The 115,343-nt window shown below is 55.8% G+C and carries 96 protein-coding genes and 1 pseudogene (1 of these 97 running past the window's edge); 64 read left to right on the top strand and 33 right to left on the bottom strand.

Going from position 1 to position 115,343, the window contains the following annotated elements:
- The 7 genes from bcsA to HII27_RS08010 form a co-directional block, all read left to right on the top strand.
- Positions 1 to 793, top strand: the 3' end of a protein-coding gene (gene bcsA, locus HII27_RS08040; protein WP_185667415.1) for a UDP-forming cellulose synthase catalytic subunit. It extends 1,826 nt beyond the left edge of the window; only the last 793 of its 2,619 coding nucleotides appear in the window; its start codon lies beyond the left edge, outside the window; its stop codon occupies positions 791 to 793.
- A gap of 13 nt (positions 794 to 806) precedes the next feature.
- Positions 807 to 3,122, top strand: coding sequence for a cellulose biosynthesis cyclic di-GMP-binding regulatory protein BcsB (gene bcsB, locus HII27_RS08035; RefSeq protein WP_185667414.1), 2,316 nt, complete (start codon positions 807 to 809; stop codon positions 3,120 to 3,122).
- A gap of 6 nt (positions 3,123 to 3,128) precedes the next feature.
- Positions 3,129 to 4,226 carry a cellulose synthase complex periplasmic endoglucanase BcsZ gene (gene bcsZ / locus HII27_RS08030; protein ID WP_185667413.1) on the top strand — a complete coding sequence of 366 codons (1,098 nt, stop codon included), beginning with the start codon at positions 3,129 to 3,131 and terminating at the stop codon, positions 4,224 to 4,226.
- Positions 4,208 to 7,516 carry a cellulose synthase complex outer membrane protein BcsC gene (bcsC, locus tag HII27_RS08025; RefSeq protein WP_185667412.1) on the top strand — a complete coding sequence of 1,103 codons (3,309 nt, stop codon included), beginning with the start codon at positions 4,208 to 4,210 and terminating at the stop codon, positions 7,514 to 7,516. The genes bcsZ and bcsC overlap by 19 nt, the downstream gene beginning before the upstream one ends.
- A gap of 148 nt (positions 7,517 to 7,664) precedes the next feature.
- Positions 7,665 to 9,680 carry a biofilm formation regulator HmsP gene (hmsP, locus tag HII27_RS08020; RefSeq protein WP_185667411.1) on the top strand — a complete coding sequence of 672 codons (2,016 nt, stop codon included), beginning with the start codon at positions 7,665 to 7,667 and terminating at the stop codon, positions 9,678 to 9,680.
- 145 nt (positions 9,681 to 9,825) lie between these two features.
- On the top strand, positions 9,826 to 11,112 hold the full coding sequence (locus HII27_RS08015; RefSeq protein ID WP_185667410.1) for a dicarboxylate/amino acid:cation symporter: 1,287 nt from the start codon (positions 9,826 to 9,828) through the stop codon (positions 11,110 to 11,112).
- 271 nt (positions 11,113 to 11,383) lie between these two features.
- Positions 11,384 to 12,874: a M16 family metallopeptidase gene (locus HII27_RS08010; RefSeq protein ID WP_185667409.1), complete on the top strand. Its 1,491-nt coding sequence runs from the start codon at positions 11,384 to 11,386 to the stop codon at positions 12,872 to 12,874.
- Between the two features lie 174 nt (positions 12,875 to 13,048).
- Here HII27_RS08010 and kdgK read toward each other — a convergent pair whose 3' ends face one another.
- Complete coding sequence (gene kdgK, locus HII27_RS08005) at positions 13,049 to 13,978, bottom strand: 2-dehydro-3-deoxygluconokinase (protein WP_185667408.1); 930 nt, start codon at positions 13,976 to 13,978, stop codon at positions 13,049 to 13,051.
- Between the two features lie 227 nt (positions 13,979 to 14,205).
- Between kdgK and pdeH the strand changes: the two genes are divergently transcribed.
- On the top strand, positions 14,206 to 14,979 hold the full coding sequence (gene pdeH, locus HII27_RS08000) for a cyclic-guanylate-specific phosphodiesterase (RefSeq protein ID WP_185667407.1): 774 nt from the start codon (positions 14,206 to 14,208) through the stop codon (positions 14,977 to 14,979).
- 35 nt (positions 14,980 to 15,014) lie between these two features.
- On the opposite strand, the gene HII27_RS07995 is transcribed toward pdeH, so the two are convergent.
- The 3 genes from HII27_RS07995 to HII27_RS07985 all read right to left on the bottom strand — a co-directional run bounded on the left by HII27_RS07995 (position 15,015) and on the right by HII27_RS07985 (position 18,556).
- On the bottom strand, positions 15,015 to 16,331 hold the full coding sequence (locus HII27_RS07995; RefSeq protein ID WP_185667406.1) for an MFS transporter: 1,317 nt from the start codon (positions 16,329 to 16,331) through the stop codon (positions 15,015 to 15,017).
- Positions 16,332 to 16,594: 263 nt separating this feature from the next.
- Positions 16,595 to 17,557, bottom strand: a complete 963-nt coding sequence (gene yhjD / locus HII27_RS07990; RefSeq protein ID WP_370631778.1) for an inner membrane protein YhjD — start codon at positions 17,555 to 17,557, stop codon at positions 16,595 to 16,597.
- A gap of 99 nt (positions 17,558 to 17,656) precedes the next feature.
- Positions 17,657 to 18,556, bottom strand: coding sequence for a LysR family transcriptional regulator (locus tag HII27_RS07985; protein ID WP_185667405.1), 900 nt, complete (start codon positions 18,554 to 18,556; stop codon positions 17,657 to 17,659).
- A gap of 119 nt (positions 18,557 to 18,675) precedes the next feature.
- Between HII27_RS07985 and HII27_RS07980 the strand changes: the two genes are divergently transcribed.
- Complete coding sequence (locus HII27_RS07980; RefSeq protein ID WP_185667404.1) at positions 18,676 to 19,434, top strand: SDR family NAD(P)-dependent oxidoreductase; 759 nt, start codon at positions 18,676 to 18,678, stop codon at positions 19,432 to 19,434.
- A gap of 358 nt (positions 19,435 to 19,792) precedes the next feature.
- Positions 19,793 to 20,419 (top strand): response regulator transcription factor, encoded by a 627-nt coding sequence (locus tag HII27_RS07975; protein ID WP_185667403.1) that lies wholly within the window; start codon positions 19,793 to 19,795, stop codon positions 20,417 to 20,419.
- Here the strand turns inward: HII27_RS07975 and HII27_RS07970 are convergent.
- Positions 20,396 to 20,836 (bottom strand): lysozyme, encoded by a 441-nt coding sequence (locus tag HII27_RS07970; RefSeq protein WP_185667402.1) that lies wholly within the window; start codon positions 20,834 to 20,836, stop codon positions 20,396 to 20,398. The genes HII27_RS07975 and HII27_RS07970 overlap by 24 nt on opposite strands.
- Positions 20,837 to 20,889: 53 nt before the next feature.
- The gene (locus tag HII27_RS07965; protein WP_185667401.1) at positions 20,890 to 21,435 is read right to left on the bottom strand and encodes a GNAT family N-acetyltransferase; all 546 of its coding nucleotides are present in this window, start codon (positions 21,433 to 21,435) and stop codon (positions 20,890 to 20,892) included.
- A 136-nt stretch (positions 21,436 to 21,571) separates the two neighbouring features.
- On the opposite strand from HII27_RS07965, the gene HII27_RS07960 reads away from it, so the two are divergent.
- On the top strand, positions 21,572 to 23,164 hold the full coding sequence (locus tag HII27_RS07960) for an STY4199 family HEPN domain-containing protein (protein WP_185667400.1): 1,593 nt from the start codon (positions 21,572 to 21,574) through the stop codon (positions 23,162 to 23,164).
- 60 nt (positions 23,165 to 23,224) lie between these two features.
- Here the strand turns inward: HII27_RS07960 and HII27_RS07955 are convergent, their stop codons facing one another.
- The 5 genes from HII27_RS07955 to HII27_RS07935 form a co-directional block, all read right to left on the bottom strand.
- Entirely contained in the window at positions 23,225 to 24,112 is an 888-nt protein-coding gene (locus HII27_RS07955) for a bestrophin family protein (RefSeq protein ID WP_185667399.1), read from the bottom strand.
- Between the two features lie 3 nt (positions 24,113 to 24,115).
- Positions 24,116 to 24,535 (bottom strand): hypothetical protein, encoded by a 420-nt coding sequence (locus HII27_RS07950; protein ID WP_185667398.1) that lies wholly within the window; start codon positions 24,533 to 24,535, stop codon positions 24,116 to 24,118.
- A 56-nt stretch (positions 24,536 to 24,591) separates the two neighbouring features.
- Positions 24,592 to 25,479, bottom strand: a complete 888-nt coding sequence (locus tag HII27_RS07945; RefSeq protein ID WP_185667397.1) for a LysR family transcriptional regulator — start codon at positions 25,477 to 25,479, stop codon at positions 24,592 to 24,594.
- Positions 25,480 to 25,854: 375 nt separating this feature from the next.
- A complete protein-coding gene (locus tag HII27_RS07940) occupies positions 25,855 to 26,943 on the bottom strand; it encodes a YncE family protein (RefSeq protein WP_185667396.1) in 1,089 nt (362 codons plus the stop codon).
- 170 nt (positions 26,944 to 27,113) lie between these two features.
- Positions 27,114 to 28,058: a LysR family transcriptional regulator gene (locus tag HII27_RS07935; RefSeq protein ID WP_185667395.1), complete on the bottom strand. Its 945-nt coding sequence runs from the start codon at positions 28,056 to 28,058 to the stop codon at positions 27,114 to 27,116.
- Between the two features lie 118 nt (positions 28,059 to 28,176).
- On the opposite strand from HII27_RS07935, the gene HII27_RS07930 reads away from it, so the two are divergent.
- A complete protein-coding gene (locus HII27_RS07930; RefSeq protein WP_185667394.1) occupies positions 28,177 to 28,917 on the top strand; it encodes a MipA/OmpV family protein in 741 nt (246 codons plus the stop codon).
- Between the two features lie 146 nt (positions 28,918 to 29,063).
- Here the strand turns inward: HII27_RS07930 and gorA are convergent, their stop codons facing one another.
- A complete protein-coding gene (gorA, locus tag HII27_RS07925) occupies positions 29,064 to 30,416 on the bottom strand; it encodes a glutathione-disulfide reductase (RefSeq protein ID WP_185667393.1) in 1,353 nt (450 codons plus the stop codon).
- Positions 30,417 to 30,520: 104 nt separating this feature from the next.
- Positions 30,521 to 31,363 (bottom strand): 23S rRNA (adenine(2030)-N(6))-methyltransferase RlmJ, encoded by an 843-nt coding sequence (locus HII27_RS07920; RefSeq protein WP_185667392.1) that lies wholly within the window; start codon positions 31,361 to 31,363, stop codon positions 30,521 to 30,523.
- 193 nt (positions 31,364 to 31,556) lie between these two features.
- Between HII27_RS07920 and HII27_RS07915 the strand changes: the two genes are divergently transcribed.
- Positions 31,557 to 32,828, top strand: coding sequence for an acid phosphatase (locus HII27_RS07915; RefSeq protein ID WP_185667391.1), 1,272 nt, complete (start codon positions 31,557 to 31,559; stop codon positions 32,826 to 32,828).
- Here HII27_RS07915 and HII27_RS07910 read toward each other — a convergent pair whose 3' ends face one another.
- Positions 32,829 to 33,722: a LysR family transcriptional regulator gene (locus tag HII27_RS07910; RefSeq protein ID WP_185667390.1), complete on the bottom strand. Its 894-nt coding sequence runs from the start codon at positions 33,720 to 33,722 to the stop codon at positions 32,829 to 32,831.
- A gap of 116 nt (positions 33,723 to 33,838) precedes the next feature.
- Here HII27_RS07910 and HII27_RS07905 point away from each other — a divergent pair, with 116 nt between their 5' ends.
- The 3 genes from HII27_RS07905 to rsmJ all read left to right on the top strand — a co-directional run bounded on the left by HII27_RS07905 (position 33,839) and on the right by rsmJ (position 37,342).
- Positions 33,839 to 34,453, top strand: a complete 615-nt coding sequence (locus HII27_RS07905) for a LysE family translocator (RefSeq protein WP_185667537.1) — start codon at positions 33,839 to 33,841, stop codon at positions 34,451 to 34,453.
- An 85-nt stretch (positions 34,454 to 34,538) separates the two neighbouring features.
- Complete coding sequence (prlC, locus tag HII27_RS07900) at positions 34,539 to 36,581, top strand: oligopeptidase A (protein WP_185667389.1); 2,043 nt, start codon at positions 34,539 to 34,541, stop codon at positions 36,579 to 36,581.
- 8 nt (positions 36,582 to 36,589) lie between these two features.
- Positions 36,590 to 37,342 (top strand): 16S rRNA (guanine(1516)-N(2))-methyltransferase RsmJ, encoded by a 753-nt coding sequence (gene rsmJ / locus HII27_RS07895; RefSeq protein WP_185667388.1) that lies wholly within the window; start codon positions 36,590 to 36,592, stop codon positions 37,340 to 37,342.
- A gap of 122 nt (positions 37,343 to 37,464) precedes the next feature.
- Here the strand turns inward: rsmJ and HII27_RS07890 are convergent, their stop codons facing one another.
- Entirely contained in the window at positions 37,465 to 38,664 is a 1,200-nt protein-coding gene (locus tag HII27_RS07890; RefSeq protein WP_185667387.1) for an NAD(P)/FAD-dependent oxidoreductase, read from the bottom strand.
- A gap of 233 nt (positions 38,665 to 38,897) precedes the next feature.
- On the opposite strand from HII27_RS07890, the gene HII27_RS07885 reads away from it, so the two are divergent.
- Complete coding sequence (locus HII27_RS07885; protein WP_185667386.1) at positions 38,898 to 39,404, top strand: RrF2 family transcriptional regulator; 507 nt, start codon at positions 38,898 to 38,900, stop codon at positions 39,402 to 39,404.
- An 87-nt stretch (positions 39,405 to 39,491) separates the two neighbouring features.
- Here the strand turns inward: HII27_RS07885 and uspA are convergent, their stop codons facing one another.
- Positions 39,492 to 39,929 (bottom strand): universal stress protein UspA, encoded by a 438-nt coding sequence (gene uspA / locus HII27_RS07880; RefSeq protein ID WP_035894835.1) that lies wholly within the window; start codon positions 39,927 to 39,929, stop codon positions 39,492 to 39,494.
- Between the two features lie 382 nt (positions 39,930 to 40,311).
- Here uspA and uspB point away from each other — a divergent pair, with 382 nt between their 5' ends.
- A complete protein-coding gene (gene uspB, locus HII27_RS07875) occupies positions 40,312 to 40,647 on the top strand; it encodes a universal stress protein UspB (RefSeq protein WP_185667385.1) in 336 nt (111 codons plus the stop codon).
- 56 nt (positions 40,648 to 40,703) lie between these two features.
- Here uspB and pitA read toward each other — a convergent pair whose 3' ends face one another.
- Positions 40,704 to 42,191, bottom strand: coding sequence for an inorganic phosphate transporter PitA (pitA, locus tag HII27_RS07870; RefSeq protein ID WP_185667384.1), 1,488 nt, complete (start codon positions 42,189 to 42,191; stop codon positions 40,704 to 40,706).
- Positions 42,192 to 42,421: 230 nt separating this feature from the next.
- Here pitA and HII27_RS07865 point away from each other — a divergent pair, with 230 nt between their 5' ends.
- Entirely contained in the window at positions 42,422 to 43,612 is a 1,191-nt protein-coding gene (locus HII27_RS07865) for a BaiN/RdsA family NAD(P)/FAD-dependent oxidoreductase (protein WP_185667383.1), read from the top strand.
- 69 nt (positions 43,613 to 43,681) lie between these two features.
- Here the strand turns inward: HII27_RS07865 and HII27_RS07860 are convergent, their stop codons facing one another.
- Positions 43,682 to 45,646 (bottom strand): hypothetical protein, encoded by a 1,965-nt coding sequence (locus tag HII27_RS07860; RefSeq protein WP_185667382.1) that lies wholly within the window; start codon positions 45,644 to 45,646, stop codon positions 43,682 to 43,684.
- A 223-nt stretch (positions 45,647 to 45,869) separates the two neighbouring features.
- On the bottom strand, positions 45,870 to 46,739 hold the full coding sequence (locus HII27_RS07855) for a LysR family transcriptional regulator (RefSeq protein ID WP_185667381.1): 870 nt from the start codon (positions 46,737 to 46,739) through the stop codon (positions 45,870 to 45,872).
- A 96-nt stretch (positions 46,740 to 46,835) separates the two neighbouring features.
- Here HII27_RS07855 and HII27_RS07850 point away from each other — a divergent pair, with 96 nt between their 5' ends.
- The 9 genes from HII27_RS07850 (at position 46,836) to HII27_RS07810 (ending at position 56,424) form a co-directional block, all read left to right on the top strand.
- Positions 46,836 to 47,345, top strand: a complete 510-nt coding sequence (locus HII27_RS07850; RefSeq protein ID WP_185667536.1) for a phenolic acid decarboxylase — start codon at positions 46,836 to 46,838, stop codon at positions 47,343 to 47,345.
- Positions 47,346 to 47,728: 383 nt separating this feature from the next.
- Complete coding sequence (arnB, locus tag HII27_RS07845; RefSeq protein ID WP_185667380.1) at positions 47,729 to 48,868, top strand: UDP-4-amino-4-deoxy-L-arabinose aminotransferase; 1,140 nt, start codon at positions 47,729 to 47,731, stop codon at positions 48,866 to 48,868.
- A gap of 1 nt (position 48,869) precedes the next feature.
- Positions 48,870 to 49,850, top strand: coding sequence for an undecaprenyl-phosphate 4-deoxy-4-formamido-L-arabinose transferase (arnC, locus tag HII27_RS07840; RefSeq protein ID WP_185667379.1), 981 nt, complete (start codon positions 48,870 to 48,872; stop codon positions 49,848 to 49,850).
- Positions 49,850 to 51,835, top strand: a complete 1,986-nt coding sequence (arnA, locus tag HII27_RS07835) for a bifunctional UDP-4-amino-4-deoxy-L-arabinose formyltransferase/UDP-glucuronic acid oxidase ArnA (RefSeq protein WP_185667378.1) — start codon at positions 49,850 to 49,852, stop codon at positions 51,833 to 51,835. The genes arnC and arnA overlap by 1 nt, the downstream gene beginning before the upstream one ends.
- Complete coding sequence (gene arnD / locus HII27_RS07830; protein WP_185667377.1) at positions 51,832 to 52,734, top strand: 4-deoxy-4-formamido-L-arabinose-phosphoundecaprenol deformylase; 903 nt, start codon at positions 51,832 to 51,834, stop codon at positions 52,732 to 52,734. Before arnA ends, arnD begins: the two co-directional genes overlap by 4 nt.
- The gene (gene arnT, locus HII27_RS07825) at positions 52,731 to 54,386 is read left to right on the top strand and encodes a lipid IV(A) 4-amino-4-deoxy-L-arabinosyltransferase (protein ID WP_185667376.1); all 1,656 of its coding nucleotides are present in this window, start codon (positions 52,731 to 52,733) and stop codon (positions 54,384 to 54,386) included. The genes arnD and arnT overlap by 4 nt, the downstream gene beginning before the upstream one ends.
- Positions 54,383 to 54,721, top strand: a complete 339-nt coding sequence (gene arnE, locus HII27_RS07820; RefSeq protein WP_185667375.1) for a 4-amino-4-deoxy-L-arabinose-phosphoundecaprenol flippase subunit ArnE — start codon at positions 54,383 to 54,385, stop codon at positions 54,719 to 54,721. Before arnT ends, arnE begins: the two co-directional genes overlap by 4 nt.
- Positions 54,721 to 55,110: a 4-amino-4-deoxy-L-arabinose-phosphoundecaprenol flippase subunit ArnF gene (gene arnF / locus HII27_RS07815; protein WP_185667374.1), complete on the top strand. Its 390-nt coding sequence runs from the start codon at positions 54,721 to 54,723 to the stop codon at positions 55,108 to 55,110. Before arnE ends, arnF begins: the two co-directional genes overlap by 1 nt.
- Positions 55,111 to 55,233: 123 nt before the next feature.
- Positions 55,234 to 56,424 carry an MFS transporter gene (locus tag HII27_RS07810; RefSeq protein WP_185667373.1) on the top strand — a complete coding sequence of 397 codons (1,191 nt, stop codon included), beginning with the start codon at positions 55,234 to 55,236 and terminating at the stop codon, positions 56,422 to 56,424.
- A 33-nt stretch (positions 56,425 to 56,457) separates the two neighbouring features.
- Here the strand turns inward: HII27_RS07810 and HII27_RS07805 are convergent, their stop codons facing one another.
- Positions 56,458 to 57,015, bottom strand: coding sequence for a DcrB family lipoprotein (locus HII27_RS07805; RefSeq protein WP_185667372.1), 558 nt, complete (start codon positions 57,013 to 57,015; stop codon positions 56,458 to 56,460).
- Between the two features lie 72 nt (positions 57,016 to 57,087).
- Positions 57,088 to 57,753 carry a 7-cyano-7-deazaguanine/7-aminomethyl-7-deazaguanine transporter gene (locus HII27_RS07800; RefSeq protein WP_185667371.1) on the bottom strand — a complete coding sequence of 222 codons (666 nt, stop codon included), beginning with the start codon at positions 57,751 to 57,753 and terminating at the stop codon, positions 57,088 to 57,090.
- A 182-nt stretch (positions 57,754 to 57,935) separates the two neighbouring features.
- Here HII27_RS07800 and tusA point away from each other — a divergent pair, with 182 nt between their 5' ends.
- Positions 57,936 to 58,181, top strand: a complete 246-nt coding sequence (tusA, locus tag HII27_RS07795) for a sulfurtransferase TusA (protein ID WP_185667370.1) — start codon at positions 57,936 to 57,938, stop codon at positions 58,179 to 58,181.
- Positions 58,182 to 58,280: 99 nt separating this feature from the next.
- On the opposite strand, the gene zntA is transcribed toward tusA, so the two are convergent.
- Both zntA and HII27_RS07785 read right to left on the bottom strand, forming a co-directional pair.
- Complete coding sequence (zntA, locus tag HII27_RS07790; protein WP_185667369.1) at positions 58,281 to 60,491, bottom strand: Zn(II)/Cd(II)/Pb(II) translocating P-type ATPase ZntA; 2,211 nt, start codon at positions 60,489 to 60,491, stop codon at positions 58,281 to 58,283.
- 78 nt (positions 60,492 to 60,569) lie between these two features.
- A complete protein-coding gene (locus HII27_RS07785) occupies positions 60,570 to 61,196 on the bottom strand; it encodes a lysoplasmalogenase (protein ID WP_185667368.1) in 627 nt (208 codons plus the stop codon).
- A 140-nt stretch (positions 61,197 to 61,336) separates the two neighbouring features.
- Here HII27_RS07785 and HII27_RS07780 point away from each other — a divergent pair, with 140 nt between their 5' ends.
- Positions 61,337 to 61,693, top strand: coding sequence for a DUF2500 domain-containing protein (locus HII27_RS07780; protein WP_185667367.1), 357 nt, complete (start codon positions 61,337 to 61,339; stop codon positions 61,691 to 61,693).
- 39 nt (positions 61,694 to 61,732) lie between these two features.
- Here the strand turns inward: HII27_RS07780 and HII27_RS07775 are convergent, their stop codons facing one another.
- On the bottom strand, positions 61,733 to 62,011 hold the full coding sequence (locus tag HII27_RS07775; protein ID WP_185667366.1) for a DUF1145 family protein: 279 nt from the start codon (positions 62,009 to 62,011) through the stop codon (positions 61,733 to 61,735).
- Complete coding sequence (rsmD, locus tag HII27_RS07770; protein ID WP_185667365.1) at positions 62,001 to 62,597, bottom strand: 16S rRNA (guanine(966)-N(2))-methyltransferase; 597 nt, start codon at positions 62,595 to 62,597, stop codon at positions 62,001 to 62,003. Before rsmD ends, HII27_RS07775 begins: the two co-directional genes overlap by 11 nt.
- Before the next feature lie 178 nt (positions 62,598 to 62,775).
- On the opposite strand from rsmD, the gene ftsY reads away from it, so the two are divergent.
- The 6 genes from ftsY to livJ all read left to right on the top strand — a co-directional run bounded on the left by ftsY (position 62,776) and on the right by livJ (position 69,996).
- Positions 62,776 to 64,332 (top strand): signal recognition particle-docking protein FtsY, encoded by a 1,557-nt coding sequence (ftsY, locus tag HII27_RS07765; RefSeq protein WP_185667364.1) that lies wholly within the window; start codon positions 62,776 to 62,778, stop codon positions 64,330 to 64,332.
- 2 nt (positions 64,333 to 64,334) lie between these two features.
- Positions 64,335 to 65,003: a cell division ATP-binding protein FtsE gene (gene ftsE / locus HII27_RS07760; protein WP_185667363.1), complete on the top strand. Its 669-nt coding sequence runs from the start codon at positions 64,335 to 64,337 to the stop codon at positions 65,001 to 65,003.
- On the top strand, positions 64,996 to 66,054 hold the full coding sequence (gene ftsX / locus HII27_RS07755; protein ID WP_185667362.1) for a permease-like cell division protein FtsX: 1,059 nt from the start codon (positions 64,996 to 64,998) through the stop codon (positions 66,052 to 66,054). Before ftsE ends, ftsX begins: the two co-directional genes overlap by 8 nt.
- A 257-nt stretch (positions 66,055 to 66,311) precedes the next feature.
- Positions 66,312 to 67,166, top strand: coding sequence for an RNA polymerase sigma factor RpoH (gene rpoH, locus HII27_RS07750; protein ID WP_064541362.1), 855 nt, complete (start codon positions 66,312 to 66,314; stop codon positions 67,164 to 67,166).
- A 176-nt stretch (positions 67,167 to 67,342) separates the two neighbouring features.
- Positions 67,343 to 68,608 (top strand): 4-aminobutyrate--2-oxoglutarate transaminase, encoded by a 1,266-nt coding sequence (locus tag HII27_RS07745; protein WP_185667361.1) that lies wholly within the window; start codon positions 67,343 to 67,345, stop codon positions 68,606 to 68,608.
- 284 nt (positions 68,609 to 68,892) lie between these two features.
- Entirely contained in the window at positions 68,893 to 69,996 is a 1,104-nt protein-coding gene (gene livJ / locus HII27_RS07740; protein WP_185667360.1) for a branched chain amino acid ABC transporter substrate-binding protein LivJ, read from the top strand.
- A gap of 89 nt (positions 69,997 to 70,085) precedes the next feature.
- On the opposite strand, the gene panM is transcribed toward livJ, so the two are convergent.
- Positions 70,086 to 70,469, bottom strand: a complete 384-nt coding sequence (gene panM / locus HII27_RS07735; RefSeq protein ID WP_185667359.1) for an aspartate 1-decarboxylase autocleavage activator PanM — start codon at positions 70,467 to 70,469, stop codon at positions 70,086 to 70,088.
- A gap of 444 nt (positions 70,470 to 70,913) precedes the next feature.
- On the opposite strand from panM, the gene livK reads away from it, so the two are divergent.
- From livK to ugpQ, 10 genes are all read left to right on the top strand, one after another.
- Positions 70,914 to 72,023 (top strand): high-affinity branched-chain amino acid ABC transporter substrate-binding protein LivK, encoded by a 1,110-nt coding sequence (livK, locus tag HII27_RS07730; protein WP_185667358.1) that lies wholly within the window; start codon positions 70,914 to 70,916, stop codon positions 72,021 to 72,023.
- Positions 72,024 to 72,077: 54 nt separating this feature from the next.
- Complete coding sequence (livH, locus tag HII27_RS07725; RefSeq protein ID WP_035892178.1) at positions 72,078 to 73,004, top strand: high-affinity branched-chain amino acid ABC transporter permease LivH; 927 nt, start codon at positions 72,078 to 72,080, stop codon at positions 73,002 to 73,004.
- The gene (livM, locus tag HII27_RS07720; RefSeq protein ID WP_185667357.1) at positions 73,001 to 74,281 is read left to right on the top strand and encodes a branched chain amino acid ABC transporter permease LivM; all 1,281 of its coding nucleotides are present in this window, start codon (positions 73,001 to 73,003) and stop codon (positions 74,279 to 74,281) included. The genes livH and livM overlap by 4 nt, the downstream gene beginning before the upstream one ends.
- Entirely contained in the window at positions 74,278 to 75,045 is a 768-nt protein-coding gene (gene livG, locus HII27_RS07715; protein ID WP_185667356.1) for a high-affinity branched-chain amino acid ABC transporter ATP-binding protein LivG, read from the top strand. Before livM ends, livG begins: the two co-directional genes overlap by 4 nt.
- A gap of 17 nt (positions 75,046 to 75,062) precedes the next feature.
- On the top strand, positions 75,063 to 75,776 hold the full coding sequence (livF, locus tag HII27_RS07710; RefSeq protein ID WP_081918523.1) for a high-affinity branched-chain amino acid ABC transporter ATP-binding protein LivF: 714 nt from the start codon (positions 75,063 to 75,065) through the stop codon (positions 75,774 to 75,776).
- Between the two features lie 285 nt (positions 75,777 to 76,061).
- Entirely contained in the window at positions 76,062 to 77,378 is a 1,317-nt protein-coding gene (ugpB, locus tag HII27_RS07705) for a sn-glycerol-3-phosphate ABC transporter substrate-binding protein UgpB (protein ID WP_185667355.1), read from the top strand.
- 118 nt (positions 77,379 to 77,496) lie between these two features.
- On the top strand, positions 77,497 to 78,384 hold the full coding sequence (gene ugpA, locus HII27_RS07700) for a sn-glycerol-3-phosphate ABC transporter permease UgpA (protein ID WP_185667354.1): 888 nt from the start codon (positions 77,497 to 77,499) through the stop codon (positions 78,382 to 78,384).
- Positions 78,381 to 79,226, top strand: a complete 846-nt coding sequence (gene ugpE / locus HII27_RS07695; protein ID WP_035892165.1) for a sn-glycerol-3-phosphate ABC transporter permease UgpE — start codon at positions 78,381 to 78,383, stop codon at positions 79,224 to 79,226. Before ugpA ends, ugpE begins: the two co-directional genes overlap by 4 nt.
- Before the next feature lie 2 nt (positions 79,227 to 79,228).
- A complete protein-coding gene (locus HII27_RS07690) occupies positions 79,229 to 80,299 on the top strand; it encodes a sn-glycerol-3-phosphate import ATP-binding protein UgpC (protein ID WP_185667353.1) in 1,071 nt (356 codons plus the stop codon).
- Positions 80,296 to 81,036, top strand: coding sequence for a glycerophosphodiester phosphodiesterase (gene ugpQ, locus HII27_RS07685; protein WP_185667352.1), 741 nt, complete (start codon positions 80,296 to 80,298; stop codon positions 81,034 to 81,036). The genes HII27_RS07690 and ugpQ overlap by 4 nt, the downstream gene beginning before the upstream one ends.
- A gap of 8 nt (positions 81,037 to 81,044) precedes the next feature.
- Here ugpQ and HII27_RS07680 read toward each other — a convergent pair.
- Positions 81,045 to 81,350: pseudogene (locus HII27_RS07680) on the bottom strand (DUF2756 family protein); the annotation flags it as partial.
- A 122-nt stretch (positions 81,351 to 81,472) separates the two neighbouring features.
- Between HII27_RS07680 and ggt the strand changes: the two are divergent.
- Positions 81,473 to 83,215, top strand: a complete 1,743-nt coding sequence (ggt, locus tag HII27_RS07675; RefSeq protein ID WP_185667535.1) for a gamma-glutamyltransferase — start codon at positions 81,473 to 81,475, stop codon at positions 83,213 to 83,215.
- 119 nt (positions 83,216 to 83,334) lie between these two features.
- Here ggt and yhhY read toward each other — a convergent pair whose 3' ends face one another.
- Both yhhY and HII27_RS07665 read right to left on the bottom strand, forming a co-directional pair.
- Complete coding sequence (gene yhhY / locus HII27_RS07670) at positions 83,335 to 83,826, bottom strand: N-acetyltransferase (RefSeq protein ID WP_185667350.1); 492 nt, start codon at positions 83,824 to 83,826, stop codon at positions 83,335 to 83,337.
- Between the two features lie 198 nt (positions 83,827 to 84,024).
- Positions 84,025 to 84,702 carry a bactofilin family protein gene (locus HII27_RS07665; RefSeq protein ID WP_185667534.1) on the bottom strand — a complete coding sequence of 226 codons (678 nt, stop codon included), beginning with the start codon at positions 84,700 to 84,702 and terminating at the stop codon, positions 84,025 to 84,027.
- A 262-nt stretch (positions 84,703 to 84,964) separates the two neighbouring features.
- Here HII27_RS07665 and HII27_RS07660 point away from each other — a divergent pair, with 262 nt between their 5' ends.
- The 5 genes from HII27_RS07660 to gntU all read left to right on the top strand — a co-directional run bounded on the left by HII27_RS07660 (position 84,965) and on the right by gntU (position 89,948).
- Positions 84,965 to 86,002 (top strand): oxidoreductase, encoded by a 1,038-nt coding sequence (locus HII27_RS07660; RefSeq protein WP_185667349.1) that lies wholly within the window; start codon positions 84,965 to 84,967, stop codon positions 86,000 to 86,002.
- 121 nt (positions 86,003 to 86,123) lie between these two features.
- Positions 86,124 to 86,819: a pirin family protein gene (locus tag HII27_RS07655; RefSeq protein ID WP_035892157.1), complete on the top strand. Its 696-nt coding sequence runs from the start codon at positions 86,124 to 86,126 to the stop codon at positions 86,817 to 86,819.
- Between the two features lie 102 nt (positions 86,820 to 86,921).
- Positions 86,922 to 87,917, top strand: coding sequence for a gluconate operon transcriptional repressor GntR (gntR, locus tag HII27_RS07650; protein WP_185667348.1), 996 nt, complete (start codon positions 86,922 to 86,924; stop codon positions 87,915 to 87,917).
- Positions 87,918 to 88,077: 160 nt separating this feature from the next.
- Positions 88,078 to 88,611: a gluconokinase gene (gntK, locus tag HII27_RS07645; RefSeq protein ID WP_185667347.1), complete on the top strand. Its 534-nt coding sequence runs from the start codon at positions 88,078 to 88,080 to the stop codon at positions 88,609 to 88,611.
- The gene (gntU, locus tag HII27_RS07640) at positions 88,608 to 89,948 is read left to right on the top strand and encodes a gluconate transporter (protein WP_185667346.1); all 1,341 of its coding nucleotides are present in this window, start codon (positions 88,608 to 88,610) and stop codon (positions 89,946 to 89,948) included. Before gntK ends, gntU begins: the two co-directional genes overlap by 4 nt.
- A gap of 96 nt (positions 89,949 to 90,044) precedes the next feature.
- On the opposite strand, the gene HII27_RS07635 is transcribed toward gntU, so the two are convergent.
- On the bottom strand, positions 90,045 to 90,638 hold the full coding sequence (locus HII27_RS07635) for a YhgN family NAAT transporter (RefSeq protein ID WP_035892151.1): 594 nt from the start codon (positions 90,636 to 90,638) through the stop codon (positions 90,045 to 90,047).
- Positions 90,639 to 90,871: 233 nt separating this feature from the next.
- Between HII27_RS07635 and asd the strand changes: the two genes are divergently transcribed.
- The 6 genes from asd (at position 90,872) to glgP (ending at position 101,671) form a co-directional block, all read left to right on the top strand.
- Positions 90,872 to 91,978: an aspartate-semialdehyde dehydrogenase gene (gene asd / locus HII27_RS07630; RefSeq protein WP_185667345.1), complete on the top strand. Its 1,107-nt coding sequence runs from the start codon at positions 90,872 to 90,874 to the stop codon at positions 91,976 to 91,978.
- Positions 91,979 to 92,230: 252 nt separating this feature from the next.
- A complete protein-coding gene (gene glgB, locus HII27_RS07625; RefSeq protein WP_185667344.1) occupies positions 92,231 to 94,417 on the top strand; it encodes a 1,4-alpha-glucan branching enzyme in 2,187 nt (728 codons plus the stop codon).
- 2 nt (positions 94,418 to 94,419) lie between these two features.
- Positions 94,420 to 96,396 carry a glycogen debranching protein GlgX gene (glgX, locus tag HII27_RS07620; RefSeq protein ID WP_185667343.1) on the top strand — a complete coding sequence of 659 codons (1,977 nt, stop codon included), beginning with the start codon at positions 94,420 to 94,422 and terminating at the stop codon, positions 96,394 to 96,396.
- Positions 96,397 to 96,477: 81 nt separating this feature from the next.
- Positions 96,478 to 97,773, top strand: a complete 1,296-nt coding sequence (glgC, locus tag HII27_RS07615; RefSeq protein WP_185667342.1) for a glucose-1-phosphate adenylyltransferase — start codon at positions 96,478 to 96,480, stop codon at positions 97,771 to 97,773.
- Entirely contained in the window at positions 97,773 to 99,206 is a 1,434-nt protein-coding gene (glgA, locus tag HII27_RS07610) for a glycogen synthase GlgA (RefSeq protein WP_185667341.1), read from the top strand. The genes glgC and glgA overlap by 1 nt, the downstream gene beginning before the upstream one ends.
- Positions 99,207 to 99,223: 17 nt before the next feature.
- A complete protein-coding gene (glgP, locus tag HII27_RS07605) occupies positions 99,224 to 101,671 on the top strand; it encodes a glycogen phosphorylase (protein ID WP_185667340.1) in 2,448 nt (815 codons plus the stop codon).
- A 111-nt stretch (positions 101,672 to 101,782) separates the two neighbouring features.
- Here the strand turns inward: glgP and glpD are convergent, their stop codons facing one another.
- Positions 101,783 to 103,291 (bottom strand): glycerol-3-phosphate dehydrogenase, encoded by a 1,509-nt coding sequence (gene glpD / locus HII27_RS07600; protein ID WP_185667339.1) that lies wholly within the window; start codon positions 103,289 to 103,291, stop codon positions 101,783 to 101,785.
- A gap of 201 nt (positions 103,292 to 103,492) precedes the next feature.
- Here glpD and glpE point away from each other — a divergent pair, with 201 nt between their 5' ends.
- The 3 genes from glpE to HII27_RS07585 all read left to right on the top strand — a co-directional run bounded on the left by glpE (position 103,493) and on the right by HII27_RS07585 (position 105,556).
- Positions 103,493 to 103,822, top strand: coding sequence for a thiosulfate sulfurtransferase GlpE (gene glpE / locus HII27_RS07595; RefSeq protein WP_185667338.1), 330 nt, complete (start codon positions 103,493 to 103,495; stop codon positions 103,820 to 103,822).
- Between the two features lie 127 nt (positions 103,823 to 103,949).
- Positions 103,950 to 104,780 carry a rhomboid family intramembrane serine protease GlpG gene (gene glpG / locus HII27_RS07590; RefSeq protein ID WP_185667337.1) on the top strand — a complete coding sequence of 277 codons (831 nt, stop codon included), beginning with the start codon at positions 103,950 to 103,952 and terminating at the stop codon, positions 104,778 to 104,780.
- Between the two features lie 17 nt (positions 104,781 to 104,797).
- Positions 104,798 to 105,556, top strand: coding sequence for a DeoR/GlpR family transcriptional regulator (locus tag HII27_RS07585; protein ID WP_185667336.1), 759 nt, complete (start codon positions 104,798 to 104,800; stop codon positions 105,554 to 105,556).
- A gap of 80 nt (positions 105,557 to 105,636) precedes the next feature.
- Here HII27_RS07585 and HII27_RS07580 read toward each other — a convergent pair whose 3' ends face one another.
- Entirely contained in the window at positions 105,637 to 107,004 is a 1,368-nt protein-coding gene (locus HII27_RS07580; RefSeq protein WP_185667335.1) for a glycoside-pentoside-hexuronide (GPH):cation symporter, read from the bottom strand.
- 187 nt (positions 107,005 to 107,191) lie between these two features.
- The gene (gene malT / locus HII27_RS07575; RefSeq protein WP_185667334.1) at positions 107,192 to 109,897 is read right to left on the bottom strand and encodes an HTH-type transcriptional regulator MalT; all 2,706 of its coding nucleotides are present in this window, start codon (positions 109,895 to 109,897) and stop codon (positions 107,192 to 107,194) included.
- A gap of 622 nt (positions 109,898 to 110,519) precedes the next feature.
- On the opposite strand from malT, the gene malP reads away from it, so the two are divergent.
- The 3 genes from malP to HII27_RS07560 form a co-directional block, all read left to right on the top strand.
- Positions 110,520 to 112,910, top strand: a complete 2,391-nt coding sequence (gene malP / locus HII27_RS07570) for a maltodextrin phosphorylase (protein ID WP_185667333.1) — start codon at positions 110,520 to 110,522, stop codon at positions 112,908 to 112,910.
- Between the two features lie 9 nt (positions 112,911 to 112,919).
- Positions 112,920 to 115,004, top strand: a complete 2,085-nt coding sequence (gene malQ, locus HII27_RS07565) for a 4-alpha-glucanotransferase (RefSeq protein WP_185667332.1) — start codon at positions 112,920 to 112,922, stop codon at positions 115,002 to 115,004.
- A gap of 187 nt (positions 115,005 to 115,191) precedes the next feature.
- On the top strand, positions 115,192 to 115,343 hold a 152-nt coding region (locus HII27_RS07560), incomplete at its 3' end, for a helix-turn-helix domain-containing protein (RefSeq protein WP_185667331.1).

The following is a 115,343-nucleotide window of genomic DNA, read 5'->3' as shown; positions in this document are numbered from 1 at the left end:
GTTTAACCCGCACAAAGGCAAATTCAACGTCACCGCTAAGGGTGGCCTGGTGGAAGAGGAGTACGTCGACTGGGTTATCTCCCGCCCGTATATCTTCCTCGTCCTGCTGAATCTGGTGGGCGTGGCGTTTGGGATCTGGCGCTATATGTACGGCCCGGCGGATGAAACCCTCACCGTGTGGATAAGCCTGGTGTGGGTGTTCTATAACCTGATTATCCTCGGCGGCGCGGTGGCGGTGTCGGTGGAAAGTAAACAGGTGCGTCGTTCGCATCGTGTTGAAATCAAAATGCCGGGGGCTATCTCCCGTGAAGACGGGCATCTCTTCTCCTGTACGGTACATGACTTCTCTGACGGCGGCGTGGGTATTCATATCAACGGTGACGCTCAGGTGCTGGAAGAGCAGAAGGTTAATCTGCTGCTCAAACGCGGCCAGCAGGAGTACGTCTTCCCAACCCAGGTCGTGCGCGTACTGGGCAGTGAAGTGGGGCTCAAGCTGTTGCCGATGAGCACCCGTCAACATATCGATTTTGTACAGTGTACGTTTGCGCGTGCGGATACGTGGGCGCTCTGGCAGGACAGCTTCCCGGAAGATAAACCGCTGGAAAGCCTGATGGATATCCTGAAGCTGGGGTTCCGTGGCTATCGCCACCTGGCCGAGTTCGCGCCACCGGTGGCAAAAGAGATTTTCCGGTCGCTCACCATGCTGGTGGCGTGGGTGGCTTCGTTCATTCCGCGCCGTCCAGAACGTGAGGCGGTAATCGAGCATCCGCTATCGGCTATGGCTCAACAATAATGATGATGAACCGATGAAAAGAAAACTTTCCTGGATTTGTGCAGTGGCGGTGGGCATGGGCAGTTTACTGCCGCTCACGACGTATTCAGAACCGACGACAGAGGTGGCGGTAGCGCCGACTGTTCAGGACAACGCAGCGGCGCCTGCTTCTGCCGACGCGGCAACCACGACGCCGGTGGTGGTGGAAGATGCGCCGTCGCGTGACGTAAAGCTTTCTTTTGCCCAGATTGCGCCGCCGCCGGGCAGCATGGTGCTGCGCGGATCTAACCCGGACGGCGGCATTGAGTTTGGCATGCGCAGCGACGAAGTGGTGTCGAAGGCGATGCTGAACCTGACCTATACGCCGTCGCCGTCGTTGCTACCGACGACGTCTCAGCTGAAGGTCTATCTGAACGATGAGCTGATGGGCGTACTGCCGGTCACCAAAGAGCAACTGGGTAAAAAGGTCTCGACGCAGATCCCTATCGACCCGCTCTATATCACCGACTTTAACCGCGTGCGCCTTGAGTTTATTGGCCACTACCGCGACGTCTGTGAAAACCCGGCGAACACCACCGTCTGGCTGGACGTGGCGCGCAACAGCTCGCTGGATTTGACCTATCAGGCGCTGAAGGTGCGTAACGATCTGTCGCACTTCCCGGTGCCGTTCTTTGACGCCCGTGATAACCGTGCGCTGAACCTGCCTATCGTCTTTGCCAACTCACCGGATCTGCCGCAGCAGCAGGCGGCCGCCATTGTGGCTTCGTGGTTTGGCGCTAAGGCGGGCTGGCGTGGCCAGACCTTCCCGGTGCTGTTTAATACGTTGCCGGATCGTAATGCCATCGTCTTTGCCACCAACGATCGTCGCCCGGACTTCCTGCGCGATCATCCGGCGGTGAAGGCACCAACGATCGAAATGATCGACCATCCGAACAACCCGTATATGAAGCTGCTGGTGGTGTTTGGTCGTGACGATAACGACCTGCTGAAAGCGGCTCAGGGCATCGCGGCGGGCAATATTCTGTTCCGCGGTGATAGCGTGACGGTGGATGAGGTGAAACCGCTGCTGGCCCGCGCGCCGTACGACGCGCCAAACTGGGTGCGTACCGACCGTCCGGTCACCTTCGGCGAGCTGAAAACCTATGAACAGCAGCTGCAGTCCACCGGGCTGGAACCGGCGTCTATCAACCTGTCGCTGAATCTGCCGCCGGATCTCTACCTGATGCGCAGTACCGGCATCGACATGGATCTGAAGTACCGCTACACCATGCCGCCGGTCAAAGACAGTTCGCGGATGGACATCAGCCTGAATGACCAGTTCCTGCAGTCGTTTAACCTCAACAGCACCCAGGATGTGAATAAGCTGATGCTGCGCCTGCCGGTGCTACAAGGCCTGCTGGACGGTAAAAACGATGTCAGCATTCCGGCGCTGCGTTTGGGTGCAATGAACCAGCTGCGCTTTGATTTCCAGTATATGAACCCAATGCCGGGCGGCTCGGTGGATAACTGCGTGACCTTCCAGCCGGTGCAGAACCACGTGGTGATTGGCGACGACTCGACTATCGACTTCTCGAACTACTATCACTTCCTGCCGATGCCGGATCTGCGCACCTTTGCGAATGCAGGCTTCCCGTTCACCCGTATGGCGGATCTCTCCGACACGGTGATCGTGATGCCAAAACAGCCGTCTGAAGCGCAGGTGAGCACGCTGCTGAACGCCGTTGGCGTGATTGGTGGCCAGACCGGCCTGGCGGGCTCGAAGATGACCATCGCCGATGATGGCAGCAAGATTCAGGACCAGGATGCTGACCTGCTGTTGATTGGCTCTATCCCGCAAAAACTGAAGGACGATAAGCACATCGACCTGCTGGTGGACGCCACCCAGAGCTGGGTGAAAACGCCAATGCGCCATACTGACCTGCCGAGCATCTATCTTGATGAAGATGACCGTCAGGCTGGCGTGCAGACTGGGATCACCTCTTCCGGCCCGATGGCTGCCGTCGTCGGTTTCGAATCACCGTACCACAAGCAGCGCAGCGTCGTGGCGCTGCTCGCTGACAGCGCCAGCGGTTATGACCTGCTGAACAATGCATTGAACGACAGCGGCAAGCGCGCGGCGATGTTTGGCTCAGTATCGGTGATTCGTGAGTCCGGCGTGAGCAGCCTGCGCGTGGGCGACATCTACTATGTCGGTCATCTGCCGTGGTTCGAACGCGTGTGGTTCGCGCTCTCTAACCATCCGGTTCTGCTGGCTATCTTTGCCGCCATCAGCATCGTGCTGCTGGCTTGGGTGCTGTGGCGTCTGCTGCGTATCATCAGCCGCCGTCGTCTGAACCCGGAAGACGAGTAAGCCGCGATGAAGATGCTTCGCTGGATAGTACTGCTGTGTGTCCTGGGCGGTCAGGCGCAGGCCGCCTGTAACTGGCCTGCCTGGGAGCAGTTCAAGCAGGATTACGTCAGCGCGGAAGGGCGCGTTATCGATCCTAGCGATGCGCGCAAAATTACCACCTCAGAGGGGCAAAGCTACGCGCTGTTCTTTGCCCTCGCCGCGAACGATCGTCAGGCCTTTGCAAGCCTGCTGAGCTGGACGCAGAACAACCTCGCGCAGGGTTCGCTGCGCGAGCATCTACCCGCCTGGCTGTGGGGCAAAAAGAGCGATGACGAGTGGACGGTGCTGGACAGCAACTCCGCCTCCGATTCAGATGTCTGGATCGCCTGGACGCTGCTGGAAGCCGGTCGTTTGTGGAAAAATGATGATTACACGGCAACAGGCAAAGCGCTGCTGGCAAAAATTGCCGATGGCGAAGTGGTGAAAGTTCCCGGTCTGGGACTGATGCTGTTGCCAGGCCGCGTTGGCTTTGCGGAAGAGACGCGCTGGCGCTTCAATCCAAGCTATCTCCCACCGCAGGTGGCGCAGTATTTCAGCCAATTTGGCGCCCCGTGGACTACCCTTCGCGATACCAACCTGAAGCTGCTGCTTGATACCGCGCCGAAAGGTTTCTCACCGGACTGGGTGAGCTACGACAAGAAACAGGGCTGGTTGCTGAAAGAGGCCAGCGTGGTGGGCAGCTACGATGCTATTCGCGTCTATTTATGGGTGGGCATGCTGCACGACGCCGACCCACAGAAAGCACGACTGCTTAAACGCTTTAACGCGATGGCGGCACAGACCGTGAAGCAGGGCGTTCCCCCGGAAAAAGTGGCGATTGCCACCGGGGCGGTGACCGGCGACGGCCCGGTCGGTTTTTCAGCTTCGCTGATTCCATTCCTACAAAATCGCGATGCGCAGGCCGTTCAGCGCCAGCGTGTGGCCGATCATTTTCCCAGCGCGGATGCTTATTACAATTATGTTCTGACCCTCTTTGGTCAGGGCTGGGATCAACACCGTTTTCGCTTCAGCGCCCGCGGCGAATTACTACCTGACTGGGGCCAGGAATGCGCAAGTTCACACTAAGTTTAATCACCCTCTCTCTGGGCCTGACGCTGGTACAGCCGGGCTATGCGGACACCTCGGCAGAAGAACAGCTGCTCAACCAGGTGCGTCTTGGAGAAGCCAGCAAACGGGATGATTTGGTGCAGCAATCGCTGTACCGGCTGGAGCTGATTAATCCCAACAATCCACAGGTGCTGGCGGCGCGTCTGCGCTATCTGCTGCGCCAGGGCGACACCGCCGGGGCGCAAAAGCAGCTGCAAAAGCTGGCGCAGGTGGCACCAAATTCAACGGAATATAACGCCTCTCGCATTGAGATTGGCCTGAACACCGATGCCGGACGTCAGGCGCTGCAACAGGCGCGACTGCTGGCCACTACCGGGCACGTTCCGGAAGCGCTGGCCGACTACGAAAAAGCCTTCAACGGCCCGCCGCCGGACGGCGACTACGCGGTAGAGTACTGGACTGCGGTAGCGAAAATCCCGGCCCGACGCGATGAAGCGGTCAAACACCTGCAAACGCTGAATAAGCAGAACCCTGGCAACGTTGGCCTGCAGATGACGCTTGCTAATATGCTGCTCGCGGCGAATCAGCGAGATGAAGCCTTTAACGTGCTGGAGCAAATGGCGAAATCGGCGGGCGGGCGTGGCCCGGCGAGTGACCTGTGGTTTAAAGCCATCAAAGACCAGCCAGCCAGCCCATCCAGCGTACAGGCGTTACAGCGTTATCTGATGATTTTCAACAGCGGTGAATCGGCGGACAGCGCTCGTGCCATGCTGGCCGACCAGCAAAAACAGATGGCGGACCCGGTTCTGCGCGCCAAAGCGGTAGAACAGGAAAAAGTAGCGCAGGCGGCCGACAACACGCCGCAGACCTGGCAACTCTACTGGCCGCTGATCCGCAAAGGCGATGCGGCGCTGAAGGCTAATAATCTGGCGCAGGCCGAGAGCTTCTACCAGCAGGCGCGCAAACTGGATGCCACCGACAGCTATGCGGTGCTGGGACTTGGCGATGTAGCCATGGCGCGTAAAGATAGTGCCTCAGCGGAGCGTTTCTATCAGCAGGCGCTGCGCCTCGATCGCGGCAACAGTAGCGCGGTGCGCGGGCTGGCAAATATCTACCGCGCCGAGTCGCCGGAGAAAGCCACCGCCTTTATCAACAGTCTTTCTGCTAGCCAGCGTCGCAGCATTGACGATATCGAACGTAGTCTGACCAACGACCGACTCTCCCAGCAGGCTGAAGCGCTGGAGAATAAGGGAAATTGGTCACAGGCTGCGGAAGTTCAGCGCCGTCGACTGGCGCTCTCGCCGGACGATGTGTGGATAACCTATCGCCTCTCCCGTGACCTGGTGAGCGCCGGACAGCGCGGTGAAGCCGACAACCTGATGCTCAATCTGGCGCGTAAAAAGCCGACCGATGCCGACCAGGTTTACGCTAACGGACTCTATCTTTCCGGTAACGGTCAAGATCAGGCTGCGTTGACGCATTTGGCGGCACTGCCGACAGCGCAATGGACCGATAATATTCGCGAACTGGACCAGCGTCTGCGCAGCGATCAGCTGATTGCTCAGGCCAACCGCCTGCGTGATAGCGGGCAGGAAGTGCAGGCAATTGCGCTGCTGAAACAGCAGCCTGAATCCTCTCGCATTCATTCAACGCTTGCCGACTGGGCGCAGCAGCGGGGCGATAATGCTACGGCGCTGGCTGAATACAATGCCGTGCTGGCAAAAGACCCGCATGACGAAGATGCCCATCTGGGCATGGCGGAAGTGTATGCCGCTGACGGTAATGCGCTAGCAGCACGCCAGCAGCTGGCACAACTCCCTGCCGAAGGCCAACGTTCGCTCAATACTCAGCGACGCATTGCGCTGGTCAGCGCCAAACTGGGTGATACCGCGGCGGCGCAGCAAATGATGACCGCCCTGATTCCTCAGGCCAAAGCCCAGCCGCCGTCTATGGATACGGCGATGGTGCTGCGCGATGCCGCGCGCTATCAGGCGCAGGACGGCAACCCGAAACAGGCGCTGGAGACCTACAAAGATGCGATGGTCGCCACGCAGATTACCCCAACGCGTCCAGTGGATAACGACACCTTTACCCGCCTGACGCGTAACGACGAGAAAGACGACTGGCTTAAGCGCGGCGTGCGCAGTGACGCGGCGGATCTCTATCGTCAGCAGGACCTGAACGTCACCTTGCAGCATGATTTCTGGGGTTCCAGCGGTACGGGCGGTTATTCCGACCTGAAAGCGCATACCACTATGTTACAGGTCGATGCGCCGCTGGCCGATGGCCGGATGTTCTTCCGTTCGGATCTGGTGAATATGGACGCGGGGAGTTTCTCCACCGATAAAAATGACCAGTATAAGAAACAGTGGGGCACCTGTGATTTATCCGCCTGTAAGGGGTCAACGCACCAAAGCGACAGCGGCGCCAGCGTAGCCATTGGCTGGAAAAATGACACCTGGAACGCGGATATTGGCACCACCCCGATGGGCTTTAACGTGGTGGATGTGGTTGGTGGACTGAGCTACAGCAGCGATGTCGGTCCGCTGGGCTATACGGTTAACGCACACCGTCGTCCGATCTCCAGCTCGTTACTGGCATTTGGTGGGCAGAAAGATAATGACAAGGATGGGCACACAGGCACGACCTGGGGTGGCGTCCGCGCTAACGGCGGCGGTATTAGCCTGAGCTACGACAAAGGTGAAGCCAATGGCGTATGGGCTTCACTCGGTGGCGACCAACTGTCAGGTAAAAACGTAGACGACAACTGGCGCGTTCGCTGGATGACGGGGTATTACTACAAGGTTATTAACGAGAATAACCGCCGGGTAACCGTTGGGCTTAACAACATGATCTGGCACTACCAGAAGGATCTGAGCGGCTATACCCTCGGTCAGGGCGGCTATTACAGCCCGCAGGAATATGTGTCGTTTGCCGTGCCGGTTAACTGGCGTGAACGTACGGAAAACTGGTCATGGGAACTGGGTGGTTCGGTCTCCTGGTCGCATTCGCGCACCAGTACGGAGCCGCGCTATCCGCTGATGAACCTGATCCCGCAAACCTGGAAGAAAAAGGCCCACGAGGATGTAAACCACGGTGGCAGCAGCCAGGGCTTTGGTTATACCGCGCGGGCGATTATCGAACGACGCGTCAGTTCCAACTGGTTCGTGGGCGCAGGCGTCGATATCCAGCAGGCGAAGGATTACACCCCAAGCCACGCGCTGCTCTACGTTCGTTATTCCGCCGCTGGCTGGCAGGGCGACCTCGATATGCCGCCGCAGCCGCTCACGCCATACGCAGACTGGTAATTTCACCGCTCCGAATATAGGTATTCGTCTTATATAACCCGGCACCCTGCCGGGTTATAATTATTGCGGCGGAGTCCCTTTTGACTTTGCCGCCAGCCTCGTTATTCTCAATGCCTGAGCAATACGTTCGTATTAGTGGAGAGCTCTTTTGCGCGTTAGCCGTTCCCTTACAATAAAACAAATGGCCATGGTTGCAGTTGTTACCATGTTGTTTTTATTTGTCTTTTGCTTCATTTTACTGTTCCACTTCGTACAGCAGGATCGCTATAACACTGGGGTGCAATTAGAGAGCATCGCCCGCTCGGTACGTCAGCCGCTGTCGGCTGCCATCCTTAAAGCCGATATTCCCGAGGCAGAGGCCATTCTTGGGCGCATTCAACCTGCCGGCATCGTCAGCCGGGCGGATGTCGTGCTGCCTAACCAGTTTCAGGCGCTACGCATGAGTTTTATTCCGGAACGTCCGGTTCCGGTCAATATCACGCGCATTTTTGAACTCCCGGTGCAGATTTCACTACCGCTCTATTCGCTGGAACGGCCCGCTAACCCACAGCCGCTGGCCTACCTGGTGCTGCAGGCAGACCCTTATCGTATGTATAAGTTCGTGATGAGCGCGCTGGCAACGATAGTGACCGCTTACTTTTTGCTCGTTTTAATGCTGACCGTCGCGCTGACCTGGTGCATCAACCGACTGATTGTCAGGCCGCTGCGCAGCATTGCCTATGAAATTCACGATCTGCCGGGGGCGGATCGCATCGGTCATCAGCTCTCCCTGCCGCGTCTGCACCACGATGATGAAATCGGTACGCTGGTGCGCAGTTACAACCGCAATCAGCAGGCGCTACTACGTCAATATGACGAACTGAGCAATCAGTCGACCCGTTTCCCGGTCTCTGACCTGCCTAACAAAGCTTTCCTGTTAGGGCTGCTCGAACAGAGCCTGGTGCGCAAAACGCCGGTGGCACTGCTGACTATCGCCTGTGAAACCTTGCAGGATACCGCGGGCGTGCTGAAAGAAGAGCAGCGTGAAATGCTGCTGCTGACGCTGGCAGAGAAGATTAAGCAGGTGATCTCGCCGCGCATGGTGCTGGCGCAGGTCAGCGGCTACGACTTCGCGATTCTGGCCTATGACGTCAAAGAGCCGTGGCATGCCATCACATTAGGTCAGCAAGTACTCACTATTATTAATGAGCGCCTGCCGCTGCAGGGCATTCAGCTGCGCCCGAGCGCCAGCGTGGGTATTGCGATGTATAACGACGGGTTAACGGCGGAGCAGTTCTATCGCCGCTCGCTTTCGGCGGCCTTTACCGCACGACGCAAAGGGAAAAACCAGATTGAGTTTTTCGACCCGGAGCAGATGGTAAAAGCGCAAAAGCGCCTGACCGAAGAGAGCGATATCCTGACCGCGCTGGACAATGAGCAGTTCTCCGTCTGGCTCCAGCCGCAGGTGGAAACCAGCACCGGCAAGGTGTGCAGCGCGGAAGTGCTGCTGCGCCAGCGCCAGCCGGACGGTAGCTGGGCGCTGCCGAACGATCTGATCGACAGCATTGAATCCTGCGGCCTGATGGTGACCGTGGGGCACTGGGTGCTGGAAGAGTCGTGCCGACAGCTGGCGGCCTGGCAGTCGCGCGGCATTATGCTGCCGCTGTCGGTGAACATCTCGGCGCTGCAGCTTCTGCATCACGACATGGTGTCGGATATGCTGGCCCTGCTCAACCGCTATCGCATTGCGCCGGGTACGCTGGTTCTGGAAGTGACAGAGAGCCGACGCATTGACGACCCGAAAGCCGCTGTCGCCATTTTACGACCGCTGCGCAACGCCGGTGTGCGCATTGCACTGGATGATTTTGGTATGGGTTACGCGGGGCTGCGTCAGCTTCAGCATATGAAATCTGTGCCGGTGGATATTCTGAAGATCGACAAAATCTTTATCGACAGCCTGCCGGAAGACACCAGCATGGTGGCGGCCATCATCCAGCTTGGGCGCAGCCTGAACCTGAAAATGGTTGCTGAAGGTGTTGAAAATAAAGAGCAATATGCATGGCTGCGGGCGGCGAATGTCGATATTTTGCAGGGCTTCCTGTTTGCTCGCGCCGTCCCGATGGAGACCTTTGAGCAGGATTATCTCGGTAAGGACAATTCACTACTGCCGGGAGATCGGAGTTAGCGATTGTGCGTGTCAGCTCAAAGTTTTAACAATTAAGTATCAAATTAACGTACATATATTTCGATAATGTTTCCTGGATGTTATTTTGTGCCAACAGGTAAAAATAATCCCTACATTTCCTGTGGCTATAGCTTAAGGACATCCTATGAAAACCTCTTTCTTCAAAAGCCTCTATTTCCAGGTGTTGACGGCGATAGTGATCGGTGTGCTACTCGGTCACTATTACCCGGAATTAGGTGCGCAAATGAAACCGCTCGGCGATGCCTTCGTCAAACTGATTAAAATGGTTATCGCGCCGGTTATTTTTTGTACGGTAGTGACCGGCATCGCCGGTATGGAAAGCATGAAAGCGGTGGGGCGCACCGGTGCCGTGGCGCTGCTCTACTTTGAAGTGGTCAGCACCCTCGCGCTGATTATCGGTCTGGTGATTGTGAACGTGGTGCAACCCGGTGCGGGGATGAACGTTGACCCGGCAACGCTGGATGCGAAAGCGGTAGCGATGTACGCCGAGCAGGCAAAAGATCAGGGTATTATCGCCTTCCTGATGGATATCATTCCTTCCAGCGTGATCGGTGCCTTTGCCAGCGGCAACATCCTGCAGGTGCTGCTGTTTGCGGTGATGTTTGGCTTTGCGCTGCACCGCCTGGGCAGCAAGGGTCAGTTGATTTTCAACGTTATTGAAAGCTTCTCGCAGGTTATCTTCGGCATCATCAACATGATTATGCGCCTGGCACCGATTGGTGCGTTCGGGGCGATGGCCTTTACTATCGGCAAATACGGCGTGGGTACGCTGGTGCAGTTGGGCCAGCTTATCATCTGCTTCTATATCACCTGTATCCTGTTTGTGGTGGTGGTGCTGGGTACGATTGCGCGTGCGACCGGGTTCAGCATTTTCAAATTTATCCGCTATATCCGCGAAGAACTGCTGATTGTGCTGGGAACCTCCTCTTCCGAATCCGCGCTGCCGCGTATGCTCGACAAGATGGAAAAGCTAGGCTGCCGGAAGTCGGTGGTGGGGCTGGTTATCCCGACCGGTTACTCGTTTAACCTCGACGGCACCTCGATTTATCTGACGATGGCGGCGGTGTTTATCGCCCAGGCGACCAACAGTCATATGGATATCTTCCATCAGGTGACGCTGCTGGTGGTACTGCTGCTCTCCTCGAAAGGGGCCGCAGGCGTGACCGGTAGTGGCTTTATCGTGCTGGCGGCAACTATCTCGGCGGTGGGACATCTGCCGGTTGCTGGTCTGGCGCTGATTCTGGGTATCGACCGCTTTATGTCAGAAGCGCGTGCGCTGACTAACCTTATCGGTAACGGCGTGGCGACCATTGTCGTGGCGAAACGCGTGAAACAGCTGGACGCTAAACAGCTGGACGATGTGCTCAATAACCGTCCGACGGCGAAAGAACCGCACGAATTATCCTCTTAATCTCCTCACTTAAGCCCGTACTCCCTTGCTGGAGTGCGGGCTCCTGCGCATAATTAGGCGGCGTCATTATTTAGCTATGTTAGCTTATGGTTGCCGTAGATTTTATTTTCCTTAGCCATGTGACGTTTTTGCGATTGTGTGGTCTAACTGACGTATTTACTTCATTATTTTAGGCAATCGCCGCGGCGGTTGTCTTTTATACCCTAAAGCCTCCGCGCACACGCCGCCGGATGCTGGAGGGGATAACCAGGAACGTTCATCAGGGGTTCACATGCAGGGCACAACAATTCGACTTTTAGCCGGTGGTTTGCTGATGATGGCAGCAGCCAGCTATGTGCAGGCAGAAGCGCTCCAGCCGGACCCGGCCTGGCAACAAGGCACGTTGTCTAATGGCTTTCAGTGGCAGGTACTTGCCACTCCGCAGCGCCCGAGCGACCGTGTAGAAATCCGGCTCTCGATTGATATTGGTTCACTGAACGAAAGCGCCCAACAGACGGGCTATAGCCACCTTATTCCGCGGATCGCCCTGACCCAGAATGGCGGTCTACAAACCATGCAGGCTCGCTCCATGTGGCAGCAGAGCATCGACCCGAAGCGGCCGCTGCCGCCGGCGATTGTCTCTTATGACTACACCCGCTTTAACCTGAGCCTGCCGAACAACCGCAGCGACCTACAGAAAGAGGCGCTGAACTGGCTCGCGACCTCAATTGGTAAACTGAGCATTACACCGGACACCGTCAGCTACGCATTGGGCGTACAGGATATGGTGGCTACCTGGCCGCAGGATACCAAAGAGGGCTGGTGGCGCTATCGCCTTAAGGGTTCCACCATGCTGGGACACGACCCGGCTGAGCCGTTGAAACTGCCGGTAGATGCTAAACACGTCGCCGAGTTTTACCAGAAATGGTACACCCCGGATGCGATGACGCTGATTATCGTCGGTAACGTCGATAGCCGTGCCACCATTGAGCAAATCAGCAAAACCTTCGGTGGGTTGAAGGGGAAACGTGAAACGCCAGCGGCGGTGCCAACGCTGTCGCCGCTTCCACCGGAAACGGTAAGCATCATGACCAACGCGGTGCGCCAGGATCGTCTCTCTATTATGTGGGACACGCCGTGGCAACCGATTCGTGAGTCTGCGGCGCTGCAGCGTTACTGGCGTGCCGACCTGGCGCGTGAAGCGCTGTTCTGGCATATCCAGCAGAAACTGAGCCGCACCAACATGAAGGATATCGGCCTGGGCTTTGACTGCCGGGTGCTGTATCTGCGCGCCCAGTGCGGCATCAACCTGGAATCGCCGGGCGAGAAGCTGGAAAGCAACCTGGGGCTGGTTGCCCGCGAGCTGGCGGCCATTCGCGAAAAAGGTCTGCCTGAAGATGAATTTGATTCGCTGATTGCGCAGAAGAAGCTGGAGCTGCAAAAACTGTTCGCCACCTACGCGCGGATGGACACCGACATGCTGATTAGCCAGCGCATGCGTTCGTTGCAGAATCAGGTGGTGGATATCGCCCCGGAACAGTATCAGAAGCTGCGTCAGAGCTTCCTCGAGTCGCTGACGCCGGACATGCTCAACCAGGATCTGCGCCAGCAGCTTTCGCAGGATATGGCGCTCGTCCTTCAGCAGCCAACCGGTGAGCCGGAGTTCAATATGAAGGATCTGCAGGAGGTGTGGGGCAAGATTATGCTGGCACCGACGGCAGAAGCTGCCACGGCGACGGAAGAGAGTCATCAGGATGTGACGGATATTCCGCCGGCGCAGTAGCGGGTTTTTCCCCCTCACCCTAACCCTCTCCCAGAGGGAGAGGGAACCGTTTGGTTTTCCCCCTCGCCCCTATGGGGAGAGGGCCGGGGTGAGGGGGGAAACCCCCGCACTTAACGTACAGACGAAAAAAAACCTCTCCTAAGCCGGAAGAGGTTTTTTTATACCCGCGAAACCTTACGCAGGCATCGCGTCGCGTGGAATAATCGCCCCACGGTGCTGAATTACGGTGCTCGCCGTCTGGTGACCGCGCTTCGCCGCTGCTGCCGCGTCGCCGCCGGTTAGGCGGACGGACAGGTAGCCTGCGCTGAAGGAGTCACCCGCTGCGGTGGTATCCACCACTTTCTCTTTTGGCAGCTTAACTGCCGGTACGTCAACCAGCGCTTCACCGGTAATCGCCACCAGGCAAGAGTCTGCACCGCGCTTCACCACCACTTCACTCACGCCTGCGGCCTGAGTGCGAGCGATAACCTCTTCAACCGGCTTCTCGCCCCACAGCGCGTCTTCGTCGTCCAGCGTCAGGAAGGCAATGTCGGTGCACTGCAGCATCTGATGATAAACCTGCTGAGTTTCTTCTTTGCTGGCCCACAGGCGCGGACGGTAGTTGTTGTCAAAGATGACTTTACCGCCGTTAGCGCGGCACTGTTTCAGCAGCGCAATCAGCTTCTCACGGCTGGCTGGGCTGAGGATAGCAAGGCTAATGCCGCTCAGGTAGAGGTAGTCAAAGCCTGCCAGCTGTTCGCAGATGGCGGCAGACTGCTCGCTCTCCAGCCAGAACTTGGCGGCGGCTTCGTTACGCCAGTAGTAGAACGTACGCTCGCCGGTCTCATCGGTTTCGATGTAGTACAGGCCAGGCATACGGTCGCTCATGCGTTGAATCAGGTCGGTTTTGACGTTCTCTGCCTGCCAGGCGTCCATCATCTGCTGGCTGAAGGTGTCAGTGCCGAGTGCGGTGACGTAGTTGACGCTCAGTTCAGCAGGAGAGACCTGGCGAGCAATATAGACGGACGTGTTTAAGGTGTCGCCGCCAAAGCCGCGGTTAACTTGTGCGCCCTTCTCGGACAGCTCAATCATGCATTCGCCAATCACGGCAATTTTTTTGGACATAGTCATCAACCTGATTCGGTAAATTTTTCGTAGTGTGCGCTGTGGCTATTCGTTGGTCAACTATATTAAAACAACGTTCCATTATTTTTTTTGAGCTAGCGCGTGTTACGGCCGATTTATCCTCTTTAGTGAAAATAAAATGGCTCAAACTGAACATAAAGTTCTCACTTGCCCCGCCGATAACTTTATCACTAGACCCTCTGACCCTCTCTTCACAGGAAGCTTAAATGACGTTAAAGCAGGTGAACCAGCGGGCGAGAGTACCTGATGCGGAGCTGGAAAGCCTACAGCAACTGCGTTACTGGCAAGAGTGTGAGCGTGTCTATACCTACCAGCCTATCTACACCATTCAGGGCCGCTTGATGGCGATTGAAGTGTTAACGATAGTGACCCATCCCTCTCAACCACAAAAACGTATTGCCCCGGATCGTTACTTCGCTGCAGTTTCTATCGGCCAGCGCATCCATGTCATCAAAGAACAGGTGACGATGCTGGCAAAAAGGAAGCATTTCTTTGAGCAAAATAAGGTGCTGGCATCGGTCAACGTCGATGCGCCCACGCTGCTGGAAATGCGTCAGGACCGGATCCTGAAAACGATGATTGAAACGCTGCCCTGGCTACGCTTTGAATTGGTGGAGCACATGGCGCTGCCGCAAGATTCCACGGTGGCCTCGCTGTGCGAATTTGGCCCGCTGTGGCTGGATGACTTCGGCACCGGTATGGCGAACTTCTCGGCGCTGAATGAAGTGCGCTACGACTACATTAAAGTGGCCCGCGATCTGTTCATTATGCTGCGCAAAACCCCTGAAGGCCGCAAACTGTTTATTCTGCTGATTGAGCTGATGAATCGCTATTGCGAAGGGGTGATTGTGGAGGGGGTTGAAACGCTGGAAGAGTGGCGCGAAATTCAAAACTCACCTGCTGCCGCCGCGCAGGGCTATTTCCTTTCTCGACCGGTGCCGATGTCGACGCTGGAATCCTTGATGATCAATCTGGTGTGAAACTGGCCTACATGATGTAGGCCAGCTCCATTATTTTAGAGTGATTCGTGACGCGTTTCGTGCGTCAGCAGCAGCGCAATCAGCGTCAGTGCCGCCATGGCTGCCAGATAGACACCCACGTAGAATAACCCATAGCTACTCTGCAACCAGGCCGCGATGTACGGCGCAACGGACGCACCCAGAATCGACGACACGTTGTAGGAGAATGATGCCCCGGTATAGCGCACTTCCGTTGGGAAGAGCTCCGGCAGCAGCGCGCCCATTGGGCCAAAGGTCAGACCCATCAGGCTCAGGCCAACCAGCAGATACAGCATAATCAGCGCCGGATTACCGGAGCCCAGCAGCGGCTGGAAGAAGAACAGCGCGAAGATGATAATCAGGCTGGTGATCACAATCATGCTTGGGCGACGACCGAAACGGTCCGCCAGCAGGCCTGCAATCGGCACCATCACGCCAAACCCAATCACCGCCAGCATCAGCATCCACAGGACTTCGTTACGCGGCAGCCCCAGGCCATTCGGCGCGGCGGCGGTGCTGTAGGTCATCGAGTAGACGGTCATGATATAGAACAGCGTATAGGTCGCCAGCATGATGAAGGTGCCAAGCACCGTCACGCGCACGTGCTTGCTGAGCAGGGTGCCCATCGGCACTTTAACCTGTTTCTTAGCGGCAGCGACTTTGGCGAACACCGGCGTTTCATGCAGCGAGACGCGCACGTACAGGCCGATAATCACTAACACCGCAGAGAAGATAAACGGAACGCGCCAGCCCCAGGTCATGAACTGCTCGTCGGTCAGCAGCCAGGAGAGCAGCAGGAAGGTGCCGTTAGCGAAGAAGAAGCCAATCGGTGCGCCCAGCTGCGGGAAGGATCCGTACAGCGCGCGTTTGCGTGGCGGGGCGTTTTCCGTCGCCAGCAGCGCCGCACCGCCCCATTCACCACCCAGACCCAGACCCTGGCCAAAGCGCGCCAGCGCCAGCAGGACTGGAGCCATAATGCCGATGGAGGCATAGCTCGGTAGCAGGCCGATAACCACGGTGGAGATCCCCATGGTCAGCAGCGAAGCGACTAGCGTGACCTTACGCCCGACGCGGTCACCGAAGTGGCCGAAGAGCGCGGAACCAATAGGACGAGCGACGAAGGCGATAGCGAACGTTGCCAGCGATTGCAGCGTTGCCGCCGTCGGATCGCCCTGTGGGAAGAAGATATGCGGGAACACGATGACCGCGGCGGTGGCGTAAATATAGAAGTCGAAAAACTCAATGGCAGTGCCGATGAGTGAGGCCACGACGACCTTATTACGCGAGTTAACCGGAGCGGAAGCCTGTTCGTTATCGAGTGTTGTGCTGGTCATAGTCTTTTCTAATATGTATAGCGAACGAAAGGCCATATTAGACATAGCAAAAGCGACATTTCAATCTGTAACAGGATTGTAAAATGGTGAAAAGAGGGGCAAAAAGTGGATAATTTTTATACCAGTAAATTATCAAACATGAAATGCTTCACATTTTTCGTAGATTAGATGATAAAACTGGTTTTTGGTTAAATAAAAGTTACAGGCTGGATTTATATGCTAATTCGGTGGGTTGGGCTGAAATTTTCAGCCCAACCGGGCGGTTAGCGGTGGGTTTTTCCCGGCATTCTCGGGTCGTCCTTGTACTCTGCCGTGGCAATCCACGCGGCGCAGAACAGCGTCAGGCGGGCGAAGAAGTAGAAGAACGCCATCAGGCCGAGCACGGAACCAAACGCGGCGCCGGACGGGGATTTCACCAGCGTCGGTAGCGTCCAGGTCATGATGATTTTGATCACCTCAAAGCCGATAGCAGCAATAAAAGTGCCACGGATCAGCGCCTTTTTACGCGGGCGGTGGCGGGGCAGTCGCCAGAAAATCCAGAAGAACAGCAGGTAGTTGGCGAAGATCGAAATCGCCAGGCCTATCAACCGCCAGGCGGGCTTCAGCCACTCAATGCTGTCGAGATACAGTGCCGAGATAATCAGCTGCTGCGCCGACCCGGCCACCGACGTAATGGAAAGGGTGACAATCAGCGCAATCAGCAGGCCAATCAGCGACACGAAGTCGCGCAGGTACTTAATCCAGATGGCCTCCTGATCCTGCGGCGTGCGTTCCCAGACGTCGCGCGACTGGGCGCGAATAGCCTCGCGCAGGTTGCCCATCCAGTTGATGCCGGAGTAGAGGGCGATACACAGGCCGACCAGGCCGACGGTGGTACGCTGCTGCACGGCGGTGTTGATGGTGCTTTTGAGGGTGGCAGCGAGCGTCGGGTCGCTGACGTTGGCCAGGATCTTATTGAAGATGTCCTGTAGCAGCGTCGGATGCGAGGCAAGAATAAAGCCGGCGGCGGCGAACGACACCATCAGAATGGGGATCATCGATAAGAATGAAAAGTAGGTAATAGCCGCGCCAAACTGATTTCCCAGCCTATCGTTAAAGCGCTCAGCGGCGCGAATCAGGTGGGCGATGACCGGCTGGCGCTGAATCTTCTGCGCCGTGGTGGTGACGCTGTCCAGCGCCTTGCTAGCCTTTTGCTGTAGACGTTTATCGTTGTTTTCCGACGTCATCAGGGAGATTTTCCTTTTTATTGCTTTTACTTAAGTATAGAGGGTTCCCCGGAGTCGGTGCGTTGCACCTCGTCCAAGCAACCCAAAGCGCCGCCGGGATCAATCCACATATCCCTGCAACACGCCGGTTAACCATTCCATAAACAGGTGTACCCGCCGCGATAGGTTACGACGGTGCGGGTAAATTAACGACACCGGCATCGGCTCGGCCCGATGCTGCGGGAGAATTTCAACCAGCTCGCCGCTGTGCAGCGCTTCGCGCACGCCAACGCGCGGCACCTGAATAATCCCCAGCCCTGCCAGGCAGGCAGCATGATAGGTTTCCGTGCTGTTCACCGTCAGCACGCCGCCGGTTTTGACCCACCTGGTGCCGCCCTCTTTCGCTACTTCAAACCCCTGCGGGCGCACGCCGAGATTGGTGGCGTAGTGCACCAGCGCATGGTTGCTGAGGTCGTCCAGCGACTCGGGATAGCCAAAGCGCGCCAGGTAGCCTGGACTAGCACAGTTAATGATGGTCAGTTTGCCGAGCGGCCGGGCAATCAGCCCTGAATCTTTCAACGACCCCACGCGTACTACGCAGTCAAATCCTTCGCGAATCACATCGACTAAGCGATCGCTGCTGCTGAGCTCAAGCTCAATGCCGGGATAGTGCTGCAAAAAAGCGGGCAGTTTGGGGATCACCACCTTACGGGCGATACCTACCGGCATATCCACGCGCAGCCGCCCGCTCACGCTGCTGGGGTCGCTCTGAAACATGCTGTCCAGTTCGTCGAGGTTGCTCAGCAAATCTTTAGCGCGCTCGTAGTAGACCATCCCATCCTGAGTCAGCAGCACCCGTCGAGTGGTGCGGTGCAGCAGGCGGCAACCCAGATGGTTTTCCAGCGCCTGAATTTGTCGCGATACGCTACCTTTAGGAAGGCCAAGGGTATCCGCCGCGCGGGAAAAACTCTCCAGTTCAGCGACGCGGATGAACAGTTGCATTGCGTGAATTTTATCCATCAGCATGCCCTATTGTTGTTCTGAATGAGACAGTGAAGCGTAATCAGGGATATTTATTGTTCTTTTATCACCTAATAAGCTTGTTCTCAACGAACACACCCACTGAAATGAGGTTTCCCATGACTCAACGTATTGCGTTAGTGACCGGCGGTAGCCGCGGACTCGGTAAAAATGCGGTGCTGAAGCTGGCCGCGCAGGGAACGGATATTATCTTCACCTACAACAGTCAACGTGATGCCGCGCTGGAAGTTGTGGCCGAAATTGAGCAAAAAGGAGCGAAAGCCGTAGCATTACAGCTGAACGTCAGCGATGTTGCCAGCTTTGCGGCCTTCACTCAGCAGGTGAAAGAAGCGCTGAATCAGGTCTGGGGTCGCGAGACGTTTGATTATTTAGTGAACAACGCCGGGATTGGCCTGTATGCCTCCTTTGCTGAGACCTCCGAGACGCTATTTGATGAGCTGATGAATATCCATTTCAAGGGACCGTTCTTCCTGACTCAGTCGCTGCTGTCGCTGATGGAAAATGGCGGACGCATCCTCAACGTCTCGACCGGGCTGGCGCGTTTTGCGCTGCCGGGCTATGCCGCCTACGCCTCAATGAAAGGGGCGATGGAAGTGCTGACCCGCTATCAGGCAAAAGAGCTGGGGGCGCGCGGAATTTCGGTCAACAGCATTGCGCCAGGGGCGATTGAAACCGACTTTGGCGGTGGCCGCGTTCGCGACAACGACGACCTGAACAAGTACGTGGCGTCGCAAACCGCGCTGGGTCGCGTTGGGCTGCCGGATGATATTGGCGATGCGATTGCCGCGCTGCTGAGCGATAACCTGCGCTGGATGACCGCGCAGCGCATCGAAGTTTCGGGCGGCATGTTCCTGTAAGTCTGCGATAACGCCTTTGCTTTGCAAAGGCGTTATTTACCTATCGTGCGGAAAATAGTCTTAATCAGGAATTATTATTCCCTTTACTTCCGCCTATCCTCGCAATAACCTACATTCCCATTTAATTAATATTATCGTAGCGACACGATTATCTAATCCATTTCTTAATTAAAATATGATGATATATGTGAATGCGTAATGGTGGTGTGACGGTTGTAAGCATTCATAATTATGATGTTTAGAACGCCCGATATCTACGTAAAATGACCCAGGCCAAACGGCGAGTTCTTATTTCAGGTTGTGGGGATTACTCTGCACGCCATTAGAATTCGTTTTATTTTGATATGGGGAATCCATTATGCAGGTAGTGATGTTTGACAGGCAGTCAATATTTATTCATGGAATGAAAATCAGCTTACAGGAACATATTCCAGGAATTGATATTTCTGCTGTCAGTCAGGCCGATGACCTGTGGCGGCAACTGTTACAGCATCCAGATGCGCTGTTGATTCTTGACGGCGGCCTGGATCACGGCTTCTGCCAGTGGCTGCTGCAGGAAAAGCACCAGCAGTTTCCGGAGTCAAAGGGCATTATTATTGTGAATGATTATAACCGTGCCTGGCTGAACGATATGATGGCCTATAACCTACAGGCGATTATCCCCAGGGATGCCAGCGTCGAGATATTTGTACAGACGATCAAAAGCGTCCTGCGCGGTCTGATTTGCCTGCCGGGCGATTGGCGGATGGAGTATGAGCAGGAAAAACAGGGGTTGGATAATCTGAGCCAGCGCCAACGTGAGATATTATCACTGCTGGCCAACGGTGAATCGAATAAGGAAATCAGCCGAACGTTGAATATTAGCGCTGGCACCGTAAAAGCGCACCTTGAATCACTGTATCGCCGCCTGGGTGTTAAAAATCGCACGCAGGCCGCTATGCTGATGAATAATCAGGAAGCTTCAGCTCATATTGCCACAGAATAACGCTGCTTCAGCCTGGCGCTGCGTCGCCAGGCTAGTCTGTGACGCCCCTTGTTGCTGCCAGAGCGCCAGCGCATCCGCCATATGGCCCTGGTTCATCTCACGCACGATAGTTGACTGCTGCACGGCTTCCGGACCCAGGCTGAAGGCCAGCGACATCAGGGCATCGGACTGATGCTGGTTTAATGGCACCTTCATGCAACGGCGCAGCACCTGGTGATAATAATCCACGTCCTGCTGAAACAATTGCTCGGCCTGAGTGAGCGTAATCGGCCCATCAAAACGTTCCTGGTCGCGAATCAAATGCCCGTAGCCCACGATCCACAACCCATCTGCATCCTGATACTTTTCCAACGACAGCCCCTGATACTGCTTAATTAGTTCCAGCCCCAGTAGGCTCGGCGTAGCGACATGTAACATCTTTGGCCCTCATTCAATGGAATGAGGAGTGTAAAAGAGTCGTCCAGACGGGACTATTGGCCGGATGTCCGAGACGTATCAAATTCATGACTCAGTAAGCCGAAAAGCCAGTCATTTTGCCATTGCCCGGCCAGAAAGTAGCTTTCGCGTAGCTCACCTTCCAGCATAAAGCCCTGCTTTTCCAGCGTACGTCGGGAGGCGATATTACCTGCGGTGACCGTCGCCGTCAGCCGTCGTATACCGCCATGCCGGAAGGCGTAGTCGCAGACCGCGTGCAGCGACTCGCTGCCATAGCCTTTTCCCTGCGCCTGTGGGGAAAACAAAAAACCAACCTCGGCGCAGTCACTATCACGATGGATATAGCCGGTGATCCCCAGCGGTGTTTGTGCAGCGTCGCGCACCACCAGACACAGCCAGTGTTCGGCTCCCGGCGTCCAGGGGGGAAGGCGTGCGTCGAAGGCTGCCCGAATCTCCTCTTCGCTTCGGCTATCTGCCACATAGCGCATTACCTGCGGGTGCTGCTGTAAGGCCAGGAAAAAGGACCAGTCGCTTTCGGTAATCAGGGTACAGCTTAAACGTTCGGTGGTGAGCGCGATCATAATTTCTCATTCTGATAGGTGGCGCGGGACTGTTAATTTGCCTGAATTGCTCTATGGTGTAACGACAAAAATAACAAAGCAGTAACATATTAATCCTAAGGCTAAAAAACCTTGCTGTTGATTAAGGAATGGGAAAATGTCGACGTTATCGCGACAGGTTGGCCAGCAGTATGAGCATTGCCTGAGCGTGATTCGCCAGGCCTCGATGGAGATCCTCACGCTGCTTAAGCTGCGCGTGACGGAGGGCAAAGATCCCCGTTGGTTTCTGGAACAGCTCGATCAGGCGCGATTGAACCTTGGCGGCTGGGGCGCGGTGGCCCAGCGGCTTAACATTAACGACAGCCAGTTGAGCGAATTTATGCTCCAGCTGCGTCATCTTCAGCAGGGCATTCCCTCATATGAACATGGGCAGACGGCCACCGAAAATCAGCTGATTGCGGCTGAGCGCTTTGTTGTGACGCTGGAACAGATAAAACAGCAGCAGCCGCTGCTGATGTTTACCACCGGCTACGCCAGCGATGCGGAACAGCTGCAAGAGCAGGCGGAGCGACAAATTCGCACGATCCACCTTACGCTACGTGGGCTGGTGATGCAGGTCTGGCCGGATATTCCGCATCTCCATCAGTATCTTAGCGTTCAGTTTGGTTCTCACGAAGTGATGCGCTGGCGTTCTCGAAGCCCGACGGAAAGCGTGCTTGATGGCATGACGTTTAGCGAGCTGGCGCTGTTGATTGTCGATAAAAAGGCCTTCTCCCGTCACTACTCTTCGCTTTTTAATCATGCCGCGTCGCTGACCTTTCTTGCCGAACAGCGCCTGACGCTGCATACCTTTCTCGAAGATGTTCGCCGGATGCGTAATAAGGTGCTGGCGCATCATTTGCTGACGGAGGTTGAGTGTCAGTTGTTAGATCTCTATACCGAACAGGTCACCACGCCGGTACAGCACGCCTACGAGCAAGGGCGTACGCGCGTCAATCCCGCTAGCCTGATGGCGGCAGACGGTAGTGAAATTCAGCGTTACTGGACGCTTGCACGGGATTATGCGCATGCCTGGGGCGTTGATGGAAAGCCCATTGCTGACAGCATTGAACGCCTGTCTCATAAGGCGCGTGAGCGTTCTGATACGCGTGAGCGAATTGCCGCAGCCGTACTGTGGGGAGCGGTTGCCGTGACGGTGCTGGGGATGGCGCTTGGCGGTATCAGCCTGTTGACTTCCGAACCGACGTCGCGGCCGTACGTCGAGCCGCCACCGCCGGTTACCGTGGCACAAGCAGAGAGTACAACGACGGCCTCTCCTCGCGATCTGCTGGCCCGGCGCGGGATCTTATGGGATCGCAATGCGCTACGGGCGGCTATCGATCGTAATGATCTTGAGGTGACGACGCTGTTTTTACGCGGCGGGATGACCTGGCAGCTCGCCTGGACAGACTCGGCGATGGCGGCCCAGCACGAAGAGGTGCTGAATCTGCTGTTGCGCTACCACCTGCAAATGGATGAACTGAAACCCTGTCGCCGGTTTATCAATACGCTCACGCTCGAACTGTCGCGCGGCGCTCAGCTCAGCGCGATTCGAAAATCTTATCTACAGGCGTTTTGCACCACTCCCGCCGTGGTGGCGCGTCAGCGTCTGGCGGTGGATAACGCTCAGCAGCGCAGTAAAGCAACGGGCGATGCCGAAAGCAAAAAGTGGCTGACGATTCAGAAGTCGGTCTACGATGTGATCCGCTGAAAACAGGGACCATACCGTTCCCTCTCCCGGTGGGGAGAGGGCCAGGGTGAGGGGGAAACCTCAAAGCAGCCGGTAGTTGGCGTCCGGCGCCATTTTTGTTGGTATCAGACTGTCTTTCATCATCTCCCGCAGGTCTATCTCAATCGCATTGCAAATCGCGTTAAGCGGCAGATCGTTATCTTCAGTACCGAATGGGTCTTCCAGTTCGGTCGCGATAGCGTCGAGCGCCAGCAGCGCGTAGGTGGTAAAGATAGAAAACAGCAGGGTCAAAAAGCCAAAATCATGGATCAGCAGCAGCGGATATACGGCGCAAAAAATGCCCACCGTCCGGTGCAGCAACAGCGAGTAGGCATAGGGAATCGGCGTGTTGCTGATGCGCTCGCAGCCGCCCTGGATGGTACTCATCTGATTGAGATAATGATTGAAATTGCGATAGATAAACTCATCGGGCCGATGCAGATACAGCCACTGCCCAATATTTTGCAGCAGGGCGTTGCAGGGGGTGGTGAGATGCTGATAGTCCAGCGCGCGCGAAACCGGCACCGGCCCATGACGCAGCTTGGCTTTTAACGTGGCGCAATAGGTAACAATCAGGTCCAGTACCGCCATTTTTTCTTCTGGGCTCGCCTTGGTGGTATTGATGACCTCGCGCATCAGCGACCGGCTCACGATGAGCAGATCGCCCCACAGTTTGCGTGCTTCCCAGTAGCGCAGCCAGGCCGTGTTGTTGCGAAAGCCGATAAACACCGATATCGAAATCGAGATACCGATAAAGTAAAACGAGCTCTCCTTGGCGATGATGCCGTGCAGATTTAAGAGCGGTAGCACATACAGATAGACGATATTCAGCATGATAAAGAAACAGAGCTGAGGAGAAATTTTTCTCATGATGGAACCGCGCCATGAGAATAATTTCCGCAGCCAGGTTTGCTCCGGCCTGACGATCATGGTTTACGCCTTCTCTGGGGACAGCGCTAAAATAGAGTCGTAAACCACTTGCAGGCGCTCCAGGTAATGGGCAAACACGCTGGCTTTATCATTAATAGAAATGTGGCGGTCCAGGTTACCCTGCATGTCGATACAGGCGGATGGAAGTTCAATGCGGCCAAGCTCGGCGGATTCCACTTCGAAATGGATCTCGATTTCGCCAAAAAGGCGTGTGCGAATAATATTGATGTAGACGCCATCGAAAACGCACACGCAGAGACGGCCTTTTTCGCTCGGCTGAATATAGTGATGATACTGCCGCCCGGTCGTGGTGATTTGCGTGATAAGCTCCATGGAATAGAGATTCCAGTATTTGTCCATTTTATTTTTCTGATTAAAAATGAGCAGCGATTTTTCTTCTGGCGAAATAGTACAAATAGTCATTATCTTAACTTATCGAGATGAGTGGTTGGAAAAATAGTTAATATCGCCACGGGAGATTACATGGCATTTTGTATCACGTTATACTGGGTCACAAAGTTAATATAGTCGCGAAGCACCGTAGGGTTATGCGTTTTGCTCTGATAGATCATCCAGAGATCTATTTTTTGAACATCCCACTGTGGCAATAGCGTGACCAGTTGGGCGCTTTGCAAATACGGCTTAACAATATATTCGGGTAAAATTGCTACCCCGGTTCCCTGCAGCGTTTGCTGCAAAATATAGGTCAGGTTGTCGCTGGTATGGCGCAACGGCATTGCTAATTCATAAGACTCATCGTGCTGGAATAGCGCAATACTTTTCCAGGTCTGGTGCGTAATCAGTTCACAGGACTGTAGCGCCTCAGGGTGCTGAATATCGTGCGCGGCCTGGTACTGCGGCGTACAGACGATAAAGCGGTTAAATGTCCCGAGGAAGCGGCCAATACAGGTGTCATCAGACGGCTTACCGATACGGTACGCCACGTCAAACTCACTGCCAACGTTGCCATAGAAAGAGTCTGCGGTAATTAGCTGTAGCTCAATATTGGCATGCGTTTGCAGGAACTGATGGTGCACGGCGGGTAAAATGCTCGCCATAAATCCCGGCGGGGCAATAATCTTCAGTTTCCCACCGGTCTGATTATGCAGCGCCTGCACCGTTTTATCGCCGCGTACGCTGGCATCGACCACTTCATGGCAGTAGGCCAGATAGCGCTCGCCGTCGGCGGTTAGCGATATTTTTCGCGTCGTGCGATTCAGCAACCTGACGTTGAGATACTCCTCAAGAGCACTAATTCGCTGGCTGATACGCGACTTTGTCATACCCAGTTCAGCGGCGGTTTTGGTAAATGAACCGTTTTCTACGAGAAGCGCAAAAAGCGCCATATCCTGAACGTGCTTGAGCATAACTTAACCTTAATGTACGACAGCGCGAAATTATACGGAGGGGGCGTGGCGCTGTATATACCGGATTGTTTAATAAAGAGGACCGAATTGTTTAATTAATCGCACTCACAAAATAACATACTTTAGATATGATCGGCATGGCAATAAGCATCAATAATAAAGTATTAACTGAATGCCTATAATGGGTTATAAAAATAATCAATGATGATTATTTTAGCTGATTATTATCCTGGCGGTGATGGTGGGGTTAAAAAACGGTATAAAAGAAAGCGAATAATAAACGCATGTTTCTAAAGCGTAAATAATGCAGGCCGGGTGAGAGAAGCGCCATCCGGCACGATGTTGTACCGTACCGGATGGGGTTAGTACGGCAGGTTAGTTCAGCACAATGCGCGCTACGCTATCCGGCCCTTTCGTCGAGTAGTCTTTATTAAAGTCCTGCTTCAAGGTCACGTACAGCGTGTTGCCGTCATCGGAAAGCAGCAGGCTGTTCGGATGAGTGGTGAAGTCCCAGCTCTGCTTCACGGCGTAGCTGGTGGCATCGAGGCGCAGTACCTTCTTCGACTCACGCTGGCTGATAAAGAGTTCGTTGCGCTTCGCGTCAAACTTGATGCCCAGTGCATCACCCTCAATGCGTTTAATGACCTTACCGGTGTGCTCATCAAACACCAGCGTGGTTTTAGCTTTCGAATCATCAGTGACGAACAGACGGCCGGTTTTCGGGTCTTCCGCCATATTCAGCAGCAGGTACTCTTTGCCGTCGCCCGGCGTCCAGCGCTGCTCAATTTTGTAGCTTTGTGGGTTGATAACCAGCACTTCGCCAGCGCCGTTGGTCGCGTAAATACGTTTTGTCACCGGTGAGTAGATGATGCCGGTAACCCATTTGCCCGCGTTATCAATTCGCGCCTTCTGGGTCATGGTTTTGGCATCTACCACCGAGATAAAGCCCGGGTCGGCCACGCGACCGATAAACAGCAGGCCGTTATGGAACAGCACTTCACGTGCGCCTGCCGGGTTGCCGTCTTTGCCTTTTCCATCCAGCGTCAGACGCTGCAGTACCTTGCCGCTTTTAGCCTCTACTTTTGACACGCCACCATCCAGCGAGTTGGTGACGTAAAACGTTTTGCCGTCGTCATCGACCGCCGTGCCAAAGTTTTTCAGGTCAGTATGGGTGGTACCCGTGACGGCAAGGGTGGTGGGATCGAGGCGATAAATCACGCCGCCGTTGACGTCTTTAAAGCTCTGCGCGCTGGCAACAAATAGCGATTTCTCGCCGGAGAACAGCGCCATTTCGTACAAGCCATCGCCCAGCTCATGTTGAGTGACGGAAGCGGCTGTTTTCAGCGCGGCGGCGCTTTCGGCAGGCTGTGCATTTTCGGCGAAGGCGGGCAGTGCAGGGAGGGTAAAAGCGGTGACAAGCGCGGCGCAGAGCGCCGTTTTGCGCGGGCTGAATAACGATACCATTCGAAACTCCATCATGAGATAAACGGTTCCCGACCGGGGTAGAGCGACGGCGGGATTTTTTAATAAGAATGAGAATAATTATTATTTATCACAAATAAGGCGTTTCGACGACCGCCATTTTTCGGCGGCGTGGACACAGAGGGTTTTTGAGCCGCGTTAAAACGAGTGGTTTATCCCTGTCGTGGCTGGGCCACCTGGCGACGAAGCTCCTCCAGAACTTCATCCAGAATAAACTGCACTCGCCACGGCTGGTATTCACGTTTGCGGTAGATAGCCACCAGATCGAGCCACCATTCGTACTGTTCGGCGAAGCAGGGGGCGAGCACCCCGGATTGAATATCGGCCTGTACGCTACTTTTCGGAGCAAATACAATCCCAAGCCCGTTGCGCGCTAACTCCAGCGCCGACTGTGTGTTATCGCAGATATAGTTGCCGGTGACGCGAAAATCGCGGATCTCCTGGCTTCCCGCGAGGCTAAAACGCCAGATATTGGCATTATTAATCAGCATCGAATCCATCAGAATGCAGGAATGCTTGTCGAGGTCATCCGGCGAGGTGATAGGGTGCTCCATCAGATACTGGGTGCTGGCATAGGCGCTGACCGCATATTTCGCAATAAAACTCGCCACCAGGGATTCATTTTTGGGTTGAACGCAGGAAATTAAAATATCGCAATCATCGGGGAATTCGGAACCTTCATAAAATGATTTTCGTTCCAGATTGAACGTTTTCAAATATAGGCTGATATTGCCGATATCTTTTATAGTATTGACTACGTTGCGTGCCAGATAGGCGTTAATCATCGTCGGCGAATAAATGGTGACGCGGCCATTTTTTTCATGCTTATAGTCAGCTACGAAATTATTAAGCTGGGTTTCTTTTTCCAGTAGACCGTTAACGTAGGGAAGTAACGACTCGCCAAAGCGGGTTAGGGTGAGCTTACGCGAGGAGCGCTCAAAGATTTTAAGCCCCACTTTTGCTTCAACATCAGAGAGGTAGCGACTGACGTTGGCCTGCGCCATGCCCAGCACGGTAGCGGCGTGGCTGATATTTTCGCTGGCGGCCACCACCGAAATTATTTTTAATTCCTGAGGCTTAATCTGAAGTTTCTTCATTGCCCGGCTCTATATATAAATTGATATAGATCTATATAAATATTGAGATTGCATCAATATTAATACGAATATTATCATATTTGACATCAGGATATTATATTAGGTTGGAACAACGGGAATGTCAATTAAGCGTAATGCTGCGCTACTGTTATCGCTCTCTTTTATTTCAGGTGCATCATCGGCGGCGCTATCGGTTGGGGCGGGTGCGGTATTTAATGAATCTATTTATCGCGGGTATAATGAAAATACTCATGCGGTGCCTATCGTTAATTATGAAGGTGATTCATTTTATATTCGTCAAACCACGTTAGGCTATGCGCTATTTAAAAATCAGCGCGATGAAGTCAGCCTGACGGCTTCCTGGCTGCCGCTGACTTTCGACCCATCGGATAACGACGATAGCGCCATGAAGCAGTTGGATAAGCGCAATAGCACCGCGATGGCCGGTGCGACGTGGTATCACCATGAAAAGTGGGGGAGCCTGAAGGTGTCGGCGGCGGCAGATATTCTGGATAACAGCAACGGCTGGGTCGGTGAGCTCTCTTATTTCCGCGTGCTGCCAATGGGGCGGCTGGCGATTATCCCTACGCTGGGGGTTTATTACTATGACGATAGCTTCAACCGTTATTACTACGGCGTATCGGGCGCGGAATCCCGCCGCAGCGGGTTAGCGCAATGGTCGCCGGGCAGCAGTTGGATGCCGTACGTTGGGCTGACGATGAAGTACCCGCTGACCAACAACCTGATGCTGACGGCTAACGCGAGCTATAGCGTGCTGCCTGATGAGATTAAAAATAGCCCGATGGTCGATCGTGATGGGAGTTTTACCGTGCTGACTGGGGTGAGTTGGCGGTTTTAGTGCTCGGAGCAATCCCGGCGGCGCTTCGCTTGGCCGGGCTACACGCTCATGTAGCCCGGGCGAGGCGTTTACGCCGACCCCGGGGGAAAGCCCGCACAAAAAAAGCCAGACATCCGTCTGGCTTTTGGTCGTTCAGGCAATCTGCCTTAGCGCATGGTGACGAACTCTTCCGCCGCCGTAGGGTGAATCGCCACGGTGTTGTCGAAGTCTTTCTTGGTGGCGCCCATCTTCAGCGCCACGGCGAAGCCCTGCAGGATTTCATCCATGCCGAAGCCAATGCCGTGAATACCGACGATCTTCTCTTCCGGGCCAACGCACACCAGCTTCATACGGCACGGCTGGCGGTGCGAGGTGACGGCGGTGTACATGGCGGTGAAGGAGGATTTATAGACCTTCACGGCGTCGTCGCCATACTGCTCGCGCGCCTGCGGCTCGGTTAAGCCCACGGTGCCGATTGGCGGGTGGCTGAAGACCACGGTCGGGATGTTGCTGTAGTCCAGATGCTCATCCGGCTTGTTGTTAAACAGACGCTCGGAGAGGCGACGGCCTGCGGCCACAGCCACCGGGGTCAGCTCTACCGCACCGGTGTTATCGCCCACGGCATAAATGCCAGGAACGCTGGTGTTCTGGAACTTATCAACGACGATATAGCCTTTATCGTTGGTTTTCACGCCCGTTGCTGCCAGATTGAAGTTATCGTTCGCCGGTTCGCGACCAATCGCCCAAATCAGGCAGTCAACGGTCTGGCTGCGGCCATCTTCCAGCTCCAGGGTCAGGCTGCCATCGGCATTTTTGACCACGGCTTTTGGAATGGCGTTAGTGTGCAGCTGTGGGCCTTCGGCGTTCATCACCTCAACCAGTGTCTCGACGATTAACGGGTCGAAGCTGCGCAGCGGCGCGTGTTTACGTACGAACAGATGGGTTTCAGCACCCAGGCCGTTGATCACGCCCGCCAGTTCCACGGCGATATAGCCCGCGCCCACCACGGCAACGCGCTTCGGCAGTGCCGGCAGCTCGAAGAAACCGTTGGAGTCGATACCGTATTCCACGCCTGGAATATTCGGGTGACTCGGACGGCCGCCGGTGGCGATCAGGATATGATCGGCGGTGATCGTCTCACCGTTCACTTCGATGGTTTTAGCGTCAACAAAGCGTGCAAAGCCTTTGATTACGTCAACCTTGTTCTTACCCAGCACGTTGTCGTAAGAGGTATGAATACGGTCGATGTAGGCGGTGCGACTAGCAACCAGCTTATCCCAATCGAAGTTGTTGATGGTGGTGTCGAAACCGTAGTCCGGGCCATACATGTGAATCGCTTCGCGAATCTGCGCGGCATGCCACATCACTTTTTTCGGTACGCAGCCGACGTTAACGCAGGTACCGCCAAGATCTTTGGCTTCGATTAACGCGCACTTCTGGCCATACATGGCTGCGCGGTTAATGGAGGCGATACCGCCGCTGCCGCCGCCAATGGCGATGTAGTCGTAATGTTTGGTCATGGCCGCTCCTGAATGTTCAATGTTGAGCGGGTGAGCATCATGCTACCCGCCAAAATACTCGCGATTGTATACCTGAAGCTGATAGGTTCCACCGATGCCTGCGATTACTCCGGCACGATCCAGTTTACCAGCGTGTGCCCGGTACCTGCCGGAACCAGCTTGCTGTGCAGCCATGGCAGTACGTTGTTCATCTGTGCTTCCAGCTTCCATGGCGGGTTAATCACAATCATACCGGAGGCGGTCATGCCGCGTTGATCGCTGTCCGGGCGTACCGCCAGCTCAATTTGCAGGATTTTGCGAATGCCGGTCTCTTCAAGGTCGCGGATCATGCGCTTGATTTGCTGACGCAGCACGACCGGGTACCACAGGGCATAGGTGCCGGTGGCAAAACGCTTGTAGCCATCGTTGATACCGCTCACGACCGCCTGGTAGTCAGTTTTAATTTCATACGGTGGGTCGATAAGGATCAGGCCGCGACGAGAAACCGGCGGTAGCTTGGATTTCAGCTGCTGGTAGCCGTCGGCACGATCAACGCGGGCGCGATTATCTTTCTGGAATTCAGAGCGCAGCAGCGGGAAGTCGCTTGGGTGCAGCTCGGTCATCTGCAGGCTGTCCTGCTCACGCAGCAGTTGGCGGGCAATCAGCGGGGAGCCAGGGTAGTAGCGCAGCTGGTCGGTGCGGTTGAAGTGTTTGACCACGGAGATGTACGGCACCAACTCTTCCGGCAGGTCGTCCTGCTGCCAGATGCGGGCGATCCCTTCCAGGTATTCCCCGGTTTTTTCGGCATGCTCGCCGCTCAGCTGATAGCGGCCTGCCCCGGCGTGGGTGTCCAGATAGAGAAACGGTTTTTCTTTCTCTTTCAGCGATTCAATGATCAGACTCTGAACGGTGTGTTTTAAAACGTCGGCGTGGTTGCCTGCGTGAAAGCTGTGGCGATAACTGAGCATGGGTGCGGATATTCCGGGAATTAAACAAGATAGCTGACAGTTTACCGCAGATCCGGGCAGATTACCGCTGTAGCGCGGCGTCGTTTCTATTTGTGGCAATAATGTTGCAAAACATGAACGTGTCATAAAAACGTCAAGTGACGGGTTTAGCGTCAACGGCAGGCAAGGTAATTGTTTGAATAAAAGGAAAATAATGAAACTGCAAATCACACTGCTGGCCGCTGCGATGGCGCTGGCGATGCCGGTACTGGCAAAAGAGGTGTCTGTGAATCAGGCGGCGGCTATCGCTAACACCGTTACCCCAACGGCGGTCAGCCCGGCGTTTGACGCGCTGGAAGGGCAATCACTGACGGCGCTGCGTGCGGCGCTGAAAGGGGACGCGCCGACGCTCACCCGCGACCAGCTGGAAAAAGCGAAACAGAACAAAACGCAGGCCGATAAAGCCTGGCTGAAGGCCAGCGGCTATGACTTCCAGACCAAAGCTAACCAGCAGGCGGGTATCGCGCTGCTCTCAGCATTCAGTAGCCTGCCAGAGACGGTGGTGAAGCAGAACCTGGCAACGGTGACCGATATTAACCGTGATGCGACCCAAACCGCCCGCCACCAGGCGCTGGCGGATGCGGAAGGCATCAACCACCTCTACTTCCTGAGCGACGCGATGGGCCCACGGCTGGGCAAAGCGTTTATCGCCGCTTACGACAAAGGTGAACTCAGCAAAGCGGCGGCGCTGATTAAAGCCTCTGAAGTGAGCACCAGCGCGGCGAAGAAGCACTTCAATAATCCGCGTCCGTTCCTGATTCAGGGCAACACCATTCACCTCGTGCCGGACGACGTGGTGATTAAGGATAACCATCCGTATACCGCCGACGGCGGCTCGTTCCCAAGCGGACACACCAATACCGGCTACACCGACGCGCTGCTGATGGCGGAGATGATCCCGGAGCGTTTTGACGCGCTGGTGACCCGTGGTGCGCGCTATGGCTACTCGCGTATCGTGCTCGGCGTGCACTACCCGCTGGACGTGATGGGCTCCCGTATGGTGGCGCAGCGTAACGTCGCCCACTACCTGAACGACGCGAAGTACCGCGCGCTGTTTAACGAAGCTCGCGACCAACTGCGTGCGGCGCTGGAAAAAGAGTGCGGCACGACGCTTGCCGAGTGCGCGAAAACGGCGGGGAAAGATGACCCGTACCGCGACCCGGCGATGCGTGACTTCTATCGCTTCACCATGACCTACGACCTGCCGCAGCAGAAGGGTGAAAAACAGAGCATTACGGTGCCGCAGGGCGCTGAAGTGCTGCTGGAGGCGGCGCTGCCGAATCTCTCTGCCGCACAGCGTCGCGCGCTGATGGTGAAAAGCGCGCTGCCGGCGGGCTACCCGCTTTCAGGCACCACCGCCGACCAGCAGTTCTGGCAGCGTCTGAACCTGCCTGCCGCCTATGAAATGGCGAAAAAGCCGCACTGATTAGCGCAGCATATTGAGGGAAGGCGGTACCGGTTGCGGTATCGCCTTTTTTATATGTGCATATAGCCTGTCGATATCCAGGGTCTGCGACGACGCCTGTGGCCACACCAGCCAGTAGCTATCCCCCGTGGCCACGGCATCGTTAAAAGGCAGCGTCAGCAGCCCGCTGGCGAGCGCCTCCTGGCTCAGCAGTAAGTCGCCAATCGCCACGCCGTGTCCACCAATCGCGGCCAGATAGCCCTGCTCAAGGGTATCGAAGACCTTGCCACGCGCGGTATTCAGCGTCGGGAATTGCCCGGTTCGTTTTAGCCAGCGTCGCCAGTCGCGGCGATCCGGGGAGGGATGAATCAGCTCGCAGCGCTCGAGATGTTCCCTGGCCTGCGCGGTGAGCCCAGGGGCGCAGATAGGTACCAGCCACTCCTCAAACAGCAGTTGGCTTTGCGTTCCGGGGCCGAACTGACCGTCGCCTAATAAAATCGCGCAGTCGTAGGGTTCGCGACTGAAATCAACCGTATCGGTATCCATCCACACGCTGGAGAGCGCGATTTGCGGTGAGGTGAGCGGTTGCAGCGCTGCCAGCAGCCAGCGCATGGTCAACGTGGACGGCGCTTTTAGGCGAATCTCGCGGCGACGGCGGCCAAAGGCCTCACAGGCCCGCTCCAGACTTTGAAAACCTTCGCTGAGCTGCGTTGCCAGCGTTTGCCCTGCGTCGGTCACGGTGACGCGCGGCCCGTGTCGCTGAAAAAGGGCGCAGTCAAACCACTGCTCCAGCGTGCGGATATGGCGGCTCACCGCCCCAGGCGTGACGTTGAGTAATTCAGCAGCTTTGCTGAATGAACCTAAGCGAGCGGCGGCTTCAAAAGCGCGCAGAGCGTACAGCGGGGGTAGCGACATGGTGATTATCTATTGTGAGTTTTACTCACATTGAAGCGTAGTTTTTTCCGTTTTTCAACGCGCCTACCCCGCCGAATAATGGCGGGTACTGGCTCGTTAATCGTAGGGAGAAAATGATGAATATGGCTCTGCTCGCCGCCTATATGCTGGCGGTACTACTGCTGCTTGCGACGCCCGGCCCGGTGGTGGCGCTGGTTATGGGAACGGCGGCGCGGGAGGGGAGTCGTCGGGCATTTATGACGGTTCTCGGCACCAACTCCGCATCGCTGATGCTGATGGTGTTGGCAGCCTTGATGCTGCTCGGTGTGGTGGCGTTGTCGCCGGTCATGCTGTCTCTGCTGGGCGTTCTTGGCTCACTTTATATTGGCTGGAGTGCCGTCAGTAGCCTGATGCACAAAGCGCAGGGTGTCGAGGCAGTACCCGCGCGCGGCGGCCTGCTGAGGGGCTTTCTGGTCGGCATTTCAAACCCAAAGGATATTCTCTTTTTTGTCGCTTTCTTCCCGCAGTTTATTGCCATCACGGACGACTTTACCCTGAGTATGCTGACGCTCTCGCTGGTGTGGGTGGTGTTTGATATTACCGTTCTGTCGCTCTATATCCTGACGGTTCAGCGCCTGTTGTCGGGAAGGTATGCTCTCCGCCTCGAACGCCTCTCAGCGCTGTTTTTACTGGCGGTTGCACTGTTCGGCATTGTTTACAACGTCGGTGAAATGAGTACCCACTATCATTGAAATTCCCCCAACTATCCCCCATTCTAGATCTATCGCTAAAGCGCCGCTGAGCGCTTCATTTCTTTCTTAGACCAGGACTGCGCATATGACCAATCCATTACTGACCCCCTTCGACCTACCGCCGTTTTCCCAGATTCAGCCCGAACATGTTGTCCCTGCCGTGACCAAAGCACTGAACGACTGTCGTGAGAATGTGGAACGCGTAGTGGCGCAGGGCGGGCCGTATAGCTGGGAAAACCTCTGCCAGCCGCTGGCGGAAGTGGACGACGTGCTGGGGCGCATCTTCTCGCCGGTGAGCCACCTGAACTCGGTCCAGAACAGCCCGGAACTGCGTGAAGCCTATGAGCAGACGCTGCCGCTGCTGTCGGAATACAGCACCTGGGTCGGTCAAAACGAAGGGCTGTACAACGCCTACCGCGACCTGCGTGACGGCGATAACTACGCCACCTTGAACACCGCGCAGAAAAAAGCGGTCGATAACGCGCTGCGTGATTTTGAATTGTCCGGAATCGGCCTGCCGAAAGAGAAACAGCAGCGCTACGGCGAAATTGCGACCCGCCTGTCCGAGTTGGGCAACCAGTACAGCAACAACGTGCTTGATGCCACCATGGGCTGGAGCAAGCTGGTGACCGATGAAGCTGAACTCTCCGGCATGCCGGAAAGCGCGCTGGCCGCGGCGAAAGCCCAGGCTGAAGCCAAAGAGCAGGAAGGTTACCTGCTGACGCTGGATATCCCGAGCTACCTGCCGGTGATGACCTACTGCGACAATCAGGCACTGCGTGAAGAGCTGTACCGCGCCTACTCCACTCGCGCCTCCGATCAGGGGCCAAACGCCGGTAAGTGGGATAACACCCCGGTGATGGAAGAGATTCTGGCGCTGCGCCACGAGCTGGCTCAGCTGCTGGGCTTTGAAAGCTACGCCTTTAAATCGCTCGCCACCAAAATGGCGGAAAATCCACAGCAGGTGCTCGACTTCCTGACGGATCTGGCCAAACGTGCTCGTCCGCAGGGTGAGAAAGAGCTGGCCCAGCTGCGCGCTTTTGCCAAAGCTGAATTTGGCGTCGACGAACTGCAGCCGTGGGATATCGCCTACTACAGCGAAAAACAGAAACAGCATCTCTACAGCATCAGCGATGAGCAGCTGCGCCCATACTTCCCGGAAAATAAAGCGGTTAACGGCCTGTTCGAAGTGGTTAAGCGCATTTACGGTATCACCGCTAAAGAACGTACCGACGTTGACGTCTGGAACCCGGAAGTGCGCTTCTTCGAGCTGTACGACGAAAGCAACGAACTGCGCGGCAGCTTCTACCTTGACCTGTATGCCCGCGAACACAAACGCGGCGGGGCGTGGATGGATGACTGCGTCGGCCAGATGCGTAAACTCGACGGCACGCTGCAAAAACCGGTCGCCTACCTGACCTGTAACTTTAACCGCCCGGTGAACGGCAAACCGGCGCTGTTTACCCATGACGAAGTGATCACCCTGTTCCATGAGTTCGGCCACGGCCTGCACCACATGCTGACCCGCATCGAAACTGCCGGTGTGTCCGGTATCAGCGGGGTGCCGTGGGATGCAGTCGAGCTGCCAAGCCAGTTTATGGAAAACTGGTGCTGGGAGCCGGAAGCGCTGGCGTTTATCTCCGGCCACTATGAAACTGGTGAACCGCTGCCGAAGGAACTGCTGGATAAAATGCTGGCGGCGAAAAACTACCAGGCCGCGCTGTTTATCCTGCGTCAGCTGGAGTTCGGTCTGTTCGACTTCCGCCTGCACGCCCAGTACAACCCGCAGCAGGGTGCGAAAGTGCTCGAAACGCTGGCCGAAATCAAGAAACAGGTCGCCGTGGTACCAGGCCCAACCTGGGGTCGTTTCCCACATGCCTTCAGCCACATCTTTGCCGGTGGCTATGCGGCGGGCTACTACAGCTACCTGTGGGCCGACGTGCTGGCGGCAGATGCCTTCTCTCGCTTTGAGGAAGAGGGGATCTTCAACCGTCAGACTGGGCAGTCGTTCCTCGACAACATCCTGACCCGCGGTGGTTCTGAAGAACCGATGGCGCTGTTCAAACGCTTCCGTGGCCGTGAGCCTCAGCTGGATGCAATGCTTGAGCATTACGGGATCAAAGGCTGATTGTTGTCGTGAAAATCTGCTTAATTGATGAAACGGGCGCCGGAGACGGCGCCTTATCTGTTCTTGCTGCCCGCTGGGGGCTGGAACAGGACGACGACAACCTGATGGCGCTGGTGATGACCCCGGAGCATCTGGAACTGCGTAAACGCGATGAGCCCAAGCTTGGCGGTATCTTCGTCGATTTTGTCGGCGGGGCGATGGCGCACCGACGCAAATTCGGCGGCGGTCGCGGTGAAGCGGTGGCGAAAGCCGTGGGCGTGAAAGGCGGTTATCTGCCGGACGTGGTGGATGCGACGGCGGGGCTGGGGCGCGATGCCTTTGTGCTGGCCTCCGTTGGTTGTCGCGTGCGGATGCTGGAGCGTAACCCGGTGGTGGCGGCGCTGCTCGACGACGGCCTGGCGCGTGGCTACGCGGACCCGGAGATCGGCCCGTGGTTGCAGGAGCGGCTACAGCTAATTCATGCGTCCAGCCTGACGGCGTTAACCGATATCAGCCCGCGTCCGCAGGTGGTGTATCTTGACCCGATGTTCCCGCATAAGCAGAAAAGCGCGCTGGTGAAGAAAGAGATGCGCGTGTTTCAGTCGCTGGTGGGGCCGGATTTGGATGCGGATGGTTTACTGGAACCGGCGCGTCAGTTGGCAACCAAACGCGTGGTGGTGAAACGCCCGGATTACGCCCCGCCGTTGGCGGACGTGGCGACGCCGAATGCGGTGGTTACCAAAGGGCATCGGTTTGATATTTATGCGGGGACGGCGGAGTAATTTTACCCCTCACCCTAACCCTCTCCCCAGGGGGGAGAGGGGACCGATCGTGCGGTTTGCACCCTCTGCTTTCTCCCTCGCCCCTTTGGGGAGAGGGCCGGGGTGAGAGGGCTTGCACAATCTTAAACAAACGGTGCCAGCGGATCCGCAATCTCAAACGCCACCGCACGATCCGCTTTCGGCGGATAAATCAGCTCGCTGACAATCGACACTTTCAGCTTCTTCGCCTCTTCACGCTTGAGCTTCACCTGCTGATCCCAGCCTTCGCTATACACCGCACCCCATGCGCCCAGATCCAGACAGGTCACATACATCTCCTGGCGATACGGCAGCGGTGCTACGTCCAGCACGCTTGCCGCGGCGTTGTTCCCGGCAAATTTGCCCAGCAGAATGGCGTGCTGGCAGGTCATCAGCGCGTGGTTGCCTTTGTCATCGGTCGCGGCGTAAGCCACATCGCCGGTGGCGTAGATATCGTTATGGCCCAGCACCTGCAGGTTGCCGTTGACGTGCAGACGCCCTTGACGGTCGCGCGGCGCATCAATCTGTGCGGTCAGCCCGTTGGCCTGTACGCCGACGGTCCAGATAACGGTCTGGGAGGCGATAACCTGGCCATCTTTCAGCGTAACGCCTGAGGCATCCACGCTCTCCACTTCCGCGTTCACCAGCCACTCCACGCCCAGTTCGGCGGAGGCTTCGATAATCACATCGCGTAATTCCTGGCTCCAGCGGCCGCCCGGCTGCGCACCGCGCTCAACTACGACAACTCTGGTCTTAGCATCTTCACCCAGGATTTCGCGTAGACGGCTAGGAAGTTCCAGCGCCATCTCAATCCCGGTGAAGCCACCGCCGCACACCACCACGGTGTTACGCGCTTCGCTCTCAGGCTGCCCGGCCAGATCTTTCAGATGCTGTTCCAGTACCGTTGCGCTTTCCAGCTGATCGAGGTCGAACGCGTGCTCGGCGGCACCGGCAACGATATCGCGGTTGACGTGGCTACCGCTGGCAAGTACCAGGCGGTCGTAGCGGCGCAGGCGCACTTCGCCGTTCTCATCTTTCCAGCTCACCTCTTTCGAGGCCGGAAGGATCTGCTCAACGGTACCGCGCAGGAACTTAACGCCGGTGACGTCGAACAGCGGCATCAGTGGGGAAACCAGCGTCTGAACGTGGCTTTCATAAAAACGCGGACGCACGCGCAGCTCTGGCTGTGGCGCAATCACCGTAATATCAACGGCCTGCTGGTGTTTGTCTGCCAGACGCGCGGCGCTCAGCGCTGCCCACATACCGGCAAAACCGGCACCGACGATCAGAATTTGTTTACGCATTAGGTTTGTCTCACTGGTGACTACGATTAATTGACTCGGATTTTATTGGTCGTAGTTAAAGATTGCAACGTGATTCGCTTCAGCAAACGTATCAGAAGACACGTTTTTAAATTATCTATTTGATATTTAATTAATTAAATTTTTATGTGTTCAGTATTTATGCTTGCTATCTGGAATGCATTCGATGAAAAAGCTACAATAACTCAGAATAATTTTTGCTGAGATAAGAGCGCATGGCATTCTACAGTTCTGGGGTTGAGTACGGCATACATAGTCTGATGTGCATGGTGGACGGCAAAGGTGACGCCCGCGATATGAGCGTGCGCGAAATTGCCGAGCTGCAAAGCGTGCCCTACGACTATCTGGCCAAAATCTTTACTCGCCTGTCGAAGGCCGGGCTGGTGCGCAGCATCGAAGGGAAGGGCGGCGGTTTTCAGCTGGCGAAACCGGCTGAAGACATTACGGTGCTGGACGTGGTCAACGCGATCGACGGCGATAAGCGTATTTTTGAGTGCCGGGAGATTCGTCAGCGCCTGGCGGTGTTTGATGAGCAGCCGCCGGAGTGGGCCTGCGAAGGTATCTGTGGCGTGCGTTCGGTGATGGACATGGCGCAGCAGCGGATGGAAGAGGCGTTAGGCCAGCATACGATTCTGGACCTGGCGCGTAAGATGTACCGCAAAGCACCGGATACGTTCGTGGTAGAGGTACAAGAGTGGATTGCCGGGCGGAAAAACGCGTGAACTAAGTAGCCCGGCCGAACGCAGTGACGCCGGGGAAAACCCCCGGAGTCGGCGCTGGTGCGCCTCGTCCGGGCTACTGAATCAGATTTACTCTTCTTCGTCGTCACGCAGTGGAACAATCAGCATATCAACGTGAACGGTGTTGATCAGCTGACGAGCAGAAGACATCAGTTTGCTCCAGAAATCCTGGTGATGACCGCAAACAACCAGGTCCATATCGTATTTCTTGATAGCATCAACCAGCACCTGACCCAGGTCGCCGCTACCGCTCAGGGTTTCGGTGATAGGGTAGCCCGCACCGGTAGAGAGTTCGCTCAGCGCGTGATGGGTCTCTTCAGAGATACGTTTCTGCATATCGCCCAGATTGACATCAATCAGCCCGGTATAGAGATCGGAATAGTTCACGTCAACGTGAATCAAAGAGACTTTCGCATTGTAAGGGCGAGCCATTGATACCGCTTTCTCCACCAGAACTTTGCTTTCTGGTGAAAGGTCGACGGCGATAAGAATGTGTTTGTAAGCCATAGTGTTACTCCTTCCATAAAGTTGTCGATGACTGTTGGACCAGACAGCCCATGCGCTGTCCCTTGCCCGCGTCCTGCGTGCTATCTGCGCGGGGTTTGCCCTTAAAGACCTAATTGTAGAAGATATTTCTACCTTATAGTGGCCTTGGGGCGCCGTCAATGCATCCGGTTCGCCAATTAGTTAAACAAATTTTTCAATCTTACGTATTGATAACGATTAACCTTGTGGTAAAAAATTTAACTGATCTTCTACACTATTTAATGAGCCGATCGAATAAATAAACGTGATCGGAATCGCACTCTTTTACTGAGGTGTTGGTGGGAAATTGGGGAGCGGTATGCCCTGGGGGATATCTCTAAGGGCTGGTCGCCGGGGAGGAGTTATGATCAGCACGATTGCGCTGTTTTGGGCCCTGTGTGTCGTTTGTGTGGTGAATATGGCACGTTACTTCTCGTCACTACGTGCGCTATTGGTGGTACTACGAGGTTGCGATCCCTTGCTCTATCAGTATGTCGATGGCGGTGGCTTTTTCACCTCCCACGGCCAGCCGGGCAAGCAGATGCGCCTGGTCTGGTACATTTACGGGCAGCGTTACCTCGACCATCACGACGATGAGTTTATTCGCCGCTGCGAACGCGTTCGCCGTCAGTTTATTTTGACCAGTTCGCTCTGTGGATTGGTGGTCATCAGCTTAATTGCGTTGATGATTTGGCACTAAGTAAAAAAAAACGGGCCAGTTTCCTGACCCGTTTTTATGTTTTTATCGCCGCTGACTTAGATAAGCTTCAGCGAGATCCAGTACAGCACGCCGGAAAGAATGATAGAGGCCGGCAGGGTGAAGACCCAGGCCATCAGAATGTTGGTCACGGTTTTACGCTGTAACCCGCCGCCATCAACCAGCATGGTACCCGCCACGGAAGAGGAGAGTACGTGCGTCGTGGAGACCGGCATCCCGGTATAGCTTGCCAGACCGATGGACACCGCAGAGGTCATCTGTGCGGACATACCCTGAGCGTAGGTCATGCCTTTCTTACCGATTTTTTCACCGATAGTGGTGGCAACGCGACGCCAGCCGATCATGGTACCAATGCCCAGTGCCAGTGCGACCGCCATAATAATCCAGATTGGCGCGTACTCAATGGTGCTCAGCATGTCGGTTTTCAGCTTCTTCAACAGACGCTGATCGTCGGCATTCACTTCCGGCATCTTGGCCACTTTATCGGTGGTATCAGAGATGCAAAGCATGATACGACGAAGTTGACCGCGCTGCTCTACCGAGAGTTTATCGTAGCTCTCGATTCCCGACAGCATCGCCTTGGTACGCTCAAGCGCGTTCATGGTGTTAGCCGGGTGGCAATGGAACTCGGTGGCTTCCAGCGCTGCAGGGGTTAACGGGTCAGCGCTGTTCTGGACTTTCAGCAGCAGTTCAGGGCGCTGCTGGAAGAACGTTTCAACGTTGTTGACCGCATCGCGGGTACGCGTGATTTCGTAGCCGGAAGCGTTCATGTTAACCACGAAGCCTGCCGGAGCAACGCCAATCAGTACCAGCATCACCAGACCAATGCCTTTCTGACCGTCGTTCGCGCCGTGGGAGAATGCCACGCCAATCGCGGAGAGGATCAGAGCAATACGGGTCCAGAACGGCGGTTTTTTCTTACCGTCTTTCTTTTCACGTTCAGCAGGAGTCAGGTGGATACGAGCGCGTTTTTTGGTGCCGCTCCAGAAACGACGCAGCAGGAAAATCAGACCGCCAGCAAAGACCAGACCCACAATTGGTGACACGATCAACGACGCGAAAATGTTAATCACTTTCGGGATGTTGAGGGCATCAACCACGGACGTTCCGGTCATCATCGCATTGGTTAAACCAATACCGATAATGGCACCGATAAGCGTGTGGGAGCTGGACGCAGGCAGACCAAAATACCAGGTGCCGAGGTTCCAGATAATAGCCGCCAGCAGCATGGAAAAGACCATGGCGAGGCCGTGAGCGGAGCCCATATTGAGCAACAGATCCGTCGGCAGCATATGCACGATGGCATAAGCTACACTCAGGCCGCCCAACAGAACGCCGAAGAAGTTAAAGATCGCAGCCATCGCCACAGCAAGCTGTGAGCGCATAGCGCGAGTATAAATTACGGTAGCCACTGCGTTAGCCGTATCGTGGAAGCCGTTAATCGCTTCGTAGAAAAGAACAAACAACAGTGCCAGTACTAACAACAGCCCGGTATGTAAATCCAGACCAGCAAACAAATGTAACATAGGACGTTACGCCATTTTGAGGACATGAACGCGCGGCATTATCAGGGACATTGGCGGCGCGGGCAAAGTGAAATCTCTATTTTTTTTGATATTTGTCCATACTATTTTAAAGGTCAGAAAGAATTATTTATTTTGTATCAATCAGATAAGTCGGGTTTGTCGATATTTCACTGGTACGACTTCGGTGAAAAATTTACAATTCCCGACAATACCTAAGTTGAGGATAGTGCGTGGAAAGGTTTGATGCCATTGTAGTGGGTGCCGGAGCGGCAGGAATGTTTTGTGCCGCCATGGCGGGGCAAGCTGGGCGCCGCGTTTTGCTGCTGGATAACGGTAAAAAACCGGGACGTAAAATCCTCATGTCCGGCGGCGGTCGCTGCAATTTTACTAACCTTTATGTCGAACCCGCGGCATATCTGAGCCAAAACCCGCATTTCTGCAAATCTGCGCTGGCGCGCTATACCCAATGGGACTTTATCGACATGGTCGGCAAGCACGGTATTGCCTGGCATGAAAAGACCCTCGGGCAGCTTTTCTGCGATGACTCCGCCGATCAAATCGTGGCGATGCTGGTCGCCGAGTGTGAAAAGGGCAACGTGATCACGCGCCTGCGCAGCGAAATCCTGAGCGTCACCCGCGACGACGAAGGCTACACCCTGCAGCTCAACGGCGATCAAGTGTCGGCGGATAAGCTGGTGATTGCCAGCGGCGGCCTGTCGATGCCGGGCCTTGGGGCGACGCCGTTCGGCTATAAAGTTGCCGAGCAGTTTGGTCTGAAGGTGCTGCCTACCCGCGCGGGCCTGGTGCCGTTTACGTTGCACAAGCCAATGCTCGAACAGCTGCAGGTGCTTTCCGGCGTGTCGGTGCCGTCAATCATCACCGCGCAGGACGGCACGGTGTTCCGCGAAAGTCTGCTTTTCACCCACCGTGGCCTATCTGGCCCCGCAGTGCTGCAAATCTCAAGCTATTGGCAGGCGGGCGAGTTTGTGAGCATTAATTTACTGCCGGATATCGATCTGGCGGACTTCCTCGACGTCCAGCGCGCCGAGCATCCGAACCAGAGCCTGAAAAACACGCTGGCGATGCAGCTGCCGAAACGGTTGGTTGAATGCCTGCAACAGCTTGGACAAATTCCTGACGTCACCCTTAAGCAACTGAACGTTCGCGAGCAGCAAACGCTGGTGGATACCCTGACCGACTGGCGCGTACAGCCAAACGGCACCGAAGGCTATCGCACGGCAGAAGTGACGCTGGGCGGCGTGGACACCAATGAACTCTCTTCACGCACCATGGAAGCAAAGAAAGCGCCGGGGCTGTACTTTATCGGCGAAGTGATGGACGTGACCGGCTGGCTGGGCGGCTATAACTTCCAGTGGGCGTGGTCCAGCGCCTGGGCGTGTGCGCAGGCGTTGGCGGAATAAAATAATATATATCAAAATCTTTTACCGCCCCTGGAATTATATTCTTAGGGGCGGGATTTTATGATTTTTTTATTTATCTAGTATCAGATTTATTAATTTCCTTTCAATTGAAGTACGAATTCTATTATGGAAAAATGAAAGGTCTTTACCAAATATGCTGGCCATTAATCCAAGGGATATTGTCAGGATTACCCCGATAGTAATTACTGGGTTATCTATTTTGAAAATTTCCGGCTGATTTTCTAGTGGTATAGATTTGAGTGCAGTAAAAACTAGAGCCATTAAACAAATAGCAGTAAAGGACCACGCAATAATTTTCGAAAAAATCATGGAGGACTTTTTTATTTTTCGCTCTAATTTTTCAAGTCTATCTTCTGCTTTATATTTTTGGTTCTCCGCAGTTTCTATCAAAAAATTAGCATTTGAACGAATCCTTTCAATTTCTCCCTTTTGATTGATTTGCAATTTTTCTATTTCTGCAAGGTGCTTCTCTTCATGTTTTTCATTTATCTTTGCTACAACATCAAAAATATCTTCTTCTGAAAAATCTTCTCCGACATCTACAGATACTTTATGTACAAGTTTAAGCAGGTCGCTATCCCAACGTATACGTAAGAAGTCTTCTTCCGTGATCCCCCCTCTTTTTTGAATTTTTTCGAGTCTCTCGAGAAAGGATTCCCAGAATTTATCATCTGTATAAAGAAGGCTATATGCGGTAGAAAGAAGTTGCTCTTGAGGAAGATGGCCATAAATATCTGGTCTTTTTAACCAAAACATAGCAGTCATCCATTGTTCAGAAACTACAATAGGTATTGTCTCACGCCCAAGTTCTTTTCGGAAAAATTCGTAAGCAATTCTTTGAAGTATTGTATTATGGGTAACAAAAACGCTGAATTTCTGATTTAGGCTATTTATTGATTTGCCTTCCCGCTGATTATGAACTCTGGAAATACATATGGTGTCATGCTCATAGTTTTTGTTTGGGCTGAATCTACGTGCAATAGCGCTTTCTAGGGCATTTTCATCGCACTGAAAATGAGGTTTTGCTTTAAACCCTTGAATAATATTTATACCGGTTTGACTAATTTTTTTTGGTAACAACTTAATTTCTGTATCTAATCTAGCGGCATCAAAACCTGAACTTTTGAGCCATTCGAGAGTTTTTGTATTAAACCTGCCATAATGTTTTCGACTAAGATCACTTTTCCAAGCGTTAAGAAGTCCTTCGATTTCATCAAGTGTGCGATCAAAAATACATATTGTAATATTTAATGAATTTAATAGTTTTATAAAATCACTGTAGGCTTCATTTGCTTGCTTGCCACTATAACCAAGTAGACCTAATACAATTGGTGAGTCAAGATAAACCGTAATTCCGGTATACGATTGTTTATCGGAAACTTTATCAGCATAAAATAAATAGTTTGCCAATAGCATACCTTTAACACACCGGCTAAAATGTTCTAATAATGCCGGTTGGCTACGGTGTATATAACTGATGAAAGAAGCAATTAAATGGTCAGAGTTTTTGATTGTCGCATTAAGTTCACTTTTACGATATGCTCGCTCACTAAGAACACTGCTTACATTTTGTTCTATAAAGCGAAGGATAAATTTTTCAGCATCATCCATCGTAAGATTTTTTTGAAATTGCTCAAGTGTAAAATTCACAAATTCTTGTTTAAGGCTTCTAAGTGAGGTACTGACATCTTCTTGCTTATGCTCGTATCCATTTTTCCATTCAATAATTTTCTCATGACAAGGAATGAAAGCATTATTTTCTTTGATTAACAACCCTCTATTTTTTGCTCGAGTCATTAACACCCTGACTGCGGCAATAGGTGGTTTAAAGCCGAAACTGTTTAAGAGATTCTCCTGAATATCAATCTCATCAATAACTTGCTTGCCTATTTCTGAGGCTGTAACTGCAATAAATGGAAGAAATAGATCAATTTCGTCTTGAATTTCATCTGCTTTTAGCGTTTCGAGTAAGGCAAGATGTAGTAAGGGAGTTCTTATACCAAAGTCTGACATAGATTTTCATACCCTAATTTTATTTATAGATGCATACCGATCATACATCATGTAAATAAAAATAAGAAATATCTAATGTTATTTTTTTAAATTCTTTTATTTTATATTTTTTCAGATTAATAAATTGTTTACATCTAGAAGTAAGAATAAAATTCTACTATATATCAAATATCTTTTATATCACTGAGTTCAATGTATAGCCTTTCTATTGCAGGCACTAGGGTCAAGGGTTGAGTTGTTTACTAAAGAGCCGCAGCAGCATCTCCACCTGTTCGTCGAGCGGGGCTAAATCCCGTTTGACGATCAGATGCAGCGGCGTGGCGCGCCGTATGCCGTGGCTGAGCGGCAGCGTCTTTAACATCCCCTGCGCCAGTTCATGTTGAATTCTCTCCTCCGGCAGCCAACCGTACCCTACCTGATACATCACCGCGTCAATCGCGGCATCAATGGTTGAAAAGGTCCACGCGTCGCGCCCGGCCTGGCTTTCGCTGTCGTTATCGGCAATGCGGATCAGCGGCCAGGGGCGTAGCTGTTCGTCGTTGAGCGGGCCTTCCTGGTTGAAGAGGGGATGATCGCGATGGGCGACGGCGACAAAATCGATATTCATCAGCCATTCACCGCGCCCGGTGATGTCCTGACGGCGGGTCAGCACCATCACGTCCGCTTCAGCCTGAATCACATCGTTACCGCTGGCGTTCTCCAGCACTTCGGTTAAGCGCACCTGCGTTTGCGGATAGCGCTGCTGAAACTGGCGCAAAATGGCGAATAGCCGCTCGCGTGGGAAAATACTGTCGACCACTAAATCCAGCCGGGTGCGCATGCCTTCACGCAGCGTGGCGGCGCGGGTCTCTACCCAGGCGAAGGCCTTGAGTAGCGGTTTGACCTGCGCGAGCAGCAGCTCACCGGCCGGGGTTAACACTGCCCGGCGGCCTTCCGGGATCAGCAGCGCCACGCCAAGCCTTTCCTGCAATAGCGCCAGGTTGTAGCTCACCGACGACTGGCTACGGTGAGTCTCTTCAGCCGCTTTGGCAAAGCTACCCAGCTCCACCACCTTCTCCAGCAGTGCCCATTGTTCCAGCGTCGTTTTATGCATAATTTATTTAAAAAGTAGATGGGTTTCATTGAAACATAGCGTTATTCATTTACTTTTTAAAGCAATAAGATCTCTGCATCGACACAAGGAGATTTCATTATGAGCAACTTTGATAAACACGATCTGAGCGGTTTCGTTGGCAAACATCTGGTCTATACCTACGACAACGGCTGGAATTACGAGATTTACGTGAAAAACGACCACACCCTTGATTACCGTATTCACAGCGGTATCGTGGCGAATCGTTGGGTGAAAGATCAGCAGGCCTACATTGTTCGCGTTGGCGAAAGCATCTACAAAATTTCCTGGACCGAGCCGACCGGTACCGACGTCAGCCTGATTGCGAATCTGGGCGACAAACTGTTCCACGGCACTATCTTCTTCCCACGTTGGGTGATGAACAACCCGGAAAAAACCGTCTGCTTCCAGAATGAGCACATTCCGCTGATGAACGCCTACCGTGATGCGGGCCCGGCATACCCAACGGAAGTGATTGATGAATTCGCGACCATTACCTTCGTACGCGACTGCGGGGCCGATAATGACAGCGTCATTAACTGCGCGGCGAGCGAATTGCCAAAAGATTTCCCTGCTAATTTACGCTAGGGTTTACCAGCGCCCTACGCGTTATTTATTACACTAATATGCAACGGATATTAAAACGGATCATAAATAAAGTCTTTGTTTAGAAAACGTTGAATTATGTGAACCAGAGCCCAGTTGCAATGCAAGCTGGGCTTTTTTTTACAAAAATTCAGCGAGAACAATGACCTTTATAAAGTATTGATTTTGTTTATTAATCATTTATTGTGCGAATGCGCATTTCTTTCTTAATCTTATCCTAAGATAACACTGATACTTTTACCGCAATTCAATGTTGTAGGTTTAATTATCACATCTATCTATTCCTGATTTTAACAACATCGCGATAGCACCGTTTTATTCACGAATCAGGCGTACTCATTTGCGTTATAGGGTAAGGAACATTCATGAGTGATTTTCTGCCGTTTTCACGTCCCTCTATGGGCGAGGCGGAGTTCGCAGCGCTGAAAGAGGTGCTGCAATCTGGTTGGATCACCACCGGGCCAAAAAACCAGGCGCTGGAAGAGGCGTTTTGCGCCCTGACGGGCAACCGTTTCTCGATTGCCGTGAGCTCCGCGACCGGTGGTATGCACGTCACGCTGATGGCCCTCGGTATTGGTCCTGGCGATGAAGTTATCACCCCTTCGCAAACCTGGGTTTCCACCCTCAATATGATCGTGCTGCTGGGCGCTACGCCGGTAATGATCGATGTCGATCGTGACAATCTGATGATTACCCCTGAGGCGGTTGAAGCGGCGATTACCCCGCGCACTAAAGCCATCATTCCCGTGCACTATGCCGGCGCGCCTGCGGATATCGACGGTATTCGCGCGGTCGCTGAACGTCACGGTATTCCGATGATTGAAGATGCGGCGCATGCGGCGGGTACCTACTACAAAGGTCATCATGTTGGCTGGCAGGGAACGGCGATTTTCTCCTTCCACGCCATTAAAAACATGACCAGCGCTGAGGGCGGGCTGATTGTCACCGACGACGAACAGCTGGCAAACCGCATTCGCAGCCTCAAATTCCACGGTCTCGGCGTTGATGCCTATGACCGCCAGACCCATGGTCGCGCTCCGCAGGCGGAAGTGATTAGTCCGGGCTTTAAGTACAACCTGGCCGACATCAACGCCGCGCTGGCGCTGGTTCAGTTGGGCAAATTAGGGCAGGCCAACCAGCGTCGCAACGACATTGCGCAGCGCTACGTGCAGGAACTGGCCGACACGCCATTCCAGCCGCTGGCCGTACCGAGCTGGCCGCACCTGCACGCCTGGCACCTGTTCATTATTCGCGTGGATGAAGCGCGCTGCGGTATCAGCCGTGATGCGCTGATGGAGCAGCTCAAGTCGCAAGGCATTGGCACCGGGCTGCACTTCCGCGCGGCGCATACGCAGAAATATTACCGCGAGCGCTTCCCGGAACTCTCCCTGCCGAATACCGAATGGAACAGCGCGCGTATCTGTTCATTACCTCTTTTCCCGGATATGACCGATGACGACACCACCCGTGTCATTACGGCGCTCCACCAGTTAGCAGGCCGTTGATATGTTTGAGTACCCGTTAGTTAAGAAAGTCTCCGTCGTGATCCCGGTCTACAACGAGCAGGATAGCCTGCCGGAGTTAATCCGCCGTACCGACGCGGCCTGCGCGACCCTGAACCGTGACTATGAAATTTTGCTGGTTGATGACGGCAGCAGCGACGACTCCGCGCGCATGCTGGTTGAAGCGGCAGAAGCGCCTGAAAGCCACATCGTGGCGGTGCTGCTGAACCGTAACTACGGCCAGCACTCGGCGATTATGGCGGGCTTCAGCCACGTCACCGGCGACCTGATCATCACCCTTGATGCTGACCTGCAAAACCCGCCGGAGGAGATTCCGCGGCTGGTCGAAAAAGCGGACGAAGGCTATGACGTGGTCGGCACCGTGCGTCAGAACCGTCAGGACAGCATCTTCCGTAAAACCGCGTCGAAGATGATTAACCGTCTGATCCAACGGACCACTGGTAAAGCGATGGGCGACTACGGCTGCATGCTGCGCGCCTATCGCCGCCACATCATCGACGCGATGCTCAACTGCCACGAACGCAGCACCTTTATCCCGATTCTGGCGAACACCTTTGCTCGCCGCGCCGTGGAGATCCCGGTGATGCACGCCGAGCGTGAGTTCGGCGACTCGAAATACAGCTTTATGCGCCTGATCAACCTGATGTACGACCTGGTGACCTGTTTAACCACCACGCCGCTGCGTCTTCTGAGCGTGGTCGGCAGCGTCATCGCCGTGCTCGGCTTTGCCTTCTCCATTCTGTTAGTGGTGCTGCGCCTGGCGCTGGGCCCGGAATGGGCGGGGGACGGGGTGTTCATGCTGTTCGCCATTCTGTTCATGTTTATCGGGGCCCAGTTTATCGGCATGGGTCTGCTCGGGGAGTATATCGGCCGCATCTACAACGACGTGCGCGCCCGTCCTCGTTACTTTATTCAACGTGTTGTTCGCCAGGAAAATCTGGAATCTGAAGAGGAAAATCGTTAATGAAAGCTGTTGTATTTGCCTATCACGACATGGGTTGCACCGGTATTCAGGCACTGCTGGACGCCGGATACGACATTGAGGCGATCTTCACTCACCCGGATAACGCCGGTGAAAACAACTTCTTTGGCTCCGTTGCCCGTCTGGCGGCCGAGCAGGGCATTACCGTCTATGCGCCGGAAGATGTGAACCACCCGCTGTGGGTTGACCGTATTCGTGCGATGGCACCGGAAGTGATTTTCTCCTTCTACTATCGCAACCTGCTGAGCGACGAGATTCTCAATCTGGCACCAAAAGGCGCCTTCAACCTGCACGGCTCGCTGCTGCCTAAATACCGTGGCCGCGCGCCGCTGAACTGGGTGCTGGTGAACGGTGAGAAAGAGACCGGCGTTACCCTGCATCGCATGACTAACCGCGCTGATGCGGGCGACATTGTGGCGCAGCAGACCGTCGCCATCGCCGATTCTGACGTAGCGCTGTCGCTGCACCGTAAGCTGTGCGCGGCTTCCCAGACGCTGCTGGGCGACGCGCTGCCAAAAATTCGCAGCGGTCAGACGCAGGAACGTGCGCAGGACGATACTCAGGCAACCTACGTGGGTCGTCGTACCCCAGATGACGGTCGTCTGACCTGGGAAAAACCGGCGCAGGAACTGCACAACCTGGTGCGCGCGGTGAGCGATCCGTGGCCGGGCGCGTTTGGCTATGTTGGCACCAACAAATTTATTGTCTGGAAATCCCGCGTGCGTACCGATATGGCCGCCGCGAAGCCAGGTACCGTGCTGTCCGTGGCTCCACTGGTGGTTGCCTGCGGTGAAGGCGCGCTGGAAATCGTTACCGGTCAGAGCGCTAACGGCGTTTACATGCAGGGTACTCAGCTGGCGCCAGCGATGGGCCTGGTGGCCGGTGCGCTGCTCTCCAGCCGTCCGTTTGTGGCGGTGAAACGTCGTACTCGCGTGCTGATTCTGGGCGTGAACGGCTTTATCGGTAACCACCTGACCGAACGCCTGCTTGAGGACGACAACTACGAGATTTACGGCCTGGATATTGGCTCTGACGCCATCAGCCGCTTCCTCGACTGCCCGCGTTTCCACTTTGTGGAAGGTGACATCAGTATCCACTCCGAGTGGATCGAGTACCACATTAAGAAATGTGACGTGGTGCTGCCGCTGGTGGCGATTGCGACCCCTATCGAATACACCCGTAACCCGCTGCGCGTGTTCGAGCTGGACTTCGAAGAGAACCTGAAGATTATTCGCGACTGCGTGAAGTACAACAAGCGCATCATCTTCCCGTCGACTTCCGAAGTGTACGGCATGTGCACCGACGCCAACTTCGATGAAGACACCTCCAACCTGGTGGTGGGGCCAATCAGCAAACAGCGTTGGATCTACTCGGTTTCCAAGCAGCTGCTGGACCGCGTGATTTGGGCCTACGGCGACAAAACCGGCCTCAAATTTACCCTGTTCCGTCCGTTTAACTGGATGGGCCCGCGTCTGGATAACCTGAACGCCGCGCGTATCGGTAGCTCCCGTGCGATCACCCAGCTGATCCTCAACCTGGTTGAAGGTTCACCGATCAAACTGATCGAAGGCGGCAAGCAGAAACGTTGCTTCACCGACATCAGCGACGGTATCGAAGCGCTGTTCCGCATCATCGAGAACAAAGATGGCCGCTGCGATGGGCAGATCATCAACATCGGTAACCCGGACAACGAAGCGAGCATCAAAGAGCTGGCGGAAATGCTGCTCGACTGCTTCGAACGTCACCCGCTGCGCGACCGCTTCCCGCCGTTTGCTGGCTTCCGTGAAGTGGAAAGCAGCGACTACTACGGCAAAGGCTATCAGGACGTTGAGCACCGTAAGCCGAGCATCCGTAACGCCAAACGTTGCCTTGACTGGCAGCCGACGGTAGAAATGCAGCAGACCGTTGAAGAGACGCTGGACTTCTTCCTGCGCACGGTTGAACTGACGGATGAAAAATCATCATGAAAAAAGTAGGTTTGCGCGTTGATGTGGACACCTTTCGCGGCACTCGCGAGGGCGTACCACGGCTGATGGCGGTGCTCAAAAAGCACCGCGTACAGGCCAGTTTTTTCTTCAGCGTCGGGCCGGATAACATGGGGCGCCACTTGTGGCGCCTGGTAAAACCGAAGTTCTTGTGGAAGATGCTGCGCTCGCGCGCAGCATCGCTGTATGGCTGGGATATTCTCCTCGCCGGCACGGCCTGGCCTGGACGACGTATCGGTGCGGCAAACGCGGAGATTATCCGCAGCGTTGCGCAGGTGCATGAAGTCGGGCTCCACGCCTGGGATCATCACCGCTGGCAGCAGTGGAGCGGCGTGTGGAAAGAGCAGCAACTGGTAGAAGAGATTGGGCGCGGCTTGCGTGAGCTGGAGTCTATTCTCGGCCGTCCGGTCTCCTGTTCTGCGGTGGCGGGCTGGCGTGCGGATCAGCGCGTGGTGAAGGCCAAAGAGTCCTTTGATTTTCACTACAACAGCGATTGTCGCGGCACGCAACCGTTTCTTCCACAGTTGGCTAATGGGGAGATGGCTACCGTGCAGATCCCGGTTACTCTGCCAACCTGGGATGAAGCCGTCGGCACCGTGGTCAGCGCGGAAGGCTATAACCGCTGGCTGCTGGAGCAGATCCGCAAAGATACCGGTACGCCGGTTTATACCATTCATGCAGAGGTTGAAGGCGGTGTATGCGCCGAACAGTTCGATTATCTGCTGACCCTGGCGGCGCAACAGGAAATTCTGTTTTGCCCGCTGAGCCAGCTTCTTCCGGATGACTTCCGTCAACTCCCGGTCGGGAAGGTGGTACGGGGAGAGTTGGCTGGCCGTGAAGGCTGGCTTGGTTGCCAACAACTATTGAGCCCCGATGTATGAAATCCCTTCGCTACGGTATTTCGTTAGTTGCATTGTTCGTTCTTTACTACCTTCTGCCCCTCAACTTCCGGTTGCTGTGGCAGCCGGATGAAACCCGCTACGCCGAGATCAGCCGTGAAATGCTGGCCACCGGCGACTGGGTTGTGCCGCACTTCCTCGGCCTGCGTTATTTTGAAAAGCCGATTGCGGGCTACTGGATCAACAGCATTGGTCAGTGGCTGTTTGGGCATAACAACTTTGGCGTGCGCTTTGGCTCGGTGTTCTCTATCACCGTATCTGCGCTGCTGGTGGCCTGGCTTGCCTGGCGTATCTGGCGCGACAAGAAAGTGGCGGTGTTCTCCGGGGTTATCTTCCTGACGGCGTTCCTGGTCTACGGTATCGGCACCTACGCGGTGCTCGACCCAATGATTACCCTGTGGATGACCCTGGCGATGTTCAGCTTCTGGCTGGCGGCGTCGGCGAAAACCACCGGTGAACGCTTCTGGGGCTACGTGCTGCTCGGTATCGCCTGCGGCATGGGGGTGATGACCAAAGGGTTCCTGGCGCTAGCGGTGCCGGTCATCGGCGTGCTGCCGTGGGTTATCGCCCAGAAGCGCTGGCGGGAAGTCCTTATCTGGGGCTGGCTGTCGGTGCTGGTGTGCGTGCTCACCGTGCTGCCGTGGGGGCTGGCGATTGCGCAGCGTGAAGGCGACTTCTGGCGCTACTTCTTCTGGGTCGAGCATATTCAGCGTTTTGCGCAGAGCGACGCTCAGCATAAAGCGCCGTTCTGGTATTATCTGCCGTTCCTGATTGCCGGGAGCCTGCCGTGGCTGGCGCTGCTGCCGGGCGCGTTGAAGCTCGGCTGGCGCGATCGTCAAGGCCAGGGCAGCGCGTTCTATCTGTTGGGCTGGATAGTGATGCCGTTCCTGTTCTTCAGCATCGCAAAAGGCAAGCTGCCGACCTATATTCTGCCGTGCTTTGGGCCGTTGGCGATGCTGATGGCGCGCTATGCGGTGGATGCGGCAAAAGTGGGTGCGAAGGCGCTGCGGATTAATGGCATCATCAACATCGCCTTCGGCGTGGTGGGTTTGGTGGCGGTGGTTGTTGTGTCGCCGTGGGGGCCGATGAAGCACCCGGTGTGGATGCAGATTGAGCTGTATAAGTGCGTGCTGGCGGCGGTGGCGTTCTTTGTCTGGGCGCTGATGGGCTGGTTGTCTATCAAGTCGACTACGCCGCGCTGGACGCTGGCGGCACTCTGCCCGATGGGGTTAGCGCTGCTGGTGGGCTTTGCGATTCCTGACCGCGTGACCGACAGTAAGCAGCCGCAGTTCCTGGTGGATATTGTGAGCGAGTCGCTGACTCCAAGCCGCTACGTACTGAGCAACAACGTCGGTATCGCCGCAGGGCTTGCCTGGGAACTGAACCGCAGCGACGTCATCATGTATTCGCAGACGGGCGAGCTGAAATACGGTCTTTCCTATCCGGATGCTAAAGGGCGCTTTATCTCCAGTGAAGATTTCCCACAGTGGCTGGAAGCGCATCGCCAGGAGGGGCCAATCTCTCTGGTACTGCAGCTGCAGCGCAATACCAGAGTGGTGGATCTGCCGTTGCCAAAACCGGATGAGGTGTATGTGATGGGTCGTACCGCGTTTATTCAGTACCGTCCGCAATGATCACCTGGGCCTGCCTGCTGCTCGCCAGCTTATTGAGCTGTGCCGGGCAGCTATGCCAGAAACAGGCCACGCGCCCGGCACCTGCCGGGCAGCGTGGGCGTCATCTGCTGACCTGGCTTGGGCTCGCGCTGGCGATGCTCGGGCTGGGGATGCTGCTGTGGCTGCTGGTGTTGCAGCAAATCCCGGTCAGCGTGGCTTACCCGATGCTGAGCCTGAACTTTGTCTGGGTGACGCTGGCGGCCCGTACTATCTGGCGTGAGCCGGTCAACCGCCGTCACTGGGCGGGCGTTGGGCTGATTATTGTCGGCATTATGTTGCTAGGGAGCAGCGCCTGATGGGGCTTATCTGGGCATTAATGAGCGTTGGGCTGGTAAGCGCCGCCCAACTGACGCTGCGGGTGGCGATGACCACGCTGCCACCGGCGGAACAGCCGCTGGCGTTCCTGCTCCACCTGCTGCATTTCGGCGACGGCACGCTGGCGCTTTTCCTCGGCCTGTTCGGCTATGTTGCCTCGATGGCCTGCTGGTTCTTCGCCCTGAAGCGCCTGCCGCTGGCAAAAGCTTACGCGCTGCTGAGCCTGAGCTATATGGTGGTGTGGTGTGCCGCTATCTGGCTACCCGGCTGGCATGAACCCTTCTCCTGGCGCGGCCTGCTGGGCGTGGTCGTCATTATCTCGGGTGTTATCACCATCTTCTGGCCAAACAAACCTTCCCATACCCCGTAGCCCGGCCAAGCGCAGCGCCGCCGGGGTTAGCTCCGAGCTTCCACCGGGGTCGGCGTAAACGCCTCGCCCGGGCTACAAAATGTGCAATAATGCTTTTTTCGTTGCATCTATAAGGGATTATCTATGCCAGCAGCTGACGCCGAGGAATCGCTTAGCGGCCTGCGCCTCAACCTGCGTATTGTCTCCATCGTTATCTTCAACTTCGCAAGCTACCTCACCATTGGCCTGCCGCTGGCGGTGCTGCCGGGCTATGTCCACGATGTCATGGGATTCAGCGCCTTCTGGGCGGGGCTGGTTATCAGCCTGCAATATTTCGCCACGCTGTTAAGCCGCCCGCATGCCGGGCGCTATGCTGACCTGCTGGGGCCAAAACGAATTGTGGTGATGGGGCTGTGCGGCTGCTTCCTCAGCGGGTTGAGCTACCTGCTGGCAGCAACGAGCAGCGCCTGGCCGCTGCTCAGTCTGGTGCTGTTGTGCCTGGGACGCGTGATCCTCGGTATCGGCCAAAGCTTTGCCGGTACTGGCTCGACGCTCTGGGGCGTGGGCGTCGTGGGTTCGCCGCATATTGGCCGGGTTATCTCATGGAACGGGATTGTTACCTATGGCGCGATGGCGATGGGCGCGCCGCTCGGCGTGGTGTGCTACCGCTACGTTGGGCTGGAGGGGTTGGCATTGGCGATTATGGCGGTAGCCGCCGTAGCCATTCTGTGCGCGCTGCCGCGTGCAGAAGTGAAAGCGAAAAAGGGCAAACCGATGTCTTTTCGCGCGGTGCTGGGGCGCGTCTGGCCTTATGGTATGGCGCTGGCACTGGCTTCCGCGGGCTTTGGGGTAATCGCCACCTTTATCACCCTGTTTTATGACGCGAAAGGCTGGGACGGCGCGGCGTTTGCGCTCACGCTCTTTAGCTGCGCATTCGTAGGGACACGTCTGCTGTTCCCGAACGGCATTAACCGCCTGGGCGGCTTGAACGTAGCGATGATCTGCTTTTCGGTGGAGATTGTCGGCCTGCTGTTGGTAGGGGTGGCAGATACGCCAATGATGGCAAAAATCGGCACCTTCTTGGCCGGGGCGGGATTCTCGCTGGTGTTCCCGGCGCTGGGCGTGGTGGCGGTGAAAGCCGTGCCGCAGCAGAATCAGGGCTCTGCGCTGGCAACCTATACCGTGTTTATGGATCTATCGCTGGGTATTACCGGGCCGTTAGCCGGGCTGATGATGGCGTGGATGGGCATTTCGACGATTTACATTGCCGCTGCGGGGCTGGTGGCGGTGGCATTGCTGCTGGGATGGCGGCTAAAAAAACGGCCTCTGGCGTAAGCACGCGAGAGGCCGTTTATCGGTCAGCAAAACTTAGTTGATGACCAGCGTATTGATGATTTTCTCAGCGTCAGACTGAGCCTGCTGCTGGTTGTCCGCTGGCAGTGTGATCTGCATAGTCAGCAGTTTGCCATCGATTTTACCCAGTACGACGGAAGAGTACGCGGTCTGCCCTTTAGCAGAGATGATGCTGTCGAGCTGCTGCAGCGTGTGGCCCTTCACGTCGATAGATTTATTGGTCACCACCTGCAGCTGCGGGTCGCGGCTGCGCTGCTGATCTTCAAGACGTTTTGCCAGCACCGCTAAATCTTCGGTGGTGTCGTCGCCAACGATGACGATGACCGCTTTCATGCCGGTGGCGTCAGAGTAGACGTGCATGTTGTTGCTCTGGGTGCCCAGCTTACCGCTCTGGTCGGTCATCCCGGCCGGCAGCGTAAAGTTCAGCTTACCGTCTAACAGATTGATAGCCTGACCTGCGGCATCGCTTGCGGCTGCAGAACCTTGTGCAGGGGTGCTGGTGTCGCTGTTGTCACAGGCCGCAAGGCCCATTACCAGCAGGCCAATACCAGCATATTTCACCAATTTGCGCATTGACATCTTCCTTTCGATAAATAGCCATAACGGCTCATCTGCGTATCTTATCACAACCCGTGTAATGAACCCTTAACCTGGCTGCATTGCTGACAAATCAGATTTATCTGCCAGCCTTTTCAATAGCATATTCAGCAGCACGCCGTACATCGGCAGGAAGAAAACAATGCTGATCAGCACTTTAAAGCAGTAGTCCACGAGGGCGATTTCTACCCAGTGTGTCGCCATAAACGGGTCGGTGCTGCGCCAGAAAGCGATAAAGAAGAACGCCAGGGTATCGCTGATGTTACCGAACAGCGTGGAGGCCGTCGGTGCAAGCCACCAGTGGCGGCTTTGACGCAGGCGGTTAAACACGTGCACGTCAAGGATCTGCCCCAGGGCATAGGCCATAAAGCTGGCGGCGGCGATACGGGCCACGAACAGGTTAAAGTGCGCCAGCGCGCCGAAGCCCTGCCATTCGCCCATATAGAACAGCGATGAAATCACGTAGGAGATCAGCAGCGCCGGTGCCATCACCGCGAAAACAATACGGCGAGCCAGCGGTGCGCCAAAGATTCGCACGGTCAGGTCGGTCGCAAGGAAGATAAACGGAAAGCTAAACGCGCCCCAGGTAGTGTGGAAGCCGAAGATAGAAACCGGCAGCTGCACCAGATAGTTACTGGAAGTGATCACCAGCAGGTGAAATAGCGATAGCCAAACCAGCGCATGTCGGCGCTGTAAGGAAGTAAAGGGAGTCATATTGTACCTTTTTAGTGGTTGGGGTGAGGGAACCCAATAAGTCTGCAAACCCATTGCAGGGGCGGAATGATACTGCTTTCCCGTTTCATTGCAATGGTTGTTTTTCGCGCAATCGTTAACCTGGTTGCGTTGAGGCAGGGTCAGCGTAAACTAAGCGCGTTTTTTCTGACGATGAGATGCTCATGACCGATTTGTTTTCCAGCCCCGACCACACCTTAGACGCGCAAGGGCTGCGCTGCCCGGAACCGGTAATGATGGTGCGTAAGACCGTGCGGACGATGCCGGTGGGGGAAACGCTGCTGATTATTGCCGACGATCCCGCCACCACGCGCGATATCCCCGGTTTTTGCCGCTTTATGGAACATGAGCTGATTGCTCAGCAGACCGAGTCAGTGCCGTACCAGTATTTGCTGCGTAAGCGCCATTAATCGGTACCGATAATCCCGTAGCCCGGCCAAGCGAAGCGCCGCCGGGAATGGCATCGAGCCAACCTGGGGGCGGCGTAACGCCTCGCCCGGGCTACAGGGTTACGCACTAAACTTCCCGCGCAGCAGTCGCAGCGCGTTCAACGTCACCAGCACCGTTGCACCGGTATCCGCCAGTACTGCCAGCCACAACCCGGTCATGCCGAGCAGCGTGGTGATAAGGAAAATCCCCTTCAGCCCCAGCGCAATGGCGATGTTTTGTCGAACGTTAGCGTGGGTGGCACGCGCCAGGCGAATCATCTGCACCAGCCCGGTCAGACGGTTATGCGTCAGCGCCGCATCGGCGGTTTCCAGCGCCACGTCCGTGCCGCTGCCCATCGCGATGCCCATCGCCGCCGCTTTCATCGCCGGAGCGTCGTTAATCCCGTCGCCCACCATCGCCAGCGGCCCCTGAGCGTTCAGCGCCGTCACTTCACTGACCTTATCGGCTGGCAGCAGGTTGGCGCGGTAGGCCATGCCTAACTCATCAGCAATGGCGGCAGCAGCGCGCGGGTTGTCCCCGGTCAGAATGATGCCCTGAATGCCTAATTCCCGCAGGCCATCGACCGCCTGACGCGCCTCCTGACGCACGGTGTCTCGCAGGGCTACAATCCCCAGCAGGGTATCGTCACGGGTAACGAGTACCACGGTGTTGCCCTGGCTTTCCAAGCGTTGAATCTCAGCCTGATGATCCGGCGTCGGGAACTTGCCTGCCGCGCAGATAACGATACGCTGCCCATCGACGCTGGCTTCAATACCGGAACCGACGAGCGTACGCTGATTAGCGGCTTGAGGAATGACAAGCCCACGCAGCTGCGCCTCGCGCACCACGGCCTGCGCCAGCGGGTGGGTAGAGCCTTGTTCCACCGCAGCAGCCAGCGCCAGCAGGGTGTCTTCACTGAGTTCGGCGGTTGGGATAATCGTGGTCACTTGCGGTTTGCCGAGCGTCAGGGTGCCGGTTTTATCAAAGGCCATCTGCGTGATGCGGCCCAACTGCTCCAGCGCCGCGCCGCCTTTAATCAGCGCGCCGTGACGTGCTGCGGTGGCAAGGCCTGAGGTAATCGCTGCCGGAGTCGAAATAACCAGCGCACACGGGCAGCCAATCAGCAGTAGCGTCAGCCCTTTATAGATCCACTCCTCCCACGAGCCGGCAAACAGCAGCGGTGGCACCAGCGTCACCAGCAGCGCGACGGCCATAATCGCCGGGGTATAGATGCGGCTGAAGCGGTCGATAAAGCGCTCGATAGGCGCGCGACGCTCCTCGGCCTCTTCAATCAGACGCAGGATACGGTCGATGGCGCTGTCGCCAGGTTTTGAAATAACGCTCAGCTGTACCAGGCGGTCGGCGCTGGTTGCCCCTGCTGGCACGCTCTCGCCCGCGCTACGTTCCACCGGAATGGACTCGCCGGTTAATGCGCTCTCATCAAAGCTGGCGAACGGGGTGATGAGCTTCCCGTCGGCAGGCAAGCGCCCACCGGCGGCCACTTCAATCACGTCACCCGGCTGGAGATCCTTCTGCGCCACGGTTTCACGCTGGCCGTCACGTACGCGCACGGCGGTGTCAGGCTTCAGCGCCATCAGCGCGCTCACGCCCTGACGCGCGCGGTTTGCGGCCCAGCCTTCCAGCCTTTCACCGATTAAGAACAGCAGCAGCACCATCGCCGCTTCCGCCGTCGCGCCGATAAACAGTGCGCCGATGGCCGCGACGCTCATCAGCGTTTCAATGGCGAACCAGCTGCCGCTTTTCATCAGACGCAGCGCCTGGCGGGCGATAGGGTAAAGGCCGACCAGCGTGGTGGCGATAAACGCCAGGTTGCCGAGCGGATGGTTGAACTGCTCCAGCCCCCAGCTAATCGCCATCATCACCGCGAGCGCGATAAGCGGCAGGTTTTCCCGCCAGCGCGGGCTGTTATCCTCTGCCTTTGGTTCGCTGTCGTTGCGCAGCGAATAACCTGCGGCGCTCACGGCTTTCTCCACCTGAGCGCGGATGTCGTCATCGGCATCAACCAGCAGCTTTTCGGTGGCGAACAGCACTTTAACCTGCTTCACGCCAGCGACCTGGCTTACTGCGGTTTCGACTTTACGGGCGCAGGCTGCGCAGTCCATGCCGTTGACGACCCAGCTATAGCGGGCGTCCAGCGTCGGTTCTACTGCGGGTTCAGCCGTTGCGCATTGGCTATCGCAGCAGCAGTCGTCCTGCGGTTGTGGCGCAGGCGCGAGCTTAAAAGATGAGAATTGGGGGGCTTTATTGTTACGTGTCTCTGGAGTCGACATCGTATCCTCCGATTAATGATCGTTGCTTCATTAAGCGCAGCATACACTCTGGAGTCGACTCCAGAGTCAAGCAGGAAATTACAGGTAAAGCGCGCGAACGATAAAGAAGTGCCCAGCAAAGTAGCAGGCGGCGTAAATCGCCGTATCCGCGCGAAAACGGCAGCGATATTTACTCACCAACCAGATAATGTTACCCAGCAGCAGTAAACCGGCACCGAAGAAACCGGAGAGCGCGGTGTCCGTTGGACGCATAAACCACAGCTCGCCCGCGACCCAGACCATCATCAGCGTCATGGCGATAAAGGCCAGCACCGGCAGACGCATCTCTTCAAGCCGCGTCCAGATAACCGCCAGCCAGACCACGCCAATCACCAGCAGCACCACCGGTAGCGGCCAGAAGAAGGTGAAGGTCAGCTGTCCGGCAAACCAGATGGTATACAGCAGGTGCGACAGGAAAAATGCGCCGATGGCGTACAGCATGCGCTGACGTGGCAACAGCGTGAGGGCATCGCCGACCAATGAGGCGCACAGGCCCGCCAGTACCAGGTAGCTGATGGCGTTAAACATCGGTGCCTGCCAGGCGAGAAACAGGAGTAAAATTAAGGTGATAGGTTTGAATGCCCAGCGCTGCCAGGCGGGCCCACGGTAGGCGGCATCCACGTAGAGCCAGCCTGAGAAGAATACTGCGATAAACGACCAAAGCATAATAAGTCCCTGTATCTGTTATCTTAATGGGTACTGTACTGCCAGTCTTGAATGTCCAGTGTAGTAGCCGCAGCCGCCAGATGACAATGGCAGACTGCGCCGTTTACTATGATTTGCGTAAATTCTTAAGAGAACCTGAAATGAGCAAGATGCCGCTTTTTTTCATCGTCGTTGTCGCCATTATCATCGTGGCCGCGTCGTTCCGCTTCGTCCAGCAGCGTCGGGAAAAAATGGATAACGATGCCGCCCCGCTGATGCAAAAGCGGGTGGTGGTGACGAACAAGCGCGAAAAAGTGCTGAACGATCGCCGTTCACGTCAGCAGACGGTGGCTCCAGCCGGTAGCGATATGCGCTATGACGTGAGCTTTAAGCCGGAACAGGGCGGCCTGGAAGTGAGTTTTCGCGTCGAGTCCGAGCAGTATCATCAACTGACGGTGGGGGATAAGGGAACGCTGAGCTACAAAGGTTCGCGCTTTGTTGACTTTAAGGCTGAATAGTAAAAATAGGGCCTGGCGGGGAGCCAGGCCGGGAAACTCTTACTTCTTCTTCAGGCTCGCGCCAATTTTCTTCTGCCACACCAGCAGTTCAAACACGCCGAAGAGGAAGATACGCACTTTCTCGCCGCGGCTCATCTGCGGGCCATCTTTCGGCATCGTCGACTGTAGCAGCGCCATCTGCATCCCGTGCATCAGCACCATAAAGATCAGCGCGACGTTAACGAAAATATTCAGCGGGCGGGGGAACGGGTGAATCAGGTTCAGCACCAGAAACGCCCATACGCACAGCATCAGCGCGCGTCCAAGATTAATCAGCATCACTTTCTCCCTGCACTTCACGATGATAGAGACGATAGGCAACCTGACCGGCAATTTTTTCCCGATGCAGATCCCAACTGACCGGCACCGGCGGTAGGCCATTTTCGACTTCGCTTTCGACGTAGATCAGCGCGTTATCGGCTAGCCAACCGTTGGTTTCCAGTAAGTTTAACGTCTCTTCCAGTAATCCTTTACGGAATGGCGGATCGACAAAAATAATATCATGCGGCGTGCCGCTTTGAGCGAGGAATGCGAGGGTGTTCGTATTCACCACTTTGCCCTGCGCGGCGTTCAGCGTGGCGAGGTTCTTTTGCAGCTGTTGTGCCACCGAACGCTCCATCTCCAGCAGTGTGGTGCTGGCGGCATAGCGGGAGAGCGCTTCCAGCCCTAACGCGCCGCTTCCGGCGAAACAGTCCAGGCAGCGGGCATCTACCATTGAGGGTGCCAGCCAGTTAAAGAGGGTCTCACGCACGCGATCGGTGGTGGGTCTGAGGCCTGGGCTATCAGGAACGGGGAGTTTACGGCCGCGCCACTGCCCGCCAATAATGCGGATCTGGCCCATGCCGCCGGAAGTTGGTTTTTTCATTTGCTTGCTCTGGTCGCTCTTTCGGCCTGCTATTCTAGCTTTCTGCCCTGCCGGGTGAAAGCGGTGAAGCCAGGGAAGTTAAGTGATAGACTAACCGACTAATTTCATCATTATTTTAGCCTTCGCGTCGATTATGGCGAAGTGGCGCCATCAAAAACAGCGGGGAGTGTGGTTGCAAATGGCAAAAGAAAAAAAACGTGGCTTTTTTTCCTGGCTGGGCTTTGGGCAGAAAGAACAGGATCAGGTCGTTGAATCAGAAGAAAAAATTGAAGAGCAGCCGGTAGCTGAAACATCGACTGCTGAGCCTGAAACGGTTGCAGAAGAGACGCCGCACGCCGAAGAAGCGCAAGCGCCTGTCGAAGACGTTGCTGAACCACACACCATCGCGGAAAGCGAAGCGTTTGCCGAAGAAGTGGTTGAAGTCACTGAACAGGTTGCTGAACGCGAAATCGCACAGGCCGAAGCGGTTGAAGAAATTCAGCCAGAAGTGGTTGAAGCCGTTGAGCCGGTTGCCGAAGTACAGCCAGAAGTGGTTGAAACCGTTGAGCCAGTAGCCGAAGCACAGCCGGAAGTGGTTGAAACCGTTGAACCGGTTGCCGAAGCACAGCCGGAAGTGGTTGAAACCGTTGAGCCGGTTGCTGAAGTACAGCCAGAAGTGGTTGAAGAGATTGAACCTGAGACCGTCGATGAGTTAACCGACGAAGAACTGGAAGCGCAGGCGCTTGCCGTCGAGTCGGAAAACGAAGCGGTGGAAGAAGAAGCGGCCGTTGAAGCACCGGCGGATGACGCACAGCAGGAGCAGGAAAAACCAACCAAAGAAGGTTTCTTCGCGCGCCTGAAACGCAGCCTGTTAAAAACCAAAGAAAACCTCGGTTCCGGATTTATCAGTCTATTCCGCGGCAAGAAAATCGACGACGATCTGTTTGAAGAGCTGGAAGAGCAGTTGCTGATTGCCGACGTCGGCGTGGAAACCACTCGTAAGATCATCAATAGCCTGACCGAAACCGCCAGCCGTAAACAGCTGCGCGATGCCGAAGCGCTGTACGGTCTGTTAAAAGATGAAATGGGTGAAATTCTCGCAAAAGTAGATGAACCGCTTAATATTGAAGGCAAAACGCCATTTGTTATTTTAATGGTCGGCGTTAACGGTGTGGGTAAGACCACCACCATCGGCAAGCTGGCACGTCAGTTCGAGCAGCAGGGCAAAACGGTGATGCTGGCGGCGGGTGATACCTTCCGTGCGGCGGCGGTTGAGCAACTGCAGGTCTGGGGCCAGCGCAACAATATTCCGGTTATCGCGCAGCACACCGGTGCAGATTCCGCCTCGGTCATTTTCGATGCCATCCAGGCGGCGAAAGCGCGTAACGTTGATGTACTGATTGCTGATACCGCAGGGCGCTTGCAGAATAAATCGCACCTGATGGAAGAGCTGAAGAAAATTGTTCGCGTGATGAAAAAGCTCGACGTCGACGCGCCGCATGAAGTCATGCTGACCATCGACGCCAGCACCGGGCAGAACGCCATCAGCCAGGCCAAACTGTTCCACGAGGCCGTTGGCCTGACCGGCATCACGTTGACTAAACTCGACGGTACCGCCAAGGGCGGGGTGATATTCTCCGTGGCGGATCAGTTCGGCATTCCGATTCGCTATATCGGCGTCGGTGAACGTATTGAGGACTTACGTCCGTTTAAAGCGGGCGATTTTATTGAGGCACTTTTTGCCCGAGAGGATTAATCATGATTCGCTTTGAACACGTCAGCAAAGCCTATCTCGGCGGGAGACAAGCGCTGCAGGGAGTCACATTCCATATGCAGCCAGGCGAGATGGCATTTCTGACCGGTCACTCCGGCGCGGGTAAAAGTACCCTGCTGAAGCTTATCTGTGGGATCGAGCGGCCGAGTGCAGGGAAAATTTATTTCGGCGGGCACGATATCAGCCGCCTGAAGAACCGTGAGGTGCCGTTCTTACGTCGCCAGATCGGCATGATTTTCCAGGATCACCATCTGCTGATGGACAGAACCGTGTTTGATAACGTGGCGATCCCGCTGATCATAGCGGGCGCCAGCGCCGACGATATTCGTCGTCGCGTCTCGGCGGCGTTGGACAAAGTCGGGCTGCTTGATAAAGCGAGAAACTTCCCGATCCAGCTCTCCGGCGGTGAACAGCAGCGCGTAGGCATTGCCCGTGCGGTGGTGAACAAGCCTGCGGTACTGCTGGCGGATGAACCGACGGGTAACCTGGATAACGCGCTGTCGGAAGGCATTTTGCGACTGTTCGAAGAGTTTAACCGCGTTGGGGTAACGGTGCTGATGGCGACGCACGACATTGGGCTTATCTCCAGCCGCTCTTACCGCATGCTGACGCTGAGCGACGGTCACTTGCATGGAGGCCACACCGGTGAATAAGCGCGACGCAATCAACCAAATTCGCCAGTTCGGCGGGCGACTCGACCGCTTGCGTAAATCGGTCTCCTCATCGGGTGACGGCGGGCGCAATACGCCGAAGCGGGGTAAACCGGCGCCGAAACCGAACTCGCGTAAAACCAACGTCTTCAATGAGCAGGTGCGTTATGCCTGGCAGGGCGCGCTGCAGGATCTGAAAAGCAAGCCGCTGGCGACCTTCCTGACGGTGATGGTGATCGCCATCTCCCTGACGCTGCCAAGCGTCTGCTATATGGTCTACAAGAACGTCAACACGGCGGCTTCGCAGTACTACCCCTCTCCGCAGATCACCGTCTATCTGGAGAAAACGCTGGATGACGATGCGGCGGCGAAAGTGGTGGGTCAACTGCAGGCTGAGCAGGGCGTGGACAAGGTGAACTACCTCTCCCGCGACGAAGCGCTGGGTGAATTCCGCAACTGGTCGGGCTTTGGCGGCGCGCTGGATATGCTGGAAGAGAACCCGCTGCCTGCGGTGGCGGTCGTTATCCCGAAAATCGACTTCCAGACCACCGATGCGCTGAACACGCTGCGTGACCGCGTAGCGCAGATTCAGGGCGTTAACGAAGTGCGCATGGATGACAGCTGGTTTGCGCGTCTGGCTTCCATTACCGGGCTGGTGGGCCGCGTGTCGGCGATGATCGGCGTGCTGATGGTGGCGGCGGTGTTCCTCGTCATCGGTAACAGCGTGCGTCTGAGCATCTTTGCGCGCCGTGATACCATCAACGTGCAGAAGCTGATTGGGGCAACCGACGGGTTTATCCTGCGTCCGTTCCTTTACGGTGGTGCGCTGCTGGGCTTCTCCGGCGCGTTCCTGTCGCTGATCCTGTCGGAAATTCTGGTGATGCGACTGTCGTCGGCGGTCACCGAAGTGGCGCGTGTTTTCGGTACCCAGTTTGAGCTGAGCGGCCTGTCATTTGACGAGTGCCTGCTGTTGCTGCTGGTTAGCTCGATGATCGGTTGGGTGGCAGCCTGGCTTGCCACGGTACAACATTTACGCCACTTTACTCCCGATTAAAAAAGTTCTGTTATACTCTTCCCCTGCGACGACTTCCGTCCGCAGGGGATGCGTTTTAAACCCCATCTTTCTGCCCTCGCGGCCTATCGCGTGTCACATTTTGTGCGTAATTTATTCACACTGTTGCATTGAACTTGTGGATAAACTCACTGTCTGATAAAAGAGCGGATGATATTCTCGTTGCTCATAGAGCTTGGCATGTTTGTTGCCTTCGGGGACAAGCCGCCGCCAGTATGAAGTGAATTGAGAGGATTTGAATGACCAAAGAAATGCAAAATTTAGCGTTAGCCCCTGTTGGTAACCTGGAATCTTATATCCGGGCTGCGAACGCATGGCCGATGTTGACGGCTGATGAAGAAAAGGCGCTTGCTGAACGGCTGCATTACCAGGGCGATCTGGAAGCAGCTAAAACGCTGATCCTGTCTCACCTGCGCTTTGTTGTTCATATTGCTCGTAATTACTCGGGCTATGGCCTGCCGCAGGCGGACTTGATTCAGGAAGGCAACATCGGCCTGATGAAAGCTGTACGTCGTTTTAACCCAGAAGTGGGCGTACGCCTGGTCTCCTTTGCGGTGCATTGGATCAAAGCGGAAATTCACGAATACGTACTGCGTAACTGGCGTATCGTTAAAGTCGCGACCACCAAAGCGCAGCGTAAGCTGTTCTTCAACCTGCGTAAAACCAAGCAGCGTCTGGGCTGGTTCAATCAGGATGAAGTAGAAATGGTTGCCCGCGAGCTGGGCGTTTCCAGCAAAGACGTTCGCGAGATGGAATCCCGTATGGCGGCGCAGGACATGGCGTTTGATATGTCCTCAGACGATGAGTCTGAAAGCCACTCGGTTGCTCCGGTGCTCTATCTGCAGGATAAATCGTCCAACTTTGCCGACGGCATCGAAGATGATAACTGGGAAGAGCAGGCAGCGAATAAGCTGACCGACGCAATGCAGGGCCTGGACGAACGTAGCCAGGACATCATTCGCGCCCGCTGGCTGGACGAAGACAACAAGTCTACGCTGCAGGAACTGGCCGACCGTTACGGCGTATCCGCCGAGCGTGTACGTCAGCTTGAAAAGAACGCGATGAAAAAACTGCGTGCGGCTATCGAAGCCTGATAACGTCAGTTAACGCGTGACCCCGATAACCCCTGGATGCCCATCCGGGGGTTTTGTTTTTCTGCTCCCCGTCATCACGCTTTCCTCTGCTTATTTCACGTTTGCCGCTGGCGTTAATGCAGGCGATGGCAAAGACTGAATAGACTTTTCGTCATTTCAACGGCAGGGGGTTTACCGTGAGTAACGAGTCACTGAATCATCGGCGTTTACAGGCCACGCCGCGCGGTGTGGGCGTGATGTGCGGCTTCTACGCGGAGCGCGCTGAGAACGCCACGCTGTGGGATATTGAAGGTAACGAATACATCGACTTTGCTGCGGGCATTGCGGTGCTGAATACCGGACATCGCCATCCTCAGGTGATGGCCGCCGTTGAAAACCAACTGCAGGCTTTTACCCACACCGCCTATCAGATAGTCCCCTATGAAAGCTATGTATCATTAGCAGAACGTATTAATGCCGCCGCGCCTATTGCCGGAAACGCCAAAACGGCGTTTTTCAGCACTGGGGCGGAAGCGGTTGAGAACGCGGTGAAAATTGCCCGCGCCTATACCAAACGTCCGGGACTGATTACCTTCGGCGGTGGCTTCCATGGTCGTACGTTTATGACCATGGCGCTGACCGGCAAAGTCGCACCGTACAAAATCGGCTTCGGCCCGTTCCCTGGTTCGGTGTATCACGGTCTCTATCCAAATGCCGCGCACGGTGTGACCACCGAGATGGCGCTCAAAAGCCTGACTCATATTTTCAAAGCCGATATCGCCCCGGATCAGGTGGCGGCGATTATCATTGAACCAGTGCAGGGCGAAGGTGGCTTTAATGTTGCCCCTGCTGATTTTATGCAGGCGTTGCGCCAGCTTTGCGATACCCACGGTATTTTGCTGATTGCCGACGAAGTGCAGACCGGCTTTGCCCGTACCGGCAAGCTGTTTGCCATGGAGCACTACAGCGTGAAGCCTGACCTTATCACCATGGCAAAAAGCCTGGCGGGCGGTTTTCCGCTCTCTGGCGTCGCGGGGCGTGCCGAGGTGATGGATGCCCCGGCACCCGGCGGCCTTGGTGGCACTTATGCGGGGAACCCGCTGGCGATTGCTGCCGCGCATGCGGTGCTGGATGTCATTGAGGAAGAGGCGCTTTGCACTCGCGCCAACCATCTGGGCCAGCATCTGATTGAAGTACTTAATAAATTACGCGAAAGCTGCCCGGCGATTGCTGACGTGCGCGGCGTGGGGTCGATGGTTGCCGTAGAGTTTGTGAACCCGCAAACCGGAGAGCCGTCGCCGGAATTGACCAAACTGGTGCAGGATCGTGCACTGGCGGAAGGGGTGCTGCTGCTGAGTTGCGGCGTGTACGGTAACGTCATTCGCTTCTTGTACCCGCTCACCATCCCTGAGAAACAGTTCCAGCAGGCGCTGGAGGTGATTCGTCGGGCGATATCTGAATAGAGCGTGCCCTTCCCGGCCAGGCAAAGCGCCGCCGGGGATGTACCCAACACCCAAGCCACTCCGATGAGTGGCTTTTTTTTGTCATTTTTGCGTTACAAATCCGTCAAAATTAACGTTTCAATTCCACAAAAATGGGGTATGTTTTAGCAGAGTATGCTGAAAAAGCACGGTCAGCCTCCCTCAATATTAATATCTTATACTTACCATACAGGTGATATAAGAATAATGTGCTAAATAACAACATCACAACAAATGCAACAACCATAACAATGGGGAACCTCAGGATGAAAATGAAGGGTAAAGCGTTACTGGCAGGATGTATTGCGCTGGCATTCAGCAATATGGCATTAGCAGAAAATATTAAAGTTGCTGTTGTTGGCGCGATGTCCGGCCCGGTTGCGCAGTACGGTGACCAGGAGTTCAGCGGTGCAACTCAGGCAGTTGCCGACATTAACGCCAAGGGCGGTATCAAGGGCAATAAGCTGGAAATCGTAAAATACGATGACGCCTGTGACCCGAAACAAGCGGTTGCGGTAGCGAACAAAGTGGTGAATGACGGGATCAAATACGTTATCGGTCACCTCTGCTCCTCCTCTACACAGCCTGCGTCTGACATCTATGAAGACGAAGGTATTTTGATGATCACCCCAGCGGCGACCGCGCCTGAGCTGACCGCGCGTGGCTATAAACTGATTCTGCGTACCACCGGTCTGGACTCCGATCAGGGCCCAACCGCGGCGAAATATATCCTCGAGAAAGTGAAACCACAGCGCATCGCGGTCGTTCACGATAAGCAGCAGTACGGTGAAGGTCTGGCACGTGCAGTGCAGGACGGTCTGAAGAAAGGCGGCGCGAACGTGGTCTTCTTCGACGGTATCACTGCCGGTGAGAAAGACTTCTCCACCCTGGTGGCGCGTCTGAAGAAAGAGAACATCGACTTTGTTTACTTTGGCGGCTATCACCCGGAAATGGGCCAGATCCTGCGTCAGGCGCGTGCTGCTGGCCTGAAAACCCAGTTCATGGGGCCGGAAGGCGTAGCGAACGTTTCACTGTCTAACATTGCGGGTGATTCTGCGGAAGGTCTGCTGGTGACTAAGCCTAAGAACTACGACCAGGTTCCGGCGAACAAACCTATCGTAGACGCGATCAAAGCGAAGAAAGAAGATCCAAGCGGTGCGTTCGTATGGACCACCTATGCTGCGCTGCAGTCTCTGCAGGCGGGCCTGAACCATTCTGACGACCCGGCTGAGATCGCAAAATACCTGAAAGCCAATACCGTGGATACCGTGATGGGTCCGCTGTCGTGGGATGAGAAAGGTGACCTGAAAGGCTTCGAATTCGGCATCTTTAACTGGCACGCGAACGGTACGGCGACCGACGCGAAGTAATTCGTTCGGCGCTGCCCCGGCGTCGCTACGCTCGGCCGGACTACTATGATGTAGCCCGGCCGAGGCGTTAGCCGACGCCGGGATCGGCATTACCCTCGAACCCAGCCCTCAGCATGCACCGTAAAGCCCATCGCTTTGGCAAATGCGGCCGTTTCCAGGCTCTCTTCCACGCCGGCTTTGCTCAGCGTCCAGCGGCTGACCTGCGGGTTATCGTGCATCACCTCTTCGACCAGATACTGCCCCACGCCGCGACGGCGGGTGACTTCGCGTACGCACAGACTGTTAAGCGTCCCCTGGCTACCGTTGATCGTCACCTTTACCGCTGCCAGCAGGCGTTCGTTAAAACGGGCGGCATACAGGCGGTGGTTCTCATCAAGGTGCTGTTCGTTGGGGGGCTGAGCGGGCCAGATCTTACCGAGGCAGATGCGGTCCTGATCGCTAAAGGTGTCTAAACGAATGATGGTCAGCTTCATGGGCAGTTTGCTCAAATCTCGAAAATGGTGGCCAGTGTACTCAATTTATTCTGCCGGACGCTTTCTCTTTTTTGGCTTGTTCAGTAGGGGATTAATTTTTCGATATCCATGCAGACAGTTTGAAACATCATGGATCGAAAAATAGTCAGAACTTTAACCTGAAAACCAGCGTTTTATTCGGCTTATTGTGTCGTTATTTTATGCTGCCGTTCGGGCTTTTTTTTGTTTATCTATGGTGAAAATCAGAATATTATCTTTTCTTAATAGACTGAAAAATAGAGAATTTAGTCTGTTTTTAGCCAAAAAGCTGCGCTAACTCATTAAAGATAATGGCAAAAGTAGCGTTGTATATTAAAAGTACAGAATGCTTTTTAACCACCACACAACAAAATATATGCACGCCACGACGTGTAAATACGACATCACGAATGGGGATCCCGAAGTATGAAAAGGAATACAAAAACAGTAATCGCAGGGATGATCGCGCTGGCTATGTCTCACGCGGCGATGGCAGACGATATTAAGGTAGCGGTTGTCGGTGCGATGTCCGGCCCGGTTGCCCAGTGGGGCGACATGGAGTTCAACGGCGCGCGCCAGGCCATTAAAGACATCAATGCCAAAGGTGGCATTAAGGGTGACAAGCTGGTCGGCGTTGAATACGACGATGCCTGTGATCCGAAACAAGCGGTGGCGGTCGCGAACAAAATCGTTAATGACGGCATCAAATACGTGATTGGCCACCTCTGCTCTTCCTCCACGCAGCCTGCGTCTGACATTTATGAAGACGAAGGCATTCTGATGATCTCCCCGGGTGCGACTAACCCAGAGCTGACCCAGCGTGGCTACCACTACATCATGCGTACCGCTGGTCTGGACTCCTCTCAGGGCCCAACCGCGGCAAACTACATCCTGAATAAAGTGAAGCCACAGCGCATCGCTATCATTCACGACAAGCAGCAGTACGGTGAAGGTCTGGCGCGTTCCGTTCAGGACGGGCTGAAAGCGGGCAAAGCCAATATCGTCTTCTTCGACGGAATTACTGCCGGTGAAAAAGACTTCTCCGCGCTGATTGCCCGTCTGCAAAAAGAGAACATCGACTTCGTTTACTACGGCGGCTACTACCCGGAAATGGGGCAGATGCTGCGCCAGGCGCGCGCGGTTGGCCTGAAAACGCAGTTTATGGGGCCGGAAGGCGTGGGTAACGCTTCACTGTCGAATATCGCCGGTAAAGCAGCGGAAGGCATGCTGGTTACCATGCCAAAACGCTATGACCAGGATCCGGCAAACGGCGCTATCGTCGATGCCCTGAAAGCGCAGAAGAAAGATCCAACCGGTCCGTACGTGTGGATCACCTACGCTGCTGTGCAGTCTCTGGCAACCGCCATGGAACGTACCGGTAGCGATGACCCTCAGGCGCTGATTAAAGACTTAAAAGCAAACGGTGCGAAAACCGTGATTGGGCCGCTGAGCTGGGATGACAAAGGCGATCTGAAAGGATTTGAATTTGGGGTCTTCCAGTGGCATGCCGACGGCTCATCCACCGTGGCGAAGTAACCTTCATTCCCCCCTGGCGGGCGTAGACCCGCAGGGGTAGCAAAAGGCTAATTTATGTCAGAGCAGGTTCTCTACTTTGTGCAGCAGATGTTTAACGGCGTTACGCTGGGAAGCACCTATGCACTGATCGCCATCGGTTACACCATGGTGTACGGGATTATCGGCATGATCAACTTCGCCCACGGCGAGGTGTACATGATCGGTAGTTATGTCTCCTTTATGATTATCGCCGCATTAATGATGATGGGCATCGACACCGGCTGGCTTCTGGTGGCTGCTGGCTTCATCGGGGCGATTGTGATTGCCAGCGCCTACGGCTGGAGCATCGAACGGGTGGCCTACCGCCCGGTGCGCAGCTCCAAGCGTCTGATTGCGCTGATCTCCGCCATCGGGATGTCCATCTTCCTGCAAAACTACGTCAGTCTGACCGAAGGCTCGCGCGATATCGCGCTGCCAAGTCTGTTTAACGGCCAGTGGATTGTCGGCAGCAGCGAAAACTTCTCCGCGTCCATCACTACCATGCAGCTGGTTATCTGGATTGTGACCTTCGTTGCCATGCTGGCGCTGACGCTGTTTATTCGCTACTCCCGCATGGGCCGCGCCTGTCGCGCCTGCGCGGAGGACCTGAAAATGGCGAGCCTGCTCGGCATTAACACCGACCGCGTGATTGCCCTGACGTTTGTCATTGGCGCAGCGATGGCGGCGGTGGCGGGCGTGCTGCTGGGTCAGTTCTACGGCGTTATCAACCCGTATATCGGCTTTATGGCCGGGATGAAAGCCTTCACCGCGGCGGTTCTGGGCGGTATCGGCAGTATTCCAGGGGCGATGATTGGTGGGCTGATTCTCGGCATCGCGGAAGCGCTGTCCTCCGCGTATCTGAGCACCGAATATAAAGACGTTGTGTCGTTCGCGCTGCTGATCGTGGTGCTGCTGGTGATGCCGACCGGTATCCTGGGCCGCCCGGAGGTAGAGAAAGTATGAAACCGATGCAATTTGCGATGGCGCTGCTGTCGGCGGCGATGTTCTTTGTCCTGGCCGGCGTCTTTATGGGCGTTCAGTTACAGCTCGACGGTACCAAACTGGTGGTCGGCAGCGCCGCGGATATCCGCTGGCAGTGGATCTTTATCGGCACCGCGGTGGTCTTTTTCTTCCAGATGCTGCGCCCGTTATTCCAGAAAGGGCTGAAAAGCGTCTCCGGGCCGAAGTTTATTCTGCCTGCCATTGACGGCTCGACGGTCAAACAGAAGCTGTTCCTGGTCGCGCTGCTGGTGATCGCCGTAGCGTGGCCGTTTATGGTTTCACGTGGCACGGTTGATATTGCCACCCTGACCATGATTTACATCATCCTCGGCCTTGGCTTGAACGTGGTGGTGGGGCTTTCCGGCCTGTTGGTGCTGGGTTACGGTGGCTTCTATGCCATCGGTGCTTACACCTTCGCGCTGCTTAACCACTATTACGGTCTCGGCTTCTGGACCTGTCTGCCGATCGCGGGGCTGGTCTCGGCGGCGGCGGGCTTCCTGCTGGGCTTCCCGGTGCTGCGTCTGCGCGGTGACTATCTGGCGATTGTGACCTTAGGCTTCGGCGAAATCGTCCGTATCCTGCTGCTTAACAACACCGAAGTGACCGGCGGGCCGAACGGTATCAGCCAGATCCCGAAACCGACCTTCTTCGGCCTGGAGTTCAGCCGCAGCGCCCGTGAAGGCGGCTGGGATACCTTCAGCAACTTCTTTAACGTTAAGTACGACCCGTCTGACCGCGTTATCTTCCTTTATCTGGTGGCGCTGTTGCTGGTGGTGCTGAGCCTGTTTGTCATCAACCGCCTGCTGCGCATGCCGCTGGGCCGTGCGTGGGAAGCGCTGCGTGAAGATGAAATTGCCTGTCGCTCGCTGGGCCTGAGCCCAACGCGTATCAAGCTGACCGCCTTTACCATCAGCGCCGCGTTTGCCGGTTTTGCCGGTACGCTGTTTGCCGCGCGCCAGGGCTTTGTCAGCCCGGAATCCTTTACCTTTGCCGAGTCGGCCTTCGTGCTGGCGATTGTGGTGCTGGGCGGGATGGGCTCACAGTTTGCGGTTATTCTCGCCGCTGTCCTGCTGGTGGTGTCACGCGAGCTGATGCGTGACTTCAACGAATACAGCATGCTGATGCTGGGTGGTTTGATGGTTCTGATGATGATCTGGCGTCCGCAGGGGCTTCTGCCGATGACCCGTCCGCAGCTCAAGCTGAAAAGCGGGAAAGCGAAAGAAGGAGAGCAGGCATGAGTCAGCCATTATTATCCGTTAACGGCCTGATGATGCGTTTTGGCGGCCTGCTGGCGGTTAACAACGTCGCCCTGGAACTGCATCCTCAGGAAATCGTCTCCCTGATTGGCCCGAACGGCGCGGGGAAAACCACGGTCTTTAACTGCCTGACCGGCTTCTACAAGCCGACCGGCGGCACCATTATGCTACGTGACCAGCACCTGGAAGGGTTGCCGGGCCAGGAGATTGCCCGTATGGGCGTGGTGCGTACCTTCCAGCACGTGCGTCTGTTCCGCGAAATGACGGTGATTGAAAACCTGCTGGTGGCACAGCATCAGCAGCTGAAGACCGGCGTCTTCTCCGGCCTGCTGAAAACCCCGTCGTTCCGTCGCGCGCAAAGCGAAGCGCTGGACCGTGCTGCCACCTGGCTTGAGCGTATCGGCCTGTTAGAGCACGCCAACCGTCAGGCCAGCAACCTGGCCTACGGTGACCAGCGTCGTCTGGAGATTGCCCGCTGCATGGTGACGCAGCCGGAAATCCTGATGCTCGATGAACCGGCGGCGGGTCTTAACCCGAAAGAGACCAAAGAGCTGGACGAACTGATTGCCGAGCTGCGTAACCATCACAACACCACTATCCTGCTGATTGAGCACGATATGAAGCTGGTGATGGGCATTTCCGATCGCATCTACGTGGTGAATCAGGGGACGCCGCTGGCGAACGGTACGCCAGAAGCGATCCGCAACAACCCGGACGTGATCCGCGCCTATTTAGGTGAAGCATGATGGGGGCGAGGCAGAATATGGATAAAGTGATGTTATCGTTTGATAAAGTCAGCGCCCACTACGGCAAAATTCAGGCGCTGCACGACGTCAGCCTGCATATCAATCAGGGGGAAATTGTGACCCTGATTGGCGCCAACGGCGCAGGAAAAACCACGCTGCTCGGCACATTGTGCGGCGACCCACGCGCCACCAGCGGGCGTATTGTCTTTGATGATAAAGACATTACCGACTGGCAGACGGCGAAAATCATGCGTGAAGCGGTGGCGATTGTTCCGGAAGGGCGCCGCGTCTTCTCACGCATGACGGTGGAAGAGAACCTGGCGATGGGCGGCTTCTTCGCCGACCGCGATCAGTTCCAGGAGCGCATCAAGTGGGTGTATGACCTGTTCCCACGCCTGCTTGAGCGTCGCATTCAGCGTGCAGGCACCATGTCCGGCGGTGAGCAGCAGATGCTGGCAATTGGCCGTGCATTGATGAGCCAGCCGCGCCTGCTGCTGCTTGATGAGCCTTCTCTGGGGCTGGCCCCGATTATCATCCAGCAGATTTTCGACACCATCGAGCAACTGCGTAAGCAGGGCATGACCATTTTCCTCGTCGAGCAGAACGCCAACCAGGCGCTGAAGCTCGCCGACCGCGGCTACGTGCTGGAAAACGGCCACGTGGTGCTGGAAGACACCGGTGATGCACTGCTGGCGAACGAAGCGGTGCGCAGCGCGTACCTCGGCGGTTAATTCGTCGCAATAACGCCGGATAAGATGCGCCAGCATCGCCATCCGGTAACCCGTATCCCGGGCGAGGTGCTTGCACCGACCCCGGGAACGGCACTTTCCCTATACGTGTCATAGCTCCCACTTTCCCTTCTTAGAACCGTCACCGCCTTGCCATCCCTTTGTCGCCTTACTATCTTTTTTTTGTAATAAAAAAGTTATTTTTCTGTCATTCGAGCATGTCATGTTACCCCCGCGAACATAAAACGCGTGATATCGCGCATCCCGGCACAAAAAGAGAGATAACCGATGATATCGTTACGACATACAGCTTTAGGATTGGCAATGAGTCTGGCATTCGCAGGTCAGGCTATGGCGGTAACTACTATTCCGTTCTGGCATTCAATGGAAGGTGAGCTGGGTAAAGAGGTTGACTCTCTGGCGCAGCGCTTCAACGCCGCCAACCCGGATTACAAAATTCAGCCGGTGTACAAAGGCAACTATGAGCAGAGCCTGAGCGCAGGTATCGCCGCGTTCCGTACCGGTAACGCCCCGGCAATTTTGCAGGTGTATGAAGTCGGCACCGCCACCATGATGGCGTCAAAAGCGATTAAGCCGGTGTATCAGGTGTTTGACGATGCCGGTATCAAGTTCGATGAATCTCAGTTTGTGCCGACGGTTTCCGGTTACTACACCGACTCCAAAACCGGGCACCTGCTGTCCCAGCCGTTTAACAGCTCCACTCCGGTGCTGTACTACAACAAAGACGCCTTCAAGAAAGCCGGTTTAGACCCGAACCAGCCGCCGAAAACCTGGCAGGATCTGGCAGCCTATACCGCGAAGCTGAAAGCGGCCGGTATGAAGTGCGGCTACGCCAGCGGCTGGCAGGGCTGGATCCAGATTGAAAACTTCAGCGCCTGGCACGGCCTGCCGGTTGCGACCAAAAATAACGGCTTCGACGGTACCGATGCGGTACTGGAGTTCAACAAGCCAGAGCAGGTGAAACACATCGCGCTGCTGGAAGAACTGAACAAGAAGGGTGATTTCAGCTACTTCGGCCGTAAAGATGAGTCTACCGAGAAGTTCTACAACGGTGACTGCGCCATTACCACCGCCTCTTCCGGCTCGCTGGCGGACATTCGTCAGTACGCCAAATTCAACTACGGCGTGGGCATGATGCCTTACGATGCTGACGTGAAGGGCGCGCCGCAGAACGCCATCATCGGCGGGGCGAGCCTGTGGGTGATGCAGGGCAAAGACAAAGAGACCTACACCGGGGTCGCGAAATTCCTCGAGTTCCTGGCGAAGCCTGAAATTGCTGCCGAATGGCACCAGAAAACCGGCTACCTGCCAATCACTACCGCCGCGTACGACCTGACTCGTCAGCAGGGCTTCTATGACAAGAACCCAGGTGCCGACATCGCCACGCGTCAGATGCTGAACAAGCCACCGTTGCCGTTCACCAAAGGGCTGCGTCTGGGCAACATGCCGCAGATTCGTACCATCGTGGATGAAGAACTGGAAAGCGTCTGGACCGGTAAGAAAACGCCTCAGCAGGCGCTGGACTCTGCGGTAGCGCGCGGGAATCAGCTGCTGCGTCGCTTCGAGCAATCGACCAAGTCTTAATCATTGACTAACCCCCTCACCCTAACCCTCTACCCATAGGGGAGAGGAGACCCGCCTTTCTCCCTCGCCCCTTTGGGGAGAGGGCCGGGGTGAGGGGAAATCAACTCAGAGTTTAACTATGTCATCATCTCGTCCGGTGTTTAAATCCCGCTGGCTGCCCTATGCATTGGTCGCGCCGCAGCTGATTATCACCGTTATCTTCTTTATCTGGCCCGCCGGTGAAGCGCTGTGGTACTCACTGCAAAGCGTTGACCCGTTTGGTCTCTCCAGCCAGTTCGTTGGTCTGGATAACTTCGTCACGCTGTTCCACGACAGCTACTACCTCGACTCCTTCTGGACGACTATCAAGTTCAGCGGCCTGGTGACGATAAGCGGCCTGCTGGTCTCGCTGTTCTTCGCCGCCCTGGTGGACTACGTGGTGCGCGGCAGCCGTCTATACCAGACGCTGATGCTGCTGCCTTATGCCGTCGCACCTGCCGTGGCCGCCGTACTGTGGATCTTCCTGTTTAACCCCGGACGCGGGCTGATTACCCACTTCCTCGGTGCGTTCGGTTATGACTGGAACCACGCGCAGAACAGCGGTCAGGCCATGTTCCTGGTGGTCTTCGCCTCGGTCTGGAAGCAGATAAGCTACAACTTCCTGTTCTTCTTCGCCGCGCTGCAATCTATTCCGCGCTCGCTGGTCGAGGCTGCGGCCATCGACGGCGCGGGCCCGATTCGCCGCTTCTTCAAGCTGGCGCTGCCGTTGATCGCGCCGGTGAGCTTCTTCCTGCTGGTGGTGAACCTGGTGTACGCCTTCTTCGACACCTTCCCGGTGATCGACGCCGCGACGGCGGGCGGCCCGGTACAGGCCACCACCACGCTGATTTATAAGATTTACCGTGAAGGATTTGCCGGGCTGGATCTCTCGGCCTCTGCGGCGCAGTCGGTGGTGCTGATGTTCCTCGTCATCATCCTGACCGTGGTGCAGTTCCGTTACGTGGAAAGTAAGGTGCGCTACCAATGATTGAGAACCGTCGCGGGCTGACGATATTCAGCCACACCATGCTGATCCTCGGGATTATCGTGATCCTGTTTCCGCTGTACGTCGCTTTTACGGCGGCGACGCTGGACAACAAAGCAGTGTTTGAAACGCCGATGACGCTGATCCCCGGCGGCCATCTGTTCGAGAATATGAAGGCGATTTGGGTCAACGGCGTGGGCGTGAATAGCGCACCGTTCTGGCTGATGATGCTCAACAGCTTCATCATGGCCTTCGCCATTACCGTCGGCAAAATCGCGGTGTCGATGCTCTCGGCATTCGCCATCGTCTGGTTCCGCTTTCCGCTGCGTAACCTGTTCTTCTGGATGATCTTTATCACCCTGATGCTGCCGGTGGAAGTGCGTATCTTCCCGACGGTTGAGGTCATTGCCAACCTGAAGATGCTCGACAGCTACGCGGGCCTGACGCTGCCGTTAATGGCGTCGGCAACCGCCACCTTCTTGTTTCGACAGTTCTTTATGACCCTGCCGGACGAGCTGATTGAAGCGGCGCGTATCGACGGCGCTTCGCCGATGCGCTTTTTCCGCGATATCGTGCTGCCACTGTCGAAAACCAACCTTGCGGCGCTGTTCGTCATCACCTTTATCTACGGCTGGAACCAGTATCTCTGGCCGCTGCTGATTATTACCGACGTGAACCTCGGCACCGCCGTGGCGGGCATCAAAGGGATGATCGCTACCGGTGAAGGCACCACGCAGTGGAACCAGGTGATGGCGGCGATGCTGCTCACCCTTATTCCCCCCGTTGTTATCGTTTTAGCCATGCAGCGTGCCTTTGTACGCGGCCTGGTCGATAGTGAGAAATAAAAATGGCTGGTTTAAAACTACAGGCAGTAACTAAAAGCTGGGACGGTAAAACCCAGGTCATTCAACCGCTGACGCTGGACGTGGCAGACGGGGAATTTATTGTGATGGTCGGCCCGTCGGGCTGTGGGAAATCGACACTGCTGCGTATGGTGGCGGGGCTTGAGCGCGTAACCAGCGGTGACATCTGGATTGACCGCAAGCGCGTGACCGAAATGGAGCCGAAGGATCGCGGCATCGCCATGGTATTCCAGAACTATGCGCTCTACCCACACATGAGCGTGGAAGAGAACATGGCCTGGGGGCTGAAAATTCGCGGCATGGGCAAAGTGCACATTGCCGAAAAAGTGCAGGAAGCGGCGCGTATTCTTGAGCTGGACGGCCTGCTGAAGCGCCGCCCGCGCGAGCTCTCCGGCGGCCAGCGCCAGCGCGTGGCGATGGGGCGCGCTATCGTGCGTGACCCGGCGGTGTTCTTGTTCGACGAACCGCTCTCCAACCTCGACGCTAAGCTGCGCGTGCAGATGCGTCTTGAATTGCAGCAACTGCACCGTCGTCTGAAAACCACCTCGCTGTACGTGACCCACGATCAGGTGGAAGCGATGACCCTCGCCCAGCGGGTGATGGTGATGAACAAAGGCATTGCCGAGCAGATTGGCACGCCGGTGGAAGTGTATGAGAAACCGGCCAGCCGCTTTGTGGCGAGCTTTATCGGCAGCCCGGCAATGAACCTGCTGGACGGTCAGATTGATGAGTCCGGCTCGCGCTTCGTGCTGGAAAACGGTATGCAGCTGCCGCTGCCAGCCTCTCAGCGCGAATATGCCGGTCGCCGCATGACGCTGGGTATCCGTCCGGAACATATTGCGCTAAGCTCGCAGGCCGAAGGCGGCGTGCCATTGGTGATGGATACGCTGGAAATTCTCGGCGCCGATAACCTGGCCCACGGCCGCTTTGGTGAGCAGAAAATGGTGGTGCGCTTACCGCACCAGCAACGTCCGCACGCGGGCACCACGCTGTGGCTGCATCTGCCGGACGATCATCTGCACCTCTTTGAAGGTGAGACAGGATTACGCGTATGAGCAATTGGCCTTATCCCCACATCGTCGCCCACCGTGGCGGCGGTAAGTTAGCGCCGGAAAACACCCTGGCGGCGATCGACGTTGGCGCTCGCTATGGGCATACCATGATTGAGTTTGACGCCAAGCTGTCGAAAGACGGGCAGATTTTCCTGCTGCATGACGACAACCTCGAACGCACCAGCAACGGCTGGGGCATCGCGGGTGAACTGAGCTGGCAGGACCTGCTGCGCGTGGATGCCGGAAGCTGGTTTAACAGCAGCTTTAAAGACGAGCCGCTGCCACTGCTGTCGCAGGTAGCGGAACGCTGCCGTCAGCACGGCATGATGGCGAATATCGAAATTAAACCGACCACCGGCAGCGGGCCGTTGACCGGGAAAGTGGTGGCGCTGGCCGCGCGTGAACTGTGGGCTGACATGACCCCACCGCTGCTGTCGTCATTTGAAATTGATGCGCTGGAAGCCGCCCAGCTTGCTGCGCCGGAACTGCCGCGGGGTTTACTGCTGGATGAGTGGCGTGACGACTGGCGTGAGCTGACGACGCGTCTGGGCTGCGTCTCCATTCATCTTAACCATCGTCTGCTGGATGAAGCGCGGGTCGATGCGCTGCGTGAAGCGGGGCTGCGGATTCTGGTCTATACCGTGAATAACCCCCAGCGCGCCGCCGAGCTGCTGCGCTGGGGTGTCGACTGCATCTGTACCGACGCGATTGATATCATCGGGCCTGACTTCCAGCCTTAATACTGCTTCAGCATGCCGCCGTTGCTATTGGGCAGCGGCTGCTGCTGATTTAGCATGCCCGGCTGCGCCTGCTGCACGCGTTGTTGGTTAGTGTTCAGCTGGTTTTGCAGATGCTGCTGTTGCTGCTGCGTCTGTACCTTGCGCTGCTGGTTCAGCATGCTGGATTGCTGCTGCTGTTGATTGAGCATGCGGGTCTGCATCCGCTGCTGGCTTGGAATCTCATAGCCCGGCTTATTCGGGTTGTTATCGACGTTCAGCGGCGCGGCCAGCGCAGTGAACGGCAGCAGTGCCGCCAGAATCAGTAATCGTTTCATCGTCTTTCCTCCGTGTAGGGGATCCCTTAAGTTTACTCCTTTCCCATCGTAACGAGGATTATTTCAGCATTATGAACCAGGCTTAGTGAGGACCTCACCGTACGCTCTGGAGAATGATGATGATAATAATACCGACGTTTTTACGCCGGGTAGCCCTTGCTGCTCTGCTGTCAGGAAGCTGTTTTAGCGCGATTTCTGCACCTCCACCGCCGCCGGTTTCTTACGGCGTTGAGGAGGATGTTTTCCATCCCGTACGTGCCCAGCATGGCATGGTGGCTTCCGTTGATGCTACCGCCACGCGCGTGGGCGTTGAGATTCTGCGCCAGGGCGGCAATGCCGTGGATGCGGCGGTGGCCGTGGGCTACGCGCTGGCGGTGACGCACCCGCAGGCAGGGAATATCGGTGGCGGCGGGTTTATGATGCTGCGGACCAAAGATGGGAAAACCACGGCGATTGATTTCCGTGAAATGGCCCCGGAGCAGGCGACTCGCGATATGTTCCTCGACGACCAGGGTAACCCGGACAGTAAAAAGTCGCTGACCTCGCACCTGGCCTCCGGCACGCCGGGCACGGTGGCAGGCTTCTCGCTGGCGCTGGAGAAGTACGGCACGATGCCGCTCAACAAAGTGATTCACCCGGCGATTAAGCTCGCCAAAGAGGGGTTTGTGGTCAACGATGCGCTGGCTGACGATCTTAAAACCTACGGCAGTGAAGTGCTGCCGAATCATGCCAACAGTAAGGCCATTTTCTGGAAAGACGGCGAGCCGCTGAAAAAGGGCGATAAACTGGTGCAGGCGAATCTGGCAAAAAGCCTGGAACTGATTGCTGAAAACGGACCGGATGCCTTCTACAAAGGGGCGATTGCCGACCAGATTGCCGAAGAGATGCATAAAAACGGTGGCCTGATGAGCAAAACGGATCTGGCAAACTACAAAGCCGTTGAGCGTACGCCGATAAGCGGTGAATACCGCGGCTACGAAGTCTTCTCGATGCCGCCGCCGTCCTCCGGCGGGATCCACATCGTGCAGATCCTCAACATCCTCGAAAACTTCGACCTGCATAAATACGGCTTCGGCAGCGCCGACGCAATGCAACTGATGGCAGAGGCGGAAAAGCACGCCTACGCCGACCGTTCTGAATACCTCGGCGACCCGGACTTCGTGAAGGTGCCGTGGCAGGCGCTGACTAACAAAGCCTACGCCAAATCGATTGCTGAGCAGATTGATATCAATAAGGCCAAGCCGTCCAGCCAGATTAAACCGGGTAAACTGGCACCGTACGAAAGCAACCAGACCACCCACTTCTCAGTGGTGGATAAAGACGGTAACGCGGTGGCGGTGACCTACACCCTCAACACCACTTTTGGTACCGGCATCGTGGCGGGCAATACCGGCATTCTGATGAATAACGAGATGGATGACTTCTCCGCCAAACCCGGTGTGCCGAACGTTTACGGGCTGGTGGGCGGTGATGCCAACGCGGTTGGGCCGAAGAAACGCCCGCTGTCGTCAATGTCGCCAACCATTGTGGTAAAAGACGGGAAAACGTGGCTGGTGACCGGTAGCCCTGGCGGTAGCCGGATTATCACCACGGTGCTGCAGATGGTGGTAAATTCCATCGACTTCGGCATGAACGTGGCCGAAGCCACTAACGCGCCGCGCTTCCACCATCAGTGGCTGCCGGACGAACTGCGGGTTGAGAAAGGGTTTAGCCCGGATACGCTGAAGCTGCTGGAAGCGAAGGGGCAGAAGGTGGCGGTGAAAGAGGCGATGGGCAGCACGCAGAGTATTATGGTGGACCCGGACGGAACGCTGTATGGGGCGTCGGATCCGCGTTCGCCTGATGATTTGACGGCGGGGTACTAGTTTACCCTCAGCCCGACCCTCTCCCTGGAAGGGAGAGGGAGAAAGGCAGGGTAGATTACTGATTTATAAGCCGCACCATACGGTCCCCTAACCCTCTGGGAGAGGGTTAGGGTGAGGGATTACCCCTTCACCCGCGCCATAAAATACGCATCCACATACTCCCCGTTACGCAGCCCATATTTCCGCCCCGTACCTTCAATCTCAAACCCGTGCTTCTGGTAAACCGCGACCGCCGGTGCGTTATCGACAAACACCGTCAGCTCAATACGGTCGACGCGCAGCCAGTTGTCGCACATATCAATCATGGTACGCATCAGCGCGCTGGCGACGCCGCGGTTCTGCCAGCGGGCGTCGACGCAGATACCGAAATCGGCGACGTGGCTGCGGCGAGGGCGCTGGGCAACGGCGATGCAGAGGTGCCCAACCACCTGTTCACCGATGCAGGCGACGAGCTGTTTGATACCGGGCTGGTCGGCTAGCCGCTCTTGCCACATATGGCTGGAAGGATGAGGGACCTGTAGCGTGTTGTGATACACCTCCGGCTGGGCGTGGATCTGACGGATTGCGTCGTAATCTTCAGGTTCAGCGTGGCGGATCACTATGTCACTCATTCTTCATATCCTTGGTGGGTTAAAAGTCCCTTTTAACATCATTGATTTTGAAATGTGCGTCAATTGGCTTTTTTTGCAAAAAATGTTGGACAAGTGCGAATGAGAATGATTATTATTGTCCTGCATTCAGGGCGTCCTTGCGGAGAACCTGAAAGCACGACATTGCTCACATTGCTTCCAGTATTACTTTAGCCAGCTTTAAGCTGGCTTTTTTTTGTCATTTTTTTCTGTGGGTTTGGTCGTATTGGCGGACGCAGTGTCGGAGATCGTGGGCTCATGGGCAAAACCGACCACATTGTTTTTCCCTGTTTCTGCGGGCAGAACCTCTGCCTGTCCAGAGAATTTCCCGCCTTTCTTTATGGCCAGTTGATGGTAGGCAAGGGTACCAACCACATGACCGTTTTCGGCGATTTCCAGCGACTGGCTGTGACATTGCCCCACCACGTTACCATCGATAATCAGCTCGCGGCAGGTGATGTTGCCCTCGACCAGGCCGCCGTGAATGATTTTTATCAGCCCCTCTTCAGCCTCGATGTTACCTTTCAGCGAACCGTAAATATAGACGTGCCCGTTTGAGGCAATATTGCCCTCAAAGCACACGTTGCTGGCGATGACTGTTGCATCCTGCTTTTTGGCGCTGACGGACTCTTTTTCCTCGACAGGGAGTGAAGCCGGTGCGGTGGCAGGGGAAACGTCAATGGATTTATTCTTTTTAAACATGTGATTGGCCTGATTAAGTTTGATGTGGATGACGAAAGAGGAGAGGGCACACACGCCGGATAAACACGCCAGAGAGGGGGCGTTGAAATACCAGGCTATCAGGGCGAGTAGCCAAAAGAAAATGGTGCAATTAACGGCGAGAAACTCTCTTCCTATGAGCAATTCGTGGTGACTCCGTTGCGGGATACAGGTGCGAAATACCCCTTATTTCGCAGGCACCCTTATCCAGAATTTGCCCGACACGGTCAACGATTCAGGATGATTTTCGGAATTTAACTCGTTATTTTCGCAGGATTTATTGGTGGTTCTTATTGGCCGGCTATAACGTATTATTTCGGGCTATTTTTAGCCGTGTGGGGATTCATTTCGTTTCGAGGTGCGCTATGGTGTTCAGCAAACATTTCAAAAGGACTGAACCATGACTCTGCACTGCGCCTTTATCGGCTTTGGCAAAAGCGCCACCCGCTACCACCTTCCTTATGTCCTCGAACGTAAAGCCGACTGGCACGTCGCCCATATCTATCGCCGCAGCCCAAAGCCGGATGAGCAGGCGCCGCAGTATGCGCATATCCATTTCACCAGCGAGCTGGACGATATTCTGAACGACCCGCAGGTGAAGTTGGTGGTGGTCTGTACTCATGCCGATAGCCACTTCGAGTACGCCAAAAAGGCGCTGGAAGCGGGCAAGAACGTGCTGGTGGAAAAGCCGTTCACCCCAACGCTTGCCGAAGCTAAAACGCTGTTTGCGCTGGCGAAAAGCAAGGGGCTGACGGTGTCGCCGTATCAGAACCGTCGCTTTGACTCCTGCTTCCTGACCGCCAAAAAAGCGATTGAGAGCGGCAAGCTGGGTGAGATTGTGGAAGTGGAAAGCCACTTTGATTACTACCGCCCGGAATCGCCAACCCAGCCTGGCCGCCCGCAGGACGGCGCATTTTACGGCCTGGGCGTGCATACCATGGACCAGATTATCTCCTTGTTTGGCCGCCCGGATCACGCCTCCTACGACATCCGCAGCCTGCGTAACCCGGCCAACCCGGACGACACATTTGAAGCGCAGCTCTACTACGGCAACCTGAAAGCGATTGTCAAAACCAGCCACCTGGTGAAAATCGACTACCCGAAATTTATCGTTCACGGCACCAAAGGGTCGTTTGTGAAATACGGTATCGACCAGCAGGAAACCAGCCTGAAAGCAGGCATTATGCCGGGCGATGCGAACTTCGCGGCCGACGACTCCGTCTCTTATCTGGAGTACGTTAACGACGCAGGCGACACGGTGAAAGAGCAGTGGCAGGCGGAGCGCGGTGACTACGGTCGCGTATACGATGCGCTGTACCAGACGCTGACAAACGGCACGCCGAATTTTGTCAAGGAAACTGAGGCTCTGACCAATATGGAACTGCTCGAACGGGCCTTTGAGCAGCCAGCTCCTGCCACGATAAGCCTCGCCAAATAAGCAAACATGGCTCCTCCGTTCTTGTTCATATTTTTTGAACAGAGGAGTCAATTTTCACCCACTATCATCCTGACCGGTTTACGTCCAAACTTGTTTCATCGAAAACATGAGGGGGTAAAAAATGATTTTCTTACGCAAAGCAAATGAACGTGGTCATGCGAATCATGGTTGGCTGGATTCCTGGCATACCTTCTCGTTTGCCGATTATTACGATCCGAATTACATGGGCTTCTCGGCACTGCGCGTGATTAACGATGACGTGATTGACGCCGGCCAGGGCTTCGGTACTCACCCGCACAAAGACATGGAAATCCTGACCTACGTTCTGGAAGGCGCCGTTGAGCACCAGGACAGCATGGGCAACAAAGAGCAGGTTCCGGCGGGCGAGTTCCAGATTATGAGTGCGGGTACCGGTATTCGTCACTCTGAGTACAACCCGAGCGCCACCGATAAGCTGCACCTGTACCAGATCTGGATCATTCCAGAAAAAACCGGCATCACGCCGCGTTACGAACAGCGCCGCTTCGACGCCCTGCAGGGCAAACAGCTGGTGCTGTCACCGGATGCCCGTGAAGGCTCGCTGAAGGTGTATCAGGATATGGAACTGTACCGTTGGGCGCTGGCGAAAGGCGAACAGTCGGTGCACCAGATTGCCGCTGACCGCCGCGTGTGGATTCAGGTAGTCAAAGGCGAAGTGAGCATCAATGGCACTAAGGCTACCACCAGCGATGGCCTGGCCATCTGGGACGAGCAGGCAATTTCCGTTCACGCGGATAGCGAAAGTGAAATTTTACTCTTCGATCTGCCGCCAGTTTGATCCGGCTTAAATAAATCGCGCAACCTCCCTAATCTTGCGGGGAGGTTGCGCCATCTCCGTGGTAAACTTCAGCAATATTTCACCTTTGCTTACCTCCGGACGATGAAAAAGAAAAGACCCGTACTTCAGGATGTTGCCGATCGCGTTGGCGTAACCAAAATGACGGTTAGCCGTTTTCTCCGTAACCCGGAACAGGTTTCCGTGGCGTTACGTGGCAAAATTGCGGCGGCTCTTGATGATTTGGGTTATATCCCCAACCGGGCGCCCGATATTCTCTCCAACGCCACTAGCCGCGCTATTGGCGTGCTGCTGCCATCGTTAACCAACCAGGTTTTTGCTGAAGTGCTGCGCGGTGTAGAAAGCGTCACCGATGCTCACGGCTATCAGACCATGCTGGCGCACTACGGCTATAAACCAGAAATGGAGCAGGAACGCCTGGAGTCGATGCTCTCCTGGAACATTGACGGTCTGATTCTCACCGAACGTACCCACACTCCTCGCACCCTGAAGATGATTGAAGTCGCCGGGATCCCGGTGGTGGAGCTGATGGACAGCCAGTCACCGTGCCTCGACATCGCCGTTGGCTTTGATAACTTCGAAGCGGCGCGCCAGATGACGGCGGCGATTATTGCCCGCGGTCATCGTCACATTGCCTATTTAGGCGCACGTCTCGACGAACGTACTATCATCAAACAGAAGGGCTACGAGCAGGCGATGCTTGACGCGGGCCTGATACCGTACAGCGTGATGGTAGAGCAGTCGTCCTCCTATACTTCCGGCATCGAACTGATGCGCCAGGCGCGACGTGAGTTCTCCAACCTGGACGGTATTTTCTGTACCAACGATGACCTGGCGGTTGGCGCGGCGTTTGAGTGCCAGCGCCTTGGGCTGCGCATTCCTGACGACATCGCGATTGCCGGTTTCCACGGCCACGACATCGGTCAGGTGATGGAGCCGCGTCTTGCCAGCGTGCTGACCCCGCGTGAACGCATGGGGCGCATCGGCGCAGAGCGCTTGCTGGCGCGCATTCGCGGTGAAGCGGTTACGCCAAAAATGTTAGATTTAGGTTTCACTTTGTCACCGGGCGGATCTATTTAGCCCTAACAAGTTTGAACTAGATCACACATATTCACTTAGAATTCACTTCCGGCACGAATGGTTATTGCTTATCCACTTGCCCGGCAGGACAATGTTACCGATAACTGTTACCCGTAACAATTTCCCAAATCTAATTGCCAGTGCCCAACAGGAGGACGCCTTGAGCACGACTAACCACGATCACCATGTCTATGTACTGATGGGCGTATCCGGCAGCGGTAAATCCGCCGTCGCCAGCGAAGTCGCACACCGTCTGAACGCCGCGTTCCTTGACGGCGACTTCCTGCACCCACGCAGCAATATCGTCAAAATGTCCTCCGGCGAACCGCTGAACGACGACGATCGCAAACCATGGCTGCAGGCGCTGAACGACGCGGCTTTCGCGATGCAGCGCACCAACAAAGTTTCGCTGATTGTCTGCTCGGCGCTGAAAAAAGCGTACCGCGACATTCTGCGTGAAGGTAACCCGAACCTTTCCTTCGTCTACCTGAAAGGGGACTTCGAGGTGATTGAGAGCCGCCTGAAGGCGCGTAAAGGTCACTTCTTCAAAACTCAAATGCTGGTCACTCAGTTTGAAACCCTGCAAGAGCCGGGCGCTGAAGAACGCGATGTCCTGGTGGTTGATATCGATCAGCCGCTGGAAGGCGTTATCGACAGCACGATTGAGGTGATCAACAAAGGCCGTGCCGCGTGACAACTTTAACGCTTGTTTTAACCGCAGTTGGCTCCGTTCTGCTGCTGCTGTTTTTAGTCATGAAGGCGCGTATGCACGCCTTCCTGGCATTGATGGTGGTGTCTATTGGTGCAGGGCTTTTCTCCGGTATGCCGTTGATTAAAATCGCGGAAACCATGGAGAAAGGGATGGGCGGCACGCTGGGCTTCCTGGCGATTGTCGTGGCGCTTGGCGCAATGTTTGGCAAGATTCTGCATGAAACCGGCGCGGTCGATCAGATTGCCGTCAAAATGCTGAAATCGTTCGGCCATAGCCGCGCACACTACGCGATTGGTATTGCCGGTCTTATCTGCGCGCTGCCGCTGTTCTTTGAAGTGGCGATCGTGCTGCTGATTAGCGTCGCGTTCTCGATGGCGCGCCACACCGGGACGAACCTGGTGAAGCTGGTGATTCCACTGTTTGCGGGCGTGGCTGCCGCAGCGGCGTTCCTGCTGCCGGGGCCAGCGCCGATGCTGCTGGCCTCCCAGATGCACGCTGACTTTGGCTGGATGATTCTGATTGGCCTGTGTGCGGCGATCCCGGGGATGATTATCGCCGGTCCGCTGTGGGGCAACTTTATCAGCCGCTATGTTGAGCTGAACATTCCTGATGACATCACTGAGCCGCACCTTGGCGAAGGCAAAATGCCGTCCTTCGGCTTTAGCCTGGCGCTGATCCTGCTGCCGCTGGTGCTGGTGGGTCTGAAAACTATTGCCGCGCGTTTCGTGCCGGTGGGGTCAGAAACCTATCAGTGGTTTGAATTTATCGGTCACCCGTTCACCGCGATCCTGATTGCCTGCCTGGTGGCTATCTATGGTCTGGCGTTCCGTCAGGGCATGGAAAAAGACAAGGTGATGGCGATTTGCGGCGCGGCGCTGCAGCCTGCGGGGATTATCCTGCTGGTGATTGGTGCCGGTGGCGTGTTCAAACAGGTGCTGGTGGATTCCGGCGTTGGCCCGGCGTTGGGTGAAGCCCTGACCGGGATGGGCCTGCCGATTGCGCTGACCTGCTTCATCCTGGCCGCGGCGGTACGTATCATTCAGGGTTCCGCCACGGTGGCGTGTTTGACCGCGGTTGGCCTGGTGATGCCGGTGATTGAACAGCTGCACTACAGCGGTGCGCAGCTGGCAGCGCTCTCTATCTGTATCGGCGGCGGTTCTATCGTGGTGAGCCACGTCAACGACGCGGGCTTCTGGCTGTTCGGTAAGTTTACCGGCGCTACCGAAGCGCAGACGCTGAAAACCTGGACCATGATGGAAACCATCCTGGGAACGGTCGGCGCCATTATTGGTATGATTGCGTTTACGCTGTTGAGCTGACGGCTTCCCGGCGTCGCATACGCTCGGCCGGGCTACTTGAGCGGTAGCCCGGCCGAGGCGTTTACGCCGACCCCGGGGCCGCACCAAACCAACCTTTTATCCCTTCATCCACATCCGAATACCGTCCAGGAACATCTGGGTCGCCATCATCACCAGAATCAAGCCCATCAGACGCTCCAGCGCGTTCACCCCTTTCTCACCGAGCAGGCGCAGGAACAGCGACGACTGCAGCAAAATCACTACCGTACCGCCCCAGGCGATCAGCAGCGCAATCACCAGATGCGACAAATTATTCGGGTACTGGTGCGAAAGCAGCATTAAGGTCGCCAACAGCGTTGGCCCCGCCACTAATGGAATCGCGAGCGGCACAATAAACGGTTCTTCACCCGCTGGCAGCCCCGAACTATTTCCGGTGGCGCTAGGGAAAATCATCTTGATGGCAATCAGGAATAAAATGATGCCACCGGAGATGGAAACCGTCTCGGCGCGCAGGTTTAAAAACGCCAGAATCTTCTCGCCAGCGAAGAGAAAAATCAGCATGAGTAGAAGTGCGATTAAAAGCTCACGTATCATGATCGCCTTGCGGCGCTTGGGTTCCGTGTGTTTTAGCACCGACATAAAAATGGGTAAATTTCCCAGTGGATCCATAATCAGGATCAATAAAACTGCGGCGGAAAAGATTTCACTCATCACTCAAATTCCCTGATAATTGTTGCGGACTTTCTGCTCTACGCATCACTCTGACCGCGTACTGTGGTAGGAGGAAATGCGTCCCCTATGGATGAGGGGATAAGTTGCACTTCTGATTGCTAAGCAATCATTGATTAATTTTGCTTGCGACTTTAGCTGCATTTTGTAATGTGAGGGGATGCCAGGGGCACTTATTCACATATACAGCACATATATCTGCAGGAAAACACGCTATGAAAAATGTTGGTTTTATCGGTTGGCGCGGAATGGTCGGCTCAGTACTCATGCAACGCATGGTAGAAGAGCGCGATTTTGACGCCATTCGCCCCGTCTTCTTCTCCACTTCCCAGCTAGGGCAAGCTGCGCCAACCTTCGGCGGCAGCACCGGTGGTCTGCTCCAGGATGCTTACGATCTTGAAGCGCTGAAGGCGCTCGACATTATTGTCACCTGTCAGGGCGGCGATTATACCAACGAAATCTATCCTAAGCTGCGTGAAAGCGGTTGGCAGGGTTACTGGATTGACGCGGCCTCTTCGCTGCGCATGGAAAATGATGCCATCATCATTCTCGACCCGGTAAACCAGCAGGTCATTACCGATGGCCTGAACAACGGCGTGAAAACCTTCGTAGGCGGTAACTGTACCGTCAGCCTGATGCTGATGTCCCTCGGCGGCCTGTTTGCCAACGACCTGGTAGAGTGGGCCTCGGTGGCAACCTATCAAGCAGCTTCCGGCGGCGGCGCGCGCCATATGCGTGAACTGCTGACCCAGATGGGCCAACTGCATCATCACGTCGCCAACGAACTGGCTGACCCGGCTTCCGCTATCCTCGAGATCGAACGTAAGGTCACCACCCTGACCCGCAGCGGCGATCTGGCAGTGGATAACTTCGGCGTTCCGCTGGCGGGCAGCCTGATTCCGTGGATCGATAAACAGCTTGATAACGGCCAGAGCCGCGAAGAGTGGAAAGGTCAGGCTGAGACCAACAAAATCCTCGCCACCTCTTCCGTGATCCCGGTTGACGGCCTCTGCGTGCGCGTCGGTGCGCTGCGCTGCCACAGTCAGGCATTCACGCTGAAATTGAAAAAAGATATTTCCATAAGTTCTGTAGAGGAATTACTGGCCGCGCACAACCCGTGGGCGAAAGTCATTCCTAACGACCGTGAAATTACCATGCGTGAACTGACGCCTGCGGCGGTCACCGGTACGCTGACCACGCCTGTTGGACGTTTGCGCAAACTGAACATGGGGCCGGAGTATCTGTCAGCGTTCACCGTTGGCGACCAGCTTCTGTGGGGCGCAGCGGAGCCGCTGCGTCGTATGCTACGCCAACTGGCGTAAACATTTGTTAATCGATGAGGGGTGGCGAACCACCCCTTTTTTTTGCGTAATACAAGGAGTAAACGCAGTAATGTTAATTTTTCTCTCAGGAGTCAGGTAAAGCGTTGACTATGCTTTAATCAAGGTCTGTTGCCTTGACTGAAGGTTGGACGGAGCCGAGAGAGCACACAACTTTGTGCTGCACCGTTCAGGTCACAAAATGTCGCCATTTACAGTGGATTGAGGCGATACAAAAACTAAGGATGATGAAGCATGTCCGATCGTGTTGATAGAGACGTGATTAATGCGTTGATCGCAGGCCATTTTGCAGACCCCTTTTCCGTACTGGGTATGCACCGAACGGAAGCGGGACTGGAAGTCCGTGCACTGTTACCCGACGCGACCGATGTTTGGGTGATTGAACCTAAAACCGGGCGTAAAGTCGGCAAGCTGGATTGCGTGGACTCACGTGGTTTCTTTTGTGGCGTTCTGCCGCGTCGTAAAAATTTCTTCCGTTATCAGTTGGCTGTCGTCTGGCATGGCCAACAGAACCTCATTGACGATCCTTACCGCTTTGGCCCATTGCTCCAGGAATTGGACATATGGCTGCTGTCTGAAGGTACTCACCTACGCCCCTACGAAAAGCTGGGTGCGCATGCGGATACCATGGACGGCGTTACCGGTACGCGCTTTGCCGTCTGGGCGCCAAACGCCCGCCGCGTGTCGGTAGTCGGTCAGTTCAACCACTGGGACGGTCGCCGTCATCCGATGCGTCTGCGTCAGGAAACGGGGATTTGGGAGCTGTTTATTCCGGGAGCGCACAACGGTCAGCTGTATAAATTCGAGATGATCGATGCCCGCGGCGCGCTGCGGATTAAAGCCGACCCCTATGCGTTCGAAGCCCAAATGCGTCCGGAAACGGCCTCGCTGATTTGTGGCTTACCGCCGAAGGTTGAGCAGAGCGAAGCCCGCAAAAAGGCCAACCAGTTTGATGCCCCTATCTCTATCTACGAGGTGCATCTGGGCTCCTGGCGTCGTCATACCGACAACAACTACTGGCTGAGCTACCGCGAGCTGGCAGAGCAGCTGGTCCCATACGCCAAATGGATGGGCTTCACCCACCTGGAACTGCTGCCGGTCAACGAACACCCGTTCGACGGAAGCTGGGGCTATCAGCCGACCGGGATGTACGCGCCGACCCGTCGTTTCGGTACCCGCGAAGATTTCCGCTACTTCATCAACGCTGCGCACGCCGCCGGCCTGAACGTGATCCTCGACTGGGTGCCTGGTCACTTTCCGTCGGATGATTTCGCGCTGGCCGAGTTTGACGGCACCAACCTGTACGAGCACAGCGACCCACGCGAAGGCTACCATCAGGACTGGAATACCCTGATTTACAACTATGGCCGCCGTGAAGTGAGCAACTTCCTGACCGGCAACGCCCTGTACTGGGTGGAACGCTTCGGCATTGATGCGCTGCGCGTCGATGCGGTGGCATCAATGATTTACCGCGACTACAGTCGTAAAGAGGGTGAGTGGATCCCGAATGAGTTCGGCGGCCGCGAAAACCTCGAAGCGATTGAGTTCCTGCGCCAGACCAACCGCGTGTTGGGCGAGCAGGTTCCCGGTGCGGTGAGCATGGCGGAAGAGTCGACCGACTTCGCGGGCGTGTCACGTCCATCTGATATGGGCGGCCTGGGCTTCTGGTTTAAGTGGAACATGGGCTGGATGCACGACACCCTGGACTACATGAAGCTCGACCCGATTCACCGCCAGTACCATCACGACAAAATGACCTTCGGCATGCTCTATAACTACACGGAAAACTTCGTGTTGCCGTTGTCGCATGACGAAGTGGTTCACGGTAAGAAATCTATCCTGGACCGTATGCCGGGCGATGCGTGGCAGAAGTTTGCCAACCTGCGCGCCTACTACGGCTGGATGTTCGCCTTCCCGGGTAAAAAGCTGCTGTTTATGGGCGATGAGTTTGCCCAGGGCCGCGAATGGAACTTTGACGGCAGCCTCGACTGGCATCTGCTGGAAGGCGACGACAACTGGCATAACGGGGTACAGCGCCTGGTGCGCGACCTCAACCATACCTATCGTCACCACAAAGCGATGCACGAGCTGGACTTTGACCCGTACGGTTTTGAATGGCTGGTGGTCGACGACAGCGCCCGCTCGGTGTTCGCTTTTGTCCGTCGCGACAAAGCGGGCAACGAAGTGATTGTGGTCAGCAACTTTACGCCAGTACCGCGTCAGGATTATCGCTTCGGCATCAATCAGCCGGGCCGCTGGCGCGAAGTACTCAACACCGACTCCGCCCATTACCACGGCAGCAACGCCGGGAACGGCGGGCTGGTGCAGAGCGAGGCGATTGAAAGCCATGGCCGTGCGCAGTCGCTGAGTCTGACGCTGCCGCCGCTGTCGACCATCTGGTTAGTTCGGGAAGGGGATTAAATTTGAGTCAGCTCGCAGCAGGGGAACCCGCGCCGCTTGGCGCAAGCTATGACGGTGAAGGTGTCAACTTTACGCTCTTCTCGGCGCATGCGGAGCGGGTTGAACTGTGCGTGTTTGATGCGCAGGGTACGGAGACACGCTATGACTTACCCGCCCGCAGCGGTGACGTCTGGCATGGCTATCTTCCCCACGCGCGTCCTGGCTTACGTTACGGCTACCGGGTGCACGGCCCGTGGGACCCGCAGCAGGGGCACCGGTTTAACCCGGCGAAGCTGCTGCTGGACCCATGCTGTTTCTGCGCCGAGGGCGACCCGGACGACTCCCCGCATTTTCACGGCGGTTACGATGTACCGGACGACCGCGATACCGCAGCGATTGCACCCAAATCGGTGGTCGTCGACCTGACCTATGACTGGCAAGACGATGCTGCCCCACGCACCGCGTGGGGCAAAACCGTGATCTACGAAGCGCACGTCAAAGGGCTGACCTATCGCCACCCAGGGCTGCCGGAGTCTATCCGCGGCACCTACAAAGCGCTGGGTCATCCGGTGATGATTGCTTACCTCAAGCGCCTGGGCATTACCGCGCTGGAGCTGATGCCGGTGGCGCATTTTGCCAGCGAGCAGCGCCTGCAGCGGATGGGGCTGAGAAACTATTGGGGTTACAACCCGCTGGCGATGTTTGCGCTGGCACCGCGTTACGCCAGCGCGCCTGAGCATGCGCTGGATGAGTTTCGCGATGCGGTCAAAGCGCTACACAAAGCCGGTATCGAAGTGATCCTTGATGTGGTGTTGAACCACAGCGCCGAGTTGGATCTGCATTGCCAGACCTTTTCACTGCGGGGGATCGATAACCGTAGCTATTATTGGTTACGGGAAGATGGCGATTATCACAACTGGACGGGCTGCGGTAATACTTTGAATCTCAGCCACCCTGGCGTCGTGGAATACGCGCGCCAGTGCCTGCGTTTCTGGGTGGATGTCTGCCACGTTGACGGTTTTCGTTTTGATTTAGCGTCGGTAATGGGCCGTACGCCGGGCTATCGTCAGGACGCGCCGCTGTTTAACGCGATCCACGATGACCCGGTTCTCTCTACGGTGAAGCTGATTGCCGAACCGTGGGATATCGGTGAAGGCGGTTATCAGGTGGGGAACTTCCCGCCGCTCTTCAGCGAATGGAACGACCATTTCCGGGATGCCATGCGTCGCTTCTGGCTTGAAGAGTCGCTGTCGCTGGGGGATTTTGCCCAGCGCTTTGCCGCTTCTAGCGACGTGTATGCGCATCAGGAACGTCGCCCTCGCGCGACGATAAACCTGGTGACCGCCCACGATGGCTTCACCCTGCGCGATTGTGTCAGCTTCAACGGCAAGCACAACGACGCCAACGGTGAAGAGAATCGTGACGGCACCGGCAATAACCATAGCAATAATCATGGTATCGAAGGATTGGAAGCAAACCTGGAAGTAATGGCACGTCGGCAGAAGAGCGTTCAGGCGCTGCTGACAACGCTGCTGTTATCGCAGGGAACGCCAATGTTGCTGGCCGGTGATGAACACGGTCACAGCCAGCAAGGTAACAACAATGCCTACTGTCAGGACAATACGTTGACCTGGCTCGATTGGGAAAACGCAGATGACGCGCTGACGGACTTTACCGCCGCCCTGATTCACCTGCGCCAGCAGATCCCCGCGTTGACGGACGACCGCTGGTGGCAGGAGGGCGATGGCAACGTGCGGTGGCTCAATCAGGATGCGCAACCGCTGTCTGCCGAGGAGTGGCAGCACGGTGCTCGCCGAATGCAGATTCTGCTTTCCGATCGTTGGCTCATTACGCTCAATGCGACGCAAGACGCGACAAACTTGACGTTACCCGAGGGGGAATGGCGCGCTGTTCCTCCCTTCACCGACGCTGGCACGTCGGTCGTCGTGGCTGTCTGGCATGGGCCCGCGCACGGAGTGTGCGTATTTCAAAGGTCATAGTCTCTGAATTACCCGGAACCCCGCGTTATCGCGCGAGGACACCTCATAACCCGGAAGGACGAGCAACAAAAGGAGTTAATCATGGTTAGGCTAGAAAAAAACGATCCCTTAATGCTGGCTCGCCAGTTACCTATCAAATCCGTCGCCCTGATTCTGGCTGGCGGGCGCGGTACGCGACTCAAGGATCTGACCAACAAGCGGGCCAAACCCGCAGTACACTTTGGCGGTAAATTCCGCATCATCGACTTTGCGTTATCCAACTGCCTAAACTCCGGGATTCGCCGTATCGGCGTTATCACCCAGTACCAGTCCCACACGCTGGTACAGCACATCCAGCGCGGGTGGTCCTTCTTCAGTGAACAGATGAACGAATTTGTGGATCTGCTGCCCGCTCAGCAGCGGATGCACGGTGAAAACTGGTATCGCGGTACCGCCGATGCGGTCACCCAGAACCTCGACATTATTCGCCGCTACAAGGCGGAGTACGTGGTTATCCTCGCCGGTGACCATATCTACAAACAAGACTACTCGCGCATGCTTATCGACCACGTCGAAAAAGGCGCGCGCTGCACCGTGGCGTGCATTCCGGTGCCCATTGAAGAGGCAACGGCGTTCGGCGTGATGGCGGTTGACGAAAACGACAAGATTATCGAGTTCGTGGAAAAACCGGCTAACCCACCGGCCATGCCAGGTGACCCAACTAAGGCGTTGGCGAGCATGGGTATCTATGTCTTTGATGCCGATTATCTTTATGAGTTGCTGGAACGCGACGACGTTAACGAAGACTCCAGCCACGACTTCGGCAAAGATTTAATTCCGTTAATTACCAAAGCTGGCGCGGCTTATGCACATCCATTCCCGCTGTCCTGCGTGCAGTCCGACCCGCAAGCAGAACCGTACTGGCGCGATGTGGGTACGCTTGAAGCCTACTGGAAAGCGAACCTTGACCTGGCGTCGGTGACGCCTGAGCTGGATATGTACGACCAGAACTGGCCTATCCGCACGCACATGGAATCCCTGCCGCCGGCGAAGTTCGTCCAGGACCGCTCCGGCAGCCACGGCATGACCCTGAACTCACTGGTTTCCGGCGGCTGTATTATTTCCGGTTCCGTGGTGGTGCAGTCGGTGCTGTTCCCGCGCGTGCGCGTGAACTCATTCTGTAACATTGATTCGGCAGTCTTACTGCCAGATGTCTGGGTGGGTCGTTCCTCACGCCTGCGTCGCTGCGTTATCGACAGGGCCTGTGTGATCCCGGAAGGGATGGTGATCGGTGAAGATGCGGAAGAGGATGCACGCCGCTTTTACCGTTCGGAAGAAGGGATCGTGCTAGTGACGCGCGAAATGCTGCGTCAGCTTGGCTACAAACAGGAGCGATAATGCAGGTCTTACATGTTTGTTCTGAGATGTTCCCGTTATTAAAAACGGGCGGTCTGGCGGATGTGATTGGCGCGCTGCCGGCGGCACAGATTGCCGAAGGAACCGATGCACGCGTGCTGTTACCTGCATTCCCGGATATCCGTCGTGGTATTCCGGATGCCAAAGTGGTGAGCCGTCGCGATACCTTTGCCGGGCGCATGACGCTGCTGTTTGGACATTATAACGGCGTGGGCATTTACCTGATTGATGCGCCGCACCTCTATGACCGTCCGGGTAGCCCGTATCACGACACCAATCTGAATGCTTACCCGGATAACGTGAAGCGCTTTGCGCTGCTGGGTTGGGTCGGTAGCGAAATGGCCTGCGGTCTGGATCCGTTCTGGCGTCCTGACGTGGTGCACGCCCATGACTGGCATGCGGGCCTGGCCCCGGCCTATCTGGCGGCGCGCGGTCGCCCGGCGAAATCGGTGTTTACCGTACACAACCTGGCCTACCAGGGGCTGTTCTACGGCCACCACATGGGAGAGATTCAGCTGCCGGTTGAGTTCTTCAACATGCATGGCCTGGAGTTCCACGGACAGATTTCGTTCCTGAAAGCGGGGCTTTACTACGCCGACCATATTACGGCGGTGAGCCCGACCTATGCGCGGGAAATTACCGAACCGCAGTTCGCCTACGGGATGGAAGGGCTGCTGCGCCAGCGCCATCGGGAAGGGCGTCTGTCGGGGATCCTCAACGGCGTTGATGACAACGTCTGGAGCCCGGAAAAAGATCTGCTGCTGCCGGCAAGCTACAGCCGTGACACGCTGGAGCGGAAAGCGGAAAACAAACGTCAGCTGCAAACCGCCATGGGGCTGAAGGTCGATGACGCTGCGCCGCTGTTTGCCGTGGTCAGCCGCCTGACCAGCCAGAAAGGGCTGGATCTGGTGCTGGAAGCGCTGCCAGGCCTGCTGGAGCAGGGCGGCCAACTGGCGCTGTTGGGCGCGGGTGACCCGGTACTACAGGAAGGTTTCCTCGCCGCCGCCGCGGAGCATCCGGGGCAGGTGGGCGTCCAGATTGGCTACCATGAAGCGTTCTCGCACCGCATTATCGGTGGTGCGGACGTGATTCTGGTGCCGAGCCGCTTTGAGCCGTGCGGCTTAACGCAGCTTTATGGTTTGAAGTACGGCACGCTGCCGCTGGTTCGCCGTACCGGCGGCCTGGCTGACACCGTTGCGGATAGTTCGCTTGAGAACCTCGCTGATGGCATTGCCAGCGGCTTTGTGTTCGAAGACAGCAACGCCTGGTCGCTGCTTCGCGCTATCCGCCGTGCTTTCGTTTTATGGTCTCGTCCATCGCTCTGGCGCTATGTGCAACGCCAGGCGATGAACATGGATTTTAGCTGGCAGGTTGCTGCGCACTCTTATCGTGAGCTTTACCAACGCCTGATCTAACTACGGGGATCTGAATAATGAATGCACCCTTTACGTATGCATCACCGACCCTCAGCGTTGAGGCACTGAAGCACTCTATTGCCTATAAGCTGATGTTCACCATCGGGAAAGATCCGGCTATCGCGAACAAACACGAATGGCTGAACGCCACGCTGTTTGCCGTTCGCGATCGCATGGTGGAGCGCTGGCTGCGCTCCAACCGCGCGCAGCTTTCCCAGGAAACGCGACAGGTGTACTACCTGTCGATGGAGTTTTTGATTGGCCGCACGCTTTCCAATGCGCTGTTATCGTTAGGTCTGTATGACGACGTGAAAAACGCGCTGGAAGGAATGGGGTTAGACCTGGAAGAGCTGATCGACGAAGAGAATGATCCAGGGCTTGGCAACGGCGGCTTAGGCCGTCTGGCAGCCTGCTTCCTCGACTCTCTGGCGACCCTGGCGCTGCCGGGGCGTGGCTACGGCATTCGCTACGACTACGGTATGTTCAAACAGAACATCGTCGACGGTCGTCAGAAAGAGTCGCCGGACTACTGGCTGGAATACGGTAACCCGTGGGAGTTCCCGCGCCACAACACGCGCTATAAGGTTCGTTTCGGCGGCCGCGTGCAGATGGAAGGCAAAACCAGCCACTGGCTGGAGACGGAAGAGATTCTGGCGGTGGCTTACGACCAGATTATTCCCGGCTATGACACCGACGCGACCAATACGCTGCGTCTGTGGAACGCCCAGGCCAGTAGCGAAATCAACCTCGGTAAGTTTAACCAGGGCGACTACTTCGCGGCAGTGGAAGATAAAAACCACTCCGAGAACGTATCCCGTGTGCTCTACCCGGATGACTCCACCTATTCCGGGCGCGAGCTGCGTCTGCGCCAGGAGTACTTCCTGGTCTCGGCGACGGTGCAGGATATCTTAAGCCGCCATTACATGTTGCATAAAACCTATGACAACCTGGCGGATAAAATTGCCATTCACCTCAACGACACCCACCCGGTGCTGTCGATTCCTGAGCTGATGCGCCTGTTGATTGATGAGCACAAGTTCAGTTGGGAAGCGGCGTTTGAGGTGGCCTGTCAGGTCTTCTCCTACACCAACCACACGCTGATGAGCGAAGCGCTGGAAACCTGGCCGGTCGACATGCTGGGCAAAATTCTGCCGCGCCATCTGCAGATTATATTTGAGATTAACGACTACTTCCTGAAGACCCTGCAGGAGCAGTACCCGAACGATACCGGGCTGCTGAGCCGCACGTCGATCATCGACGAATCCAACGGCCGCCGCGTGCGTATGGCATGGCTGGCGGTGGTGGTGAGCAAGAAGGTCAACGGCGTGTCTGAGCTGCACTCGAACCTGATGGTGCAGTCGTTGTTTGCCGACTTCGCTGCCATCTTCCCGATGCGCTTTACCAACGTGACCAACGGTGTGACGCCACGTCGCTGGCTGGCGCTGGCGAACCCGGCGCTCTCCGACGTGCTGGATGAGAATATCGGTCAGACCTGGCGTTCTGACCTGAGCCAGCTAAAAGAGCTGGAACAGCATATCGACTATCCGAAAGTGAATCAGGCGGTGCATCACGCCAAGCTTGAGAACAAAAAGCGCCTCGCCACCTTTATCGCCCAGAACCTCAACGTGGTGGTGAACCCGAACGCGCTGTTTGACGTGCAGATTAAGCGTATTCACGAGTACAAACGTCAGTTGATGAACGTGCTGCACGTGATCACCCGCTACAACCGCATCAAGGCCGATCCGGATGCGAAGTGGGTACCGCGCGTGAACATCTTCGCCGGGAAAGCGGCTTCCGCCTACTACATGGCGAAGCACATTATCCACCTGATCAACGACGTGGCGAATGTGATCAACAACGATCCGCAGATTGGCGACAAGCTGAAAGTGGTCTTTATCCCGAACTACAGCGTGAGCCTGGCGCAGATGATCATCCCGGCGGCGGATCTCTCCGAGCAGATTTCGCTGGCAGGTACTGAGGCATCCGGCACCAGTAACATGAAGTTTGCGCTCAACGGGGCGTTGACTATCGGTACGCTGGATGGCGCGAACGTCGAGATGCAGGAGCACGTCGGGGCAGAAAACTTCTTTATCTTCGGCAACACCGCTGAAGAGGTGGAAGCGCTGCGTCGTAAGGGCTACAGCCCGCGCGACTACTACGAGCAGGATGAAGAGCTGCATCAGGTGCTGACGCAAATCGGCAGCGGCGTCTTCAGCCCGAGTGAACCAGGACGTTACCGCGACCTGGTGGATTCGCTGATTAACTTCGGTGACCACTACCAGGTGCTGGCGGATTTCCGCAGCTACGTGGACTGTCAGGATAAGGTTGATGAGCTGTATCGTGAGCCAGAGCAGTGGACCAATAAAGCGATGCTCAATATCGCCAACATGGGCTACTTCTCGTCGGACCGCACGATTCAGGAGTATGCGGAGAATATCTGGCACATAGAGCCGGTAAGACTGTAAAAACGAAAACGGGGCCGATTGGCCCCGTTTTTTTCCCGGCGTCACGTCGTTCGGCCGGGCTACGTTTTTGTGCCTTTGTAGCCCGGCCAAGCGAAGTGTCGCCAGGGAGGCTCACGACGCCAACGACATCTCAGGCTTTCCCAGCGTTTTTACCAACCATTCGCTGATACGTGATTGCTGCTCGGCGTTCAGCCACATCCCCTGTTTGGTCCGACGCCAGATAGCATCGTCGAGACGACGCACCCACTCGTGTTCCACCAGGTAGCGCAGTTCGGCTTCGTAAAACTCGTGGCCGAAATCTTCACCCAGCCCGGCAACATCCTTCGCCTCACCAATAATCAATTCGCTGTTGCTGCCGTAGGTGCGGGCAAAGTGGCGGGCCAGCGACTCGGTAATAAACGGATAGCGACGGCGCAGTTTAGCCGCGTAGTCATCGCGGTCGCTGCCAATCTCACCGCCGGGCAGCACGGCGCCTTTGGTCCACGCCGGGCCGATGCCGCTGTAGTACGGCGCCAGTTTCTCCAGCGCGTGCTCGGCGAGCTTACGGTAGGTGGTGAGCTTGCCGCCAAAGACTGACAGCAGCGGCGCTTTACCGTGGTCGTCGTGAATATCCAGCGTGTAGTCGCGGGTGATGGCCTGCGGTGAATCAGACTCGTCATCGCACAGCGGGCGAACGCCGGAGTAAGTCCAGACGATATCTTCGCGGGCAAGCTGCTTTTTAAAGTGGCCGTTGTAGACCTTCAGCAGATAGTTGATTTCGCTCTCATCGATCTCGACGTTTTTAGGGTCACCCTGGTACTCCACGTCGGTGGTGCCGATGATCGAAAACTCATCCATCCACGGGATCACAAAGACAATACGCTTATCTTCGTTTTGCAGGATGTAGGCCTGCTTCTGAGCGTGCACGCGCGGTACCACGATGTGGCTGCCTTTAATCAGGCGGATGCCGTACGGTGACGGCAGGTGCATGCCGTCGTCGAAGAACTGTTTCACCCACGGGCCGGTGGCGTTCACCAGGCCGCGAGCTTGCCAGCGGAACTTCTCGCCGCTGTCGATATCTTCCGCTTCCACGATCCACAGGCCGTTTTCACGTTTTGCTGAGATGGCGCGAGTCCGGGTACGGACTTCTCCACCTTGCTTCACCACCATCTGCGCGTTGGCTAACACCAGGCGTGCGTCGTCGACCCAGCAGTCGGAATATTCGAAACCGCGCACGATTTCCGGCTTCAGCACGGATTCTGCGCCAAAACGCAAACCGGTCGAAGCAGACAGGCTGGTGCGTTTGCCCAGATGATCGTACATAAACAGACCGGTTCGAATCATCCACGCCGGGCGCAGATGTGGTCGATGCGGCAGACGGAAGCGCATTGGGATGGCAATGTGCGGGGCCATTTTCAGCAGCACTTCACGCTCGGCCAGCGCTTCGCTGACCAGACGGAATTCATAGTGCTCAAGGTAGCGCAGACCGCCGTGGATCAGTTTTGAGCTGGCGCTGGATGTGGCACAGGCCAGGTCTCTGGCTTCCAGCATCAGTACGGATAATCCACGTCCTGCCGCATCTGCCGCAATGCCTGCACCGTTAATGCCGCCACCTATCACAATCAGATCTTTGGTTTCCATTATTGCTACCTCTGGGACTTTCGTTATAGCTCACTAATGTTCGTTATCGCTCATAATAGCAAGTAAACGCGCTTTTGGTAACATTGGAAAAACATTTTAGAGTGATGTGCATAACATATTGGCGTTTACGTACCGTGAAGACGTACACTTGGCGGTAAAATGTCGTCAGCAAGACACCTGCCATAACGATAAGAGAGCACAATGGATCAGTTTGAATGTATTAACGTAGAACAGGCGCACCAGAAGCTGCAGCAGAGCGCTGCCGTGCTGGTGGATATTCGCGACCCACAAAGCTTTGCGATGGGCCACACCCCTGGCGCTTTTCATCTGACCAACGACACGCTGGGCGCGTTTATGCGCGATAACGATTTTGAAACCCCGGTGCTGGTGATGTGCTATCACGGCAACAGCAGCAAGGGCGCGGCGCAGTACCTGCTGCAGCAGGGCTACGATCAGGTGTACAGCGTCGACGGCGGCTTTGATGCCTGGCATCGTCACTTCCCGGCTGAAGTGGTACACGCCGGTTTCTAAGACCGTGCTCGCTTTTCCCTTCCAGATGCCGCCTCCTGTCAGGCGGCCTTTACGCGCCGCTGCAACGCATCCGTAAGGGTTTGGGTATATACTGTCCCCTTTTGTGTGGAATAGAAGCGACCTGCTGATGTTGATGATCACCTCTTTTACTAACCCGCGCGTTGCCCAGGCTTTTGTTGACTATATGGCAACGCAGGGCGTTATTCTGACTATCCAGCAGCATACGCGTAGCGATGTCTGGCTTTCCGATGAGTCCCAGGAAGCGCGCGTGCGCGACGAACTGGAACGCTTCCTGGCAAACCCGGCCGACCCCCGTTATCTGGCGGCTAGCTGGCAGTCCGGCCAGACTAACAGCGGCCTGCACTACCGTCGTTTCCCGTTCCTGGCCACGCTGAAGGCGGGCGCTGGCCCGGTGACGATGGCCATCATGGCGGCCTGCATTCTGGTCTTTATCCTGATGAGCGTGATTGGCGACCAGCCGGTGATGCTGTGGCTCGCCTGGCCGTACGATGATTCGCTGAAATTTGAGCTCTGGCGCTACTTTACCCACGCGTTAATGCATTTCTCATTCGTCCATATCCTCTTCAACCTGCTATGGTGGTGGTATCTTGGCGGAGCGGTAGAAAAGCGCATTGGCAGCGGCAAGCTGGTAGTGATTACCGTGATAAGCGCGCTGCTGAGCGGCTTTATTCAGCATCAGTTCAGCGGCCCGTGGTTTGGCGGCCTGTCCGGCGTGGTGTATGCCTTAATGGGCTATGCGTGGCTGCGTGGCGAGCGCGATCCGCAGAGCGGCATCTTCCTGCCGCGCGGGCTGATTCTATTTTCACTCATCTGGCTGGTGGCCGGGTGGTTTAACGTTTTTGGGATGTCAATTGCGAACGGCGCACACGTCACCGGGCTGGTGATTGGTCTGGCAATGGCCTTTGTCGACACGCTTAATGCGCGCAAGCGAGCATAATTTTCCAGGGATTCATCATGAAACAAACACAACGTCATGACGCGATAATCGAGCTGGTAAAACTTCAGGGCTACGTCAGTACGGAAGAGCTGGTGGAACATTTTTCCGTTAGCCCTCAGACCATTCGTCGCGATTTGAATGACCTTGCGGAGCAGAAAAAAATTCTGCGTCACCACGGTGGGGCGGCGCTGCCGTCCAGCTCGGTGAACACCTCCTGGCACGACCGTAAGGCAACTCAGACGGAAGAAAAAGAGCGTATCGCCCAGAAGGTGGCAAGCCAGATCCCGAACGGCTCGGCGCTGTTTATCGACATCGGCACTACCCCGGAAGCGGTGGCCCATGCGCTGCTCAACCATAGCGATCTGCGGATCGTCACCAACAACCTGAACGTGGCGAATACGCTGATGGCGAAAGAGGACTTTCGCATTATTCTGGCGGGTGGTGAACTGCGCAGCCGGGATGGTGGCATCATTGGCGAAGCGACGCTCGACTTTATCTCCCAGTTCCGCCTGGATTTCGGCATCCTCGGGATCAGCGGCATCGACAGCGATGGTTCGCTGCTGGAGTTTGATTATCATGAAGTGCGTACCAAGCGCGCGATTATCGACAACTCCCGCCACGTGATTCTGGTCGTCGACCATTCGAAGTTTGGCCGTAATGCGATGGTGAATATGGGCAGTATCAGCCTGGTGGATGCGGTCTTTACCGACGTTCTGCCACCGCCGGGCGTGATGCAGGTGATTGCGGAAAATGATGTGCAGCTTGAGCTGTGCTAAATCAGGTAGCCCGGACGAGGCGCGCTAGCGCCGACTCCGGGGAATCCCCGGCGTCACTTCGTTCGGCCGGGCTACGGTTTTTATGACATCTGCTGCTGGAACTTGCCTTTGCTCAGATCGGCCACGATATGGTTCATGCGATCTTCCGTCAGACGGTAGTAGCGGATGGAAATGGCGGTAATCAGATAGAAGATAGCCGGCAGTACCGTAAACAGGATTAATACCCCACGGACAGCTTCTGCTGACTGCTGTTCAACCCCCGCCTGATAGCCATAGAACGCCAGACCCCAGCCGGTGAGCGCACCGCCGATGGCGACGCCCAGTTTGATAATAAAGATATTCGCCGCCACGTTCATACCGGTAATACGACGCTGGGTTTTCCACTCGCCATAGTTGTTGGCATCGGTAATCATTGACCACTGCAGCGGGGCGTTAATACCCTGAAGAATATTAAGGACGACGTGGACGATAAACGCTGGCATCCAATATTCGGTTGGTAGAACCAGGAACAGTAAACCAAATAAGGCGCTGAGCACGTTGACCCACACCGACGCGCGGATTTTACACATCCAGGAACCGATATATTTTGCCATCAGACTGCCAATAACGGCGGCAATGGTGGTGGCCAGCATAAAAATGGAAATAACGCTGCTGCCCTGGTGCAGAATATACTGTACGAAATAGACCAGCAGCCCACCGCGTACCACGACGCCGCAAAGCATCGCCAGGTTATATACCGATAGCACGCACCACTGATCGTTTTTCATCAAAATGCGCACGTCGCGCAAAATGTTCAGGTTCTCCTCTTTCACCGGCGTAATACGCTCACGGGTGGTCATAAAGCAGATCAGGAACATGATGCAGCCGATAACGCCGAAAATCCCCATCGCCCACTGCATACCAGAGGCTCTATCGCCCGGTGCTATCAGGTCTGCCAGCGGGAGAATCAACGCGGTACCCATTGCACCGCCAATCGGCGCGACGGCAAACCGCCAGGACTGCAGAGACAGATTTTCCCGTGGGTCTGCGGTAATGGCCGCGCCCAGCGAGCAGTAAGGGATATTAATCGCGGTATACATTAATGTCATAAATATATACGCGACAACGGCGTAGACAATTTTCCCGGTTTGTTCGAAGTTCGGCGTGGAATAGACCAATACGCAGCTGACGGCAAACGGAACGCAAATAATCAAAAGCCAAGGACGGAAACGCCCCCAGCGGCTTTTGGTCTGGTCAGCAATCGCCCCCATAATAGGGTCGGTAATGGCATCCAATACCCTGACGACTAAAAATAACGTCCCCATTACCGCTGGGGGTAATCCATAGATGTTCGTATAGAAATAAGCAAGAATGGCAACGGAGGAATCAAAGACGATATGGCTGGCGGCATCGCCAAGGCCAAATCCGAACTTCTCTTTATTACTGATTTTTTCGGTTAATGCCGACATAGGGTCACCTTTTTATTATTACGTGCCAACATACGACACCACTTATAAAAGGTGGCTCTAAGCCTGAATATTCCAATTTTTCACTTTGGACTTATGTTAATTCTCTAATGTGACGCAGCTATCTCTTTGCTATTTGGCGTAGCCGCCATCCGGCCTACGAGCGTAGTAGGCCGGAAAGCGAAACAAATTACACGCCGTACCCCATCATCTTCAGCAGCTTCTGGGCATGCTGTACCGCATCCTGACGATGCGCCACGCCGAGTTTCTGATAGAGGTTGCGGATATGCGTTTTGATGGTCGTGGCCGCCACGTCCAGCTCGCCGGCAATCTGTTCGTTGCTGTAGCCCGAATAGATAAGCCCCAGCACCTGCCATTCACGCTGGGTGAGCGGGCTGGTACGGATAAGCTCCGGCACTTCCGGGTGGTTGAGCAGGCGCTCGACGAAGCTTTCATCAAAGTGGGCAAACTTGTGACGATGATGCTGGTTAATCTCGCGCAGAATGCGCTGGGCGCGGTGCTGATCGAGCTCTGGCAACGTATTCAGCTGAATCAGCTGGCGCAACTGCTGCGCCATCGCTTCGCCTTCAATCACGAAGTGGCTGATAAAACCGGTGCGGTTGGCAAGCTGCAGCGCTTCCAGCAGCACGCGCTGGGCTTCATTCTTATTTCCCGCCTGCCAGTGCAGCTGGTTCAGCAGCAGCAGGTTGCGGTTGAGATCGCTCATCAGGCGCAGCCCACGGGCGTTTTCGTTTAACTCTTCCAGCACCATTTCGGCAGAGTCGAACTCGCCAAGCAGGATCTGCGCGCGGGCGATGTTACGCCACTGGCCCTGCAGGAAGTGGTTATTGGCAAACTCCGGCTTCGGCGTATGGCGTAGCCAGTTAGCCGCCGCTTTTTTATCGCCGACCATCTGCCAGTAAATGACCCGTACTTTATCGGCGTTGGAGACCCAATCGCTGTGGTATGTGCCGTTGCCGAGCAGGTTTTCCAGACGGTTCAAGTAGTTGCGGGCATTATCCAGATTGCCGCGCGCCAGCGAGCACTGCACCTGCAGCGTCAGACACTGAAGCTGCTGCTGCGGCTGGAAGCCGCTCAGCACTTCAATACCGGTGCGGGCAGCGGTTTCGGCCTCATCGAGGCGCGCCCATGCCCACAGCAGCTGTGCGCGGATGCGCAGCAGGAATTCGTGCATCGGAAGCTGTTCAAGATGCTGTTCGTGGATCAACTGGAAGCCTTTCTCCTGGCACTCCCAGGCGGCCTGCAAGAAGCCCTGTGCGAACAGGATTTCACTTTGCTGGATCAGGCTCCACAGCGCGTAGTGCCAGATATCATGGCGACGCGCCATTTGTTCGGTTTGCTGCATGACGGCAATGGACTGACTCAGCAGACCTTTGCAGTGCAGCACCTCACCGTGTACCGAGGTGGCAACGATGCGGCTGTAGAAGTTCGCCAGCGGCAGCTCTTCAAGCGCTACCGTTGAGAGACGTTCGGCTTCGTCCTGGTCACCGTCGTTAATCGCCACCTGGGCGCGCAGAGCGTTGAAATCGCCGTGCAGCGAGGTGTCCATTTCGAAGGTCATCTCCTGCTCGGCGCGGGCCAGCAGGGTATTCACTTCGCTGTAGCGGTGCTGGCTTTGCATCAGCCAGGCCTGCAGCAGCACCAGACGCGGGTTCTCCAGCAAACTTTCCCACGGCAGGGCAGAGAGCGATTCTTCCAGCAGGGCAAGTTCGCTATGGTGGAACAGGCCCCAGGCGTGGTTGAGCAGAATATCGCGCAACATTTTCGGGTCGCCCGCCGCCAGCGCGTGATGGATAGCTTCACTTGGGAAGCCTTGCGCCATCCAGCTTTCCGCCGCGGCGCGGTGAATATCTGGCAGTTCAGCCGCCAGTTCCCACTGGCAGCGCTGACGCAGGAAACTACAGAACAGCGGGTGGTAGTTAAACCATTCGCCGGAATTATCCATACGTTGCACGAACAGCCCCTGACGCTCGATCTCTTCCAGACGCATCTGACCGTTTTCTTCGCCGGTTACGCGGGCAATCAGCGAGTCGTTCATCGAACGTAACAGCGAGCTTTTCAGCAGGAAGTTGCGGGTGTCCGGGTCAACGTTATCCAGCACTTCATCAACCAGATAGTCGGACAGGTGGCTGGCGTTAATGCCTGCTAGTCGACGCGCGGAGTGCTGCGTGGCGTTGTTACGCTGACGCGCGGAGAGCGCAATCAACTGGAGGGCGGTGGCCCAACCGGCAACGTCATCGCACAGACGGCTGCTTTCCGCGGCCTCAATCGGCGCGGCTAAGCGGCAGTCGAAGAACTGTTTGGTTTCCGCATGGGTAAACGACAGCTGCTGGCTGCCGATTTCCAGCAGTTGGTCACGTACGCGAAGGTTGGCAATGCCCAACTGCGGCAGATTGCGCGATAGCACCACCAGCGTCAGGTTCTCTGGCTGATGGCGCAGGAAAAAGCGCATCGCATCGTGGATGACGGGGTTCGTTATCAGGTGGTAGTCATCAATGACCAAATAGAGCGGACGCTGCCATTCGCTTAATTCAATAAACAGCTGAGAGAATAGAGAGCTCAGGCTAGCGTACTGGCGTTTTTGCACCATGTTTTCGCTGGCCACGCAATGTCCCCCGGTTGCCTGCTGGATGGCGGCAATCAGGTAGCTGGCAAAGCGCTCTTGCTGATTATCGCCTTCATCAAGAGAGTACCAGCCGAGGTCGCTCATCCCTGCTGCCCATTGTGAAATAAGCGTTGTCTTTCCATAGCCAGCCGGACTGGTAATCAGCGCCAGACGATAATTGTTCGCGCCTGAAAGTTTCGCCAACAGTCTGTCGCGCACCACGGTGTGATCGAGACGGACGGGTCGACTGAGTTTTGACGGAATCAACATAGCTAATCACTTCACTGTGAGGATTGGAAAACGAGATTTTTTTTGCGCTTCGTAATTAATCCATACAAAGGTCGGTCAAATGACTATGTATTGCAAGTTATGTCCTGTTTTGATGTCTGTGAATTTGCTATATGTCACACTTCTTTCTATTTAATACCATCCTCGTAGAATGCTGCTCAGAGCGCGTAAACGCTGGATTACATAACTCCTTGTAGTTACGTATAAAATAATATTTGAGCAAGAACTCAAATAACCCGCGTCTAAAGATGTTTAAGCAAACGTAAATTTCCGTAGAAACAATGCGTATTAATTTGTTGCTTATTTTCGTGATGAAACCATTTCCTTATTTGCATATTTACTGCGAAACGCTATTTCATTTTATGACCTGACGCGAAGATATCTCTGGCGAAATCCTCGACACTGGCCTTCTGAACAAGGACGGTCCGGGCTGGATGAAAATCGAGCGAATTCGCCACCAGCGGCTAACGTTATAGTGGCGGCGATCACACTTTTCGCTCATCCCTGCGACTCCTCCCTGTCTAATCCAGGACGGGATGAGGAAGTCCACCATTCAGCCAGGCACACTAACGCCAATGTCTATGTAAAAGGATTCGAATTCGCTATGTCACAGCCTACCTTCAATCACGATTCATTCCAGGCTGCCCTGACGCGTCAGTGGCAGCGATTTGGCTTGCAGGCCGCTACCGAAATGACGCCTCACCAATGGTGGCAGGCTGTGAGCGGCGCGCTGGCTGAACAGCTCAGTGCACAGCCAGTAGCGAAACCGGCTAAAGATCAGCGCCACGTGAACTACATCTCGATGGAGTTCCTGATTGGCCGTCTGACCGGCAACAACCTGCTCAACCTCGGCTGGTACGAAGGGGTGAGCGATGCGCTGAAAGCCTACAAGGTCAACCTGACCGACCTGCTGGAAGAAGAGACTGACCCGGCGCTCGGTAACGGCGGTTTGGGCCGTCTGGCTGCCTGCTTCCTGGATTCCATGGCTACCGTGGGCCAGTCGGCGACCGGCTACGGCCTGAACTATCAGTACGGTTTGTTCCGCCAGTCCTTCGATGACGGTCATCAGATGGAAGCACCTGACGACTGGCAGCGCGGCAGCTACCCGTGGTTCCGCCACAACGCCGCGCTGGATGTGCAGGTGGGCATCGGCGGTAAAGTGGTGAAAGGGGAGTGGCAGCCAGCGTTTACCATTACCGGTGAAGCCAGGGATCTGCCGGTGCTGGGCTACCGTAACGGCGTTGCACAGCCGCTGCGTCTGTGGCAGGCCAAGCACGCACACCCGTTTAACCTGACTAAATTCAACGACGGCGATTTCCTGCGTGCAGAGCAGCAGGGTATCGACGCTGAAAAACTGACTAAAGTTCTCTACCCGAACGACAACCACACGGCGGGCAAAAAGCTGCGTCTGATGCAGCAGTACTTCCAGTGCGCCTGCTCCGTGGCCGACATTCTGCGCCGCCACCATCTGGCGGGCCGCAAGCTGCATGAGCTGGCCGACTTTGAAGTGATCCAGCTTAACGATACGCACCCGACTATCGCCATTCCTGAGCTGCTGCGAGTGCTGATTGATGAGCACCAAATGAGCTGGGACGACGCGTGGGCGATTACCAGCAAAACCTTCGCCTACACCAACCACACTCTGATGCCAGAAGCGCTGGAGTGCTGGGATGAGAAGCTGGTGAAAGCGCTGCTGCCGCGTCATATGCAGATTATCAAAGAGATTAACGACCGCTTTAAGAAGCTGGTTGATGCCACCTGGCCGGGCGACGAAGCCGTATGGGCGAAGCTTGCCGTAGTGCATAACAAACAGGTGCGCATGGCGAACATGTGCGTGGTGAGCGGTTTTGCGGTCAACGGCGTTGCGGCGCTGCACTCGGACCTTGTGGTGAAAGATCTGTTCCCGGAATACCACCAGCTGTGGCCGACCCGTTTCCATAACGTCACCAACGGCATCACCCCGCGTCGCTGGATCAAACAGTGCAACCCGGCGCTTGCTGCGCTGCTGGATAAATCGCTGAAGAAAGAGTGGGCTAACGATCTCGATCAGCTGATCAACCTGGAAAAATACGCGGACGACGCGAAATTCCGCAAGCAGTACCGCGACATCAAGCTGGCGAACAAAGAGCGCCTGGTGAAGTTTGTTAAAGCGCGCACCGGCATTGAGATCTCCAGCCACGCAATTTTTGATATCCAAATCAAACGCCTGCACGAGTACAAACGTCAGCACCTGAACCTGCTGCACATTCTGGCGCAGTACAAAGAAATCCGTGAAAACCCGGAAGCTGACCGCGTACCGCGCGTGTTCCTGTTCGGGGCGAAGGCGGCACCGGGCTACTACCTGGCGAAGAATATTATCTTTGCTATCAACAAAGTGGCTGAAGCCGTCAACAACGATCCAAAAGTGGGCGACAAGCTGAAAGTGGTCTTCCTGCCGGATTACTGCGTATCGGCAGCGGAGATGCTGATCCCGGCGGCGGATGTCTCTGAGCAGATCTCCACGGCAGGTAAAGAAGCCTCTGGTACCGGCAACATGAAGCTGGCGCTCAACGGTGCGCTGACCGTCGGTACGCTGGACGGTGCGAACGTCGAAATCGCCGAACAGGTTGGTTCTGAGAACATCTTCATCTTCGGCCATACCGTCGAGCAGGTGAAAGAACTTAAAGCCAAAGGCTACGATCCGCTGAAATGGCGTAAAGCCGACAAGCTGCTGGACGCGGTGCTCAAAGAGCTGGAAAGCGGCAAATACAGCAACGGCGACAAGCACGCCTTCGACCAGATGCTGCATAGCATGGGGAAACAGGGCGGCGATCCGTACCTGGTGATGGCTGACTTCGCCGCTTATGTCGAGGCGCAAAAGCAGGTCGATGTGCTTTATCGCGACCAGGAAGCGTGGACCCGTGCGGCGATCCTGAACACCGCTCGCTGCGGCATGTTCAGCTCCGACCGTTCTATCCGCGATTATCAGAAACGTATCTGGCAGGCAAAACGCTAAGGACAGGCCATGGAGAGCAAACGCCTCGATAATGCCGCGCTGGCGGCGGGTATCAGCCCAAACTACATCAATGCCCACGGCAAGCCGCAGTCTATTGGCGCCGACACCAAACGGCGTTTGCTTGACGCGATGCATCATACCGCCGCCACGGATGTGGCGGCCACGCCGGTGCCGAACGTCATGATCTGGACGTTTGGCAAGAAGATGACGCTGGCGGTGGAGGGGAAGGGTGAATTTAGCTGGATCCTCACCACCGAAGAGGGCAAGCAGTATCACGGCCAGGCAGCGGGCGGTAAAACGCTCAGCCTGCCGACCCGGCTGCCGGAAGGGTATCACTCGTTAACGCTGACCCAGGGTGAAGAGCGCTGGCACTGCCGGGCGATTATCGCACCTGAGCGCTGCTATGAGCCACAGCCGCTGAAAGAGGCGAAAAAGCTGTGGGGCGCCTGCGTGCAGCTCTACACCCTACGTTCGGAGAAGAACTGGGGCATCGGTGACTTCGGTGACCTGAAGGCGATGCTGCCGGAAGTGGCAAAACGCGGCGGTTCATTTATCGGCCTCAACCCGATTCATGCGCTCTACCCGGCGAACCCGGAAAGCGCCAGCCCGTACAGCCCGTCTTCACGTCGCTGGATGAACGTTATCTATATCGACGTGAACGCGGTGGAAGACTTTGCGCTGAGCGACGAGGCGCAGGCGTGGTGGAAGCTGCCGGCAACTCAGAAGAAGCTACAAGCGGCCCGCGACGCTGAGCAGGTGGATTACACCACCGTGACCGAACTGAAAATGGCCGCATTGCGCATGGCATGGAAACGCTTTGCCAAACGCAATGATGAGCAGATGGCGACTTTCCGCTACTTTGTCGATAAAGAAGGGGAGAGCCTCTACTGGCAGGCGGTGTATGACGCGCTGCATGCTCATCAGGTGAAAGAAGACAAACTGCGCTGGGGCTGGCCGGCCTGGCCGAAGGCGTATCAGACTATCGAAAGCCCGGAAGTGCAGGCATTCTGTAAAAAGCACGCCGACGACGTGGATTTCTACCTGTGGCTGCAATGGCTGGCGTATACCCAGTTTGCAGACTGCTGGGAGACCAGCCAGCGCGATGCGATGCCGATTGGCCTCTACCGCGACCTGGCGGTAGGCGTGGCCGAAGGCGGCGCGGAAACCTGGTGCGACCGCGAGCTGTACTGCCTGAAAGCTTCCGTAGGCGCACCGCCGGATATTCTCGGCCCGCTGGGACAGAACTGGGGCCTGCCGCCGATGGATCCGCATATCATCGCCGCGCGTGCCTATGAGCCGTTTATTGAACTGCTGCGCGCTAATATGAAAAACTGCGGCGCACTGCGTATCGACCACGTGATGTCGGTCCTGCGTTTGTGGTGGATCCCTTATGGCGAAACCGCTGACCACGGCGCTTACGTGCAGTATCCGGTGGATGCGCTGCTGTCGATTCTGGCGCTGGAGAGTAAACGTCATCGCTGTATGGTGATTGGCGAAGACCTCGGCACCGTGCCGGTAGAAATTGTCGGTAAGCTGCGTAAGAGCGGGGTTTACTCATACAAGGTGCTCTATTTCGAAAACGACAGCGAGAAGAACTTCCGCGCGCCGAAAGCCTATCCGGAGCAGTCGATGGCCGTGGCGACCACCCACGACCTACCTACGCTGCGCGGCTATTGGGAAAGCGGGGACCTGACGCTGGGCAATCAGCTGGGGCTTTACCCTGACGCTGACGTACTGCGCGGGCTGTATCAGGACCGCGAGCTGGCGAAGCAGGGGCTGCTGGATGCGCTGCATAAGTACGGCGCGCTGCCGAAACGTGCGGGGCATAAGGCGTCGCTGATGTCGATGACCGCCACGCTGAGCCGCGGTATGCAACGCTATATTGCTGACAGCAATAGCGCCCTGTTGGGGCTCCAGCCGGAAGACTGGCTGCAGATGTCCAGCCCGGTCAATATCCCGGGCACCAGCTCTGAGTACCCGAACTGGCGGCGCAAGCTCTCCACGTCGCTGGAAGCGATGTTTGCCGACGACGGTGTGAACAAGCTGATTAAAGATTTGGACAAGCGCCGAAAAGCAGCGAGTAAGAAGAAGTAAAAATGAAAACGCCGGGGATATCCCCGGCGTTTTTGTCTCTGTTGGTTCTGTACAGCCCCGGAGTCGGTGCGATTACCGCCACGATTCGTAGCCCGGCCGAGCGAAGGTACAAACCGGAAACATAGGTAACACTTTAGACCGGATACATGGGTAACAGTTATAACTGGCATAGAAGAGGAGACTCGCTATGCCCTGGACTGAGACCCGACCTATGCAACGTCTTGATTTTATCCGTGCCAGCCAGGCTGGCACGATGTCTTTCTCCGCACTCTGCCGTCTCTTCGGCATCAGTCGTAAAACGGGCTATAAATGGCTCGGGCGTTTCGACCCTTCAGAGCC

The sequence above is a fragment of the Kluyvera sichuanensis genome, from assembly GCF_014218705.1.
Classification (GTDB): Bacteria; Pseudomonadota; Gammaproteobacteria; order Enterobacterales; family Enterobacteriaceae; genus Kluyvera; species Kluyvera sichuanensis.
This window is presented reverse-complemented; position numbering and strand designations above follow the sequence as displayed.

Excerpts from the sequence above, each read along its gene's own strand:
- bcsB (WP_185667414.1), top strand. The coding sequence starts at position 807 with ATGAAAAGAAAACTTTCCTGGATTTGTGCAGTGGCGGTGGGCATGGGC.
- bcsZ (WP_185667413.1), top strand. The coding sequence starts at position 3,129 with ATGAAGATGCTTCGCTGGATAGTACTGCTGTGTGTCCTGGGCGGTCAG.
- bcsC (WP_185667412.1), top strand. The coding sequence starts at position 4,208 with ATGCGCAAGTTCACACTAAGTTTAATCACCCTCTCTCTGGGCCTGACG.
- HII27_RS08015 (WP_185667410.1), top strand. The coding sequence starts at position 9,826 with ATGAAAACCTCTTTCTTCAAAAGCCTCTATTTCCAGGTGTTGACGGCG.
- HII27_RS08010 (WP_185667409.1), top strand. The coding sequence starts at position 11,384 with ATGCAGGGCACAACAATTCGACTTTTAGCCGGTGGTTTGCTGATGATG.
- kdgK (WP_185667408.1), bottom strand. The coding sequence starts at position 13,978 with ATGTCCAAAAAAATTGCCGTGATTGGCGAATGCATGATTGAGCTGTCC.
- pdeH (WP_185667407.1), top strand. The coding sequence starts at position 14,206 with ATGACGTTAAAGCAGGTGAACCAGCGGGCGAGAGTACCTGATGCGGAG.
- HII27_RS07995 (WP_185667406.1), bottom strand. The coding sequence starts at position 16,331 with ATGACCAGCACAACACTCGATAACGAACAGGCTTCCGCTCCGGTTAAC.
- yhjD (WP_370631778.1), bottom strand. The coding sequence starts at position 17,557 with ATGACGTCGGAAAACAACGATAAACGTCTACAGCAAAAGGCTAGCAAG.
- HII27_RS07985 (WP_185667405.1), bottom strand. The coding sequence starts at position 18,556 with ATGGATAAAATTCACGCAATGCAACTGTTCATCCGCGTCGCTGAACTG.
- HII27_RS07980 (WP_185667404.1), top strand. The coding sequence starts at position 18,676 with ATGACTCAACGTATTGCGTTAGTGACCGGCGGTAGCCGCGGACTCGGT.
- HII27_RS07975 (WP_185667403.1), top strand. The coding sequence starts at position 19,793 with ATGCAGGTAGTGATGTTTGACAGGCAGTCAATATTTATTCATGGAATG.
- HII27_RS07970 (WP_185667402.1), bottom strand. The coding sequence starts at position 20,836 with ATGTTACATGTCGCTACGCCGAGCCTACTGGGGCTGGAACTAATTAAG.
- HII27_RS07965 (WP_185667401.1), bottom strand. The coding sequence starts at position 21,435 with ATGATCGCGCTCACCACCGAACGTTTAAGCTGTACCCTGATTACCGAA.
- HII27_RS07960 (WP_185667400.1), top strand. The coding sequence starts at position 21,572 with ATGTCGACGTTATCGCGACAGGTTGGCCAGCAGTATGAGCATTGCCTG.
- HII27_RS07955 (WP_185667399.1), bottom strand. The coding sequence starts at position 24,112 with ATGATCGTCAGGCCGGAGCAAACCTGGCTGCGGAAATTATTCTCATGG.
- HII27_RS07950 (WP_185667398.1), bottom strand. The coding sequence starts at position 24,535 with ATGACTATTTGTACTATTTCGCCAGAAGAAAAATCGCTGCTCATTTTT.
- HII27_RS07945 (WP_185667397.1), bottom strand. The coding sequence starts at position 25,479 with ATGCTCAAGCACGTTCAGGATATGGCGCTTTTTGCGCTTCTCGTAGAA.
- HII27_RS07940 (WP_185667396.1), bottom strand. The coding sequence starts at position 26,943 with ATGGTATCGTTATTCAGCCCGCGCAAAACGGCGCTCTGCGCCGCGCTT.
- HII27_RS07935 (WP_185667395.1), bottom strand. The coding sequence starts at position 28,058 with ATGAAGAAACTTCAGATTAAGCCTCAGGAATTAAAAATAATTTCGGTG.
- HII27_RS07930 (WP_185667394.1), top strand. The coding sequence starts at position 28,177 with ATGTCAATTAAGCGTAATGCTGCGCTACTGTTATCGCTCTCTTTTATT.
- gorA (WP_185667393.1), bottom strand. The coding sequence starts at position 30,416 with ATGACCAAACATTACGACTACATCGCCATTGGCGGCGGCAGCGGCGGT.
- HII27_RS07920 (WP_185667392.1), bottom strand. The coding sequence starts at position 31,363 with ATGCTCAGTTATCGCCACAGCTTTCACGCAGGCAACCACGCCGACGTT.
- HII27_RS07915 (WP_185667391.1), top strand. The coding sequence starts at position 31,557 with ATGAAACTGCAAATCACACTGCTGGCCGCTGCGATGGCGCTGGCGATG.
- HII27_RS07910 (WP_185667390.1), bottom strand. The coding sequence starts at position 33,722 with ATGTCGCTACCCCCGCTGTACGCTCTGCGCGCTTTTGAAGCCGCCGCT.
- HII27_RS07905 (WP_185667537.1), top strand. The coding sequence starts at position 33,839 with ATGAATATGGCTCTGCTCGCCGCCTATATGCTGGCGGTACTACTGCTG.
- prlC (WP_185667389.1), top strand. The coding sequence starts at position 34,539 with ATGACCAATCCATTACTGACCCCCTTCGACCTACCGCCGTTTTCCCAG.
- HII27_RS07890 (WP_185667387.1), bottom strand. The coding sequence starts at position 38,664 with ATGCGTAAACAAATTCTGATCGTCGGTGCCGGTTTTGCCGGTATGTGG.
- HII27_RS07885 (WP_185667386.1), top strand. The coding sequence starts at position 38,898 with ATGGCATTCTACAGTTCTGGGGTTGAGTACGGCATACATAGTCTGATG.
- uspA (WP_035894835.1), bottom strand. The coding sequence starts at position 39,929 with ATGGCTTACAAACACATTCTTATCGCCGTCGACCTTTCACCAGAAAGC.
- uspB (WP_185667385.1), top strand. The coding sequence starts at position 40,312 with ATGATCAGCACGATTGCGCTGTTTTGGGCCCTGTGTGTCGTTTGTGTG.
- pitA (WP_185667384.1), bottom strand. The coding sequence starts at position 42,191 with ATGTTACATTTGTTTGCTGGTCTGGATTTACATACCGGGCTGTTGTTA.
- HII27_RS07860 (WP_185667382.1), bottom strand. The coding sequence starts at position 45,646 with ATGTCAGACTTTGGTATAAGAACTCCCTTACTACATCTTGCCTTACTC.
- HII27_RS07855 (WP_185667381.1), bottom strand. The coding sequence starts at position 46,739 with ATGCATAAAACGACGCTGGAACAATGGGCACTGCTGGAGAAGGTGGTG.
- arnB (WP_185667380.1), top strand. The coding sequence starts at position 47,729 with ATGAGTGATTTTCTGCCGTTTTCACGTCCCTCTATGGGCGAGGCGGAG.
- arnC (WP_185667379.1), top strand. The coding sequence starts at position 48,870 with ATGTTTGAGTACCCGTTAGTTAAGAAAGTCTCCGTCGTGATCCCGGTC.
- arnA (WP_185667378.1), top strand. The coding sequence starts at position 49,850 with ATGAAAGCTGTTGTATTTGCCTATCACGACATGGGTTGCACCGGTATT.
- arnD (WP_185667377.1), top strand. The coding sequence starts at position 51,832 with ATGAAAAAAGTAGGTTTGCGCGTTGATGTGGACACCTTTCGCGGCACT.
- arnT (WP_185667376.1), top strand. The coding sequence starts at position 52,731 with ATGAAATCCCTTCGCTACGGTATTTCGTTAGTTGCATTGTTCGTTCTT.
- arnE (WP_185667375.1), top strand. The coding sequence starts at position 54,383 with ATGATCACCTGGGCCTGCCTGCTGCTCGCCAGCTTATTGAGCTGTGCC.
- arnF (WP_185667374.1), top strand. The coding sequence starts at position 54,721 with ATGGGGCTTATCTGGGCATTAATGAGCGTTGGGCTGGTAAGCGCCGCC.
- HII27_RS07810 (WP_185667373.1), top strand. The coding sequence starts at position 55,234 with ATGCCAGCAGCTGACGCCGAGGAATCGCTTAGCGGCCTGCGCCTCAAC.
- HII27_RS07805 (WP_185667372.1), bottom strand. The coding sequence starts at position 57,015 with ATGCGCAAATTGGTGAAATATGCTGGTATTGGCCTGCTGGTAATGGGC.
- HII27_RS07800 (WP_185667371.1), bottom strand. The coding sequence starts at position 57,753 with ATGACTCCCTTTACTTCCTTACAGCGCCGACATGCGCTGGTTTGGCTA.
- tusA (WP_185667370.1), top strand. The coding sequence starts at position 57,936 with ATGACCGATTTGTTTTCCAGCCCCGACCACACCTTAGACGCGCAAGGG.
- zntA (WP_185667369.1), bottom strand. The coding sequence starts at position 60,491 with ATGTCGACTCCAGAGACACGTAACAATAAAGCCCCCCAATTCTCATCT.
- HII27_RS07785 (WP_185667368.1), bottom strand. The coding sequence starts at position 61,196 with ATGCTTTGGTCGTTTATCGCAGTATTCTTCTCAGGCTGGCTCTACGTG.
- HII27_RS07780 (WP_185667367.1), top strand. The coding sequence starts at position 61,337 with ATGAGCAAGATGCCGCTTTTTTTCATCGTCGTTGTCGCCATTATCATC.
- HII27_RS07775 (WP_185667366.1), bottom strand. The coding sequence starts at position 62,011 with ATGCTGATTAATCTTGGACGCGCGCTGATGCTGTGCGTATGGGCGTTT.
- rsmD (WP_185667365.1), bottom strand. The coding sequence starts at position 62,597 with ATGAAAAAACCAACTTCCGGCGGCATGGGCCAGATCCGCATTATTGGC.
- ftsY (WP_185667364.1), top strand. The coding sequence starts at position 62,776 with ATGGCAAAAGAAAAAAAACGTGGCTTTTTTTCCTGGCTGGGCTTTGGG.
- ftsE (WP_185667363.1), top strand. The coding sequence starts at position 64,335 with ATGATTCGCTTTGAACACGTCAGCAAAGCCTATCTCGGCGGGAGACAA.
- rpoH (WP_064541362.1), top strand. The coding sequence starts at position 66,312 with ATGACCAAAGAAATGCAAAATTTAGCGTTAGCCCCTGTTGGTAACCTG.
- livJ (WP_185667360.1), top strand. The coding sequence starts at position 68,893 with ATGAAAATGAAGGGTAAAGCGTTACTGGCAGGATGTATTGCGCTGGCA.
- panM (WP_185667359.1), bottom strand. The coding sequence starts at position 70,469 with ATGAAGCTGACCATCATTCGTTTAGACACCTTTAGCGATCAGGACCGC.
- livK (WP_185667358.1), top strand. The coding sequence starts at position 70,914 with ATGAAAAGGAATACAAAAACAGTAATCGCAGGGATGATCGCGCTGGCT.
- livH (WP_035892178.1), top strand. The coding sequence starts at position 72,078 with ATGTCAGAGCAGGTTCTCTACTTTGTGCAGCAGATGTTTAACGGCGTT.
- livM (WP_185667357.1), top strand. The coding sequence starts at position 73,001 with ATGAAACCGATGCAATTTGCGATGGCGCTGCTGTCGGCGGCGATGTTC.
- livG (WP_185667356.1), top strand. The coding sequence starts at position 74,278 with ATGAGTCAGCCATTATTATCCGTTAACGGCCTGATGATGCGTTTTGGC.
- livF (WP_081918523.1), top strand. The coding sequence starts at position 75,063 with ATGGATAAAGTGATGTTATCGTTTGATAAAGTCAGCGCCCACTACGGC.
- ugpB (WP_185667355.1), top strand. The coding sequence starts at position 76,062 with ATGATATCGTTACGACATACAGCTTTAGGATTGGCAATGAGTCTGGCA.
- ugpA (WP_185667354.1), top strand. The coding sequence starts at position 77,497 with ATGTCATCATCTCGTCCGGTGTTTAAATCCCGCTGGCTGCCCTATGCA.
- ugpE (WP_035892165.1), top strand. The coding sequence starts at position 78,381 with ATGATTGAGAACCGTCGCGGGCTGACGATATTCAGCCACACCATGCTG.
- HII27_RS07690 (WP_185667353.1), top strand. The coding sequence starts at position 79,229 with ATGGCTGGTTTAAAACTACAGGCAGTAACTAAAAGCTGGGACGGTAAA.
- ugpQ (WP_185667352.1), top strand. The coding sequence starts at position 80,296 with ATGAGCAATTGGCCTTATCCCCACATCGTCGCCCACCGTGGCGGCGGT.
- yhhY (WP_185667350.1), bottom strand. The coding sequence starts at position 83,826 with ATGAGTGACATAGTGATCCGCCACGCTGAACCTGAAGATTACGACGCA.
- HII27_RS07660 (WP_185667349.1), top strand. The coding sequence starts at position 84,965 with ATGACTCTGCACTGCGCCTTTATCGGCTTTGGCAAAAGCGCCACCCGC.
- HII27_RS07655 (WP_035892157.1), top strand. The coding sequence starts at position 86,124 with ATGATTTTCTTACGCAAAGCAAATGAACGTGGTCATGCGAATCATGGT.
- gntR (WP_185667348.1), top strand. The coding sequence starts at position 86,922 with ATGAAAAAGAAAAGACCCGTACTTCAGGATGTTGCCGATCGCGTTGGC.
- HII27_RS07635 (WP_035892151.1), bottom strand. The coding sequence starts at position 90,638 with ATGAGTGAAATCTTTTCCGCCGCAGTTTTATTGATCCTGATTATGGAT.
- asd (WP_185667345.1), top strand. The coding sequence starts at position 90,872 with ATGAAAAATGTTGGTTTTATCGGTTGGCGCGGAATGGTCGGCTCAGTA.
- glgB (WP_185667344.1), top strand. The coding sequence starts at position 92,231 with ATGTCCGATCGTGTTGATAGAGACGTGATTAATGCGTTGATCGCAGGC.
- glgC (WP_185667342.1), top strand. The coding sequence starts at position 96,478 with ATGGTTAGGCTAGAAAAAAACGATCCCTTAATGCTGGCTCGCCAGTTA.
- glgA (WP_185667341.1), top strand. The coding sequence starts at position 97,773 with ATGCAGGTCTTACATGTTTGTTCTGAGATGTTCCCGTTATTAAAAACG.
- glgP (WP_185667340.1), top strand. The coding sequence starts at position 99,224 with ATGAATGCACCCTTTACGTATGCATCACCGACCCTCAGCGTTGAGGCA.
- glpD (WP_185667339.1), bottom strand. The coding sequence starts at position 103,291 with ATGGAAACCAAAGATCTGATTGTGATAGGTGGCGGCATTAACGGTGCA.
- glpE (WP_185667338.1), top strand. The coding sequence starts at position 103,493 with ATGGATCAGTTTGAATGTATTAACGTAGAACAGGCGCACCAGAAGCTG.
- glpG (WP_185667337.1), top strand. The coding sequence starts at position 103,950 with ATGTTGATGATCACCTCTTTTACTAACCCGCGCGTTGCCCAGGCTTTT.
- HII27_RS07585 (WP_185667336.1), top strand. The coding sequence starts at position 104,798 with ATGAAACAAACACAACGTCATGACGCGATAATCGAGCTGGTAAAACTT.
- HII27_RS07580 (WP_185667335.1), bottom strand. The coding sequence starts at position 107,004 with ATGTCGGCATTAACCGAAAAAATCAGTAATAAAGAGAAGTTCGGATTT.
- malT (WP_185667334.1), bottom strand. The coding sequence starts at position 109,897 with ATGTTGATTCCGTCAAAACTCAGTCGACCCGTCCGTCTCGATCACACC.
- malP (WP_185667333.1), top strand. The coding sequence starts at position 110,520 with ATGTCACAGCCTACCTTCAATCACGATTCATTCCAGGCTGCCCTGACG.
- malQ (WP_185667332.1), top strand. The coding sequence starts at position 112,920 with ATGGAGAGCAAACGCCTCGATAATGCCGCGCTGGCGGCGGGTATCAGC.